Source organism: Pseudomonas putida, assembly GCF_016406145.1.
Taxonomy (GTDB): Bacteria; Pseudomonadota; Gammaproteobacteria; order Pseudomonadales; family Pseudomonadaceae; genus Aquipseudomonas; species Aquipseudomonas putida_E.
Genome location: NZ_CP066306.1, coordinates 5,535,518 through 5,617,500, shown reverse-complemented (window position 1 = coordinate 5,617,500; position 81,983 = coordinate 5,535,518). Strand labels below are relative to the sequence as shown.

56 protein-coding genes, 2 tRNA genes, 6 rRNA genes, 1 other RNA gene and 2 pseudogenes (2 of these 67 running past the window's edge) are annotated in these 81,983 nt (G+C 61.1%); 50 read left to right on the top strand and 17 right to left on the bottom strand.

The annotated features are described in order from the left end of the window. The 8 genes from JET17_RS25885 to rrf (JET17_RS25850) all read left to right on the top strand — a co-directional run. Positions 1-364: ribosomal RNA gene (locus JET17_RS25885) — 23S ribosomal RNA — on the top strand (it extends 2,528 nt beyond the left edge of the window). Between the two features lie 131 nt (positions 365-495). Further along, positions 496-611: ribosomal RNA gene (gene rrf, locus JET17_RS25880) — 5S ribosomal RNA — on the top strand. Positions 612-1,058: 447 nt separating this feature from the next. Beyond that, a 16S ribosomal RNA gene (locus tag JET17_RS25875) occupies positions 1,059-2,595 on the top strand. Between the two features lie 77 nt (positions 2,596-2,672). Beyond that, positions 2,673-2,749 (top strand) — tRNA-Ile (locus JET17_RS25870). A 6-nt stretch (positions 2,750-2,755) separates the two neighbouring features. Next, a tRNA-Ala gene (locus JET17_RS25865) sits at positions 2,756-2,831 on the top strand. A gap of 236 nt (positions 2,832-3,067) precedes the next feature. Further along, positions 3,068-5,959 (top strand): 23S ribosomal RNA (locus JET17_RS25860). 131 nt (positions 5,960-6,090) lie between these two features. After that, positions 6,091-6,206 (top strand): 5S ribosomal RNA (gene rrf, locus JET17_RS25855). 109 nt (positions 6,207-6,315) lie between these two features. Beyond that, positions 6,316-6,431, top strand: a 5S ribosomal RNA gene (gene rrf, locus JET17_RS25850). The 16S, 23S and 5S rRNA genes sit together here with 2 tRNA genes alongside, the layout of an rRNA operon. A gap of 54 nt (positions 6,432-6,485) precedes the next feature. Here rrf (JET17_RS25850) and JET17_RS25845 read toward each other — a convergent pair. After that, positions 6,486-7,184 carry a GntR family transcriptional regulator gene (locus JET17_RS25845; RefSeq protein ID WP_012316819.1) on the bottom strand — a complete coding sequence of 233 codons (699 nt, stop codon included), beginning with the start codon at positions 7,182-7,184 and terminating at the stop codon, positions 6,486-6,488. 220 nt (positions 7,185-7,404) lie between these two features. On the opposite strand from JET17_RS25845, the gene lapG reads away from it, so the two are divergent. Together lapG and lapD are read left to right on the top strand one after the other, a co-directional pair. Continuing rightward, complete coding sequence (gene lapG, locus JET17_RS25840; protein ID WP_420094520.1) at positions 7,405-8,151, top strand: cysteine protease LapG; 747 nt, start codon at positions 7,405-7,407, stop codon at positions 8,149-8,151. 10 nt (positions 8,152-8,161) lie between these two features. Next, a complete protein-coding gene (gene lapD / locus JET17_RS25835; protein WP_012316817.1) occupies positions 8,162-10,108 on the top strand; it encodes a cyclic di-GMP receptor LapD in 1,947 nt (648 codons plus the stop codon). A gap of 58 nt (positions 10,109-10,166) precedes the next feature. Here lapD and JET17_RS25830 read toward each other — a convergent pair whose 3' ends face one another. Genes JET17_RS25830 through JET17_RS25820 form a run of 3 tightly spaced genes read right to left on the bottom strand, consistent with a single transcriptional unit; the run spans position 10,167 to position 15,071 of the window. Next, a complete protein-coding gene (locus JET17_RS25830) occupies positions 10,167-11,525 on the bottom strand; it encodes an HlyD family type I secretion periplasmic adaptor subunit (RefSeq protein ID WP_172655299.1) in 1,359 nt (452 codons plus the stop codon). A 7-nt stretch (positions 11,526-11,532) separates the two neighbouring features. Further along, positions 11,533-13,689, bottom strand: coding sequence for a type I secretion system permease/ATPase (locus JET17_RS25825; RefSeq protein WP_012316815.1), 2,157 nt, complete (start codon positions 13,687-13,689; stop codon positions 11,533-11,535). Positions 13,690-13,733: 44 nt separating this feature from the next. Then, a complete protein-coding gene (locus JET17_RS25820) occupies positions 13,734-15,071 on the bottom strand; it encodes a TolC family outer membrane protein (protein ID WP_012316814.1) in 1,338 nt (445 codons plus the stop codon). A 350-nt stretch (positions 15,072-15,421) separates the two neighbouring features. Between JET17_RS25820 and JET17_RS25815 the strand changes: the two are divergent. The 7 genes and pseudogenes from JET17_RS25815 to JET17_RS25785 all read left to right on the top strand — a co-directional run. Further along, positions 15,422-19,996: pseudogene (locus JET17_RS25815) on the top strand (retention module-containing protein); the annotation flags it as partial. Positions 19,997-20,166: 170 nt separating this feature from the next. Further along, a complete protein-coding gene (locus JET17_RS25810) occupies positions 20,167-33,315 on the top strand; it encodes an immunoglobulin-like domain-containing protein (protein ID WP_198823186.1) in 13,149 nt (4,382 codons plus the stop codon). Between the two features lie 156 nt (positions 33,316-33,471). Further along, positions 33,472-33,813 carry a hypothetical protein gene (locus JET17_RS25805; protein WP_039603601.1) on the top strand — a complete coding sequence of 114 codons (342 nt, stop codon included), beginning with the start codon at positions 33,472-33,474 and terminating at the stop codon, positions 33,811-33,813. Positions 33,814-34,030: 217 nt separating this feature from the next. Beyond that, the gene (locus JET17_RS25800; protein WP_012316811.1) at positions 34,031-34,930 is read left to right on the top strand and encodes a TauD/TfdA dioxygenase family protein; all 900 of its coding nucleotides are present in this window, start codon (positions 34,031-34,033) and stop codon (positions 34,928-34,930) included. A gap of 17 nt (positions 34,931-34,947) precedes the next feature. Continuing rightward, positions 34,948-35,967, top strand: coding sequence for an ABC transporter substrate-binding protein (locus JET17_RS25795; RefSeq protein ID WP_012316810.1), 1,020 nt, complete (start codon positions 34,948-34,950; stop codon positions 35,965-35,967). Positions 35,968-35,973: 6 nt separating this feature from the next. Beyond that, positions 35,974-36,837 (top strand): ABC transporter ATP-binding protein, encoded by an 864-nt coding sequence (locus JET17_RS25790; RefSeq protein WP_012316809.1) that lies wholly within the window; start codon positions 35,974-35,976, stop codon positions 36,835-36,837. Positions 36,838-36,851: 14 nt separating this feature from the next. Beyond that, positions 36,852-37,715 carry an ABC transporter permease gene (locus JET17_RS25785; RefSeq protein WP_012316808.1) on the top strand — a complete coding sequence of 288 codons (864 nt, stop codon included), beginning with the start codon at positions 36,852-36,854 and terminating at the stop codon, positions 37,713-37,715. A gap of 14 nt (positions 37,716-37,729) precedes the next feature. Here the strand turns inward: JET17_RS25785 and JET17_RS25780 are convergent, their stop codons facing one another. Beyond that, a complete protein-coding gene (locus tag JET17_RS25780) occupies positions 37,730-38,287 on the bottom strand; it encodes a WYL domain-containing protein (RefSeq protein ID WP_012316807.1) in 558 nt (185 codons plus the stop codon). Between the two features lie 206 nt (positions 38,288-38,493). Here JET17_RS25780 and JET17_RS25775 point away from each other — a divergent pair, with 206 nt between their 5' ends. The 6 genes from JET17_RS25775 (at position 38,494) to JET17_RS25750 (ending at position 44,424) form a co-directional block, all read left to right on the top strand. After that, positions 38,494-39,291, top strand: coding sequence for a tetratricopeptide repeat protein (locus JET17_RS25775; protein WP_012316806.1), 798 nt, complete (start codon positions 38,494-38,496; stop codon positions 39,289-39,291). 100 nt (positions 39,292-39,391) lie between these two features. Next, the gene (locus JET17_RS25770; protein ID WP_012316805.1) at positions 39,392-39,844 is read left to right on the top strand and encodes a MarR family winged helix-turn-helix transcriptional regulator; all 453 of its coding nucleotides are present in this window, start codon (positions 39,392-39,394) and stop codon (positions 39,842-39,844) included. Beyond that, a complete protein-coding gene (locus tag JET17_RS25765; protein WP_012316804.1) occupies positions 39,841-41,928 on the top strand; it encodes an FUSC family protein in 2,088 nt (695 codons plus the stop codon). The genes JET17_RS25770 and JET17_RS25765 overlap by 4 nt, the downstream gene beginning before the upstream one ends. Further along, positions 41,925-42,137, top strand: a complete 213-nt coding sequence (locus tag JET17_RS25760; RefSeq protein WP_008096887.1) for a DUF1656 domain-containing protein — start codon at positions 41,925-41,927, stop codon at positions 42,135-42,137. Before JET17_RS25765 ends, JET17_RS25760 begins: the two co-directional genes overlap by 4 nt. After that, positions 42,134-43,009 carry an HlyD family secretion protein gene (locus JET17_RS25755; protein WP_012316803.1) on the top strand — a complete coding sequence of 292 codons (876 nt, stop codon included), beginning with the start codon at positions 42,134-42,136 and terminating at the stop codon, positions 43,007-43,009. The genes JET17_RS25760 and JET17_RS25755 overlap by 4 nt, the downstream gene beginning before the upstream one ends. Further along, entirely contained in the window at positions 43,006-44,424 is a 1,419-nt protein-coding gene (locus JET17_RS25750; RefSeq protein ID WP_012316802.1) for an efflux transporter outer membrane subunit, read from the top strand. The genes JET17_RS25755 and JET17_RS25750 overlap by 4 nt, the downstream gene beginning before the upstream one ends. 47 nt (positions 44,425-44,471) lie before the next feature. Here JET17_RS25750 and JET17_RS25745 read toward each other — a convergent pair whose 3' ends face one another. Beyond that, positions 44,472-44,927, bottom strand: coding sequence for an REP-associated tyrosine transposase (locus JET17_RS25745; protein ID WP_012316801.1), 456 nt, complete (start codon positions 44,925-44,927; stop codon positions 44,472-44,474). 524 nt (positions 44,928-45,451) lie between these two features. On the opposite strand from JET17_RS25745, the gene JET17_RS25740 reads away from it, so the two are divergent. From JET17_RS25740 to JET17_RS25730, 3 genes are all read left to right on the top strand, one after another. Continuing rightward, positions 45,452-45,715 (top strand): hypothetical protein, encoded by a 264-nt coding sequence (locus JET17_RS25740; RefSeq protein ID WP_012316800.1) that lies wholly within the window; start codon positions 45,452-45,454, stop codon positions 45,713-45,715. Beyond that, positions 45,712-45,960 (top strand): DUF3077 domain-containing protein, encoded by a 249-nt coding sequence (locus JET17_RS25735; RefSeq protein WP_012316799.1) that lies wholly within the window; start codon positions 45,712-45,714, stop codon positions 45,958-45,960. The genes JET17_RS25740 and JET17_RS25735 overlap by 4 nt, the downstream gene beginning before the upstream one ends. Before the next feature lie 171 nt (positions 45,961-46,131). Further along, positions 46,132-46,584, top strand: a complete 453-nt coding sequence (locus JET17_RS25730) for a YaiI/YqxD family protein (protein WP_012316798.1) — start codon at positions 46,132-46,134, stop codon at positions 46,582-46,584. Here the strand turns inward: JET17_RS25730 and elbB are convergent, their stop codons facing one another. Next, the gene (gene elbB / locus JET17_RS25725) at positions 46,585-47,250 is read right to left on the bottom strand and encodes an isoprenoid biosynthesis glyoxalase ElbB (RefSeq protein WP_012316797.1); all 666 of its coding nucleotides are present in this window, start codon (positions 47,248-47,250) and stop codon (positions 46,585-46,587) included. Between the two features lie 113 nt (positions 47,251-47,363). Here elbB and JET17_RS27440 point away from each other — a divergent pair. Continuing rightward, positions 47,364-47,990: pseudogene (locus JET17_RS27440) on the top strand (sterol desaturase family protein); the annotation flags it as partial. A 501-nt stretch (positions 47,991-48,491) separates the two neighbouring features. On the opposite strand, the gene JET17_RS25715 reads toward JET17_RS27440, so the two are convergent. Beyond that, the gene (locus JET17_RS25715; protein ID WP_012316795.1) at positions 48,492-49,136 is read right to left on the bottom strand and encodes a DedA family protein; all 645 of its coding nucleotides are present in this window, start codon (positions 49,134-49,136) and stop codon (positions 48,492-48,494) included. Positions 49,137-49,411: 275 nt separating this feature from the next. Here JET17_RS25715 and ppk1 point away from each other — a divergent pair, with 275 nt between their 5' ends. Then, the gene (gene ppk1 / locus JET17_RS25710) at positions 49,412-51,592 is read left to right on the top strand and encodes a polyphosphate kinase 1 (protein ID WP_376778896.1); all 2,181 of its coding nucleotides are present in this window, start codon (positions 49,412-49,414) and stop codon (positions 51,590-51,592) included. On the opposite strand, the gene ppx is transcribed toward ppk1, so the two are convergent. Beyond that, positions 51,579-53,081 carry an exopolyphosphatase gene (ppx, locus tag JET17_RS25705; RefSeq protein WP_012316793.1) on the bottom strand — a complete coding sequence of 501 codons (1,503 nt, stop codon included), beginning with the start codon at positions 53,079-53,081 and terminating at the stop codon, positions 51,579-51,581. The two genes, ppk1 and ppx, sit on opposite strands and share 14 nt — an antisense overlap. Positions 53,082-53,324: 243 nt before the next feature. Here ppx and trxA point away from each other — a divergent pair, with 243 nt between their 5' ends. From trxA to JET17_RS25680, 5 genes are all read left to right on the top strand, one after another. Then, positions 53,325-53,654 (top strand): thioredoxin TrxA, encoded by a 330-nt coding sequence (gene trxA, locus JET17_RS25700; RefSeq protein WP_012316792.1) that lies wholly within the window; start codon positions 53,325-53,327, stop codon positions 53,652-53,654. A gap of 228 nt (positions 53,655-53,882) precedes the next feature. Continuing rightward, a complete protein-coding gene (gene rho, locus JET17_RS25695; RefSeq protein WP_003253661.1) occupies positions 53,883-55,142 on the top strand; it encodes a transcription termination factor Rho in 1,260 nt (419 codons plus the stop codon). A 204-nt stretch (positions 55,143-55,346) separates the two neighbouring features. Further along, on the top strand, positions 55,347-56,813 hold the full coding sequence (gene ubiD, locus JET17_RS25690) for a 4-hydroxy-3-polyprenylbenzoate decarboxylase (protein ID WP_012316791.1): 1,467 nt from the start codon (positions 55,347-55,349) through the stop codon (positions 56,811-56,813). After that, the gene (locus JET17_RS25685; RefSeq protein ID WP_012316790.1) at positions 56,813-57,781 is read left to right on the top strand and encodes a CDP-6-deoxy-delta-3,4-glucoseen reductase; all 969 of its coding nucleotides are present in this window, start codon (positions 56,813-56,815) and stop codon (positions 57,779-57,781) included. Before ubiD ends, JET17_RS25685 begins: the two co-directional genes overlap by 1 nt. 245 nt (positions 57,782-58,026) lie before the next feature. Continuing rightward, positions 58,027-58,677 (top strand): gamma-glutamylcyclotransferase, encoded by a 651-nt coding sequence (locus JET17_RS25680; RefSeq protein WP_012316789.1) that lies wholly within the window; start codon positions 58,027-58,029, stop codon positions 58,675-58,677. A 70-nt stretch (positions 58,678-58,747) separates the two neighbouring features. Here JET17_RS25680 and JET17_RS25675 read toward each other — a convergent pair whose 3' ends face one another. Next, positions 58,748-59,725: an NADPH:quinone oxidoreductase family protein gene (locus JET17_RS25675; protein WP_012316788.1), complete on the bottom strand. Its 978-nt coding sequence runs from the start codon at positions 59,723-59,725 to the stop codon at positions 58,748-58,750. A gap of 156 nt (positions 59,726-59,881) precedes the next feature. Between JET17_RS25675 and JET17_RS25670 the strand changes: the two genes are divergently transcribed. Next, complete coding sequence (locus tag JET17_RS25670) at positions 59,882-60,286, top strand: flagellar basal body-associated protein FliL (protein WP_012316787.1); 405 nt, start codon at positions 59,882-59,884, stop codon at positions 60,284-60,286. 33 nt (positions 60,287-60,319) lie between these two features. Here JET17_RS25670 and JET17_RS25665 read toward each other — a convergent pair whose 3' ends face one another. Further along, the gene (locus JET17_RS25665; protein ID WP_012316786.1) at positions 60,320-60,772 is read right to left on the bottom strand and encodes an EVE domain-containing protein; all 453 of its coding nucleotides are present in this window, start codon (positions 60,770-60,772) and stop codon (positions 60,320-60,322) included. A gap of 178 nt (positions 60,773-60,950) precedes the next feature. Between JET17_RS25665 and JET17_RS25660 the strand changes: the two genes are divergently transcribed. Continuing rightward, entirely contained in the window at positions 60,951-61,100 is a 150-nt protein-coding gene (locus JET17_RS25660) for a hypothetical protein (RefSeq protein WP_012316785.1), read from the top strand. A gap of 19 nt (positions 61,101-61,119) precedes the next feature. Here the strand turns inward: JET17_RS25660 and JET17_RS25655 are convergent, their stop codons facing one another. From JET17_RS25655 to JET17_RS25640, 4 genes are all read right to left on the bottom strand, one after another. Beyond that, on the bottom strand, positions 61,120-61,728 hold the full coding sequence (locus JET17_RS25655; protein WP_012316784.1) for a 5-formyltetrahydrofolate cyclo-ligase: 609 nt from the start codon (positions 61,726-61,728) through the stop codon (positions 61,120-61,122). A gap of 69 nt (positions 61,729-61,797) precedes the next feature. After that, positions 61,798-61,977: non-coding RNA, 6S RNA (gene ssrS, locus JET17_RS25650), on the bottom strand. Positions 61,978-61,994: 17 nt separating this feature from the next. Next, complete coding sequence (locus JET17_RS25645) at positions 61,995-62,315, bottom strand: cell division protein ZapA (protein ID WP_012316783.1); 321 nt, start codon at positions 62,313-62,315, stop codon at positions 61,995-61,997. Continuing rightward, positions 62,312-62,494 (bottom strand): TIGR02449 family protein, encoded by a 183-nt coding sequence (locus tag JET17_RS25640; RefSeq protein ID WP_042112137.1) that lies wholly within the window; start codon positions 62,492-62,494, stop codon positions 62,312-62,314. The genes JET17_RS25645 and JET17_RS25640 overlap by 4 nt, the downstream gene beginning before the upstream one ends. Before the next feature lie 182 nt (positions 62,495-62,676). On the opposite strand from JET17_RS25640, the gene JET17_RS25635 reads away from it, so the two are divergent. The 10 genes from JET17_RS25635 to gcvP all read left to right on the top strand — a co-directional run bounded on the left by JET17_RS25635 (position 62,677) and on the right by gcvP (position 75,076). Next, complete coding sequence (locus tag JET17_RS25635; protein ID WP_012316781.1) at positions 62,677-63,231, top strand: YecA family protein; 555 nt, start codon at positions 62,677-62,679, stop codon at positions 63,229-63,231. A 22-nt stretch (positions 63,232-63,253) separates the two neighbouring features. Then, positions 63,254-64,588: a Xaa-Pro aminopeptidase gene (gene pepP / locus JET17_RS25630; protein WP_012316780.1), complete on the top strand. Its 1,335-nt coding sequence runs from the start codon at positions 63,254-63,256 to the stop codon at positions 64,586-64,588. Beyond that, on the top strand, positions 64,585-65,784 hold the full coding sequence (gene ubiH, locus JET17_RS25625) for a 2-octaprenyl-6-methoxyphenyl hydroxylase (RefSeq protein ID WP_012316779.1): 1,200 nt from the start codon (positions 64,585-64,587) through the stop codon (positions 65,782-65,784). Before pepP ends, ubiH begins: the two co-directional genes overlap by 4 nt. Further along, positions 65,781-66,263: a DUF4442 domain-containing protein gene (locus JET17_RS25620; protein ID WP_012316778.1), complete on the top strand. Its 483-nt coding sequence runs from the start codon at positions 65,781-65,783 to the stop codon at positions 66,261-66,263. The genes ubiH and JET17_RS25620 overlap by 4 nt, the downstream gene beginning before the upstream one ends. A 9-nt stretch (positions 66,264-66,272) precedes the next feature. After that, positions 66,273-67,490, top strand: a complete 1,218-nt coding sequence (locus JET17_RS25615) for a 2-octaprenyl-3-methyl-6-methoxy-1,4-benzoquinol hydroxylase (RefSeq protein ID WP_190273348.1) — start codon at positions 66,273-66,275, stop codon at positions 67,488-67,490. A gap of 156 nt (positions 67,491-67,646) precedes the next feature. Next, positions 67,647-68,648: an extracellular solute-binding protein gene (locus JET17_RS25610; RefSeq protein ID WP_012316776.1), complete on the top strand. Its 1,002-nt coding sequence runs from the start codon at positions 67,647-67,649 to the stop codon at positions 68,646-68,648. 115 nt (positions 68,649-68,763) lie between these two features. Beyond that, complete coding sequence (locus JET17_RS25605) at positions 68,764-70,434, top strand: ABC transporter permease (protein ID WP_012316775.1); 1,671 nt, start codon at positions 68,764-68,766, stop codon at positions 70,432-70,434. 123 nt (positions 70,435-70,557) lie between these two features. After that, positions 70,558-71,640 (top strand): glycine cleavage system aminomethyltransferase GcvT, encoded by a 1,083-nt coding sequence (gcvT, locus tag JET17_RS25600; protein WP_012316774.1) that lies wholly within the window; start codon positions 70,558-70,560, stop codon positions 71,638-71,640. Positions 71,641-71,687: 47 nt separating this feature from the next. Continuing rightward, on the top strand, positions 71,688-72,071 hold the full coding sequence (gene gcvH / locus JET17_RS25595) for a glycine cleavage system protein GcvH (protein WP_012316773.1): 384 nt from the start codon (positions 71,688-71,690) through the stop codon (positions 72,069-72,071). 131 nt (positions 72,072-72,202) lie between these two features. Next, entirely contained in the window at positions 72,203-75,076 is a 2,874-nt protein-coding gene (gcvP, locus tag JET17_RS25590) for an aminomethyl-transferring glycine dehydrogenase (RefSeq protein ID WP_012316772.1), read from the top strand. Between the two features lie 34 nt (positions 75,077-75,110). Here gcvP and JET17_RS25585 read toward each other — a convergent pair whose 3' ends face one another. Beyond that, the gene (locus JET17_RS25585) at positions 75,111-75,425 is read right to left on the bottom strand and encodes a DUF2388 domain-containing protein (RefSeq protein WP_012316771.1); all 315 of its coding nucleotides are present in this window, start codon (positions 75,423-75,425) and stop codon (positions 75,111-75,113) included. A gap of 89 nt (positions 75,426-75,514) precedes the next feature. Then, on the bottom strand, positions 75,515-77,200 hold the full coding sequence (locus tag JET17_RS25580) for a GspE/PulE family protein (RefSeq protein WP_012316770.1): 1,686 nt from the start codon (positions 77,198-77,200) through the stop codon (positions 75,515-75,517). Between the two features lie 250 nt (positions 77,201-77,450). Between JET17_RS25580 and JET17_RS25575 the strand changes: the two genes are divergently transcribed. From JET17_RS25575 to JET17_RS25555, 5 genes are all read left to right on the top strand, one after another. Continuing rightward, positions 77,451-78,200, top strand: coding sequence for a GntR family transcriptional regulator (locus JET17_RS25575; protein WP_012316769.1), 750 nt, complete (start codon positions 77,451-77,453; stop codon positions 78,198-78,200). Continuing rightward, positions 78,197-79,921: a fumarate reductase/succinate dehydrogenase flavoprotein subunit gene (locus tag JET17_RS25570; RefSeq protein ID WP_012316768.1), complete on the top strand. Its 1,725-nt coding sequence runs from the start codon at positions 78,197-78,199 to the stop codon at positions 79,919-79,921. The genes JET17_RS25575 and JET17_RS25570 overlap by 4 nt, the downstream gene beginning before the upstream one ends. Before the next feature lie 69 nt (positions 79,922-79,990). Further along, complete coding sequence (locus tag JET17_RS25565; protein ID WP_008096634.1) at positions 79,991-80,236, top strand: 4Fe-4S dicluster domain-containing protein; 246 nt, start codon at positions 79,991-79,993, stop codon at positions 80,234-80,236. A gap of 119 nt (positions 80,237-80,355) precedes the next feature. Beyond that, positions 80,356-81,762: an ABC transporter substrate-binding protein gene (locus JET17_RS25560; protein ID WP_012316767.1), complete on the top strand. Its 1,407-nt coding sequence runs from the start codon at positions 80,356-80,358 to the stop codon at positions 81,760-81,762. Positions 81,763-81,777: 15 nt separating this feature from the next. Then, on the top strand, positions 81,778-81,983 hold the 5' portion of the coding sequence (locus JET17_RS25555; protein ID WP_012316766.1) for an ABC transporter permease. It continues 577 nt past the right edge of the window; 206 of the gene's 783 nt are visible here — the first part of the coding sequence; it begins with the start codon at positions 81,778-81,780; its stop codon lies beyond the right edge, outside the window.

Below are 81,983 nucleotides of genomic sequence, written 5' to 3'. Positions count from 1 at the left end.
AAGGGTATGGCTGTTCGCCATTTAAAGTGGTACGCGAGCTGGGTTTAGAACGTCGTGAGACAGTTCGGTCCCTATCTGCCGTGGACGTTTGAGATTTGAGAGGGGCTGCTCCTAGTACGAGAGGACCGGAGTGGACGAACCTCTGGTGTTCCGGTTGTCACGCCAGTGGCATTGCCGGGTAGCTATGTTCGGAAGAGATAACCGCTGAAAGCATCTAAGCGGGAAACTTGCCTCAAGATGAGATCTCACTGGGATCTTGAATCCCCTAAAGGGCCGTCGAAGACTACGACGTTGATAGGTTGGGTGTGTAAGCGCTGTGAGGCGTTGAGCTAACCAATACTAATTGCCCGTGAGGCTTGACCATATAACACCCAAGCAATTTGCTCCTGCAGATTGTGGTGGTGAAGACGAAAGAACCGAAAGTTCGCAGCATCACAAATATCGCATATCCGAATTCGCTGGGCTGTCCATCTGGACATTCTGGCTACAGAATTTCTTGACGACCATAGAGCATTGGAACCACCTGATCCCATCCCGAACTCAGTAGTGAAACGATGCATCGCCGATGGTAGTGTGGGGTTTCCCCATGTGAGAGTAGGTCATCGTCAAGATTCATTTCGCAAAACCCCTATCTGCGCGAGCAGGTAGGGGTTTTGTCTTTAAGTAGAAGCTATCGCTTCTCCTGGTGGGCTGAAAGCCAACCGGCGGTGGTAAAAAGGTGGTTGACAGCGTTTTTGAATGCTGTATTATTCACCTCCCGCGACGAGAGATCGAAGCGAGTTAAGTGTCTGAAGTTAAACGAGTTTCTCGCAAAAAACTTCAAAATAAACGCTTGACAGGCTCTGAGGAAAGCGTAGAATGCGCGCCTCGGTTGAGACGAAAAGCTCTTAACCAAACGCTCTTTAACAAATCGAATCAAGCAATTCGTGTGGGTGCTTGTGAGTATGGACTGATAGTCAAAAAGATTATCAGCATCACAAGTGACCATGCGAGAAATCACATAGTCATTTGAGATTGCTGAGCCAAGTTTAGGGTTTCTTAAAAACCCAAGCAGTATTGAACTGAAGAGTTTGATCATGGCTCAGATTGAACGCTGGCGGCAGGCCTAACACATGCAAGTCGAGCGGATGACGGGAGCTTGCTCCTTGATTCAGCGGCGGACGGGTGAGTAATGCCTAGGAATCTGCCTGGTAGTGGGGGACAACGTTTCGAAAGGAACGCTAATACCGCATACGTCCTACGGGAGAAAGCAGGGGACCTTCGGGCCTTGCGCTATCAGATGAGCCTAGGTCGGATTAGCTAGTTGGTGAGGTAATGGCTCACCAAGGCGACGATCCGTAACTGGTCTGAGAGGATGATCAGTCACACTGGAACTGAGACACGGTCCAGACTCCTACGGGAGGCAGCAGTGGGGAATATTGGACAATGGGCGAAAGCCTGATCCAGCCATGCCGCGTGTGTGAAGAAGGTCTTCGGATTGTAAAGCACTTTAAGTTGGGAGGAAGGGCATTAACCTAATACGTTAGTGTTTTGACGTTACCGACAGAATAAGCACCGGCTAACTCTGTGCCAGCAGCCGCGGTAATACAGAGGGTGCAAGCGTTAATCGGAATTACTGGGCGTAAAGCGCGCGTAGGTGGTTTGTTAAGTTGGATGTGAAAGCCCCGGGCTCAACCTGGGAACTGCATCCAAAACTGGCAAGCTAGAGTACGGTAGAGGGTGGTGGAATTTCCTGTGTAGCGGTGAAATGCGTAGATATAGGAAGGAACACCAGTGGCGAAGGCGACCACCTGGACTGATACTGACACTGAGGTGCGAAAGCGTGGGGAGCAAACAGGATTAGATACCCTGGTAGTCCACGCCGTAAACGATGTCAACTAGCCGTTGGAATCCTTGAGATTTTAGTGGCGCAGCTAACGCATTAAGTTGACCGCCTGGGGAGTACGGCCGCAAGGTTAAAACTCAAATGAATTGACGGGGGCCCGCACAAGCGGTGGAGCATGTGGTTTAATTCGAAGCAACGCGAAGAACCTTACCAGGCCTTGACATGCAGAGAACTTTCCAGAGATGGATTGGTGCCTTCGGGAACTCTGACACAGGTGCTGCATGGCTGTCGTCAGCTCGTGTCGTGAGATGTTGGGTTAAGTCCCGTAACGAGCGCAACCCTTGTCCTTAGTTACCAGCACGTTATGGTGGGCACTCTAAGGAGACTGCCGGTGACAAACCGGAGGAAGGTGGGGATGACGTCAAGTCATCATGGCCCTTACGGCCTGGGCTACACACGTGCTACAATGGTCGGTACAGAGGGTTGCCAAGCCGCGAGGTGGAGCTAATCTCACAAAACCGATCGTAGTCCGGATCGCAGTCTGCAACTCGACTGCGTGAAGTCGGAATCGCTAGTAATCGCGAATCAGAATGTCGCGGTGAATACGTTCCCGGGCCTTGTACACACCGCCCGTCACACCATGGGAGTGGGTTGCACCAGAAGTAGCTAGTCTAACCTTCGGGAGGACGGTTACCACGGTGTGATTCATGACTGGGGTGAAGTCGTAACAAGGTAGCCGTAGGGGAACCTGCGGCTGGATCACCTCCTTAATCGACGACATCAGCCTGCTGATGAGCTCCCACACGAATTGCTTGATTCATTGTCGAAGACGATCAAGACCCTATATAGGTCTGTAGCTCAGTTGGTTAGAGCGCACCCCTGATAAGGGTGAGGTCGGCAGTTCAAATCTGCCCAGACCTACCAATATGCGGGGCCATAGCTCAGCTGGGAGAGCGCCTGCCTTGCACGCAGGAGGTCAGCGGTTCGATCCCGCTTGGCTCCACCACTTCTGCTGTACCTTGATCAAACTCAGAAATGAGCATTCGCATCGAATGTTGATTTCTGACTTTTGTCAGATCGTTCTTTAAAAATTCGGATATGTGATAGAAACAGACTGACATGCACTTTCACTGGTGTGTGATCAGGCTAAGGTAAAATTTGTGAGTTCTGCTCGAAAGAGCAACATGCGAATTTTCGGCGAATGTCGTCTTCACAGTATAACCAGATTGCTTGGGGTTATATGGTCAAGTGAAGAAGCGCATACGGTGGATGCCTTGGCAGTCAGAGGCGATGAAAGACGTGGTAGCCTGCGATAAGCTTTGGGGAGTCGGCAAACAGACTGTGATCCAGAGATCTCTGAATGGGGGAACCCACTCAGCATAAGCTGAGTATCTTGTACTGAATACATAGGTGCAAGAGGCGAACCAGGGGAACTGAAACATCTAAGTACCCTGAGGAAAAGAAATCAACCGAGATTCCCTTAGTAGTGGCGAGCGAACGGGGACCAGCCCTTAAGTTGGTTTGAGATTAGTGGAACGCTCTGGAAAGTGCGGCCATAGTGGGTGATAGCCCCGTACACGAAAATCTCTTATCAATGAAATCGAGTAGGACGGAGCACGAGAAACTTTGTCTGAATATGGGGGGACCATCCTCCAAGGCTAAATACTACTGACTGACCGATAGTGAACCAGTACCGTGAGGGAAAGGCGAAAAGAACCCCGGAGAGGGGAGTGAAATAGAACCTGAAACCGTATGCGTACAAGCAGTGGGAGCCTACTTTGTTAGGTGACTGCGTACCTTTTGTATAATGGGTCAGCGACTTATATTCAGTGGCGAGCTTAACCGAATAGGGGAGGCGTAGCGAAAGCGAGTCTTAATAGGGCGTTTAGTCGCTGGGTATAGACCCGAAACCGGGCGATCTATCCATGGGCAGGTTGAAGGTTAGGTAACACTGACTGGAGGACCGAACCGACTACCGTTGAAAAGTTAGCGGATGACCTGTGGATCGGAGTGAAAGGCTAATCAAGCTCGGAGATAGCTGGTTCTCCTCGAAAGCTATTTAGGTAGCGCCTCATGTATCACTGTAGGGGGTAGAGCACTGTTTCGGCTAGGGGGTCATCCCGACTTACCAAACCGATGCAAACTCCGAATACCTACAAGTGCCGAGCATGGGAGACACACGGCGGGTGCTAACGTCCGTCGTGAAAAGGGAAACAACCCAGACCGTCAGCTAAGGTCCCAAAGTCATGGTTAAGTGGGAAACGATGTGGGAAGGCTTAGACAGCTAGGAGGTTGGCTTAGAAGCAGCCACCCTTTAAAGAAAGCGTAATAGCTCACTAGTCGAGTCGGCCTGCGCGGAAGATGTAACGGGGCTCAAACCATGCACCGAAGCTACGGGTATCACCTTTGGTGATGCGGTAGAGGAGCGTTCTGTAAGCCTGTGAAGGTGAGTTGAGAAGCTTGCTGGAGGTATCAGAAGTGCGAATGCTGACATGAGTAACGACAATGCGAGTGAAAAACTCGCACGCCGAAAGACCAAGGTTTCCTGCGCAACGTTAATCGACGCAGGGTTAGTCGGTCCCTAAGGCGAGGCTGAAAAGCGTAGTCGATGGAAAACAGGTTAATATTCCTGTACTTCCAGTTATTGCGATGGAGGGACGGAGAAGGCTAGGCCAGCTTGGCGTTGGTTGTCCAAGTTTAAGGTGGTAGGCTGAGATCTTAGGCAAATCCGGGATCTCAAAGCCGAGAGCTGATGACGAGTTGCCTTTAGGCGACGAAGTGGTTGATGCCATGCTTCCAAGAAAAGCTCCTAAGCTTCAGATAACTGGGAACCGTACCCCAAACCGACACAGGTGGTTAGGTAGAGAATACCAAGGCGCTTGAGAGAACTCGGGTGAAGGAACTAGGCAAAATGGCACCGTAACTTCGGGAGAAGGTGCGCCGGTGAGGGTGAAGGACTTGCTCCGTAAGCTCATGCCGGTCGAAGATACCAGGCCGCTGCGACTGTTTATTAAAAACACAGCACTCTGCAAACACGAAAGTGGACGTATAGGGTGTGACGCCTGCCCGGTGCCGGAAGGTTAATTGATGGGGTTAGCGCAAGCGAAGCTCTTGATCGAAGCCCCGGTAAACGGCGGCCGTAACTATAACGGTCCTAAGGTAGCGAAATTCCTTGTCGGGTAAGTTCCGACCTGCACGAATGGCGTAACGATGGCGGCGCTGTCTCCACCCGAGACTCAGTGAAATTGAAATCGCTGTGAAGATGCAGTGTATCCGCGGCTAGACGGAAAGACCCCGTGAACCTTTACTATAGCTTTGCACTGGACTTTGAATTTGCTTGTGTAGGATAGGTGGGAGGCTTTGAAGTGGGGACGCCAGTTCTCATGGAGCCATCCTTGAAATACCACCCTGGCAACTTTGAGGTTCTAACTCAGGTCCGTTATCCGGATCGAGGACAGTGTATGGTGGGTAGTTTGACTGGGGCGGTCTCCTCCCAAAGAGTAACGGAGGAGTACGAAGGTGCGCTCAGACCGGTCGGAAATCGGTCGTAGAGTATAAAGGCAAAAGCGCGCTTGACTGCGAGACAAACACGTCGAGCAGGTACGAAAGTAGGTCTTAGTGATCCGGTGGTTCTGTATGGAAGGGCCATCGCTCAACGGATAAAAGGTACTCCGGGGATAACAGGCTGATACCGCCCAAGAGTTCATATCGACGGCGGTGTTTGGCACCTCGATGTCGGCTCATCACATCCTGGGGCTGAAGCCGGTCCCAAGGGTATGGCTGTTCGCCATTTAAAGTGGTACGCGAGCTGGGTTTAGAACGTCGTGAGACAGTTCGGTCCCTATCTGCCGTGGACGTTTGAGATTTGAGAGGGGCTGCTCCTAGTACGAGAGGACCGGAGTGGACGAACCTCTGGTGTTCCGGTTGTCACGCCAGTGGCATTGCCGGGTAGCTATGTTCGGAAGAGATAACCGCTGAAAGCATCTAAGCGGGAAACTTGCCTCAAGATGAGATCTCACTGGGATCTTGAATCCCCTAAAGGGCCGTCGAAGACTACGACGTTGATAGGTTGGGTGTGTAAGCGCTGTGAGGCGTTGAGCTAACCAATACTAATTGCCCGTGAGGCTTGACCATATAACACCCAAGCAATTTGCTCCTGCAGATTGTGGTGGTGAAGACGAAAGAACCGAAAGTTCGCAGCATCACAAATATCGCATATCCGAATTCGCTGGGCTGTCCATCTGGACATTCTGGCTACAGAATTTCTTGACGACCATAGAGCATTGGAACCACCTGATCCCATCCCGAACTCAGTAGTGAAACGATGCATCGCCGATGGTAGTGTGGGGTTTCCCCATGTGAGAGTAGGTCATCGTCAAGATTCATTTCGCAAAACCCCTATCTGCGTAAGCAGGTAGGGGTTTTGTCTTTAAGTAGGAACTACAGAGATTCGCGGGTACGTCCGCAGGACGGGCCGGCACACAGAATTTCTTGACGACCATAGAGCATTGGAACCACCTGATCCCATCCCGAACTCAGCAGTGAAACGATGCATCGCCGATGGTAGTGTGGGGTTTCCCCATGTGAGAGTAGGTCATCGTCAAGATTCAAATCCAAAGCCCCTGTCTGCACTGCAGACAGGGGCTTTGTCTTTTCCGGGTTATGGCATTGGCTGGACTGCCTGCTTGTCCAGGTAATTCCTGATAACCCGCGCACCATTGTTCAGATGCTGCTCCAGCACCCTCACTGCCTCGTCGACCAGCTTGTCACTGGCTGCATCCGCCAGTGCGTTGTGATCGTCCTGGGTCAGCTTGCCCAAGCCCATCGACGATAGATGAAAGCGCAGGAAGCGCTCTTCCTCGTTGAGCTCGTCCTCGATCAGGCGCAGTAGCTTCTGGTTCTGAGCCTTGCCGTACAGGGCCATGTGGAACAGCCGATTGAGGCGGCCGATTTCGGCGTGGCGCGTCTCGTTTTCCAGTTGCCGGATGTAACCACGTGCACGGGCGATATCATCGGCATCGAGCAGGGGAATGGATTGGCGCAGGGCCTCGGACTCGAGCAAAACCCGCAACGCATAAGTGTCGACTGCATCTTCACCAATCAAAGGCGCCACAACCGCGCCCTTGTGCATTTCCACCTTGAGCAGTGATTGCGCTTCCAGCTGGCGCAGCGCCTCACGCACAGGCATGCGGCTGACGCCATACAAGGTCGCCAGCTCTTGTTGGCGCACGGCGGTACCGGGCGGCAGGCGGCCATCGAGTATGGCGCTGCGCAAGCGTTCTTCGATCACGCCACGGGCCAGGTTCGCCGGTAGCTGTTCGCTCGCCAGCACATTGCTCAGTTTGATTTTCTCGGCCACGCGGAGTCTGCCTCGACGACTAAAGTTGGATCCAATGAGACTAGTAACAGGCAAGGGGGCTTGTCAAACCAGCTCCCCGCAATGGGGGCGGGCGAAACACGGCCTAGAGATATGGTGGATGAAGACGACTGGCAAAGGAAGCGGCACATACAAAGCATTAACTGGAAAGTCTTGGCTCCCCGACCACCGGCGGCATGATTGCAGGATGCCATTGTTTTTTATGCTGACAGACCTCACCATCGCTGCTTTCGACTGGTCTGAACAGGTCTTCGCAGTGGCGATACCCTGGGTAATCAAAACCGCCGCGCGATGTGTCGGCCTCGCCATTTTGCTGGGCAGCTTGCTGCTGGGCGGTTTGCATGCGGATTGGGATTTTTCCCAGATCAGTCGCAAGTCACAGACCCTGTATGGCCCACTCGGTGCCGGCAAGGGCCGCATCGATGCCTGGCAAGCCATGATGGCCACGCAAAACCAAGGCTCCGAGCTACAACGCTTGCAGGCAGCCAACCTGTTTTTCAACCAGCAATTGCGCTATGTCGAAGACATCGACTTGTGGCGTGAAGTCGACTATTGGGCCACGCCCATCCAGGCCTTGATCAAGGGCGCTGGTGATTGCGAGGACTACGCCATCGCCAAGTATTTCAGCCTGCGCCGCATGGGTATCCCAAGTGAAAAGCTACGCATCACCTACGTCAAGGCCTTGCGCCAGAACCGCGCGCATATGGTGCTGACCTATTATTCAAGCCCACAAGCCCAGCCGCTGGTACTCGATAGCCTGATGGACGCGATCAAGCCGGCCAGCCAGCGTACTGACCTCTTGCCGGTCTACGCCTTCAATGGTGAAGGCCTCTGGTTGACCGGTGCTGCGGGTAACAAGAAAGTCGGTGACACCAAGCGTTTGTCACGCTGGCAGGACTTGTTAAAGAAAATGCAGGCCGAAGGGTTCCCGGCCGAACCGGTTTACTGAAGGAGCACAGATGTCACTGTTCAAACAATTGCTGTTGGCCATTTGCCTGTTCCTGGTAGTCGCGTTCAGCGGCAGCTTCATGGTCAGCCTGGAGAGTTCACGCAGTCAGTACGTAAACCAGCTGCGCTCACATGCTCAGGACGCTGCCACGGCGCTGGCGCTTTCTTTGACGCCGAACATCGATGACCCGGCCATGGTAGAGCTCATGGTCAGTTCGATATTTGACAGTGGCTATTATTCGAGCATCAAGGTCGTCGACCTGGCCTCGAATGCGGTGCTGGTGGAGCGTCACGCGGAGCCAGATCCTGGTGGTGTTCCTGCCTGGTTCATCCACCTGATAGGCCTCGAAGCTGCCGGCGGTGATGCCATCGTCAGCCGAGGTTGGCAACAAGCTGCGCGTGTCGAAGTCATTAGCCACCCGATGTTCGCCATCTCCAAACTCTGGCAGAGCGCCTTGGGCAGCCTGGGCTGGCTGCTGCTCTGCGGTGCAGCGAGCGCGGTACTCGGAGCCTTACTGTTACGTCGTCAATTGCGGCCGCTGGACTACATGGTCGAGCAGTCCCACGCCATCGCCCGCCGCGAGTTCCTCAGCCTGCCTGAGCTGCCGCGCACGCCCGAGTTGCGCCGTGTGGTGCAAGCCATGAACCAGATGGTGGAGAAGCTCAAGGCCCTGTTCAACGAGCAGGCCGAGCGCAGCGAGCGGCTACGTACCGAATCGTATCAGGACAGCCTGACCGGGTTGTCCAATCGCCGTTACTTTGAAATGCAGCTCAATACCCGAGTCAGCAACCTTGAAGAAGCGAGGGCGGGTTACCTACTGTTGCTGCGTGTTCAGGACCTCACAGGGCTTAACGCCCGCTTGGGCGGCCAACGCACCGACCAGCTGTTGCAGGCGGTCGGCGTACAGCTGCAGCGTACCTGTGCCAAGTTCCCGGAGACCAAAGACCTGATTTCCCGCAGCCGTGGCGGTGAGTTCGCTGTGCTCGCCCCAGGCATGGTGCACGAAGAGGCGGTACAGCTCGCCCAGGCCTTGGAGGCTACACTGCAGAGCCTGCACGAGACCGGTGCCACCGATGTCGACCCGGTAGCCTGTATTGGCCTTGCACCGTTCAGCCCCGGCGACGCGCCGCAAGCGCTATTGAAACTTGCCGATGAGGCCCTGGCCCGCGCTGAAAATCAGCCGACACCCGGCTGGGTTTGTCTTGAGCAGGGGGCCGCGGCTGTTGCCGGCGATAGCCATCACGCCTGGCACACGCGGCTTGAGCAAGCCTTCGTCAAAGGTCAGTTCGAACTTTTCTTCCAACCGGTTGTGGAATGCAAAGACGTGCAGCGCGTGCTGCACTACAAAGTCATTTCACGGCTGCACGATGATGAAGGCGAGGCAGTGCCGGCTGGCCGCTTTCTGCCGTGGCTGGAGCGCTTTGGCTGGATGACGCGGCTGGATGTGCTGGTGCTCGAAAAAGTGCTGGCGCACTTGCGTAGCCATGATCAGGTGCTTGCGCTCAACCTGTCGGCTGCGACCCTGGCCGACCCCAACGCTCTGCAGCGGGTATACGATTTGCTTGGCCAATACACCGCACTGGGGCCACGCTTGGTCTTGGAAATCGGCGAAGAGCAATTGCCTGCGCAAGCCGTGCTCGAGCAGTTGACTCGACGCTTGCACGGGCTTGGTTTCGGGCTGGCGCTGCAGCGTTTTGGTGGCCGCTTCAGCATGATCGGTAACCTGGCGCACTTGGGCCTGGCGTACCTGAAGATCGACGGGAGCTACATCCGCAATATTGACCATGAGCAACACAAGCGTTTGTTCATCGAAGCAATTCAGCGGGCAGCGCACAGTATTGATCTGCCGTTGATTGCCGAGCGGGTCGAAACGGAAGGAGAGCGACAGGTGCTACTGGAAATGGAGGTGAAAGGTATTCAGGGGCAGTTGGTGGGCGAGCCTGCCCCGTGGCGCTGATTTCGGCCTGACAGAGCAGGTGCAGCACCCTTCCTCAGGGTGGTTGCACCTGTGACAGTCAGCGTTCGCGCAGGGCTTCAGCACGGGCCTTCATGATGGGTTTTAGCAGGTAGCTCATGATGGTCTTCTTGCCCGTCATGATATCCACCGTTGCTACCATTCCTGGGATGATCAGCAACGGTTTCTCGTCCGTACCCAAGTGGCTTTTCTCCGTGCGCAGCTTGATCAGGTAGTACGTGGTCTTTTTGTCTTCATCGGTGATGGTGTCGGCACCGATCTGCTCCAGCGTGGCCTTCAAACCGCCGTATATGGTGTAGTCGTAGGCAGTGAACTTGACTGTCGCTTCCTGGCCCGGGTGCAGAAACGCGATGTCCTTGGGCAGGATCTTGGCCTCCACTACAAGGCTATCATCCAGTGGCACGATCTCTACGATATCACTGCCTGGCTGGATCACGCCTCCGACAGTGTTGACCAGCAACTGCTTGACGATGCCACGTACCGGCGAGCTGACCATCGTACGGTTGACCCGGTCATCCAGCGCCTTGCCCGTGGCGGTGGCCTTGTTCAACTCGGTACGTGCCTCGTTGAGCTGGGTCAGCGCCTCGCTGCGGAACTTGCCGCGGGTTTCTTCAATCTTGCTCTGCACTTCCTTGATAGCCGCTTCGGCGCGGGGAATGGCGAGCGCGGTGGAGTCCATCTGCCCGCGGTTCTCTACTTCTGCGCGGCGCAGGCGTAGCACTTCCACCTGGGAAATAGCGCCTTGGGCCACCAGTGGCTCGGACATGGCAATTTCCTGACGCAGCAACTGCAGGCTGTTGGCGTACTGTGCTCGCTTGGAGGTGAACTCGCGCAGTTCCTGCTGTTTTTGCACAAGTTGCTGTTCCAAGCCGCTGATCTCATCATGCAGTTGTTGGCGCCGGCTCTGATACAGCGACTGCTCGCTGGCGGCCTGGCTCGGTGCGGCCTTGCGCAGCTCTTCGTCGATCTGCAGCGGCTTGTCGTCTACTTCGGCGCTCAGGCGCTGCACTCGCAGCGCCATCGCCAGACGATCGGCTTCGGTTTCACCAACGTTGGATGCGAAGCGTGTTTCGTCCAGCCGCAGCAATGGCTCCCCGACTTCGACGATCTGCCCTTCCTTGGCATAGATCTGCGCGACGATGCCGCCTTCCAGGTTCTGAATTTTCTGCACTTTGGAGGATGGAATGGCCTTGCCTTCACCGCGGGTAACTTCATCGATGGGGGCCACGCTGGCCCAGATGATCATGACCAGGAAGAACGCGATGATGCCCCAGATAGTCAGGCGCACGATGCGTGGCGCGTCTTCGATCAGCGCTTTGTTGACCTCTGGCAGCGGTTGCCCGGCAAGGGATTCCGAGCCCTTGAAGTAACGGCGCAGGCTGTCCTTGAAACGCCCCATATCCAGCTTATGCAACACTGATCTGCCCCTTTTTAAGCGCATCCATGACGGCGGCTTTCGGGCCATCCGCAACAATCTGTCCTCGATCGATGACGATCAACCGGTCCACCAGCGACAGCAAGGACGCCCGGTGGGTCACCAGCAAAACGGTCTTGCCTTCGATGACAGCAGCCAGGCGCTGTTTGAGGCGTTCTTCCCCCGTGTTGTCCATGGCACTGGTGGGTTCGTCCAACAGCAGGATCTGCGGGTTGAGCAGCAGCGCCCGAGCCAGGGCAACGTTCTGCCGCTGCCCTCCGGAAAGGTTCTGGCCGCGTTCGCCGACCTGCAGTTCGTAACCGTCGGGATGCAGGCGAGCGAATTCATGCACGCCGGCCAGCTCGGCGGCTTGCAGGATCAATTCGTCTTCAATGTAGCGGGCACCGCTGACAAGATTGTCGCGCAAAGTGCCTGCCAGCAACTGAATGTCTTGCGGGACATAGCCGATGTTATGGCGCAACTCACTGACGTCGATCTGGCGGATATCAACGCCATCGACCAGCAAGGAGCCATTGTCTGCCTCGTACAGGCCGACGATGAGCTTGGCCAGCGAGCTTTTGCCCGAGCCGCTGCGGCCGATGATGCCGACCTTCTCGCCCGGGCGGATATTCAGGTTGATGCCTTTGAGCGCCAGGTTCTGCTGATTGGGGTAGGTGAAATCTACACCCCGGAATTCGACCGCGCCCTGCAGCACCTGACGGCTCAGAGGACGTTCATCGAAATTGCGCTCCTGCGGTAGCTCCATCATCTGGTCGGTGGCCACCATGGTCACCTTGGCCTGCTGGTAGCGGGCCAGCAAACCGTTGAGCGAGCTCAACGGGCCTAGCGCTCGACCGCTGAGCATGTAGCAGGCGACCAGACCGCCCATGCTCAGGTTGCCGTCGATGATCAGGTAAACGCCGACGCAGATCATCGCCACCCCCGCCAGCTGCTGGATGAGCAAGGTGATGTTCATGGCCAGGCTCGACAGCACTTTGACGCGCAGCTCGAGGCGGCTGAGGGTGCCAAGGGTCTGCTCCCACATGTACTGGCGTTCGCTCTCGGCGTTGTTGACCTTGACTGCATCCAGGCCGGCCAGCGTTTCGATCAGGCTGGACTGGCGCTCCGATGCCAGCGCCATGGTGCGCTCCATGGTCGCCATCAACGGCTTCTGCAGCGCATAGCCGATGCCCAAAGCCAGCGGGAACGCAAGGATCGGGATCCATACCAGATGCCCGCCGATGATAGCGATGACAAGAAGGATCAGCAGGGTGAACGGCAGATCGATCAGGGTGGTCAGTGTGAGCGAAGCGAGGAAGTCGCGCAGGCCTTGGAATTCGTGGATGTTCTGGGCAAAGCTGCCGACCCGGGCAGGGCGATATTTCATCGACATGCCGACGATCCGCTCGAACAGCGTGGCTGAAATGATCAAGTCGGTCTTCTTGCCTGCAAGGTCCAGGCAGAGGCCGCGCAGGCCTTTGAGAATGAGGTCGAATATGTAGGCGAAGCCGATGCCTGCCGCCAGCACCCATAACGTCGACGTGGCCTGGTTGGGAACCACGCGGTCGTACACATTCATCACGAACAAAGGCGCAGCCAGTGCAATCAGGTTGATCACCAAGCTGGCAGCAATGGCGTCGATGTACAGCCATTTGCTGCGCATCAGCGTGTCGCGGAACCAGGAGCGGGCGCGCGGGATGAGGTTGCCGTGGTTCACATCGAACTTATGCTGCGGCTGGGCGAAGAACACTTTGCCGCTGTAGTCGCCCTGCAGCGCCTCGCGGCTCACCAGCACCTCACCGCCGTCGCTTTCACTGAGCAGCAGGCGAGCGGTGTCTTCGTTTTCCCAGCCCGCCAGCACGGCGCTTCGGCCTTCATTGAGCAGCAGCATGGCCGGCATGGCGATGCTCGGGATCTGCTCCAGTTTGCGCTGAAGTACGCGCCCTTGCAGCCCGGCACGGGCAGCCGCGCGAGGCAGCAGATCGGGGCTCAGGCGCTGGGCCGGCAAGGGCAGGCCGGTAGTCAGCATGGCCCTGCTTGCGGGCTTCTGGTGCAGAACACACAGGGTCAGCAGACTATCCAGCAACGGGTCATCGTGCTGACTGCGTGGATCGTGGCTGAGTTGCACTCGACTGACTTCGGATTCCACGCGGCGCTCTCTTCATCCTTGCGGGTAGATGGTGCGGGTGCGCCTCAGTTCATGCCTGGCAGGTTCACTCGCGGTTTCACATCATTCTGCACAACGGTGGCCATCGGTGCTACGACACCCTGGCTCTTGAGCAGTTGGCCAATGGTCGCCTTGATTCGGTATTGAGTAAACAATTGTATGTTCTTCACCTCAACCAGACGGCGCTGAGCAGTGAAGGTTTCATTTTCACTGTCGAGCAAGTCGAGCAGTGTGCGTTCGCCGAGGCTGAACTGCTGCTGGTAAGCGCTGCGTACCCGGTTGCTGTGATCGACGTATTGCTGGGCGATAGGCAACTGGGCGTTGGCGTTCTCTTGCGCATTCCATGCCAGGCCCAGTTCTTCGTTGAGCTGGCGCAGGGCGTTATTGCGAATATCCAGCGCCTGGTTGGCCAAGTATGACTTGGACTCCAGGTCAGCCTTGTTGCTGCCGCCGGCGTACAGGTTGAAGTTCATGCGCAGCATGGCCTGCCACTCATTGTTGTGGCCGACAGTGCCGTCGATGTTGTTATCGGCCGTTCTTCCGAGTTCTGCATCGAACCGCGGATAGAAGCTCGACTTCGCAGCGTCGTACTGTTTCTCTGCCGCGGTGATGTCCGACTCTGCCGAGCGCAGTACTGGGCTGCTCTCTACCATCTGCGCGCGCGCCTCATCCAGAGTTGCCGGCAGCAGGTCGATGAAAGGCGCCGGGGCGCTCAGTTCATCCGGCATCTGGCCTACCACGCTTAGGAAGTTGGTGTTGGCATCGGCGAGGTTGGTCTGCTCGGTTATCAAATTATTGCGCGCTTGAGCCAGACGGGCTTCGGCCTGATCAAGGTCAGCCAGGCGGCCAACACCACGGCTGGTACGCAGTTTGATCTGGTCGAGGATACGTTCGTGGTTGCGCAGGTTTTCCTCGGCGAGGCGGACCATTTCGCGGCGCGACAGCACGTCCAGGTAAACCTGGGCCACGTCAAGCGCGGTACGCTCCGAGGTGTCCATCAGCGAGTAGGCGCGGGCATTAACGGTGGCTTGTTGACGGCCTACTTCGCTAGAAGTGGCAAAACCGTCAAAAACCATTTGGCGAAGACGGATTGCTGACTCACCGCGATTGAGGCTTTCCCAGCGGTTGCCGGTGCTCGGGCTGTCAGTCCCCTCACGTCCATAACCAGCGGTCACGTCTACCCGCGGCAAATAGCCGCCCTTGGCCGCACGCAGCTGGTAATCGGCAGCCACCCGGGCGTTGACACCCGCCTGGATCTCCGGGTGCACCTCAAGGGCTTTCTGCATGGCTTCGGGCAAGGTTTGTGCTTGTAGGAAAGTGGCGGCAAAGGCGAATGGAAGAGCGGTAAACAGTGACGCACGCATTTTTACTGATCCCCGAGGGCGCTGTTGTCCTGAATCACGGTCGAAGCGGTTCAGGTCTGGAAAATGACAACCTGATTTGACCGATGAGCAGCTTCCGACGGGGCACTGGTATTAGTACTAAAGGAAGGGATAGCAACCGTTCAAATATCAATGTGACATTACATTGCCGATTGTTTAGGATGGCGACCATAAGGTCAATAGTTTGGCATAAAGTTAATAGCCGGCAGTTATAGACGATAATTTGACGTCAAGTATGCCGGAAACAGTATCGACACACTTCCGTCTGCAGTGGCTCGTGAGCGCTGCTCGGAGCATGGAAGTAGATCACATCGGGTAACCCGGAGAGTCCAATGAGCAGCGTTGTAGCCATCGTCAAAAGTATTGTTGGCCAAGTCATCGCAGTATCCCCAGAAGGCATCCGGCGTGTACTCATTGAAGGTGATCGCCTGTTGGCCGGTGAAGAAGTCCTCACCGGCCCGGGCGGCGCCGTCACCCTCGAACTGGCCGATGGTCGTTTGCTCGATCTGGGCCGTGATACCCAATGGAGCGCTGACGCACCCGACAGCAGTACCGACTTGGGTCAGGCTATCGCGCAGGCCGCACCGTCGGTGGAAGAGCTGCAGCAAGCGATCGCCGCGGGCGTGGACCCTACCACCGAACTGGAGGCTCCGGCAGCAGGTCCTGCAGCGGCAGGTGGTGGCACGGTTGGCGGTGGCCACAGTTTTGTCCTGTTGGAAGAAACAGCAGGCTCGGTGGACCCGACCATCGGTTTCCCGACTGACCCTCTGAGCTTCGCCGCCGACCTTGATGACGAGGAGGTTGGCGGGCTGGATACCGATGCCAACGACACCACCGCCGATACTCCGACAACGGTCGCCACTGGGCTGACCCTCACCGCCACCCCTTCGATCTCCGAAGCGGGTGGCGTTATCGTTTATACCGCGACGGTCGGCCAGGCACCTACTTCCAACCTGACCGTAACACTGTCGAATGGGGCAGTGATCGTCATTCAGGCGGGCCAGACCAGCGGCACCGTGAACGTTACAATTCCGGCTAACGATACCCCATACGTCGATGGCGGCCAGATCTCCACCACCGTGACGGGAACCAGTGGCGGTACTGGCATCACCGTGACCTTGCCGCAGGCGCCTGCGGTGACTCAGGTTACCGATACAGTAGACAACACGACTGCGACCCTTACCGCTTCGCCAAGCGTCACCGAAGGTGGCGTGATCACTTACACCGTAACCCTGAGCAACCCCGCCCAGACCCCGGTGACCGTGACGCTGTCGAACGGCCAGACTATTACCGTTGGCGCGGGCAATACCACGGGCAGTGTGGCCTTCCAGACGCCGGCCAATGATGGTTACAACAATGGCTCGACAGTCACCGCCACCATCACCGGCGCCACCGGGGGCAATTTTGAGCAGCTGTCGATCAACCCCCAGAGCGCTGTAACTACTATCAGCGACAGCATTGACACGTCGACCGTCACCCTTACAGCCACCCCAAGCGTGGTTGAGGGGGGGACCGTGGTGTACACCGCGTCGGTCAGTGCTCCGGTCACAGGCAGCCCACTGGTAGTCACCCTGGCCAACGGCCAGAGCATCACCATCGGCATCGGTGAGTCGTCCGGTTCGGTCAACTTCACCGCGCCGAACAACGTCTACAACACCAATACCCCGCTGACCAACAGCATCACCAAGGTTGAAGGCGGTAATTACGAACAGCTCGACACCGCGGGGACTCCGACCACGACGGTTACCGACAGCCCGGACACTCAAGCGACCACCAACCTGGTACTGAGCGCGACTGGGGACGTGGCCGAAGGCGGCCAGATCGTCTACACCGCGACCTTGAGCAACCCAGCCGGCACGGCGATGACCGTGACCTTGAGCAACGGCGCGACCATCAATATCGCTGCAGGCCAGACCTCTGGCCAAGTGACCGTCGCTGCACCGGCGGATGACGTTTACAAAGACGCCGGCCAGGTCAAAGCGACCATCACCGGCACCACCGGTGGTGACTTCGAGAACCTCGCAGTTAACCCGGCTGAGGCCGTAACCAACGTCAGCGATACGCTCGATACCAGCACGGTGACCCTGACCGCCAATGCGTCAGTAGTCGAAGGTGGCGTGGTCACCTATACGGCGTCGGTTAGTGCTCCGGTCACCGGCAGCCCACTGGTGGTCACCCTGGCCAACGGCCAAACCATCACCATCGGCGTCGGCGAGTCGTCCGGTTCGGTCGACTTCGTTGCGCCCAATAACGTCTACAACACCAATGCACCGCTGACCAACAGCATCACCAAGGTCGAAGGCGGTAACTACGAGAAGCTGGACACCGCCGGCACTCCGACCACCACGGTCACCGACAGCCCGGCTACCCAGGCCACTACCAACCTGGTGCTGAGCGCGACCGGCGATGTCGCTGAAGGCGGTCAGATCGTTTACACCGCCACGCTGAGCAACCCAGCGGGCACGGCGATGACCGTAACGCTGAGCAATGGCGCGACCATCAATATCGCGGCCGGCCAGACCTCCGGCACGGTCTCTGTTCCAGCCCCGGCGGATGACGTCTACAAAGACGCCGGTCAGGTCAAAGCCACCGTCACTGGTACCACGGGTGGTGACTTCGAGAACCTCGCAGTCAATCCGGCTGAGGCCGTGACCAACGTCAGCGATACGCTCGACACGTCGACCGTCACGTTGACCGCCACTCCAAGCGTGGTCGAGGGCGGTACCGTGGTGTACACCGCCTCGGTGTCGGCTCCTGTTACTGGTTCGCCGCTGGTCGTGACATTGGCCAACGGTCAAAGCATCACCATCGGTGTTGGCGAGTCGTCCGGTTCGGTCGACTTCGTTGCGCCCAATAACGTCTACAACACCAATGCACCGCTGACCAACAGCATCACCAAGGTCGAAGGCGGTAACTACGAGAAGCTGGACACCGCCGGCGCTCCGACCACCACGGTCACCGACAGCCCGGCTACCCAGGCCACTACCAATCTGGTGCTGAGCGCGACCGGCGATGTCGCTGAAGGCGGTCAGATCGTTTACACCGCCACGCTGAGCAACCCAGCGGGCACGGCGATGACCGTAACGCTGAGCAACGGCGCGACCATCAACATCGCGGCCGGCCAGACTTCCGGTACGGTCGCTGTCCCAGCCCCGGCCGATGACGTCTACAAGGACGCCGGCCAGGTCAAAGCCACCATCACCGGTACCACCGGTGGTGATTTCGAGCAGCTGGCGGTTAGTCCGGCTGAAGCCGTGACCAATGTCAGCGACACCCTCGACACGTCGACCGTCACGTTGACCGCCACCCCAAGCGCGGTCGAGGGCGGTACCGTGGTGTACACCGCGTCGGTATCGGCTCCTGTTACTGGTTCGCCACTGGTCGTGACCCTGGCCAACGGCCAAACCATCACCATCGGCGTCGGCGAGTCGTCCGGCTCGGTCGACTTCGTTGCGCCAAACAACGTCTACAACACCAATACCCCGCTGACTAACAGCATCACCAAGGTCGAGGGCGGTAATTACGAACAGCTCGACACCGCCGGTACACCAACCACGACGGTTACCGACAGTCCCGCTACCCAGGCGACTACCAACCTGGTGCTGAGCGCCACTGGCGATGTCGCCGAAGGCGGTCAGATTGTCTACACCGCGACCTTGAGCAACCCAGCGGGCACGGCGATGACCGTGACGCTGAGCAACGGCGCGACCATCAACATCGCGGCCGGCCAGACTTCCGGTACGGTCGCTGTCCCAGCCCCGGCCGATGACGTCTACAAGGACGCCGGCCAGGTCAAAGCCACCATCACCGGTACCACCGGTGGTGATTTCGAGCAGCTGGCGGTTAGTCCGGCTGAAGCCGTGACCAATGTCAGCGACACCCTCGACACGTCGACCGTCACGTTGACCGCCACCCCAAGCGCGGTCGAGGGCGGTACCGTGGTGTACACCGCGTCGGTATCGGCTCCTGTTACTGGTTCGCCACTGGTCGTGACCCTGGCCAACGGCCAAACCATCACCATCGGCGTTGGCGAGTCGTCCGGCTCGGTCAACTTCACCGCGCCGAACAACGTCTACAACACCAACACTGCACTGACCAATAGCATCACCAAGGTCGACGGCGGTAACTATGAGAAGCTCGATACCGCCGGTACACCAACCACGACGGTTACCGACAGTCCCGCTACCCAGGCGACTACCAACCTGGTGCTGAGCGCCACGGGTGATGTCGCTGAGGGCGGTCAGATTGTCTACACCGCGACCTTGAGCAACCCAGCGGGTACGGCGATGACCGTGACGCTGAGCAATGGCGCGACCATCAATATCGCGGCCGGCCAGACCTCCGGCACGGTCTCTGTTCCAGCCCCGGCGGATGACGTCTACAAAGACGCCGGTCAGGTCAAAGCCACCGTCACTGGTACCACGGGTGGTGACTTCGAGAACCTCGCAGTGAATCCGGCTGAGGCCGTGACCAACGTCAGCGATACGCTCGACACGTCGACCGTCACGTTGACCGCCACTCCAAGCGTGGTCGAGGGCGGTACCGTGGTGTACACCGCCTCGGTGTCGGCGCCGGTTACTGGTTCGCCGCTGGTCGTGACATTGGCCAACGGTCAAAGCATCACCATCGGTGTTGGCGAGTCGTCCGGTTCGGTCGACTTCGTTGCGCCCAATAACGTCTACAACACCAATGCACCGCTGACCAACAGCATCACCAAGGTCGAAGGCGGTAACTACGAGAAGCTGGACACCGCCGGCGCTCCGACCACCACGGTCACCGACAGCCCGGCTACCCAGGCCACTACCAATCTGGTGCTGAGCGCGACCGGCGATGTCGCTGAAGGCGGTCAGATCGTTTACACCGCCACGCTGAGCAACCCAGCGGGCACGGCGATGACCGTAACGCTGAGCAATGGCGCTACCATCAACATTGCGGCCGGCCAGACCTCTGGCCAAGTGACCGTCGAAGGGCCGCCCCGGCTGATGACGTTTACAAAGACGCCGGCCAGGTCAAAGCGACCGTCACTGGTACCACCGGTGGTGACTTCGAGAACCTCGCAGTCAACCCGGCTGAGGCCGTGACCAACGTCAGCGATACGCTCGATACGTCGACCGTCACGTTGACCGCCACTCCAAGCGTGGTCGAGGGCGGCACCGTGGTGTACACCGCCTCGGTGTCGGCGCCTGTTACTGGCTCGCCGCTGGTTGTGACATTGGCCAATGGTCAAAGCATCACCATCGGTGTCGGTGAGTCGTCCGGTTCGGTCGACTTCACCGCGCCCAATAACGTCTACAACACCAATGCACCGCTGACCAATAGCATCACCAAGGTCGACGGCGGTAACTATGAGAAGCTCGATACCGCCGGTACACCAACCACGACGGTTACCGACAGTCCCGCTACCCAGGCGACTACCAACCTGGTGCTGAGCGCCACGGGTGATGTCGCTGAGGGCGGTCAGATTGTCTACACCGCGACCTTGAGCAACCCAGCGGGCACGGCGATGACCGTGACGCTGAGCAACGGCGCGACCATCAACATCGCGGCCGGCCAGACTTCCGGCACGGTCGCTGTCCCAGCCCCGGCCGATGACGTCTACAAGGACGCCGGCCAGGTCAAAGCCACCATCACCGGCACCACCGGTGGTGACTTCGAGAACCTCGCAGTCAACCCGGCTGAGGCCGTGACCAACGTCAGCGACACTCTCGATACCAGCACGGTGACCCTGACCGCCACTCCAAGCGTGGTCGAGGGCGGTACCGTGGTGTACACCGCCTCGGTATCGGCTCCTGTTACTGGTTCGCCACTGGTCGTGACCCTGGCCAATGGCCAGAGCATCACCATCGGCGTCGGCGAATCGTCCGGCTCGGTCGACTACACCGCGCCAAACAACGTCTACAACACCAACACCCCGCTGACCAACAGCATCACTAAGGTCGACGGCGGTAATTACGAGAAGTTGGATGCTGCGGGCACTCCGGCCACCACGGTCACCGACAGCCCGGCTACCCAGGCGACCACCAACCTGGTGCTGAGCGCAACCGGCGATGTGGCCGAAGGCGGTCAGATCGTCTACACCGCCACGCTGAGCAATCCCGCCGGCACGGCGATGACCGTGACCCTGAGCAACGGCGCAACTATCAACATTGCGGCCGGCCAGACCACTGGCCAAGTGACCGTCGCTGCACCCGCCGATGACGTCTACAAAGACGCCGGCCAGGTCAAAGCGACCGTCACTGGTACCACCGGTGGTGACTTCGAAAACCTCGCAGTCAATCCGGCTGAGGCCGTGACTAACGTCAGCGACACGCTCGATACCAGCACGGTGACCCTGACCGCCACTCCAAGCGTGGTCGAGGGCGGCACCGTGGTGTACACCGCGTCGGTATCGGCTCCTGTTACTGGTTCGCCACTGGTCGTGACCTTGGCCAACGGCCAAAGCATCACCATCGGCGTCGGCGAATCGTCCGGCTCGGTCGACTACACCGCGCCAAACAACGTCTACAACACCAATACTGCACTGACCAACAGCATCACCAAGGTTGAGGGCGGTAACTACGAACAGCTCGACACCGCCGGCACTCCAACCACCACGGTCACCGATAGCCCAGCTACTCAGGCCACGACCAACCTGGTGCTGAGCGCCACTGGCGATGTCGCCGAAGGCGGTCAGATCGTCTATACCGCCACGCTGAGCAATCCCGCCGGCACGGCGATGACCGTGACCCTGAGCAACGGCGCAACTATCAACATTGCGGCCGGCCAGACCACTGGCCAAGTGACCGTCGCTGCACCCGCCGATGACGTCTACAAAGACGCCGGCCAGGTCAAAGCGACCGTCACTGGTACCACCGGTGGTGACTTCGAGAACCTCGCAGTCAACCCGGCTGAAGCTGTGACCAATGTCAGCGATACCCTCGATACGTCGACCGTGACCCTGACCGCCAATGCTTCAGTAATCGAAGGTGGCGTGGTTACGTACACCGCCTCCGTGTCGGCTCCTGTTACTGGTTCGCCGCTGGTCGTCACCTTGGCTAACGGCCAAAGCATTACCATTGGCGTCGGCGAGTCGTCCGGCGCGGTCAACTTTGTTGCGCCAAACAACGTCTACACCACCAACACCCCGTTGACCAACAGCATCACCAAGGTCGAGGGCGGTAACTACGAACAGCTCGATATGGCGGGCACTCCGACCACCACAGTTACCGACAGCCCGGCTACCCAGGCCACTACCAACCTTGTGTTGAGCGCGACTGGCGACGTCGCTGAGGGCGGCCAGATCGTTTACACCGCGACATTGAGCAACCCAGCTGGCACGGCGATGACCGTCACCCTGAGCAATGGCGCGACCATCAATATCGCGGCAGGCCAGACCACTGGCCAAGTGAGCGTCGCTGCTCCGGCTGATGACGTCTACAAAGATGCCGGTCAGGTCAAAGCCACCATCACCGGTACCACCGGTGGTGACTTCGAGCAGTTGGCTGTTACTCCGACCGAAGCCGTGACCAACGTCAGCGATACCCTCGATACGTCGACCGTGACCCTGACTGCGAATGCTTCGGTAATCGAAGGTGGCGTAGTCACCTACACCGCCTCGGTATCGGCCCCAGTTACCGGCAGCCCACTGGTCGTGACCCTGGCCAACGGCCAGAGCATCACCATCGGCGTCGGTGAGTCGTCCGGTTCGGTCGACTTCGTTGCGCCGAACAACGTCTACAACACCAATACCGCGTTGACCAACAGCATCACCAAGGTCGAGGGCGGTAACTACGAACAGCTCGACACCGCCGGCACTCCGACCACGACTGTCACCGACAGCCCGGCTACCCAGGCGACCACCAACCTGGTGCTGAGCGCGACCGGCGATGTGGCCGAAGGCGGTCAGATCGTTTACACCGCGACCTTGAGCAACCCAGCTGGCACGGCGATGACCGTGACCTTGAGCAACGGCGCGACCATCAATATCGCAGCCGGTCAGACCTCCGGTACGGTCGCTGTTGCAGCCCCGGCGGATGACGTCTACAAGGATGCCGGTCAGGTCAAAGCCATCATCACTGGTACCACTGGTGGTGACTTCGAGAACCTCGCAGTCAACCCGGCTGAGGCCGTGACCAACGTCAGCGATACCGTCGATATCTCGACTGTCACCCTGACTGCGAATGCTTCGGTAATCGAAGGTGGCGTGGTCACCTACACCGCTTCGCTGTCGGCTCCGGTCACCGGTTCGCCGCTGGTCGTGACCCTGGCCAACGGCCAAAGCATCACCATCGGTGTTGGCGAGTCGTCCGGTTCGGTCGACTTCGTTGCGCCGAACAACGTCTACAACACCAATACCCCGCTGACCAACAGCATCACCAAGGTTGAAGGCGGTAATTACGAACAGCTCGACACCGCCGGCACTCCGACCACCACGGTCACCGACAGCCCGGCTACCCAGGCGACCACCAACCTGGTGCTGAGCGCGACCGGCGATGTGGCCGAAGGCGGTCAGATCGTCTATACCGCCACGCTGAGCAATCCCGCCGGCACGGCGATGACCGTGACGCTGAGCAATGGCGCGACCATCAACATCGCGGCCGGCCAAACCACTGGCACAGTCTCTGTTCCAGCCCCGGCGGATGACGTTTACAAAGACGCAGGCCAGGTCAAAGTCACCGTCACTGGTACCACCGGTGGTGACTTCGAGAACCTCGCAGTCAACCCGGCTGAAGCCGTGACCAACGTTAGCGATACCCTCGATACGTCGACCGTGACCCTGACCGCCAATGCTTCAGTAATTGAAGGTGGCGTGGTTACGTACACCGCCTCCGTGTCGGCTCCTGTTACTGGTTCGCCGCTGGTCGTCACCTTGGCTAACGGCCAAAGCATTACCATTGGCGTCGGCGAGTCGTCGGGCTCGGTCGACTTTGTTGCGCCGAACAACGTGTACAACACCAATACCGCGCTCACCAACAGCATCACCAAGGCCGAGGGTGGTAACTACGAACAGCTCGATACTGCCGGCACTCCGACCACCACGGTTACCGACAGCCCGGCTACTCAAGCGACCACCAACCTGGTGCTGAGCGCGACTGGCGATGTGGCGGAAGGCGGTCAGATCGTTTACACCGCGACCCTGAGCAACCCAGCTGGCACGGCGATGACCGTGACCTTGAGTAACGGCGCGACCATCAATATCGCAGCAGGTCAGACCTCCGGTACGGTCGCTGTCCCAGCCCCGGCCGATGACGTCTACAAGGACGCTGGTCAGGTCAAAGCCACCATCACCGGCACAACCGGTGGTGACTTCGAGAACCTCGCAGTCAACCCGGCTGAGGCCGTGACTAACGTTAGCGACACGATCGACGCTAGCACGGTGACCCTGACCGCCAATGCTTCGGTAGTCGAAGGTGGCGTAGTCACCTACACCGCTTCGCTGTCGGCTCCGGTCACCGGTTCGCCGCTGGTCGTGACCCTGGCCAACGGCCAAAGCATCACCATCGGTGTTGGCGAGTCGTCCGGTTCGGTCGACTTCGTTGCGCCGAACAACGTCTACAACACCAATACCGCACTGACCAACAGCATCACCAAGGTCGAGGGCGGTAATTACGAACAGCTCGACACCGCCGGCACTCCGACCACCACGGTTACCGACAGTCCCGCTACCCAGGCCACTACCAACCTGGTGCTGAGCGCAACTGGGGATGTGGCCGAAGGCGGCCAGATCGTTTACACCGCGACCTTGAGCAACCCCGCCGGCACGGCGATGACCGTGACCCTGAGCAATGGCGCGGTCATCAATATCGCAGCAGGTCAGACCTCCGGCACGGTCGCTGTTCCGGCCCCGGCGGATGACGTCTACAAAGACGCCGGTCAGGTCAAAGCCACCGTCACTGGTACCACTGGTGGCGACTTCGAGAACCTCGCAGTGAATCCGGCTGAGGCCGTGACCAACGTTAGCGATACCCTCGATACCAGTACGGTGACCCTGACCGCCACTCCAAGCGTGGTCGAGGGCGGTACCGTTGTGTACACCGCGTCCGTGTCGGCGCCGGTCACCGGCAGCCCGCTGGTGGTTACCCTGGCCAACGGCCAGAGCATCACCATCGGCGTCGGCGAATCGTCTGGCTCGGTCAACTTCACCGCCCCGAACAACGTCTACAACACCAATCCCCCGCTGACCAACAGCATCACCAAGGTCGAGGGCGGTAATTACGAACAGCTCGACACCGCCGGCACTCCGACCACCACGGTTACCGACAGCCCGGCTACCCAGGCGACCACCAACCTGGCGCTGAGCGCCACCGGCGATGTCGCTGAGGGCGGTCAGATTCTCTACACCGCGACCTTGAGCAACCCAGCGGGTACGGCGATGACCGTGACGCTGAGCAATGGCGCGACCATCAATATCGCTGCCGGCCAGACCTCTGGCCAAGTGACCGTCGCTGCACCGGCCGATGACGTCTACAAAGACGCCGGTCAGGTCAAAGCCAGCATCACTGGTACCACCGGTGGTGACTTCGAGAACCTCGCAGTGAATCCGGCTGAAGCCGTGACCAACGTCAGCGATACCCTCGATACGTCGACTGTGACTCTGACTGCGAATGCTTCGGTAGTCGAAGGTGGCGTAGTCACTTACACGGCCTCCGTTAGCGCTCCGGTCACCGGCAGCCCATTGGTGGTCACCCTGGCCAACGGCCAAAGCATCACCATCGGCGTGGGCGAATCGTCCGGCTCGGTCGACTTCGTTGCGCCAAACAACGTCTACAACACCAATACTGCACTGACCAACAGCATCACCAAGGTCGACGGCGGCAATTACGAACAGCTCGACACCGCCGGCACTCCGACCACGACTGTCACCGACAGCCCGGCTACCCAGGCCACTACCAACCTTGTGTTGAGCGCGACTGGCGACGTCGCTGAGGGCGGCCAGATCGTCTACACCGCGACCTTGAGCAACCCCGCCGGCACGGCGATGACCGTGACGCTGAGCAATGGCGCGACCATCAACATTGCGGCCGGTCAGACGTCCGGCACGGTCTCTGTTCCAGCCCCGGCCGATGACGTCTACAAAGATGCGGGTCAGGTCAAAGCCACTATCACCGGCACCACTGGTGGTGACTTCGAGCAGTTGGCGGTTAATCCGGCTGAAGCTGTAACTAACGTCAGCGACACCCTCGACACGTCGACCGTCACGTTGACCGCCACTCCAAGTGTGGTCGAGGGCGGTACCGTGGTGTACACCGCGTCCGTGTCGGCGCCGGTCACCGGCAGCCCGCTGGTGGTTACCCTGGCCAACGGCCAGAGCATCACCATCGGCGTGGGCGAGTCGTCCGGTTCGGTCGACTTCGTTGCGCCGAACAACGTCTACAACACCAATACCGCGTTGACCAACAGCATCACCAAGGCCGAGGGCGGTAACTACGAACAGCTCGACACCGCCGGCACTCCAACCACCACGGTTACCGACAGTCCCGCTACCCAGGCCACTACCAACCTGGTGCTGAGCGCAACTGGGGATGTGGCCGAAGGCGGCCAGATCGTCTACACCGCGACCTTGAGCAACCCCGCCGGCACGGCGATGACCGTGACCCTGAGCAATGGCGCGGTCATCAATATCGCAGCAGGCCAAAGCTCCGGCACGGTCTCTGTTCCAGCCCCGGCGGATGACGTTTATAAAGACGCTGGCCAGGTCAAAGCCACCATCACCGGTACAACCGGTGGTGATTTCGAGAACCTCGCGGTGAATCCGGCTGAAGCCGTGACCAATGTCAGCGATACCCTCGATACCAGCACGGTGACCCTGACCGCCAATGCTTCAGTAGTCGAAGGTGGCGTGGTTACGTACACCGCCTCCGTGTCGGCTCCTGTTACTGGTTCGCCACTGGTCGTCACCCTGGCCAACGGCCAGAGCATCACCATCGGCGTCGGTGAGTCTTCCGGCTCGGTCGACTTCGTTGCGCCGAACAACGTCTACAACACCAATACCGCGTTGACCAACAGCATCACCAAGGTCGAAGGCGGTAACTACGAACAGCTCGACACCGCCGGCACTCCGACCACCACGGTTACCGACAGCCCGGCTACTCAGGCGACCACCAACCTGGTGCTGAGCGCCACTGGCGATGTGGCTGAAGGCGGTCAGATCGTCTATACCGCCACGCTGAGCAATCCAGCCGGCACGGCGATGACCGTAACCCTGAGCAACGGCGCGACCATCAATATCGCGGCAGGCCAGACCACCGGCACGGTCTCTGTTCCGGCCCCGGCGGATGACGTCTACAAGGATGCCGGTCAGGTCAAAGCCACCATCACCGGCACCACCGGTGGTGACTTCGAACAGCTGGCTGTTAACCCGGCTGAAGCCGTGACCAACGTCAGCGACACCCTCGACACGTCGACCGTGACCCTGACTGCGAATGCTTCAGTAGTCGAAGGTGGCGTGGTGACCTACACCGCCTCGGTTAGCGCCCCGGTCACGGGTTCGCCGCTGGTCGTCACCTTGGCCAACGGTCAAAGCATCACCATCGGTGTTGGCGAATCGTCCGGCTCGGTCGACTTCACCGCGCCGAACAACGTCTACAACACCAATACCCCGGTGACCAACAGCATCACTAAGGTCGACGGCGGTAACTACGAGAAGCTGGATACCGCCGGCACTCCAACCACCACGGTCACCGATAGCCCAGCTACCCAGGCGACCACCAACCTGGTGCTGAGCGCGACTGGCGACGTCGCTGAGGGCGGCCAGATCGTCTACACCGCGACCTTGAGCAATCCCGCCGGCACGGCGATGACCGTGACCCTGAGCAACGGCGCAACTATCAATATCGCGGCAGGCAAGACCTCCGGCACGGTCTCTGTTCCGGCCCCGGCGGATGACGTCTACAAAGACGCCGGCCAGGTCAAAGCGACCGTCACTGGTACCACCGGTGGTGACTTCGAGCAGTTGGCTGTTAATCCGGCTGAAGCAGTAACTAACGTCAGCGACACCCTCGACACGTCGACCGTCACGTTGACCGCCACCCCAAGTGTGGTCGAGGGCGGTACCGTGGTGTACACCGCGTCGGTATCGGCGCCGGTCACCGGCAGCCCGCTGGTGGTTACCCTGGCCAACGGCCAGAGCATCACCATCGGCGTCGGTGAGTCGTCCGGCTCGGTCAACTTCACCGCACCGAACAACGTTTACAACACCAATGCACCGCTGACCAACAGCATCACCAAGGTTGACGGCGGTAACTACGAGAAGCTGGATACCGCGGGTACTCCAACCACCACGGTCACCGACAGCCCGGCTACCCAGGCGGCCACCAACCTGGTGCTGAGCGCAACTGGGGATGTGGCCGAAGGCGGCCAGATCGTTTACACCGCGACCTTGAGCAACCCCGCCGGCACGGCGATGACTGTGACGCTGAGCAACGGCGCGACCATCAATATCGCGGCAGGCCAGACCACCGGCACGGTCTCTGTTCCGGCCCCGGCGGATGACGTCTACAAGGATGCCGGTCAGGTCAAAGCCACCATCACCGGCACCACCGGTGGTGACTTCGAACAGCTGGCTGTTAGCCCGGCTGAGGCCGTGACCAATGTCAGCGATACCCTCGATACGTCGACCGTGACCCTGACTGCGAATGCCTCGGTCGTTGAAGGTGGGGTGGTCACTTACACCGCCTCCGTTAGCGCTCCAGTCACGGGTTCGCCGCTGGTCGTCACCCTGGCCAACGGCCAGAGCATCACCATCGGCGTCGGCGAGTCGTCCGGCTCGGTCAACTTCACCGCGCCGAACAACGTGTACAACACCAACACCGCGCTGACCAACACCATCACCAAGGTCGACGGCGGCAATTACGAGAAGTTGGTCACCGCTGGTACCCCGTCAACGACGGTAACGGATGTGGCGGGTACCAAGGACACGACGAGCCTTGTCCTGAGCGCGACGCCAACGGTCGCCGAAGGCGGCAAGATCACCTATACCGCAACCTTGTCCAACAAGGCCGGTTCTGACATGACCATCAAATTGAGCAATGGCGAGACCATCTCCATCGCCAAAGGTCAGACCGAAGGCAGCATCACCCTCAACGCGCCCGGCGATGATCCCTACATCGATGCCGGCTCGGTACAGGTCAAGATCGACGGAAGCACCGGCGGCGACTTCGAATTGCTGGCAGTCGACGGCGCTTACGCGGTGACCAAGGTCACCGACACCCTCGACAATACCAGCCTGACCCTCAGCGCCACGCCCACGGTCGCCGAAGGTGGCCAGATCACCTACACCGCCACGTTGAGCAACCCGGCAGGCACGGCGATGACGGTCACCCTGAGCAATGGCCAGACCATCAACATTGCAGCAGGCAAAACATCAGGTTCGGTAATTGTCGCCGCGCCCGGTGAGGATGTGTACATCGATGCAGGTGACGTGTCGGCGAAAATTACCGGGACTTCCGGTGGCAACTTCGAGAACCTTGTCGTCAGTAACACGGCAGCGGTAACCGCCGTGACCGACACCCTCCAGACGACCACCCTGAGCATCAGTGGTACAACCGCTGTTGCCGAAGGCGGCAACGCAACTTACACGCTGAACCTCAGCAACAATGCGCAAACCGATGTGACGGTGAAGCTTTCGTATTCCGGCACCGCCGCCAATGGTGCCGACTACACCGGTGTGGCCATCGTAACGATCAAAGCCGGCAGCAACTCAGCCACCTTCACCATCCCGACAATCAAGGACAATGTCACCGAAGGTACCGAGCAGTTCACCGTCAAGATCGACTCGGCCACCGGCGGCAACTTCGAAAACCTGGCGGTCAGCGGTAGCGCTGGTAGCGTCACCACCCAGATCTTCGAGCCGGCGCCCGTTCTGGACCTGGACGCCAACGATTCGAGCGGAAAGACCGGCGCCGACTACCAGACCACGTTCACCGAAAACCAGCCAGGCAGCGGTGTTTCGATCGGCGATATCGACGTGTCGATCACCGACTTCGACAGCTCGATGCTGACCGGCGCGACGGTGACCCTGACCAATCGCCAGCCCGGCGATGCCCTGAACCTGGGCAACAGCGTCAATGGCATCTCGATCAATGCCAACAGCACCGACGGCAAGGTGGTCCTGACCCTGAGCGGAACCGCTTCGCTGGCTGACTACATCCAGGCGATCAAGAACATCACCTTCATCAACACCAGTGAAGACCCGAGCACCGCCCCTCGGATCATCACGGTCACGGTGACCGACGGTGTGAACACCTCGAATACGGCGACCACCACGGTCAATGTCGTGGCGGTCAACGACGTGCCCACCACCACTGGTGGAGCGGTCACCGGAACCGAGGACACCGACCTGGTGCTGGGTTGGAGCGACTTCAACATCAGCGATGTCGATTCCTCGCTCGCCAGCCTGGGGGTGACCATCACCCAGTTGCCAGGGGCCGGTACCTTGAAGCTGTACAACGGCACCAGTTGGGTCGATGTGAAGGCAGGCCAGACCATCAGCCAGGCCGACATCGCCGCCGGCAAGCTCAAGTTCGTTCCTGTGGCTAACCAGTCGGGTGTCGATGGCTACGGTGGTACCGGTGTGGGCAACAAGCAGGCGGACTACGCGCAGATCAAGTACGCGCCTACCGATGGCAAGGGCACGGGCAGCGAAGCCACGCTGAAGGTCGATATCACACCGATGGCCGACAAGCCGGACCTGAGCATTGGCAGCAACAACGTCAACTCGCTGGGCCTGACCAAGGAAACCTGGACCAGCCTCACTGGCCTGGGCACCAACGGCAATGGCATCACGGGCGACGCGCTGAAGAACGTGTTCGCCAACTCCGGCAACGCCGGCAAGAGCGAGCAGGTGACCACTGTCGACACCACGGCCACCGTCACCCCGGGGTCGGGCTCGAAGACCTCAGGCCTGATCTATCTGGAGGCCGGCAAGACCTACACCTTCAGCGGCACCGCCGACGACAGCCTGCAGATCGTCATCGGCGGCAAGAACGTCGCCGGCGGTACCTGGGGCTCGGCCAGCGGCAGCATTTCCGGCAGCTACACCCCAACCACGAGCGGCTATTACACCCTGGAGATCTACAACGCCAACCAGGCAGGGCCAGGCAGCCTCGACGTCAACATCAAGGTGGGTAACGGTGCAATCACTGACCTTAGCAGCGCCAACATCCCGATGTACCCGAACCTCGCCGCGCTGGCCAACGCCGGGGTCACGGTGTCCGACCTGCATGGCAGCAACGGCGTGGGTTACTACGACGGCTACAAGCTCAACGAAGGCGGCGAGAATGGTGCGCCGGTCAAGCTGGTAGGCATCAGTACCGCGCTGACCGACACCGACGGCTCCGAGAGCCTGAGCGTCAAGCTAAACGGCATACCGGCAGGCTCCGTGGTTGCCGATAATGCAGGCCATACCTTCACCGTTGGTGCCAGTGCGGTAGATGTCACGGGTTGGAATCTGGGCAGCCTGACCATCAAGCCGCCGGCCTATTACTCCGGCCAGTTCGATGTGAAAGTCACCTCGACGGCCACCGAAAGCGTTGGCGGCAGCACTGCGACCAGCGAAGGCAGCATCAAGGTCACGGTCTACCCGCAGTCGTACACCACCAGCAACCTGTCGTCCGACAGCGACAGCATCACTGGCACCGATGGCAATGACATCGTGGTCGCGGATGTCAGCGGCCTGCACGTGGTACCAGGCCAGGACTACAACATCGCCTTCATCGTCGACACCTCGGGCAGCATGGGCTCTTCGGGCGTCGATGCTGCGAAGAAATCGCTGGAGTCGGTATTCAAGACCTTGGCTGCAAGCGTCAAGGGCGCACAGTCCGGGACGGTGAATATTCTGTTGGTCGACTTTGCAACCCAGGTCAAGAGCAGCGTATCGGTGACCCTCAACGATGCGGGCCTGAAAACCCTGCTGAGTGCGCTGGGCACGTTGAACTCCAATGGCGGCACCAACTATGAGGATGCCTTCAAAACGACAGCCAACTGGTTCGCGAACCTCAAGGCTGCAGGTAGCACTGGTAGTAACCAGACATTCTTCATCACTGACGGTGAGCCGACCTATTACCAGACGAGTGAACAGGCCAACCCGAACCTGGGCAACACCAACGTCAAGCTCGACACGTTCCTGTCGTCGATCAACTACAAGATGGGCGATACCGTTACCAACTATCAGTTGGATACCAACAATCGTCTCTCGATCGACAGCAGCGGCAAGTTGACCATGCAGGTTCGCGAGTTGGACTGGAGCTGGAACACGGGCTACTACTACAAATGGTCTACTCAGAGCACAGCCACTATCCATGCCGAGGGTAATGGTGGATACGAGCTGTCGACCCGAGACGGCACGGGCAACTCGACAGACCGGGCAACCACCAACAACTCGACTGATAGCTTCAAGATCCTCTCTGGCTTGTCCGATGTGGAGGCAATAGGCCTGAACAGTGGCGTGAACAAGGACGACCTGAAGCCCTATGACTCCGATGGCAAACCACAGGCCAACATCGACCCAAGCAAACTGGCAGACGCCATCCTCGGCCACACCGAAGTCACCCAGCCGGGCAACGACACGGTCAACGGTGGTGACGGCAACGACATTATCTTTGGCGACTTGCTGACCTTCTCTACGGTCGCCGGCACTGGTGTAGAGGCAATCCAGGGTTATGTGGCCAACAAACTCGGTGTCGATGCGGGTGATGTCGATGCGCGGGCAATGCACAAGTACATCAACGAGCATTACACCGAGTTCGATGTTGCGGGCAGCAATGATGGCGCCGACACCCTGATGGGGGGCGCAGGCAATGACATCCTCTTCGGCCAAGGGGGTAATGACACACTCGATGGCGGCAAAGGTAATGACATGCTGCTGGGCGGTACTGGCAACGACACCCTGATCGGCGGCCAAGGCAACGACATGCTGATCGGTGGCAGCGGTGCCGACACCTTCGTGTGGAAGTCCGGTGATATTGGCAGTGACGTGATCAAGGACTTCAAAGTCAGCGAGGGTGACCGTCTCGATCTGCGCGACCTGCTGCAGGGTGAGAAGGCCAGCACTATCGACAACTTCCTGAAGATTACCACCGTCGATGGTTCCTCGACCTTGCAGGTCAGCACCGAAGGTAAGCTCAACGCAGCGGGTGGCCTGGCCAATGCCGATGTGTCTATCAAACTGGAAGGGGTCAACTGGTCCAATACCACGGTCAACTCGTTGATCAGCGGAGCAGACCCCACCATCAAGATCGATAACTCCTGATCCCGTCTGCGCGGTGGCCTCCCGGGCCACCGCGCAGAGCGGTCTTTTCTGGCATCTTCGTGCAGCGCATACTTCTGCGCCGGGCTGTCATGCCCGATGAACTTTGCCTATGCTGCTGACTACCAACAAGGAACCATCGTGACGAGGGACGACGCCATGTTCTACGTGCAACGCGACGCCGAGGGCCAGTTGCTGCGGGTAGAAGCTGCACCTTATGCCGAACATACGGAGATCCTCCCGGCAGATCATGCCGAGATACAGGAGTGGTTTGCTGACGATGTCGTCGAAAACAGCCTGAAGCAGCTGAAGCAGAGCGACTTGGACATGATCCGGGTGCTTGAAGACTTGATCGAGGTGCTGACTGCCAAAGGCGTGTTCAGCATCACCGACCTGCCGCCTGGCGCCCAGGCCAAGCTGCTCAGTCGCTCCACTGCGCGCAAGGCGCTCGGCAGCTTGAACAATCTGATCGAGGACGAGGAGGAGGGCGGGTTGATTTAATCCGCTGTACTTGCCTGCTTACCCGGCATACAGCTGCCACCCTAATATCGTTATTCATTAACGATATTTAAATTATTTTTCTTATTACCTTATAGTCACTCCACTGCGTACCCGTCGACCAATCGATGCGCCGCACGACTTGAACCCACACGGCTAAACCCCGTGCGTTTCTGATCGTTGCGCGTCATCGAAGTCGCGCACTGCGTGGGAGTGAAAAATGTCCGCCGTCTCGAACGCCTTGTCGTCCAACCACAGCGCTCAGCCGCAAACCTTTGAAATACGCCCGTTCTCGGGTGCCGTTGGCGCCGAGATCATCGGCCTGGACCTGGCAAAACCGGTCAACGCCGAGGACTTCAGCCTTATTCATCGCGCCCACCTCGAGCACCATGTACTGGTGCTGCGCGACCAGCGCATCAGCCCTGAACAGCAGATCGCCTTCAGCCGCCGCTTCGGCCAACTGCAGATCCATGTGCTAAAGCAGTTTCTGCTCAAAGGCCACCCCGAGATCCTGATCGTCTCCAACATCATCGAGAACGGCCACAACATCGGCTTGGGCGATGCCGGCAAGTTCTGGCATTCGGACCTGTCATACAAGGAACTCCCAAGCCTGGGCTCCATGCTGCACGCCCAAGAGTTGCCCAGCGAAGGTGGCGACACCCTGTTCGCCGACATGCACAAGGCCTGGGACGCGGTACCCCAAGCGCTGCGCAAGCAGGTCGAGGGCCGCAGTGCCGCTCACTCCTACACCGCCCGTTATGCCGAGACCAAGTTCGAAGGCAACTGGCGCCCGACCCTTAGCGCCGAGCAGCTTGCACAGGTGCAGGAAGTGGTCCATCCGGTGGTGCGAACCCACCCGGAAAACGGCCGCAAGGCACTGTTCGTCAGCGAAGGGTTCACTACCCGGATTGTCGGCCTGCCGGATGATGAAAGCCGCGACGTGCTGCAGCAGCTTTATGCCCTGAGCGTGCTCGAACAGAACATCTACCGCCACCAATGGCAGCCACACGACCTGGTGTTCTGGGACAACCGCTCGCTGATCCACCTCGCCACAGGCTGCCCGGCGCACCTGCGACGCAAACTTTTCCGCACCACCATCCAGGGCGATGCCCCGTTCTGACGACTGAGGAAACCATCATGCGCAAATCCATCAGCCGCCTGGCGGCAAGTATCAGCCTGGGTGCAAGCTTGGTCGTGGGCAGCCTTGCGGCCCCCACGGTGGCCCATGCCGAAGGCAAGATCCGCATTGCCGAGCAGTTCGGCATTGTCTATCTGCTGCTCAATGTGGTGCGTGATCAGCAACTGATTGAAAAGCACGGCAAGGAGCAGGGTATCGACATCGACGTCGACTGGGCCCAGCTATCCGGGGGTGCTGCGATCAACGACGCGCTGTTGTCCGGCTCGGTGGACATCGCCGGTGCTGGCGTTGGGCCGTTGCTGACTGTATGGGACCGCACCAAAGGCCGGCAGAACGTCAAGGCGGTGGCTTCGCTGGGCAACTTCCCGTACTACCTGGTCAGCAGCAACCCGAACGTGAAGACCATCGCCGACATTTCCGAAAAGGACCGCATTGCCGTGCCGGCCGTGGGCGTCTCGGTGCAATCGCGCTTCCTCCAGTACGCCGCTGCCCAGCAGTGGGGCGAGAAGGAATACAACCGCCTCGACAAGTACACCCTGGCCGTACCGCACCCAGATGCCACCGCCGCGTTGCTGGCTGGCGGCACCGAGCTCAACGGGCACTTCTCCAACCCGCCGTTCCAGGACCAGGCACTGGCCAACAAGGACGTGCACGTGGTGCTCAACAGCTATGACCTGCTCGGCCCCAACTCGCCGACCCTGCTGTTTGCCACCGAGAAATTCCGCAACGACAACCCCAAGACCTACAAGGCGTTCGTCGATGCCCTGGCTGAGGCTGCGGACTTTGCCCAGAAGGACAAGGCGGCGGCTGCCGATACCTATATCCGCGTCACCAAGGCCAAGATTGACCGCGATGTGCTGATCAAGCTGATCGACAACCCCCAATACGAGTTCACCGTAACGCCGAAGAACACCTACAAGCTGGCCGAATTCCTCTACCGGGTAGGCGCCATCAAGCACAAGCCTGAGTCGTGGAAGGACTACTTCTTCCAGGATGAACGCCCACTGCAGGGGAGCTGACCGACCATGACCGCCCCATTGCCAGGCCACACGGCCAGCAACCTTAGCCGTGTGGCTACACCGCCGTTGCTCAAGGTGGATAACCTCAGCCTCGAATACCGTACCGCGCAGCGCGTGGTGCGGGCCACCCATCAGGTCAGCTTCGAAGTCGATCGTGCCGACCGTTTTGTCTTGCTGGGCCCCTCGGGGTGTGGCAAGTCCACGCTGCTCAAGGCCGTAGCCGGGTTCATCAGCCCACAGCAAGGGCAGATCCTGCTGCAGGGCCAGCCGGTCAACGGCCCTGGCCCCGATCGCATCGTGGTGTTCCAGGAGTTTGACCAGCTGCCGCCGTGGAAGACGGTGAAGCAGAACGTCATGTTCCCGCTGCTCGTTTCTGGCCAGCTCAAGCGCGCCGAGGCCGAAGACCGAGCGTTGCATTACCTGGACAAGGTTGGCCTGGCGGCTTTTGCCGACGCTTATCCGCATACCCTGTCGGGTGGCATGAAAGCGCGCGTGGCAATTGCTCGTGCACTGGCCACGCAACCGAAGATCCTGTTGATGGACGAGCCGTTCGCCGCACTCGATGCGCTTACCCGGCGCAAGATGCAGGAAGAGTTGCTGCTGCTGTGGGAGGAGGTGCGCTTCACCTTGCTGTTCGTCACCCATTCCATCGAGGAGGCGCTGGTAGTGGGTAACCGCATCCTGTTGCTGTCACCCCATCCGGGGCGGGTACGGGCCGAGGTGCACAGCCATCAGTACGACCTCGGCAGCCTCGGCGCCAGTGACTTCCAGGCCAGCGCCCGGCGCATCCATCGGCTGTTGTTCGACGAGGTCGATACCCCCGAGCAGGCAGAATACCTGGGCTTCAACGACATCCGCATTGCCTACTGACAGGAGCTTGAGCCATGACCACTACCCCTGTACGTCAGGAATACGAGGTGCAGCTGGAGCCGCTGCTCAGTGTGCCTCTGGAACGCAACCTGCCGCTGGCCCAGCGCCTGTGGCAGCAAGGCTGGTTACGCAAGGCGGTGATCCTCGTGGTGATCGCAGCATTGTGGGAGGCCATTGCCCGCTACCAGGGCAATGATCTGCTGCTGCCGAGCTTTTTGCAGACTGCCGCGGCGCTGTGGGACGGCCTGCGCAGCGGTGAGCTGCCGGCCAAGGTCGGCGTGTCGCTGGTGATCCTGCTCAAGGGGTACGTGCTGGGCATCGTGCTGGCTTTCGGCCTGACCAGCCTGGCGGTTTCCACCCAGCTGGGCCGCGACTTGTTGGGTACGTTGACCTCAATGTTCAACCCGCTGCCCGCGATTGCCCTGCTGCCGCTGGCCCTGCTGTGGTTCGGGCTGGGCGACAACAGCCTGATCTTCGTGCTGGTGCACTCGGTGCTTTGGGCGCTGGCGCTGAATACCTACGCGGGTTTTCTTGGCGTTTCTGAAACCTTGCGCATGGCTGGGCGCAACTATGGCCTCAAAGGGCTGCGGCTGGTGCTGCACATCCTGGTACCCGCGGCACTGCCGTCGATCCTGTCGGGGCTGAAGATCGGCTGGGCATTTGCCTGGCGCACGCTGATCGCCGCCGAGCTGGTGTTCGGCGCGAGCAGCGGCAAGGGCGGGCTGGGTTGGTACATCTTCCAGAACCGCAACGAGCTGTATACCGACAAAGTGTTTGCCGGGTTGGCGGTGGTGATCCTGATCGGTTTGCTGGTCGAGGGGTTGGTGTTCAATACCCTGGAACGGGTGACCGTGCGGCGCTGGGGGATGCAGCGCTGATTTTTAGCGGCCTACTAATTCTGGTACTGCGCAGCTGCATTGCTCAGGGTCTTGGCAATCTCACTGCGCAGTTCATCCGGCTGCTCCACCTTCACCCCGTCCCCCTGGCTCAACACCCACCAGCGTAACGCCCAGCCATCTTCCATCGTGGCCTGCAGCCGATGCCCGTGCTCCAGGGCAGTCAGCTGCATGTCTGCACTCAACGGCTGATCCCGCAACTGACGCGCCACCCTGTCGTTGACCCAGGCTTGCAGCGCCAGCCCATCACCTTGCGCCGGCTGCAGCGCCTCACCGCGCAAGTAGCCCTGCAGATCGAAATTCCCGCGCAGCTCGCCCAAGGCATTCGCCGACCAGTGCCAGCCGAACGGAATGCTCTTGTCGTTGCGCTCCAGCGGGAAGATCAACGAAAGCTCATTGAGGTCGCGTTCCACCGTGCGTTTGCTGACGGTGAAACCTACATCGCGCAGGCGCCACACCAGTTCTGCGCTGGTAATGCCCGGGGAACGGCTGGGTAGCTGGCGTAGCAGCGCCCACTGACGGCTGAGGGTGGCGCGGGTGGTGGCGAACGGCAAAAGGTAACGTCCTTGTCTAGGCTTGCCGCATCAGGATGGCGGCATTAGTGGGTCATGGCAATTAGCCACGATCCGTTCAGATCAAGGAACCGCCAATTGGTTGCCTGGCGCCGAATCGTTCGCGACAGGTTTTGACGTGACGTCGCGCAGAATCACGCCTCATCACAGCCGCAGTAAGGCCTGTGGGTCGTTCAATGAGGATGAACATGTCAGCTGTCAGCAATATCCACTCGCTGCTCGCCCGTCTTCTGCCTGAGCAGGTCATTCCCGCGCCGACCCCCGCTGGCAGGCGACAGCGGCTGTTCGCCGGGGTGGGGTTGCCCAGCCAGCGGGCGCTGCTGGTCAACCGCCTGGACGAAGCGGCGGACTTGCAAGCGGTGTATACCGACCTGCGCCATCAAGCGCTGGCCGGCCATGTGGCGGCGCTCAATGACCTGGGCTGGGTCTGGCTCAATGGCAAGTACTGGCGTGCCGACACCGTGCTGGCCGGGCACCTGCTGCGCATGGCGGCCATGCAGGGCAATGCCGCGGCCTGGTTCAACCTGGGGCAGCAGCACTACTTCGGCAAGGGTGTGGAGGTTTCCTACGTCCAGGCCGCAGAGTGTTATCGCCATGCCTTTGACCGGGGCATGCTCGATGCAGCCGCCGCACTCGGCGATTTGTACGAGGAAGAAGTCTGCGATGCGCAACTGGGCTGGCAGGTCGATCTGGCTCAGGCTTACCAGTGGTTTCTTCGTGGTGCCGAACGGGGCGAGGTGCGTTGCCGCTTCGAGGTGGGCTACCGTTTGTTGCATGGCCTGAGTGTGGACGCTGATATCAAGGCCGGGCTGTACTGGCTGGAGCTGGCGGCAGCGACCGGGGTCATGCAGGCGGCCGAGGAGCTGGCAGTGCATTTCAGCCGTTGCGATGCGGCGCGCTATCTGGATTGGCGGGATCGGGCAGTGCAGATGGGCAGTACGTTGGCGCTGGCGATGAAGTTGGAGGACCAGGTTCAGCCTCAATGAACAACAATTCATGTACTCCCCGTCGCCCCTGGTTGACGACAGGGGGAGGGCCAGGCGTATATTGATAGTTAGCAAACTATGAATATCCTTGGTTCTTTACATGACGCTTGACTCACTGCGCCTGCAAGTCAGCACCGGCATGGTCGTTGCCGCCCGCCATTGGCGGCGCATTTGCCATACGGCCCTGACCAGTTACGGCATTTCCGAAGCCTGCGCCGCGCCCTTGTTGATGATCGTGCGCTTGGGCGATGGCGTGCACCAGGTAGCCGTGGCTCAGGCCGCTGGCCTGGAAAGCCCGTCGCTTGTGCGCCTGCTTGACCAGCTGTGCAGGGCCGGGCTGGTATGCCGTAGCGAGGATCCGCTGGACCGCCGCGCCAAGGCTCTGAGCCTGACAGCCGAGGGCCGTGCCTTGGCCGAAGCCATCGAAGCCGAACTGGTGCGCGTCCGCCACGAAGTGCTGCAGGGCATCGATGAGGCCGACCTGCATGCCGCCTTGCGCGTGCTCCGCGCCTTCGAGGCAGCAGGCCTTGGAAGCACTGGCGGGGTGGCATGAACGGTTTCTTCAGTTCGGTACCGCCGGCCCGCGACTGGTTCTATGGTGTGCGTACCTTTGCCGCGTCGATGATCGCGCTGTACATCGCACTGCTCATGCAGCTGCCGCGCCCCTACTGGGCGATGGCAACCGTCTACATCGTTTCCAGCCCATTCGTTGGGCCTACCAGCTCCAAGGCCCTGTATCGCGCCCTTGGCACGCTGCTCGGCGCTGGCGGGGCAATCTTCCTGGTGCCGCCGCTGGTGCAGTCGCCTTTGCTGCTGACCGTCGCGATCGCCCTGTGGACCGGCACATTGCTGTACCTCTCGCTGAACCTGCGCACCGCGAACAACTACGTGCTGATGCTGGCCGGCTATACGCTGCCAATGATCGCCTTGGCGGTGGTCGACAACCCGTTGGCAGTGTTCGACGTTGCTTCTTCACGTGCCCAGGAGATCTGCCTGGGGATTGTCTGCGCAGCCGTGGTCGGCGCGATTTTCTGGCCACGACGCCTGGCGCCCGTGGTGGTTGGCGCGACCGGAAGCTGGTTCAGTGAAGCGATCCGCTACAGCGATACCTACCTCGCCCGTGATGTTGCTGCGGACAAAGTGGGTGGCATGCGTGGTGCCATGGTTGCCACCTTCAACTCGCTGGAGTTGATGATTGGCCAGCTCGGCCACGAGGGTGCAGGCCCGCATACCTTGAAGAACGCCCGCGAGCTGCGCGGGCGAATGATCCATCTGCTGCCGGTGATCGACGCCCTTGACGACGCCCTGGTGGCGCTCGAAGGCCGCGCCCCGGCGCAGTTCGCCCAGCTGCAACCAGTGCTCGCCGCCGCCCGCGAATGGCTCGAGGGTACAGCACAAAGCGCCTCGGTAGCACGCTGGACTGCCCTGCACGAACAGATCGACCGCCTGCAGCCCGGCGCCGCCGCGCTCGACCAGCGCGCCGAATTGTTGCTGTCCAATGCGCTTTACCGGCTGACCGAATGGGCCGACCTGTGGCAGGACTGCTGTACCTTGCAGCACGCCTTGCGCACGGATGACGCCAAGCCCTGGCGTGCGGTCTACCGCCACTGGCGCCTGGGCCGCCTGACGCCGTTCTTCGACCGTGGCTTGATGCTCTATTCGGTGGTTTCCACCGTGCTGGCAATCATCGTCGCCTGCGGCCTGTGGATCGGCCTGGGCTGGAACGACGGCGCCAGCGCAGTGATCCTCGCCGCCGTGTCGTGCAGCTTCTTCGCCGCCATGGACGACCCGGCACCGCAGATCTACCGGTTCTTTTTCTGGACCCTGATGTCGGTCATCTTCTCCAGCCTGTACCTGTTCCTGGTGCTGCCCAACCTGCACGATTTCCCGATGCTGGTGCTGGCCTTCGCGGTGCCGTTCATCTGCGTCGGCACCCTGACCGTGCAGCCACGCTTCTACTTGGGCACCTTGCTGACCATCGTCAACACCTCGACCTTCATTAGTATCCAGGGCGCCTACGACGCCGATTTCTTCACCTTCCTCAACTCCAACCTGGCAGGCCCTGCAGGGCTTCTGTTCGCATTCATCTGGACCCTGGTGATGCGCCCGTTCGGTGTGGAACTGGCCGCCAAACGCATGACCCGCTTCGCCTGGCGGGACATCGTCGAGATGACTGCACCGGCGACCCTGGCCGAACGTCGCCAACTCGGCGTGCAGATGCTCGACCGCCTGATGCAGCACCTGCCGCGCCTGTCGCAGACCGGCCAGGACAGTGGCGCAGCCCTGCGCGATCTGCGCGTGGGCCTGAACCTGCTCGACCTGCTGGCCTATCTGCCGCGTGCAGGCACCCAGGCCCGCGAGCGCCTGCAAACGGTGATCGAGGAAGTGGGCGGCCACTACGCTGCCTGCTTGCGCGCCGGTCAGCGCCTGCATGCCCCTGCGGCGCTGCTGCGCAACATGGAGCGGGCTCGCCTGGCGCTGAACCTGGATGAACTGTACGAGCGCGGCGATGCCCGCACGCACCTGCTGCATGCCCTGAGCGGCCTGCGCCTGGCATTGCTGCCGGGTGTCGAGGTGATGCTCGAGCCTGCCGAACAACCGCAACTGCCCCCCGGGCTCGACGGAGCGCCCCTGTGATCGGTGAACTGGATATCAGCGGGGTGTTCCTGCCCACGCTGCTGGTGATGATGGTCTGCACCTACCTGCTGTTTCTCGGGGTGCACGCGGTGCTGGTGCGCCTGCACTTCTACCGCCTGGTCTGGCACCGGGCGTTGTTCAACGTTGCTTTGTATGCCGTGCTGCTTGGCGCGGTGGACCATTTTTGCCGAAGCCTGATGCTGCCATGAAAAAACCTTTGCTGACCCTGGGCCGTGTGGTCCTGACCTTGCTGGTAGTGACCTTCGCCGCCGTGCTCGTGTGGCAGATGGTGGTGTACTACATGTTCGCCCCCTGGACCCGCGACGGCCACATCCGCGCCGACGTGATCCAGATCGCCCCGGATGTTTCCGGGTTGATCCAGAAGGTCGAAGTGCGTGACAACCAGACCGTCAAGCGCGGCGACGTGCTGTTCACCATCGACCAGGACCGCTTCACCCTGGCGCTGCGCCAGGCCAAGGCGACCCTTGGCGAACGCCAGGAAACCCTGGCCCAGGCCTCTCGCGAAGCGCAGCGCAACCGCAAACTGGGCAACCTGGTGGCGGCCGAGCAACTGGAAGAAAGCCAGTCCCGCGAGGCCCGTGCCCGATCGGCGGTGAGCGAGGCCCAAGTGGCGGTCGACACCGCCCAGCTGAACCTGGACCGTTCGGTGGTGCGCAGCCCGGTGGACGGCTACCTCAACGACCGCGCGCCGCGTAACCACGAATTCGTCACGGCTGGCCGCCCCGTGCTTTCGGTCGTCGACAGTGCTTCGTATCACGTCGACGGCTACTTTGAAGAGACCAAATTGGGCGGCATCCATATTGGCGATGCCGTGGACATCCGCGTAATGGGCGACAACACTCGCCTGCGTGGCCATGTGCAGAGCTTTGCCGCCGGTATCGAGGACCGCGACCGCAGCAGCGGCAGCAATCTGCTGCCCAACGTCAACCCGGCGTTCAGCTGGGTGCGCCTGGCCCAGCGGATCCCGGTGCGCATCGCTTTCGATGAAGTGCCGCAAGACTTCCGCATGATCGCCGGGCGTACCGCCACGGTGTCGATCATCGAGGGCCCGCGCCCATGAAACAGCTGATCCTGGCTGGCTTTTGCCTGTCTCTTGGTGCCTGCATGATGGTAGGCCCGGACTACGAAGTGCCCAAGGACGCGGCAGTGCAGCGCAGCGACCTCAATGGGCCGCTGCGCCAGGATGCCGCCAGCGTCGTGTCGGCGCCGGTACCCGAGGACTGGTGGCAGCTGTATCAGGATCAACGCCTGAATGAGCTGGTGCGCCAGGCGTTGAGTGCCAACACCGAACTGCGCGTGGCTGCGGCCAACATTGCCAAGGCCCGTGCGCAGGTCGAGGTAGCCCAGTCCCAGGGTGGATTCAATGGTGGCATCAAAGCCGGAGCCCAGCGGTTGCAGGAGTCTGGCGAGGCTTTTCTGCTGACCGAGAAGGTGCCAGTGGCCAACATCGGCGAGGCGATCATCAGCGCTTCCTACCAGTTTGACCTGTGGGGTACCTTCAAGCGCGGCACCGAAGCGGCCAAGGCCAATGCCGACGCTGTGCAGGCCGCTGCCGATACCGCCCGCATCACGTTGGTGGCCGATGTGGTCAAGGCCTACACCCAGGTGTGTTCGGCCAACGAGGAATACCACATCGCCCGCGAGTCGCTCGGCTTGCAGCAGCAGAGCGTGCAGCTCAACCAGCGCCTGCGTGATGCTGGCCGGGGTGACGAAACCCAGGTCACTCGCTCGCAGACCCAGTTCAAATCGCTGCGCGCAGAGTTGCCGCGCTTCAAGGCCGAGCGGGAAACCGGCCTGTATACGTTGGCTGCGCTGCTGGCCAAGCCTGTGGGGCAACTGCCTGCCGGCACTGCCGAGTGTGCCGAGCTGCCACAGCTGAACCAGCTGTTGCCGGTCGGTGATGGCGCCGCGCTGCTCAAGCGCCGCCCTGACGTGCGCCAGGCCGAACGTCAGTTGGCGGCGTCTACAGCGAATATCGGCGTGGCCACGGGCGCCCTGTATCCCGACATCAGCATCGGCGCCCAGGTCGGTACCATCGGTATTCTCGAGAACCTGGGGGATCCTGCGACCAACCGCTGGGGCTTCGGCCCGCAGATCAGCTGGAGCATCCCCACTAACGGTACCCGTGCCCGCATCCGCATGGCTGAGGCTTCGACCCAGGCGGCGCTGGCGCATTTCGACGGCGTGGTGCTCAACGCCATTCGCGAAACCCAGACCCGCCTGGCCCAGTACAGCGCCTTGCTCGACCGGCGTGATGCGCTGGCCGAGGCGGAGAAATCGGCGAAAGAAGCGGCGGACCAGACGCACCGCTATTACCAGGCGGGGCGTGAGTCATTCCTGGCGGACTTGCAGGCGACGCGGACCTACACGGACATGCGCGCGCAGCTGGCGGCGGCCAATAGCCAGGTGGCGATGGGGCAGATCGGTGTGTTCCTGGCGTTGGGCGGTGGTTGGAAGGATACCGCCAAGCCTTGAGGCTACATCGCCGGCAAGCCGGCTTGCCGGCGATGGGGCCATGGCAGTCAAACCCAGATCGCATCCCAATGCGGATAATCTCCCACCCGCTCAACCAGACCTGCGCGCTTAGGGTTCAAGACGATGTACCGCGCCACAGCCTGCACGTCCTCTTCTCGCCGCAACGCCCGGTCATGAAACCCCTTCTGCCAAAGCCTCCCATATCGCCCCAGATGGCGGTTGATGGCACAGGTGCTGTGCGACTTCACCCGCCGCATCAACGTTTTCAGGCTCACCGGCCCCAGCTCGATCAACCATTGGAAATGATCAGGCATTACCACCCAGGCTAAAGACCGCGCCGCACCTTCTGCCTCGGCCTGGCGTAGCTGGCTGACCAACAAGCGGGCCGAGTGAAATCCACCCAGTACAGGGGCCCTGTGCAATGTGGTGCTGGTGACAAGGTACAACCGCTTCCTTTCGGAGAACCGGCCAAGCCTTAGCTGATTTGAATGGGGACGATCCATGTTCCCTGCCTCCTATGGTTTGCCTATGAGGCTAGTAGCGACGGTTTTATCAGGTTGGACGCAATTGGTACCTGCTGTTTCCGCGGGGCGGCCAATCGCCAGCAAGCCGGCTGCCACTGGGTTTGCGCTGAGCTTGAGAGCAGCGGGGTAATTGTGGGAGTCGGCTTGCCGGCGATCGATGGCGAAGCCCTCGCAGCAGTCGCAAAGCCGTAAGACATTTCCGAACCTGAAACCAAATGCTTCAGTTCTTTCACTCTGGCGACTTATCCTACGACGCCTATCGGAAGGTGCCGTCTTGGCTGGCAAGCGCTCCGGGAATAATGTCCTCGGGTCGCTTCACAAGGCGATCGGGCGTGAGACACCCGGTTCACATTCGGTAGCGCCGCTCCATGGCGGTCGTGCGCGGGCAGGCTTCGGTCTGGCCGGGGTTACCGTATGTCCCGGGTCTCACCCCGTGCACGACTGCCACCCAAATCCGTGAGACGAGGAGGAAGGCAGGTCAGCCCAACATACGGAGATCCGCCATGAAAAAGCTCGTCCCAGACCCACCTCCATCCGCCCTGCTTCTACTTGATCCCCCCGCCATCTCGCTCCCGGAACCGCCCAACACCCAAGAGTGCAACGCACTCATCTGCGCTTTGACCCTGACCATAAAACAGACCTCCAGCGTGCTGCTCGACAGCCCGCAAGGCCCTGTGCGTGACGCCATGGGCATGAACATCCGCCTGCTGTGCCGGATGATCAACGCGCTGAACGAGCACGCCGGTGCGCAAGGAGCATCCCAATGAGCGAGGGCCTCAACCAAGCATCAACGGCAGGCGTAGAAACCTTCGACCTGTTCAGCCTCAGGCCTGATGTCCCGTTCGATCATGCGTTCTCGCAGCTTTCTGTACTGCTCGGCTGCATCCGCCACCTCACCACCGAAGCAGAAATGGAAAACGACCGCATCGCTGGCAGCGCGGCGCGGATTCTCAGCGAGATGGCCAAGGCATTGATCGATGATCTGGAGCGGGGGATGAACAAGGCTCACTGAGGCCTTGCAGGCCATGGCAGGCAGCGAGCGGCGTTACTGCTGCTTGCCCTGCGCACTCCACGTGGCCATTGAAATAGATGTGCCATTGCATGTTTCTTTCGCCGGGACGAGTAACATGGCCGTAGTCGCGAAAGGAGAGCAAAGCCCTCCCTGCTTCAAGAGGAAAATACAATGCGCATATGGATCGACGCCGATGCTTGCCCCAAGGCAGCCAAGGACCTGATCGTCAAATTCGCCCTCAAGCGCAAGCTCGAGGTGGTAATGGTGGCCGGGCAGGCCGTGGCCAAACCGGCCTTCGCCGTTGTGCGGCTGATCGTGGTACCCAGCGGCATGGATGCCGCCGATGATTACCTGGTCGAGCACGCCGTGCCCGGTGAGCTGGTCATCTGCAGCGACGTGCCGCTGGCCGACCGCCTGATCAAGAAGGGGGTAGCGGCGCTGGACCCACGTGGCCGTGAATTCGACGAGCGCAACATGGGCGACCGGCTGGCAGTGCGCAACCTGTTTACCGAGTTGCGCGAGCAGGGCCAGGCCGGCGGAGGGCAGGGGCCTTATGGCGAACGCGAAAAGCAGGCGTTCGCCAATGCGCTGGACCGTATTCTGGCTCGCTTGGCCAAGGGCTGATCAGTCAGCCTCGTGGGTCATTTCCAGCACGCGATCCACCAGCTTGTAAATGCCGCCAGCCGCCTCGCTGATCGACTTGGCCACCATGTACGCCGGCGTGGTCACCAGCTTGCGCTGGGTGTCCTCAACGATGTCATGCACATCGCACTCTTCATGGGTGCCACCCATCTTGGTCACCGCAGCAGCAGTATCGGCATCGTTCCCGATGGTGCAAACCACGCCAGGGCCATAGATCTTGGCCGCCAGTGCCGGTGAAATGCACATCAGGCCAACCGGCTTGCAAGCTTCGGCAAAGGCCTCGGCCAAGGCCAGTACCTGCGGGTTGACCGTGCACTCGCTACCTTCGATGGCAAAGTCGGACAGGTTCTTCGCTGCCCCGAAACCACCCGGCACGATCAGCGCGTCGAAGTCCTCGGCCCTGGCCTCGCTGATGTCCTTGACCTCGCCGCGGGCGATGCGCGCCGATTCCACCAGTACATTGCGCGACTCAGGCATCTGCTCACCGGTGAGGTGGTTGATCACATGCATCTGCGCGATGTTCGGCGCGAAGCACTGCACCTGTGCGCCGCGCTGGTCGAGGCGCAGCAGGGTGATCACGCTTTCATGGATTTCGGCGCCATCGTAGACGCCACAGCCGGAAAGAATCACCGCTACTTTTTTCGTCATGCTCATTACTCCAGTGTCGAGGCGCTAAATGTCCTCTAGTTTGGCAGATGTGGCCATAGGGGTTGCCATGGGTGCATCCTAATCTGTGTGGATACCCTTCGAGGCAGCTGTCCATGGACCTGATTCTGCTGGCCGTACCGTTCTTTTTCGTGCTGATCGCGGTTGAACTGGTCGCCGACCGTGTGCGCGGCCAGCGTAATTTCACGGTGGCCGATTCGATCAACAGCCTGAGCACCGGCGTGCTGTCCACCAGTACCGGGTTGCTGACCAAGGGGGTAGGGCTGGTGACCTATGCACTGGCGTGGGAACATTTGGCGCTGCTGCACCTGCCGGACCACGCCGTCTGGGTCTGGTTGCTGGCGTTCGTGCTGTACGACTTCTGCTATTACTGGCTGCACCGCTTGGGGCATGAGCGCAATGTGCTGTGGGCAGCCCATTCGGTGCATCACCAGAGCGAGGAGTACAACCTCACCACCGCGTTGCGCCAGACCAGTAGCGGCTTCCTCTTTTCGTGGATGTTCTACCTGCCGCTGGCGCTGATCGGCGTGTCGCCATGGGTGTTCATTACAGTGGCGTCGCTCAACCTGCTGTACCAGTTCTGGGTGCACACCCGGCACATTCCCAAGTTGGGCTGGCTCGAATGGATACTGATTACACCGTCCAACCATCGCGTCCACCATGCGCAAAATCCTGTTTACTTGGATCGCAACTACGGCGGTGTGTTCATTCTTTGGGACCGTCTGTTTGGCACCTTCAAGGAAGAAGACCCGGCCGAGCCCGTGGTGTTTGGCGTAACCACGCCGCTGGCCAGCTGGAACCCGTTGTGGGCCAACCTGCAGTTCTATGCCCAGCTCTGGGACGATGCCCGCCGCACCGATAGCCTGTGGGACAAACTGCGTATCTGGTTCATGCCCACTGGCTGGCGGCCGGCGGATGTGGCCGCGCGTTATCCACAGGCCAAGCAGAACCTGGCGCTGTTCCGTAAGTTCGAGGTTGCCCTGGGGCGGGCGCAGCAGGTTTATGTGGTGCTGCAGTTCGCCGTTTACGTGGCATTGGGCAGCTACCTGATGGGTGTCGCAGAGCAGGTGCCGACGGCGGCCCTGGTGCTGGGCTGGTCGGTGATGGCGCTGGGGTTGTTTGCCTTGGGCGCGGCCCTGGAAAATCGGCCGTGGGCAGGGCGCCTGGAGCTGGCGCGCCTGTTGTTGAATGTGCCTGCGCTGTATCTGGCTGGCGCTCTGGGCTTAGGGGTTGTCACGCCCTTGGTCTGGGCCCTGCTCGCGCTTTACAGCCTGCTCAGCCTCGGCGGCCTGGGCCTGTGCCGCGGCCTTGCGCTCGGCGCGCAAGGTGCGAAAACGCCGCCGCAGCCACAGCAGGGCGCCGAGCAGCAGCAGGCCACCGAGCACCCATAGCTCGTACTTCTTCACGTTGCCCAGCATGCCTTCGAGAATGGCGCCGAAGTGGTACGCGGCTGCGCCCAGGGCCAAGGCCCAGACGGCTGCGCCGATGCCGTTGAGCAGCAGATAACGGCGGGGTGGGTAGCCGGACAGGCCGATAGCCACGGGCATGACCGTGCGCAGGCCATAGACGAAGCGGAAGCTCAGTACCCAGATGTCGGGGTGGCGGCGGATATGTTCCAGCGCCCGGTCGCCCATGGCCTGCCAGCGCGGCTTGCGCGCCAGGATCTTGCGCCCGTGGCGGCGGCCCATGAAGTACCACAGCTGGTCGCCGGCATAGCTGCCGAAGAATGCCACGATCACCACCAGGCTGATGTCCATGTACCCGCGGAACGCAAGGAATCCTGCAAGCACCAGGATGGTCTCGCCTTCAAAGAAGGTGCCTAGAAAAAGGGCAAAATAGCCGAAATCCTGCAGGAATTGTTGAAGCATTTTCTGAGGTGCTGGCGAAATGAACGCGCAGCCTACCCCTTCACGCGCGTTCGTGAAAGTGTCCAGATGTGTCTCGACGTGAACAATTCGTACAAGGACAATGGCTTCAGCCACAAGTCGCGGGCTTGCCTATAGATGTAACACAGACGTCATAATGGCCGCTTATCGTCCCGCTCAATTGATGATAGGGCGTTAACGTCCTCCAGGAACGCCAGATGAATAATGAAGTGCTAACCCCTGTCGCGATCAAGGACGCTCAGGCGGTCCCCGAAGAGATGGTGCAGACCCCGCCGGATCTGCCAGAGGCCCCGGAGCCTGCAGTAGAGGCCGCACCCCCCGCGCCCGTGCATGCTGCCCCCGCGCCGGCCATCGCCATCCCGAGCCTGGACGACAGCAGCCTGTACATTCATCGCGAGCTGTCGCAGCTGCAGTTCAACATCCGCGTGCTGGAGCAGGCGCTGGATGAGTCCTACCCGCTGCTCGAGCGCCTGAAGTTCCTGCTGATCTTCTCCAGCAACCTCGATGAGTTCTTCGAGATCCGCGTGGCGGGCCTGAAGAAGCAGATCAACTTTGCTCGTGAACAGGCCGGTGCCGACGGCCTGCAGCCGCATCAGGCGCTGGCGCGCATCAGCGAGCTGGTGCACACCGAAGTTGATCGCCAGTACGCGATCCTCAATGATGTGTTGCTGCCGGAACTGGAAAAGCACGCGATCCGCTTCATCCGCCGCCGTTACTGGACGCCCAAGCTCAAGACCTGGGTGCGCCGCTACTTCCGTGACGAGATTGCGCCGATCATCACCCCGATCGGCCTTGACCCGACGCACCCGTTCCCGTTGCTGGTGAACAAGAGCCTTAACTTCATCGTAGAACTCGAAGGGGTCGATGCCTTCGGTCGTGATTCGGGCCTGGCGATCATCCCGGCACCGCGTCTGCTGCCGCGGGTCATCCGTGTACCGGAAGAGGTCGGTGGCCCTGGGGACAACTACGTGTTCCTGTCCTCGATGATCCACGCCCATGCCGACGACCTGTTCCAGGGCATGAAGGTCAAGGGGTGCTATCAGTTCCGCCTGACCCGTAACGCCGACCTGGCGCTGGATTCGGAAGAAGTCGACGACCTGGCGCGCGCCCTGCGCGGTGAGCTGTTCTCGCGCCGATACGGTGATGCCGTGCGCCTGGAAGTGGCCGACACCTGCCCCAAGCACCTGTCCGACTACCTGCTCAAGCAATTCAGCCTGAGCGAGAGCGAGTTGTACCAGGTCAACGGCCCGGTCAACCTGACCCGCCTGTTCAGCATCACCGGCCTGGACAGCCACCCGGAGCTGCAGTACACACCGTTCACCCCGGCGATCCCCAAGCTGTTGGTCAATGCCGACAACATCTTCAGTGTCATCAGCAAGCAGGACATCCTGCTGATGCACCCGTTCGAGTCCTTCACACCCGTGGTCGACCTGCTGCGCCAGGCAGCCAAGGACCCGCACGTGCTCGCCGTTCGTCAGACGCTGTACCGCTCCGGCGCCAACTCGGAAATTGTCGATGCGCTGGTGGATGCCGCACGAAACGGCAAGGAGGTCACCGCGGTGATCGAGTTGCGTGCGCGCTTTGACGAAGAGTCCAACCTGCAGATGGCCAGCCGCCTGCAGGCCGCCGGCGCCGTGGTGATCTACGGCGTGGTGGGCTTCAAGACCCATGCCAAGATGATGCTGATCCTGCGCCGCGAGCAGGGTGAGATCGTCCGCTACGCCCACCTGGGCACCGGTAACTACCACGCCGGTAATGCTCGCCTGTACACCGACTACAGCCTGCTGACCTCCGACGATGCCCTCACCGAGGACGTCGGCAAGCTGTTCAGCCAGTTGATCGGCATGGGCAAGACCTTGCGCATGAAAAAACTGCTGCACGCGCCGTTCACCCTGAAAAAGGGCATGCTCGACATGATTGCCCGGGAAACCCAGTTCGCCCTCGAAGGCAAACCTGCGCACATCATCGCCAAGTTCAACTCGCTGACCGATGCCAAGGTTATCAAGGCCCTGTACAAGGCCAGCCAGTCGGGCGTGAAGATCGACCTGGTGGTGCGTGGCATGTGCTGCTTGCGCCCAGGCATCCCGGGGGTTTCGCACAATATTCAGGTGCGCTCGATCATCGGCCGCTTCCTGGAGCATACCCGGGTTTTCTACTTCCTCAACGGCGGCGAAGAGCAGATCTACCTGTCCAGCGCCGACTGGATGGAGCGTAACCTCGACAAGCGTGTCGAGACCTGCTTCCCGGTGGAAGGCAAGAAGCTGTTGCTGCGGGTGAAGAAGGAGCTGGAAGGCTACCTGACCGACAACACCCATGCCTGGACGCTGCAGCCCGACGGGCGCTATGTGCGCAGCAGCCCGACGGGCAACCAGAACCCGCGCAGTGCCCAGGCGACCCTGCTGGAGCGCCTGAGCAACCCGGTACTTAACGTACGCTGAGGACGAAGTTGACCCGGGCCAGCCACTCCGCCTCATTGGCGAAGTCGGCCTGGGTCAGCTGATTCTGCTCCAGCCAGCCGGCCGGGAAGGCCACGTCGAGGCTATTGTCTGAGGCCTGCAGTTGCACCTTCGGCATCTGTTGGGTGCCACGGATGTGGTGGAACAGAATGGCGAAGCGCAGCAGTACGCACAGACGCAGCAGTTTCACGCCTTCATCGCCCAGTTCGGCGAACTTGTCCTTGGGGATGTTGCGGCGGTGGCCACGTACCAGCAGCGCCATCATCTGCTGGTCTTCACGCGAGAAGCCCGACAGGTCGGAGTGCTCGATCAGGTAGGCACCATGCTTGTGGTAATGGTAGTGGGCAATGTCCAAGCCAATTTCGTGAATTTTGGCTGCCCAACCCAGTAGATCGCGCCAGTTACCCTCTTCAAGGCCCCATGCCTTGGCCACTTGGTCAAAGGCGTGCAGCGCTTTGCGCTCGACGCGCGCAGCCTGGCCCTGGTCGACGTGGTAGCGTTCCATCAGCGAGTTCAACGTGCGTTCGCGCACGTCTTCGTGGTGGTGGCGGCCAAGCAGGTCGAACAGCACGCCTTCACGCAGCGCGCCATCGCAATGGTCCATGCGTTGCAGTTCCAGCGCGTCGAAGATCGCCTCGAGAATCGCCATGCCGGCCGGGAAGATCGCGCGGCGGTCGGGTTTGACCCCGTCGAAGTCGATCTTGTCGGCCTCGCCCAGCTTGAACAGCTTGCGTTTGACCCACGCCAGCCCCTCGGCGTTGACCTCGCCATTGCCCAGGCCAGCGGCCTTGATGGCGGCGCCGATGGCGCGGATGGTCCCGGAGGAGCCAATCGCTTCATCCCAGGTCAGGCGGTGCAGGGCATTCTCGATGCTCATCAGCTCCAGGCGCGCGGCGGTGTAGGCCTGGGCGTAGCGGGCCGGGGTGATCTTGCCATCGCGGAAATAGCGCTGGGTGAAGCTGACGCAGCCCATCTGCAGGCTTTCACGCAGCAGCGGCTCAAAGCGCTGGCCGATGATGAACTCGGTGCTGCCGCCGCCGATATCGGCGACCAGGCGTTTGCCGGGGGTATCGGCCAGGGTATGGGACACGCCCAAGTAGATCAGGCGCGCTTCTTCGCGGCCGGAGATCACTTCCACGGGGTGGCCGAGGATCGTTTCGGCACGCTGGATGAATTCGTTGCGGTTGCGCGCCTCGCGCAAGGCGTTGGTGCCAACGATACGCACGGCCCCCGCAGGCATGCCGTTTATCAGCTGGGCAAAGCGCTTCAGGCATTCCAGGCCCCGGACCATGGCTTCTTCGCTGAGCATGCGTGCTTCGTCGATGCCAGCGGCGAGCTGAACCTTTTCCCCGAGCCGCTCCAGAATGCGGATTTCGGTATGGTGAGCCTTGGCCACGACCATGTGGAAACTGTTGGAGCCCAGGTCGATGGCGGCAATCAGGGACAGGTTCTTCGCTAAGGTGTGCGGCATGATCTGAGTAGTCTCGGTCGGTAACCCGGCAATCGTGCCACGTTAGCAGGCTGCCGCCAACGCGCGACTCGCCAGGGCTTGATGCAGGGCAATGTGCCAGTCGATGCTATGACACTTCTGTGACAGTTTCGATTCGTGGCGTCTTGCACAACTATAGTGACACTCAATCGTCCGCGACTTCCTGTAGCGCGTGGGTGCGGCTATGATGGGCCACGTTTTTTGCTTACGACCCTGGAGATATCCATGAGCAGCGATCTTATCAAACACGTCACCGACGCCACCTTTGAGGCCGAAGTCCTGCAAGCCCAAGGCCCGGTGCTGGTCGACTACTGGGCTGAATGGTGCGGCCCATGCAAGATGATCGCTCCAGTTCTGGACGACATCGCCACCACCTACGAGGGTAAACTGACCGTCGCCAAGCTGAACATCGACGACAACCAGGAAACCCCGGCCAAGCACGGCGTGCGTGGCATCCCGACGCTGATGCTGTTCAAGAACGGCAACGTCGAGGCCACCAAGGTCGGCGCCCTGTCCAAATCCCAGCTGGCCGCGTTCCTCGACGCCCACCTGTGATGTGAAAAAGCCCCGGAAATTCCGGGGCTTTTCTTTTCCAACCCACTAGACGTCGAAAAAAGCAAGTGTTACATTCGGCCTCGCACTGTTTCTCCAGTGCCCCCTGCACGCCGTCGCCGACGCACTCCTAATTAGAATCTGTGCGCGATCCTATCGCCTTCTAGCGGCGCGGCTTCATTAAGCCAGAAGCTTAATCCTCCCTTCATACATGATTACGTCATTCCCCTTATGAACCTGACTGAACTCAAGCAAAAGCCGATTACCGATCTGCTGGAAATGGCCGAACAGATGGGCATCGAAAACATGGCCCGTTCGCGCAAACAGGACGTGATTTTCGCCCTGCTGAAGAAGCACGCGAAAAGCGGCGAAGAGATCTCAGGTGACGGCGTGCTGGAGATTCTCCAGGATGGTTTCGGTTTCCTGCGTTCGGCTGATGCGTCCTATCTGGCCGGCCCTGACGACATCTACGTCTCGCCCAGCCAGATCCGCCGCTTCAACCTGCGTACCGGCGATACCATCGTCGGCAAGATCCGCCCGCCGAAGGAAGGGGAGCGTTACTTCGCGCTGCTCAAGGTCGACACGATCAACTTCGATCGCCCGGAAAACGCGAAGAACAAGATCCTCTTCGAAAACCTGACGCCGCTGTTCCCGAACAAGCGCCTGAAGATGGAAGCCGGTAACGGTTCCACCGAAGACCTGACCGGCCGCGTCATCGACCTGTGCGCACCGATCGGCAAGGGCCAGCGTGGCCTGATCGTCGCCCCGCCGAAAGCGGGTAAAACGATCATGCTGCAGAACATCGCAGCCAACATCACCCGTAACAACCCCGAGTGCCACCTGATCGTTCTGCTGATCGACGAGCGCCCGGAAGAAGTGACCGAAATGCAGCGCACCGTGCGCGGTGAAGTGGTTGCCTCGACCTTCGACGAGCCGCCAACCCGCCACGTGCAGGTCGCCGAAATGGTCATCGAGAAGGCCAAGCGCCTGGTCGAGCACAAGAAGGACGTGGTCATTCTGCTCGACTCCATCACCCGTCTGGCGCGTGCCTACAACACCGTGATCCCGAGCTCCGGCAAGGTGCTGACCGGTGGTGTCGATGCCCACGCCCTGGAGAAGCCGAAGCGTTTCTTCGGTGCTGCGCGTAACATCGAGGAAGGCGGTTCGCTGACCATCATCGCCACCGCGCTGGTAGAAACCGGCTCGAAGATGGACGAAGTGATCTACGAAGAGTTCAAGGGTACCGGCAACATGGAACTGCCCCTGGACCGTCGCATCGCCGAGAAGCGTGTGTTCCCGGCCATCAACATCAACCGCTCGGGCACCCGCCGTGAAGAGCTGCTCACCGCCGACGACGAACTGCAGCGCATGTGGATCCTGCGCAAGTTGCTGCACCCGATGGACGAGATCGCCGCCATCGAGTTTTTGGTCGACAAGCTCAAGCAGACCAAGACCAACGACGAGTTCTTCCTGTCGATGAAGCGCAAGTAAGCGGTTAGATCGTTCAAGCAATGATTGGGGCTGCTTCGCGCCCCATCTCCGGCAAGCCGGCTCCCACAGGTCCTCTGCGATCCTTCTGGGGGCCGGCTTGCCGGCGATGGGGTCCGAAGCGGCCCCAAGTCATTTTTGGCCATTGAGCACTGAACGGCGCTACACTCTGCACCCCGACCGATACGGCCAACACGAGGCTCATGCATGCAGTATCGCGACTTGCGCGACTTCATCCGTGGCCTGGAACAGCGCGGTGAACTCAAGCGCATCCAGGTTCCGATCTCCCCTGTCCTGGAAATGACCGAGGTGTGTGACCGCACCCTGCGTGCAAAGGGCCCGGCGTTGTTGTTCGAAAAGCCCACGGGCTTCGACATTCCGGTGCTCGGCAACCTGTTCGGCACCCCGGAGCGGGTGGCCATGGGCATGGGCGCCGAGTCGGTCGAGGAGCTGCGCGAGATCGGCAAGCTGCTGGCTTTCCTCAAGGAGCCGGAGCCGCCGAAAGGCCTCAAGGACGCCTGGTCGAAGCTGCCGATCTTCAAGAAGGTCGTGTCGATGGCGCCGAAGGTGGTCAAGGATGCCGTTTGCCAGGAGGTGGTGGTCGAGGGTGATGATGTCGACCTTGGCCAACTGCCGATCCAGCACTGCTGGCCGGGCGACGTGGCGCCGCTGATCACCTGGGGTCTTACCGTGACCCGCGGCCCGAACAAGGACCGCCAGAACCTGGGCATTTATCGCCAGCAGGTCATCGGCCGCAACAAGGTCATCATGCGTTGGTTGAGCCACCGCGGTGGCGCTCTGGATTATCGCGAGTGGTGCGAGAAGAACCCCGGCCAACCGTTCCCGGTCGCCGTTGCTCTGGGCGCCGACCCGGCAACCATCCTCGGCGCTGTCACGCCGGTGCCAGATACTTTGTCCGAGTATGCCTTCGCCGGCCTGCTGCGTGGCAATCGCACCGAGTTGGTCAAATGCCGAGGCAGCAACCTGCAGGTGCCGGCCACCGCCGAGATCATCCTTGAAGGTGTGATCCACCCGGGGGAGATGGCTCCGGAAGGCCCTTATGGTGACCACACCGGCTACTACAACGAAGTGGACAGCTTCCCGGTGTTCACCGTCGAACGCATCACCCACCGGCAAAAACCGATCTACCACAGCACCTATACCGGTCGGCCGCCAGATGAGCCGGCCATCCTCGGCGTGGCGCTCAATGAAGTGTTCGTGCCGATCCTGCAAAAGCAGTTCCCGGAGATCGTCGACTTCTACCTGCCGCCGGAAGGGTGCTCGTACCGCATGGCGGTGGTGACGATGAAGAAGCAGTACCCGGGCCACGCCAAGCGCGTGATGCTGGGTGTGTGGTCGTTCCTGAGACAGTTCATGTACACCAAGTTCGTTATCGTTACCGACGACGACATCAACGCCCGTGACTGGAATGACGTGATCTGGGCCATCACCACGCGCATGGACCCCAAGCGTGATACGGTGATGATCGACAACACGCCGATCGATTACCTGGACTTTGCGTCGCCGGTATCGGGCCTGGGGTCGAAGATGGGCCTGGATGCCACCCACAAGTGGCCGGGCGAGACTACACGCGAATGGGGCCGGGTCATCGTCAAGGACGAGGCCGTCACCCGCCGCATCGATGAGTTGTGGGACCAGTTGGGAATAGATTGATGCAGGTAACGTTGCAGCCGTCCGGGGCGGTGCTGGCGCTCGAACCCGGGGAACGGATCCTGGATGGAGCGCGGCGGCTGGGCTATGACTGCCCGAACAGCTGTCGCAATGGCAATTGCCATGTGTGCGCCGCATTGTTGGTCGAAGGTCGCGTTCGCCAGAACGGTGAGGTGCGCGACCATGGTGAGCTGTTCACGTGCATCGCCGAACCGCTGGAGGATTGCGTGCTGCTCTGGGATGGTGTGCTGGCCCTGGGCGAGCTGCCAGTGCGCAAGCTGGCATGCAGCGTCATTGAATGCCTGGAGGTGGGTGGCGACGTCTGGCGCGTGCGTTTGCGCGCGCCGGCTGGCAAGCCACTGCGCTATCACGCCGGGCAGTATCTGATGATCGAGCGCGAGGGCGGCAAGCCGGCGGCCTTCTCGCTGGCGTCTGCCCCGCACAGTGGGCGCGACCTTGAGCTTCACGTGTTGGTCCGTGAAGACAGCGCCCGTCAGCTGTTGGCGCAGCTGCAGCGTGACCCTATCGCCCGCATCGAAATGCCATTCGGTGACACCCACCTGGCCGAGCTGCCCGATGGACCACTGGTGCTCATCGCTGCGGGGACCGGCATGGGGCAGATGCACAGCCTGGTCGAGCATTGCCGCGCCCAGGGCTTCAAGCACCCGGTGCACCTCTACTGGGGCGTGCGACGCCCTGAAGACTTCTACGCCATCGAGCACTGGGACGAATGGGAGCGTCTGCCCAACCTGTTCCTGCACAAGGTGGTGAGTGACCTGTGTGGCTGGGAAGGCCGCTGCGGCATGTTGCACGAGGCCGTGTGCGAGGACGTGCAAGACCTCAATACGGTTCATGTCTATGCCAGCGGTTCACCAAATATGGTTTATGCCACGCTCGATGCTTTGGTCGAGGCCGGTATGGATGCGCATCGCATGCGTGCGGATGTGTTTGCCTACGCGCCGCGTGGTTAATAACTGAAGTTTCAGCTAGTGGGTATAAGGCGGTAATTCTTACCGCCTTGGCTAATAACTTTCACTATACTTGGAACAATGCTCTCCAACCGTCGGAAGTTCGCGTGAAACTTAGGCTTCAGGGCTTGAGTGTTGGCGCGGTTCTATCCTAAGGTGGTTGCAGGCTCCCAAGGCGCTGGCGCAAGCCCCGCCCTGCAGGGCCTTTCGCTACATCAGTAGTTCACAGGGAATAATGGCGGCAGCTTATGTCGGCACTTGAAAGTTTATCCTGGAAAAGCGCTTATCCTCCGGCACTCGACTTCGGTCAGCAACTGACCCGCGAGCAATTGATCAACTCGATGCATACGACCATGTCGCGCCATGAGGGTGGCCCGGTCTGGTTGTTCGCCTATGGTTCGTTGATATGGCGCCCGGAGTGCAGTTCGGTAGAGCGCCAGCGAGCACGCGTGCATGGCTATCACCGTGGCCTTTACCTGTGGTCGCACGAGCATCGTGGTACGCCGGAAACGCCAGGCCTGGTATTCGGCCTTGACCGCGGCGGTTCGTGCAGCGGTTTTGCCTACCGCCTCGATGAAAGCAACCTCGACGACTCGCTGATGGCCTTGTGGCAAAGAGAGATGCCGTACCCGGCGTACCGGCCGCACTGGCTCAGTTGCCGGCTGGCTGATGGCAGCAAGGTGCAGGCCCTGGGCTTTGTACTTGAGCGACACCTGCCGTGCTACGCCGGCAATTTGCCCGATACGCTGCTTAGCCAGATTCTTGCCAGTGCCAAAGGGCGCTACGGCACGACGCGTGAGTATGTCGAGCAGACGTTGAACGCACTGCGCAGCCACCAGATGCCCGACCGAAACCTCGAAGCGCGGTTCAGGCGCTGCCACAACCTGCGTGAGGTCTGATTGGGCTGTACAGGGCTCTTCGCGGATTTATCTGCGAAGAGCCCTGCAGGGCCACCGTATTTTCCAATGATTATCTGGGCAGCACCACCAACTTACCCACTGCTTTTCTTTGGCCCAACTGCTCGATCGCCGCGCCCGCCTCGGCCAGCGGGTAAGTCTTCGATACCAGCGGCTTCAGCTTGCCCTCTGCATGCCAGGCAAACAGCTGGCTGAAGTTGGCCGCATTGTCCTGCGGCTGACGCTGGGCAAATGCCCCCCAGAATACCCCCAGCACCGCTGCGCCCTTGAGCAGCACCAGGTTCGCCGCCATCTGTGGAATCGTCCCGCTGGCAAAGCCGACCACCAGCAACCGCCCATTCCACGCCAGCCCGCGCACGGCCTGGTCGAACAGTTCACCGCCGACCGGGTCGTAGATCACATCTACCCCCTGGCCGCCGGTCAGGCGCTTGATTTCCTCTTTGAGGCTGGCTTGGCTGTAGTCGATCAGCTCGTCCGCCCCTGCAGCCTTGGCCACGGCCAGTTTCTCTGAGTTGCTGGCGGCTGCGATCACCTTGGCGCCCATGGCTTTGCCGATCTCCACGGCCGCCAGGCCCACGCCACCGGAGGCACCCAGCACCAGCAAGGTTTCCCCTGGCTGCAACTGCCCGCGCTGCTTGAGCGCATGCATCGAGGTGCCATATGTCATGCCAAAGGCAGCAGCGGTGGTGAAGTCCATACTGTCGGGAATGGGCAGCACATTGTAGAACGGCACGGCCACCTGTTCGGCGAACGCCCCCCAGCCGGTGAGGGCCATCACCCTATCCCCGACCTGTAAGGCGCCGGCGCGCTCGCCGACAGCGGCGACGACACCCGCTGCCTCGCCACCGGGAGAGAACGGTAGCGGTGGCTGGAATTGGTATTTGCCTTCGATGATCAGGGTATCTGGGAAGTTGACCCCGGCCGCATGCACCTCGAGCAGAATCTCGTTTTTCTTCGGTACCGGGCTGGCCACCTCTTCCAGAACCAGGTTGCGTGCCGGCCCCAAGGTTTTACACAACACAGCTTTCATCGGGCTATTCCTTTGCGGGTAGTGGCCGATAAGTGTAGGAGGGCGGCCTGTCGGGTCAACGAGCATGGCCCGTCCTGATGGGGCTGCATAAGCCTGGGCTTGGGTTTGGGCCGCATGCTGGGTAAGCTGGCGCCAATTGTTTTGAGGAGCGAATTCGTGAAAGCGTGGATCTTGATGGTGCTGGCCCTGATGCTGCCAGCGGCGGCTCTGGCCGAAGAAGCCAAGGAAGGAGCCCCCAAGGTCTCCTATATCAGCCTGAGCCCGCCCTTTGTCGGCAACTACGCCCTCGACGGTGGCCCCAGGTTGCGCGTATTCAAAGCTGATGTGGCCCTGCGCGTGACTGGCGAAGAGGCAGCCAAGGCCGTCAAGCACCACGAGCCGCTGATTCGCAACCAGCTGGTGGCGCTGTTCACCCAGCAGGGTGTGGATAACTTGAGCAACGTCGACGCCAAGGAAAAACTGCGCCAAGAGGCGCTCAAGCAGGTGCAGCAGGTGATGGAAGCAGAAGAAGGCAAGCCGATTGTCGAAGATCTGCTGTTCAATAACCTGATCGTGCAGTGATCAAGAGGCAGGCTGGCCTCTTCGCGGGGCCGGTCATTTGCTCAGCGCAATGATCGCCGCCCACTGCTCTTCGGTCACCGGCATCACCGACAGCCGAGTGCCTTTGTGCACCAGTGGCAACTCCTCCAACGCGCTTTGTTGCTTGAGCAAGCCCAGCCCCAGCACCTGCCTGAACGTTCTCACGTGGGCCACATCTACCGCGCTCCAGGGGTTCTTCTCGGCAGTGGCTTTGGCGTCGTAGTAGTGGCTCTGAGCGTCCAGCGCAGTTGGGTCCGGGTAGGCTGCTGCGGTGATCCGGGCGATCCCGGCAATACCCGGTTGAGGGCAACTGGAGTGGTAGAAGAAAAACTCATCGCCTACGTTCATGGCGCGCAGAAAGTTGCGTGCCTGATAGTTGCGAACGCCGTCCCAGCGGGCCTCCCCGAGGCGGCCCAGGCCTTCGATCGAAAGCTCATCGGGCTCGGATTTCATCAGCCAGTAGGCCATGGATACTGCTCCTGAAAAGGTTTGAAATAACCTGTTGCACGAAACCGACAGCCGGTTGGCGTCAACGTTTGCGTGTCGACTCAGGTTGTCGGAAAATGCGCCGATTTTAACGCTATATGCTCCGGCGGCACCAAGAAGGTCGCCGAGCCAGAACGTATGCCTAGGGGGGCATTCTTCGATGAATCAACGCAAACCGGACCTGCTCTGGGTCTTGGTCTTCATCTTTGGTCTGGGTGTGGTTACCACTGGTTATGCCCAGGGTATCTGGGAGCGCAAGCTCGATACCGCGTACCAGGTACCGGTCGAAGCCGGTCAGCAGCAGCGCTGATCTCCCCCGCTGACGCCTGTCATTTAGGCGCCAGGTACCAGTCACGGTCCGAGACCGTGCCCTGCAGTGGTACATCCCAACTGGCCTGCGCCAGTCGTTCGACCTTCTGGCATTCATGGGCCAGCCCCAGCAGCAGGGGTTTTTTCCATGTTTTGCGTCGCGCCTGGTAGGCCAGGCTGCGATCATAGAAACCACCGCCCATGCCTAGCCGCCCGCCTGCTTCATCGAAGCCCACCAGTGGCAGCAGAATCAGGTCCAGCGACCAGATCGGGCGCTGGCGCCTGCGGTCAGTCAGTGGCTCTGGAATACGGAAACGGTTGCGCTTGAGCTTTTCACCCTGCTCGAACCGCTGGAACACCATGCGCGTACGCGGCCATGCGTGCAGTACCGGCAGGTAGGTACGTTTGCCGCGGCGTTGCGCCTCGCGCAGTAGCAGCTGCGGGTCGATTTCACCGTCGTTGGGCAGGTACAGGGCAATGTGCCGGGCGCGGCGGAACAGCGGGTGTTGCGCCAGCTGCCGATACAGCCCTAGGGAGGCTTGGCGTTGCTGGGCTGGCGTGAGTGCACGGCGGGCATTGCGAAGCAGGCGACGAAGCTGGGGGCGGGTGAGCGGCGCGGTGTCGGTCATGGCACGGGCGTTCCCAGGTGTCGAAGCTAAAAGCGAGAACTGCCCGCCGAGGGGCGGGCAATCGAAATCAGGCTCCCCGATAAGACCGCTATCGGTGTAGCCCTTGAACCCGAAAGTTCAAGGTGGAGATTGCAGGGGGCGTTAAGGCTTTCCGTCGGGCGGACATGCACACCGGCCCCAGCGTGCAACCCCCGTGGTTGTGCGTATCGGCTCAGGGACATAACCGACTGGCGCATCCCCCAGGGAGTGGCGCCAGTATACCAACCTCAGCCGATTTTGGTATCCGTGTCGTCGGACAAAGCCTTGTCGACGCGATCGAGCAGGTCGCGGACCTGCTCGCGGGTGGCACTGCCAGCGGGGGCGTCGGTGCGGTCTTCCTGGCGGTGGAGCATCTCGTGGGTGATGTTCAATGCGGCCATGACCGCGATCCGGTCGGCACCGATCACCTTGCCGCTGCTGCGGATCTCGCGCATCTTGCCGTCCAGGTAGCGTGCGGCGCTGACCAGGTTGTTGCGTTCTTCCGGCGGGCAGATGATCGAGTATTCCTTGTCCAGGATCTGCACGGTGACGCTATTGCTTGAACTCATGAGTCTTGCTCCAGGGCCTTGAGGCGTAAGATCATCGACTCGACCTTGCGCTTGGCGATCTCGTTCTTTTCGATGAGGTGGGCGCGCTCTTCGCGCCAGGATTTTTCCTGAGCTACTAGGAGTGCATTTTGCCGTTTAAGTTGCTCGACGCGCTCGATCAGCGACTCGAACCGGCTCATCAATGCTTGCAGGTCGTTCTCTTGCGTGGGTTGCACTCGATTCGCTCCGTCATTGAATCACCCGTCGATGATGCCTCTCCCTGAGCGGTGACGGCCAGTGCCGATGGTCTTGGCGCGCCTGCCGGTGCTAGGATACAAGGCCTTCATTCTAGTCAAATGCGCCGTCTGGCGCCTAGCCGCCCATGCCTAATACCCAATCGCCCTACACCGCATTCGCCGCACTGCTCTCGAGCAACGGCCACCCTGTTTCCCCTGCCGAGCTGCACGGCCTGCTGATCGGCCGCAGTTGTGCCGGTGCCGGCTTCGAGGCCGATGCCTGGCTTGCCGACGCTGCCGGGGTGCTGGAAAACGAACCTGAAGACAATGTGCGCGCTGCACTGATCGGCCTGCAAGAGATGGTCAAGGCCGAGCTGACCGGCGAGGACATTGCGATCGTTCTGCTGCTGCCAAGCGACGAAACCCCGCTGACCGAGCGTGCCACGGCGCTGGGCCAGTGGTGTCAGGGTTTCATCGCCGGCTTCGGGCTGAACGCTGGCGGCAAGGACCTGTCCACCGATGCCAAGGAAGTGCTCCAGGACCTGGTTGCCATTTCCCAGGTCCAGGAAGCGCTGGAAGAATCCGAGGACGGCGAAAGCGATTACATGGAAGTCATGGAGTATCTGCGCGTTGCGCCGCTGCTGCTGTACACAGAGCTGGCCGCGCCGGCCGCGCCCGCGCCAAAACCTTCGCTGCACTGATCAACCGGGGGTAGTCCTGCCCATGAGCCACATACCCAAGGCCGAATATGCCCGTCGGCGCAAGGCGCTGATGGCGCAGATGGTCCCCAACAGCATTGCCATCCTGCCGGCTGCCGCAGTCGCCATTCGCAACCGCGATGTCGAGCACGTCTACCGCCAGGACAGCGATTTCCAGTACCTGAGCGGCTTCCCGGAGCCGGAGGCGGTGATCGCGCTGATCCCGGGGCGCGAGCATGGCGAGTACGTGCTGTTCTGCCGCGAGCGTAACCCTGAGCGCGAGCTATGGGACGGCCTGCGTGCCGGCCAGGAAGGTGCCATCCGCGACTTTGGCGCGGACGATGCCTTCCCGATCACCGACATCGACGAGATCCTCCCGGGCCTCATCGAAGGTCGCGAACGGGTTTACAGCTCCATGGGCAGCAACCCCGAGTTCGACCGTCGGCTGATGGACTGGATCAACGTGATCCGCTCCAAGGCGCGCCTTGGCGCCCAGCCGCCCAACGAGTTCGTTGCCCTGGATCACCTGCTACACGACATGCGTCTGTATAAATCTGCGGCGGAAGTGAAAGTGATGCGCGCCGCTGCAGAAATTTCCGCACGCGCCCATGTGCGGGCCATGCAGGCCTGCCGGGCAGGGCTGCACGAGTACAGCCTGGAAGCCGAGCTGGACTACGAATTCCGTAAAGGTGGGGCAAGAATGCCAGCCTACGGGTCGATCGTCGCTGCCGGCCGCAATGGCTGTATCCTGCACTATCAACAGAACAATGCCGCGCTCAAGGACGGTGACCTGGTGCTGATCGACGCCGGTTGCGAAATCGATTGCTATGCCAGCGACATCACCCGCACTTTCCCGGTCAGCGGGCGTTTTTCGCCTGAGCAAAAGGCCATCTATGAACTGGTGCTCAGGGCCCAGGCCGCCGCTTTCGCCGAGATTGCCCCAGGCAAGCACTGGAACCACGCCCATGAAGCGACCGTGCGGGTGATCACCGAGGGGCTGGTGGAGTTGGGGCTGCTCAAGGGCAAGGTGCAGGCGCTGATCGAAAGTGAAGCGTATCGCGCTTTCTACATGCACCGTGCCGGGCACTGGCTGGGCATGGATGTGCATGATGTGGGTGAGTACAAGGTCGGCGGCCAGTGGCGGGTGCTGGAGCCTGGCATGGCGCTGACCGTCGAACCGGGTATCTACATTGCCGCCGACAATCAGCAGGTCGCGAAGAAATGGCGAGGCATCGGCGTAAGGATCGAGGACGACGTGGTGGTGACCAGGCAAGGCTGTGAAATTTTGACATCGGGCGTGCCCAGGACGGTCGCCGAGATCGAGGCGCTGATGCAGGCGGCACGTAAGGACGCGGCATGAACCGAGTCAACCTGGCGATCATCGGTGGCGGCCTGGTCGGTGCCAGCCTGGCGCTGGCCCTGCAGGCTGGGGCCAAGGCGCGCGGCTGGAAGATCCTGCTGATCGAGCCGTTCGCCCCGGGCGACAGCTTTCAGCCCAGCTATGATGCGCGCTCCTCAGCGCTTTCGTTCGGTACCCGGCAGATCTATCAGCACCTGGGCGTGTGGCAGGCGATCAGCCCGCGTGCCGAGCCGATCCGGCAGATCCAGGTCTCGGACCGTGGGCGCTTTGGCTCCACCCGCCTGGATGCGCTGGAGGAGGGTGTGCCAGCGTTGGGCTATGTGGTGGAGAACGCCTGGCTTGGCCAGTGCCTTTGGCAAGGGCTGGACAGCGAGGTGGTGAGCTGGCGCTGCCCGGCCGAAGTGAAGGCGATGCAGGCCGTCGCCGGTGGTTATCGCTTGCAGTTGGACGATGACACCAGCCTGGAGTGCGACCTGGCCGTGCTGGCCGACGGTGGCCGCTCCGGGTTGCGCGAGCAATTGGGCATACATGTGCGCCGCACGCCGTACGAGCAGAGCGCCCTGATCGCCAATATCACCCCGGGCGAGTCCCATCGTGGGCAAGCCTTCGAGCGTTTTACCGAGCAAGGCCCCATGGCATTGCTGCCGCTGCCCGAGAATCGCTGCGCATTGGTCTGGACCCGTCAGGGTATGGACGCCAAGCGCCTGGCCGAGATCGACGAACGCAGCTTCCTGCGCGAGCTGCAGGATGTATTCGGCTATCGCCTCGGCGCCCTGCGCCAGGTCGGCGCACGGCACCTCTACCCGCTGGCACTGGTCGAAGCCCAAGAGCAGGTGCGCCCGCATCTGGTTGTACTGGGCAATGCCGCGCACAGCCTGCACCCCATTGCCGGGCAGGGTTTCAACCTGTCGCTGCGTGATGTGCAGTCGCTGGCTGATGCGCTGCTGGCCGGCCCGCAGCAGCCAGGCGATCTGGCGACCCTGCAGGCGTACCATCAACGCCAGCAGCTCGACCAGGCCATGACCATCGGGTTCTCCGACCAGGTTACCCGACTGTTCGGCAGCAACCAGCCGTTGCTGGCCGCCGGGCGCAACATCGGCTTGCTTGGGCTCGATTTGCTGCCGCCGGCAAAAAGCTGGTTCGCCCGCCAGGCCATGGGCATGGGCACCCGCCCTGATCCGCGGGGTCAGGCATGACCAACCCGCGCAAGCTGGCGCGCCGGGCGCGCATGTTGCGCTGGCTGCTGAACCTTTATCCACCGTACCTGGGTGCCGGCATTCGTATTCAGCACATCAGCCCGGATATGCGCAGTGTCAGGGTGCGTATGAAGCTGACGCGCTGGAACCGCAACTACGTCGGTACCCAGTTTGGCGGTAGCCTGTATTCGATGGTCGATCCGTTCTACATGCTATTGCTGATCGAACTGCTGGGCCGTGAGTACATCGTCTGGGACAAGGCAGCCAGCATTGACTTCATCGCACCCGGCAAAGGCCCTGTGTATGCCGATTTCCACATCGAAGACGCACTGCTGGACGAGATCCGCCAGCAGACCGCCAGCGGCAAGAAATACCTGCCACGTTTGCAGGTCGATGTCCGCGACGGTGCTGGCGAGCTGGTGGCGCGGGTCGATAAAACCCTATACGTGCGGCTCAAGCCGCAAGCGAGGCAGGCGTAAGGCATGGAAATGCGCGCAGATCTGTTGATTGTCGGTGCCGGTATGGTCGGCAGCGCCTTGGCCTTGGCATTGCGCCACAGTGGCCTGGAAATACTCCTGCTCGACGGTGGTTCGCTGACGGTGAAGCCGTTTGACGGCGATGCGCCGTTCGAGGCGCGGGTCAGCGCCCTTTCGGCGGCCAGCCAGCGCATCCTCGAGCGTTTGGGCGCCTGGGAGGAAATTGCCAAACGGCGTGTTTCGCCCTACTCGGACATGCATGTCTGGGACGGTAGCGGCACTGGGCAGATTCACTTCTCCGCCGCCAGCGTGCACGCGCAGGTGCTTGGCCATATCGTCGAAAACCGGGTGGTACAGGACGGCCTGCTGGAGCGCCTGCATGACAGCGATATTGGCCTGCTGCCCAACGCCCGCCTGGAGCAGATGCGCCGCTCTGGCGATGAGTGGCTGCTGACCCTGGCCGATGGTCGCCGCCTGCGGGCACCGCTGGTGGTGGCTGCCGACGGTGGCAACTCGGCGGTGCGGCGCCTGGCCGGCTGCCAGACCCGTGAGTGGGATTACCTGCACCACGCTATCGTCACCAGCGTGCGCTGCAGCGCTGCACACCAGGCTACCGCCTGGCAGCGTTTCACCGACGAAGGGCCGCTGGCCTTCCTGCCCTTGTCGCGAGACGGCGAGCAGGGCTGGTGCTCGATAGTGTGGTCGACCACGCCGGAACAGGCCGAGCAGCTCATGGCGCTGGATGATCAAGCTTTCCTCAAGGCCTTGGAGCGTGGATTCGAGGGGCGACTGGGCCAAGTGCTGCATGCCGACCCTCGGGTTTGCGTGCCGTTGCGCCAACGCCACGCCAAGCGGTACGTGGACGAGGGGCTCGCACTGATCGGCGATGCCGCGCACACAATCCATCCGCTGGCTGGGCAAGGCGTAAACCTGGGCTTTCTCGATGCCGCGGTGCTGGCTGAAGTGCTGGTGAACGCCTGCGAGCGTGGTGAACGGCTGGCGGATGTGAAAGTGCTCAGCCGCTATGAGCGCCGACGCATGCCGCACAACCTGGCATTGATGGCAGCTATGGAGGGCTTCGAGCGGCTGTTCCAGGCCAACCCGCTGCCGTTGCGCTGGTTGCGTAACAGCGGTCTGAAGCTGGTGCAGCAGATGCCGGAGGCCAAGGCGCTGTTCGTGCGCCAGGCATTGGGGCTTTCCGGGGACTTGCCGGAGCTGGCCAAGCCTTGAGATTGCCGGGGCCGCTTTGCGGCCCTCTCGCGAAACAAAGCCGTTCCTACAAGCGTTTGGGTGCCCTTGCAACATCTGGTAACGGCTGGGTAGGTGAGCCGGAAAATGGGATTCACTACCATTTGCGCCTCTCATACGATTCGAGGAGTGCATCCGATGTTGCCACGCAAGCCCCTACTGGCCGCCCTGGCCCTGACGCTGTTCGGTGGCACCGCCCAGGCGGCGGACGAAGTAGTGGTGTACTCCTCGCGCATCGACGAGCTGATCAAGCCGGTGTTCGACGCTTACACCGCAGAGACCGGCGTCAAGATCAAGTTCATCACCGACAAGGAAGCCCCGCTGATGCAGCGCATCAAAGCCGAGGGCGAGAACGGGGTGGCCGACCTGCTGCTGACCGTCGATGCCGGTAACCTTTGGCAGGCCGAGCAGATGGGCATCCTGCAGCCTATCAAGTCGGCCATCATCGACCAGAACATCCCCGCTCAATACCGCGCCTCGTCCCATGACTGGACTGGCCTGAGCCTGCGCGCACGGACCATCATCTATTCCACCGAGCGGGTCAAACCTGCAGAGCTGAGCACCTATGAAGCTCTGGCCGACAAACAGTGGGAAGGGCGTCTGTGCCTGCGCACGGCAAAGAAGGTTTACAACCAGTCGCTGACCGCCACGCTGATCGAGAACCATGGCGAGGCCAAGACCGAACAGATCGTCAAAGGCTGGGTCAACAACCTCTCTACCGACGTATTCTCTGACGACAACTCGGTAATCCAGGCCATCGAGGCCGGCCAGTGCGATGTGGGGGTGGTGAACACTTACTACTACGGCCGCCTGCACAAGCAGAACCCGAACTTGCCGGTGAAGATCTTCTGGCCTAACCAGGGCGACCGGGGCGTGCACGTCAACCTGTCCGGCATCGGCCTGACCAAGCACGCACCGCATCCGGAGGCGGCCAAGAAGCTGGTGGAGTGGATGACCGGTGAGCAGGCGCAGAAGCTGTTCGCCGACATCAACCAGGAGTTCCCGGCCAACCCTAAGGTCAAGCCATCGGACGAGGTCGCGGCATGGGGCAGCTTCAAGGCTGACAGCATCCCGGTCGAGGTGGCGGGCAAACGCCAGGCCGAGGCCATTCGCTTGATGGATCGGGCTGGCTGGAACTAAGCCCAAGGCTTTATCCTGCTGGGGCCCGCAAGGGCCTCTTCGCGAAGCAAGCCCGTTCCCACAGGTACAGCGCTGCCCCTGCGGTCTGCGCTGTACCTGTGGGAACGGGCTTGCAATGCGAACGACCGCGCAGCGGTTGCCATCTGCCACAGAGACAGTTGCCTTGCCCCACGCTCCCCAACGCCGCTGGTACCTCCCGGTCACCCTGACTGCCGCACTCGTGCTCTTGCCCCTGAGCGTCTTGCTGCTGTCCTGGCAGTCGATCGACGTGCAGATCTGGTCGCACCTGCTCGACACCCAGATGAGCCGCCTGCTCGGCAACACGCTCACCCTGGTGGCGGGCGTAGGCGTAGGCGTCACGGTGCTTGGCGTGAGCCTGGCCTGGCTCACCAGCCTTTGCGAGTTCCCCGGCAGGCGCTGGCTGGACTGGGCACTGATGCTGCCGTTTGCCATCCCTGCCTATGTCTTGGCGTTCGTCTTCGTCGGCCTGCTTGATTTCGCCGGCCCAGTGCAAAGCGCCTTGCGTGAAGTGTTCGGGCCCATGCGCCTGCCGCGGGTGCGCTCCACCGGCGGGGTGATTGTCGTGCTGGTGCTGGTGTTCTATCCCTATGTCTACCTGCTCGCACGCACGGCATTCCTGGCCCAGGGCAAGGGGCTCATGGAAGCGGCGCGGGTGTTGGGTCTTTCGCCGCTGCAAGCTTTCTGGCGGGTTGCGCTGCCCATGGCGAGGCCGGCCATCGGCGCAGGCATTGCGCTGGCCCTGATGGAGACCTTGGCAGATTTCGGCGCGGTGGCGGTGTTCAATTTCGACACGTTCACCACCGCCATTTACAAGACCTGGTACGGCTTCTTCAGCCTGTCCAGCGCGGCTCAACTGGCCAGCCTGCTATTGCTGGCGGTAATGCTGGTGCTGTACGGAGAGCGACGAGCTCGTGGCGCCTCGCGTAGCGCAAATGAACGCCCTCGGGGTCAGGCCCTCTATCACCTGCGCGGTCTGAAGGCACTGCTGGCCAGTGGTTGGTGCCTGCTGGTATTTGCCTGTGCCTTCGTCATCCCGCTGCTGCAGTTGCTGGTATGGTTCTGGCAGCGAGGGCGGCAAGACCTGGACGAGCGCTATGTTGGCCTGGTGCTGCACACCTTGTACCTGGGCGCGATGGCAGCCTTGATCACGGTCTGCGTCGCACTGGTGCTGGCCTTTGCCCGGCGTCAGGCGCCGACTGGCGGCATCCGTGCCGGGGTCGGCCTGGCCAACCTGGGCTACGCCTTGCCCGGTTCGGTGCTGGCGGTGTCGATCATGCTGGCCTTCAGTTACCTGGACAACCACCTGGTGATCCCTCTGTCGACGTGGCTGGGTGGGGCAGGCAAGCCGTTGCTGCTGGGTAGCCTCGCGGCTTTGCTGGTGGCCTATCTGGTACGTTTCATCGCCGTGGCCTATGGGCCACTGGAAGGCAGCCTGGAGCGCATCCGCCCGTCGTTGCCCGAGGTTTCACGGAGCCTGGGTGTCGGAGGGGCGAGATTGTTTTTCAAAGTGTATATGCCGCTGCTGGTTCCCGGTGCCCTCAGCGCTGCACTGCTGGTCTTCGTCGATGTGCTCAAGGAAATGCCTGCAACGTTGCTGATGCGGCCCTTCGGCTGGGATACCCTCGCCGTACGGGTGTTCGAGATGACCAGTGAAGGGGAGTGGGCCCGTGCCTCACTGCCCGCTTTGACCTTGGTGCTGGTTGGCCTGCTGCCGGTCATCGGCCTGATTCGTCGTTCAGCCAGGCGCCCCGGTCACAGTCACTGAGGGTGCCAGCCCGCGCCCTTGCGGCTACAATGCGCGGCATTCGCGCGACGGGTCCTACAAGAAGAGCTGACGACCAAACGTCATCGACCGCCGCCGCTTCGCCACGCCCGGAAGGAGAAACCCATGGGACAGCGCACGCTTTTGTACGACTTGCACCTGGCGCTAGGCGCCAAGACAGTCGATTTCGGTGGCTGGGACATGCCCCTGCACTACGGCTCGCAAGTCGAAGAGCACCATCAGGTGCGCAGTGACTGTGGGGTGTTCGATGTTTCCCACATGACCGTGATCGACATAGATGGTGCCGATGCCACCGTCTGGCTGCAGCGTTTGCTGGCCAACGACGTTGCCCGCCTTGCGGGTGTCGGCAAGGCTCTGTACAGCCCGCTGCTCAACGAAGAGGGCGGGGTTATCGATGACCTAATCGCCTACCGCACGGAAAATGGCTACCGGCTGATCACCAATGCCGCCACCCGCGCCAATGTGTTGGCGTGGCTGGAGGCCCGCAGTACCGGCTTCTCGGTCGGTTTCAAGGTGCGCCCTGACCTGGCCATTCTCGCCATCCAGGGGCCCCAGGCCCGCGAGAAGGTCGCAGCCTTGCTCAGCGCTTCGCGCGCTGCGCTTATCCGTGAGCTGCGCCCGTTCGAAGGGGTTGGCGAGGGCGACTGGTTCATTGCCCGCACCGGTTACACCGGTGAAGACGGGTTGGAAATCATCCTGCCGGGCCATGAGGCCGTGGCCTTCTTCAACGACCTGGTCGGCGCTGGCATCGCCCCCAGTGGCCTTGGCGCCCGCGACACCTTGCGCCTGGAGGCCGGCATGAACCTGTACGGCCAGGATATCGATGAAGACCACACCCCGCTTACCTCCAACCTGGGCTGGAGCATCGCCTGGGAGCCGGCCGAGCGCGATTTCATCGGCCGCGCTGGCCTGCTGGCGGAAATCGAGCGCGGCGTGCAGGACAAGCTGGTCGGCCTGGTGCTGGAGGAGCGCGGTGTTTTGCGCGCCCATCAGGTGGTTCGCGTTGCCGGCATTGGCGAAGGGGAGATCACCAGTGGTAGTTTCTCTCCTACGCTGAGCAAATCCATTGCCCTGGCGCGTGTACCCATGGCCACCGGTGACCGTGCCGAGGTCGAGATTCGCGGTAAGTGGTACCCGGTGCGGGTGGTCAAACCGACCTTCGTGCGTCACGGCAAGATTCTGATCTGAACAATCAACGGCGGGCCGACCGCTGACCCAATCGAGGAATACAAGACATGAGCAATATCCCCGCCGATCTGCGTTTTGCCGAAAGCCACGAGTGGGCGCGCCTGGAAGCCGACGGTACTGTGACCGTGGGTATCAGCGACCACGCTCAAGAGGCCCTGGGTGATGTGGTGTTCGTGGAACTGGCAGAGGTTGGCAAAGTATTCGCTGCCGGCGATGCTGCTGGCGTGGTCGAGTCGGTCAAGGCCGCTTCGGATATCTATGCCCCGGTGGGTGGCGAAGTGATCGCGGTCAACGAAGCCCTGGCCGACAGCCCGGAGCTGCTCAACGAAGAGCCTTACGGCGCCTGGATCTTCAAGCTCAAGCCAAGCGACAAGGCCGAACTGGACAAGCTGCTGGATGCTGCTGGTTACGGCGCCGCTATCGGCGAGTGATCATTCTGGCCTCATCGCCGGCTTGCCGGCGATGAGGCCGGCACTGGCGAAGCAAGTTTTTCCGCAGTATCGGCAATCCTTCCTAGACTTATAAATCTCCACGAGGCCTGGTCTAGGAAGAGAGCGTCGTCATGTCCCAGTCGCCATCCCTGCATCAACTGCAAGAGCTCAACCCATTCCTGCGTCGTCACCTGGGGCCAGATGCCTCGGAGCAGCAGGCCATGCTCAACGCCCTGGGCTTGAGCAGCCGCAGCGAGCTGATCGAACAGACCGTCCCGCCGGATATCCGTTTCAACCGCGCCCTCGACCTGCCCGCCGCTCTGGATGAACAGGCTGCGTTGGCCAAGCTCGCCGGTTATGCCGAGCAGAACCAGGTGTGGACCAGCCTGATCGGCATGGGTTACCACGGCACCGTCACGCCAACCGTCATCCTGCGCAACGTGCTGGAGAACCCCGGCTGGTACACCGCCTATACGCCTTACCAGCCAGAAATCGCCCAAGGCCGGCTGGAAGCCCTGCTCAACTTTCAGCAAATGGTCATCGATCTGAGCGGCCTGGCCTTGGCCAATGCCTCACTGCTCGATGAAGCCACCGCCGCAGCCGAGGCCATGGCCTTGGCCAAACGCGTGGCGCGTAACAAGAGCAATGCCTTCTTTGCCGATGAACACTGTCACCCGCAGACACTGTCCGTGTTGCAAACCCGGGCTGAAGGTTTTGGTTTCGAGCTGATCGTCGACGCTGTGGATAACCTTGCCCAACACCAGGTATTCGGCGCTTTGCTGCAGTACCCGGATACCCATGGGGAAGTGCGTGACCTGCGCCCGCTGATTGACCAGTTGCACGGCCAGCATGCCTTGGCATGCGTGGCGGCAGACCTGTTAAGCCTGGTGGTGCTCACGCCGCCGGGCGAGCTTGGCGCAGACGTAGTGCTTGGCTCGACCCAGCGCTTTGGCGTGCCGATGGGCTATGGCGGCCCGCATGCGGCCTATTTCGCCTGTCGCGAGGACTACAAGCGGGCGATGCCGGGGCGCATCATCGGCGTGTCGCGTGATGCCCGTGGCAATACCGCACTGCGAATGGCCCTGCAGACCCGCGAGCAACACATCCGGCGCGAAAAAGCCAACTCCAACATCTGCACCGCCCAGGTACTACTGGCCAACATCGCCGGCTTTTATGCGGTGTACCACGGCCCTGAGGGTTTGCAGCGCATCGCACAGCGCGTGCACCGGCTGACCGTCGTGCTGGCCGCCGGCCTTGAGGCCAAGGGCATCAAACGCCTTAACCAGCATTTCTTCGACACCCTTACCCTGGATGTCGGCGGTGCTCAGGCGGCGATCATCGAAAGTGCGCAAGCGGCGTGTATCAACTTGCGCATTCTGGGCCGCGGCCACCTGGGTGTGAGCCTGGACGAAACATGCAGCGAAGAAACCGTGCTTCGGCTGTTCGACATCTTTCTTGGCGTGGATCACGGCCTTGAGGTCACTACGCTTGACCAGCATGCCGTGGTAGAGGGTATTCCGGCTGCACTGGAGCGGCGCACACCGTTTCTTTCCCACCCGGTGTTCAACCTGCATCACAGCGAAACGCAGATGCTGCGCTACCTCAAGCAGCTGGAGAACAAGGATCTGGCGCTGAACCAATCGATGATCCCGCTGGGTTCTTGCACCATGAAGCTCAACGCCACCAGCGAAATGATCCCCATTACCTGGCCCGGATTCGCTCAGCTTCATCCCTTTGCGCCCGATGCTCAGGTCGCCGGCTACAAAGCGATGATCGACGAGCTGGAGTGCTGGCTGTGCGCTATTACCGGTTTTGACGCGATCTGCATGCAGCCCAACTCAGGTGCCCAGGGCGAATACGCCGGGCTGATGGCAATCACCCGTTACCACCGCAGCCGTCATCAGCCTCAACGTACGCTGTGCCTGATCCCTTCGTCGGCCCACGGCACCAACCCTGCTTCGGCGCAGATGGCTGGCATGGAAGTGGTGATCGTCGACTGCGATGACGATGGCAACGTTGACCTCGACGACCTCAAGGCCAAGGCCAATGCTGCAGGCGAGCGGCTGTCCTGCCTGATGGTTACCTACCCGTCGACACATGGTGTGTATGAGGAGGGCATCCGGGAAATATGTGAGGTGGTGCACCAGCACGGTGGCCAGGTCTACATGGACGGCGCCAACCTGAACGCCCAGGTCGGTCTCACGCGGCCGGCTGACATCGGCGCCGATGTCTCGCACATGAACCTGCACAAGACCTTCTGCATCCCGCACGGTGGCGGCGGCCCTGGCATGGGGCCGATTGGTATCCGTGCACACCTCAAGCCGTTCGTCGCCAGTCATCCGGTGGTGCCGGTGCCGGGCCTGGACCCGAACAACAGCGCGGTCAGCGCTGCGCCCTGGGGCAGTGCGAGCATCTTGCCGATCAGCTGGATGTACATCGCCATGATGGGGCCGCAATTGGCCGATGCGAGCGAAGTGGCCATCCTGTCGGCCAACTACCTGGCCAGCCAGCTTGGTGGTGCTTTCCCGGTGCTGTACAGAGGCCGAAACCAGCGGGTGGCGCACGAGTGCATTCTTGATCTGCGGCCGCTCAAGGCAATTACCGGGATAACTGAAGAGGATGTGGCCAAGCGCCTGATGGACTATGGCTTCCATGCCCCGACCATGTCATTCCCGGTTCCCGGGACCTTGATGGTCGAACCGACAGAGAGCGAGTCGAAAGCCGAGCTGGACCGGTTCGTCGAGGCCATGCTGGCGATCCGTGCGGAGATCGGGGAGGTCCAGGAGGGTAACTGGCCGGCGGAAGACAACCCGCTCAAACATGCGCCGCATACCCTGGCCGATGTGCTGGCACCGTGGAACAGGCCTTACAGCCTTGAGCAGGCGGTGGCCCCCAGCGCTCACGTGCGCCAGCACAAGTACTGGCCAGCGGTGAACCGGGTCGACAATGTGTATGGGGACAGGAATCTGTTCTGTGCGTGCGTACCGGTGGAGGCGTATCGCTGAGCTGAAACTGGGGCTGCACAGCAGCCCCTGGGCCTTACTCGGCTATCGCATTCTTCGCCAGGATGGCATTGGCCAGTTCCATGTCGCTGGCTTGCATGCCTGGGTTCTCAGCCCGCACCTGACGCATGGCCGCCTCCAGGAACGGCCCACGAATAGCACCTTCACTGGCAACGAAGCTGCCGGCGTCATCCTGCGCCGCGACGACCAGCTTGTGATCTCTGGAGGTCAGGTAAGTCGATGCCGTGGTCGCGCCGGAAGAAATCACGTTGCGCCAGAAGGTATCGGCCATGGCGGAGCCAATGGGCAGCGAAAGCAGGGCAGCGGCTGCGATGGCGGTTGGGAGACGCATGATGAAACACCTCGAAGGGTGAGGGCTGATGGAGCCCGATTTGATTGTGTCTGCGGGGCGTAAGTTCCTCGAAAACAAGGGTTTTTTGCTCATGTGCAGACCCGCAGCACTTCCTCTTGGCAGGTCAGTCCACGGGCCACTTTTGCCTCCCCGCAGCGTTTCAGGTCCAGCAACCCTTCGCTCAATGCCTGTCGCCGCAAGCTGGCAAGGTCCGCTCCGGCGCCTATCCGGGCGCGCAGGCTTTCGCTCGGGACCAGTAGCTCGAACACGCCCGTTCGACCATCAAAGCCGGTGCCCCGGCACATCAGGCAAGGCTGGCCGCTGGCCGATGCTGCGCAGCCCTGGCACTCACGGCACAGCACGCGTACCAGGCGCTGTGCCATCACCCCACTCAGGGAGGCCTTGATCAGGTAATCGGGCACGCCCAGTTCCAGCAGGCGGGTAATGGCCCCACAGCTGTCGTTGGTGTGCAGGGTCGAGAGCACCAGGTGTCCGGTAAGGGCAGCTTGCACGGCTACCAGAGCCGTCTCGCGATCGCGGATCTCGCCGATCATGATGATGTCAGGGTCTTGGCGCAGCAGCGCGCGTACACCGTTGGCGAAGCTGAGGTCCAGTGTCGGCTGCACCTGTAATTGATTGAACGCCGGCTCCAGGCGTTCGATCGGGTCTTCGATGGTGCACAAGTTGACCTCGGGTGTGGCCAGCCGCTTCAGGCTTGCGTAAAGCGTGCTGGTCTTGCCTGAACCGGTAGGGCCGGTGACCAGCAGCATGCCATGACGGCGCTGCAGCAGGGCCTGCCACTGCTGCAGTTGTTCACCTTCCAGGCCCAGGCGGTCGAAGTCTTCCTGTAGCTGTTGTGGGTCGAACAACCGCAGTACCAGCTTTTCGCCAAAGGGGGTGGGCAGGGTAGACAGGCGCAATTCCACTTCGCGGCCACCTGGCAGGCTGCACTTCATGCGGCCATCCTGCGGCCGGCGTTTCTCCGCGACATCCATGTGGCCCAAGTGCTTCAGGCGGCTGACGACGGCCAGGGTCACGCTGGCCGGGAAGGCGTAGACCGTATGCAGGAGGCCGTCTATGCGATAACGCAATCGGCCCTGCTCGCTGCGCGGCTCAAGATGGATGTCACTGGCGCGCTGTTCGACAGCGTACTGCAGCAGCCAGTCGACGATGTGCACGATATGCGCGTCGTCTGCCGTGGCGTTGCCCTGGCGCTTGTCCTGCTCCAGCCACTGCTCCAGCTCACCCAGGCTTGCCGACTGCTGATGCTGGGCGCCTTGCACCGAGTGGGCGAGGCGAGACAACGACTGGCCCACCTGGCGCAACTGCAGGGGGCTGGCGAGCACGCGGCGGATCGGCTTGCCCAGGCTGCGGGCCAGATCGGTTTGCCAGTCACACTGGTAAGGCTGCGCACTGGCCACGGTGATGCCCAGGCTGTCGCTGGCCAGGATGAGTATGCCGTGGCGATGGGCGAATGCTGGCGATATCAGCCCGTTGACCTGAGACAGGTCGAGTTGCAGTGGGTCGATACGCTGGTAAGGCTGCCCGACTTTTCTGGCGAGCCATTGGCACAGGCAGTCCAGATGCAGGCGCTGGCCGGGGTGCTGGCGGTCTTCGAGGCCCAGGGCCGCTACGGTTTCGAGCGGATGGCGAGGTGGCTGTGAGTTGGCGTATTCGAGTACTTGCCTAGCGTCGTTGGCGCTCAGGCGCTGGTCGGCTTGCAACGTGTCCAGCACGCGCTTGAGGTCGAGGGATCGATCGTCGGGGTTGTGCATGGTGGCGTCCGTGCCAAGTGATGAGGTCCTGATCAAGGCTAGCCGGGCCCGACACCCCCGGGCCGATAAAGGATTTCGGAATTTTGCCGGATGGGTGATTCCCCTTGCGTGGGTTGCGCGTGAAGGGCCCGCAGGGCAACCGCAAACCTCTATATGCATATGCAATAACAGTATTTCACGGTCAATTCTTATGCCCGCTATTCTCTGGTCACAACTTGTTATAACAAGTGCCCAATCAGCGAAGAGAACCATGGCCGAACTGCTCCCACTTTCACCGGTACCGCTCTACACCCAGCTCAAGGAATTGCTGCGCGAGCGCATACTCGACGGCACCTACGCCCCCCACAGCCGCATGCCCTCAGAAAGCGAACTGGGCAAGTCGTTCGACGTCAGCCGCATCACTGTGCGTCAGGCCTTGGGCGATCTGCAGAAGGAGGGCCTGATCTTCAAGATTCACGGCAAAGGCACTTTCGTCGCCAAGCCCAAGGCGTTCCAGAACGTGAGCACCCTGCAAGGTTTGGCTGAATCTATGACGCAGATGGGCTACGAAGTGCTGAACCGGCTGCGCAGCTTCCGCCATGTGCCAGCCAATGCGTTGGTGGCGGCGCGCCTGCAGGTCGAGGAGGGCAGCCTTGTGACTGAGATTCGGCGGGTGCGCCTGATCAACCGTGAGCCGGTATCACTGGAGCTGACCTGGTTGCCAAAGGCTGTGGGGGAAAAACTGGAAAAAGCCGACTTGGTTACCCGCGACATTTTCTTGCTGCTGGAAAACGACTGCGGCATCGCGCTTGGTCACGCTGACCTGGCCATCGATGCGGTCTTGGCCGACAGCGACCTGACCCAGGCACTGGAAGTGGAAGAGGGGGCGCCGATCATGCGCATCGAGCGCCTCACCCATGCCGCTGATGGCACACCGCTGGACTTCGAACACCTCTACTACCGCGGCGATGCCTTCCAGTACCGCCTGCGCATCGACCGCCAGAAAGGGGGCAAGGCATGAGCATCGAGACCCAGGACTACGACATCATCGTCATCGGCGGCGGCACTGCTGGCCCGATGGCCGCTATCAAAGCCAAGGAGCAGGACAAAAGTCTGCGCGTGTTGCTGCTGGACAAGGCCAACGTCAAGCGCAGTGGCGCCATCAGCATGGGCATGGATGGCCTGAACAACGCGATCATCCCTGGGCACGCTACACCCGAGCAGTACACCAAGGAAATTACCGTTGCCAATGACGGTATCGTCAACCAGGCCACCGTACATGCCTATGCCACCCACAGCTTTGCAACCATTGAACAGCTCGACCGCTGGGGTGTGAAGTTCGAGAAGGACGAGACCGGCGACTACGCGGTAAAGAAGGTCCATCACATGGGCGCCTACGTGTTGCCCATGCCCGAAGGCCACGACATCAAGAAGGTGCTCTACCGCCAGCTCAAGCGGGCCCGTATCGAGATCAGCAATCGCATGGTTTGCACCCGTGTGTTGCTCGACAGTGATGGTGCGGCGGCCGGAGTACTCGGGTTCGACTGCCGCAGTGGCGAGTTTCGCGTGGTGCGTGCCAAGGCGGTGATCCTTGCCTGCGGTGCTGCCGGGCGCCTGGGCCTGCCGTCTTCGGGGTATTTGATGGGTACCTATGAGAACCCCACCAACGCGGGTGACGGGTACGCCATGGCCTATCACGCAGGCGCCGAACTGGCCAACCTTGAGTGCTTCCAGATAAACCCGTTGATCAAGGACTACAACGGCCCGGCTTGCGCCTACGTGACGGGCCCACTGGGTGGTTATACCGCTAATAGCAAAGGCGAGCGTTTCATCGAGTGCGATTACTGGAGCGGGCAGATGATGTGGGAGTTCCATCAGGAGCTCGAAGGCGGCAATGGTCCGGTGTTCCTTAAACTTGATCACCTGGCAGAGGAGACCATCCAGAACATCGAACATATCCTGCACAGCAACGAGCGCCCCAGCCGTGGCCAGTTCCATGCCGGGCGCGGTACCGACTACCGCCAGCACATGGTCGAGATGCATATCTCCGAGATCGGTTTCTGCTCCGGGCATTCGGCCTCGGGTGTGTGGGTCAACGAGAAGGCCGAGACCAGCGTCAGGGGCCTGTACGCCGCGGGCGACATGGCTGCGGTGCCGCACAACTACATGCTCGGTGCGTTCACCTATGGCTGGTTTGCTGGCGTCAACGCCGCGCAGTACGTGGCCGGGCGCGAGCTGGCCGAGGTCGATGTGGCCCAGGTAGAGCGCGAACGTGAGCGCGTGTTCGCGCCGTTGCACCGCGAGCATGGCCAGCCGCCAGCGCAAGTCGAATACAAGCTGCGGCGCATGGTCAACGACTACCTGCAGCCCCCCAAGGTGACCAGGAAAATGGAAATCGGCCTGGCGCGCTTTGCTGAGATCGCGCGTGACCTTGAGCAGATCAAGGCCAACAACCCACATGAGCTGATGCGTGCGATGGAAGTATCGGTGATCCGCGACTGCGCCGAAATGGCCGCCCGCGCTTCGCTGTTCCGCAAAGAAAGCCGCTGGGGTCTTTACCACCATCGTGTCGATTATCCCGAGCGCAACGATGGCCAGTGGTTTTGTCATTGCCACCTGAAGAAGGGCGAGGACGGTGAAATGACCAGTTTCAAGAAAGCCGTCGAACCCTACCTCATTGCCTTGGATGCCGAGGAACAGACTGCCTACGACCGGCTACGGGTCAAGGCCGATGCCGCGTGAGTGGGGTGGCGCACAGCGGCCCCGGCAATGAACGACAACGAGGGCCAAAGGCCCCGAGGAAACCGTGAAATGGCCTACCAACCCCAAGAGATTTTCTTTCGCAGCAGCGCCCCGGTGACCATCGACGAAGACAAATGCATCGCTGAAAAAGGCTGCACCGTGTGCGTTGAGGTCTGCCCAATGGACCTGTTGGCCATCAACCCGGCCACCCAGAAGGCCTACATGGCCTTTGATGAGTGCTGGTACTGCATGCCCTGCGAAAAAGATTGCCCTACTGGTGCAGTGAAGGTCGACATCCCTTACCTGCTGCGCTGACCCTCCCAGGCCATCCGGCGAGCCACCGGACGCCCTCTGCAATGCCCCTCGTTTCCCACCACCCAAGCCTGGTGGCGGAGACGATTCCAATACTTCAAACGATTCGAGGGGAAGCACCCATGCGCCTTGTAGCAAACTTGGCCGGCCTTGCGCTGGCACTCACTGGCCTTAACGCCAGTGCCGAAACCATCCGTATCGCCATCGGTACCCAGGACACCACCATCAACTGCGCCACCGGCGGCTTGCTGATTCGCGAACTTGGCCTGCTGGAGAAGTACCTGCCGCATGACGGCAGGTACAAGGATGCCCAGTATCAGGTCGAGTGGAAGAACTTCACCAGCGGAGCGCCACTGACCAACGAAATGGTCGCCGGCAAGCTCGACTTCGGCGCCATGGCCGACTTCCCTGGCTCGTTCAATGGCGTCGCTCACCTGGATGCAGGTAAACGCAGCCTGTTCATCAGTGTGCTGTCGGGTAGTGTGCACGGCAGCGGCAACGGCATCGTCGTGCCGGCGGCCTCCGCCGTGCAATCGCTTAGCGAACTCAAGGGCAAGACCATTTCCGTGCCGTTTGCCTCCACGGCCCACGGTATGCTGTTGCGCGCCATTGCGGCCCAGGGCTGGGACCCGCACAAAGACGTGCGAATCATCGCCCAGGCCCCGGAGATCGCAGGCTCGGCCTTGCGCAGCAACCGCATCGAAGCCCACGCCGACTTCGTGCCGTTCGCCGAACTGTTCCCCAACCGTGGTTTCGCCCGCAAGATCTACGACGGTGCCCAGGCCAATGCGCCGACCTTCCATGGTGCCTTGGTCGATGCCCAATACGCCCGCCAATATCCCGAGGTCGTCACCGCCTACCTGCGTGCGAGCCTTGAGGCCGACCGCCTGATTGCCACCGAGCCCGAGAAGTACAGTGAGCTGATCGAGAAGGTCACCGGGATTGAAGCCGAGGTCAATTACCTGTTCCATGGGCCGCTGGGCCTGCAAACCCGCGATCTGACCTGGAAGCCCGAGTACCGCAAAGCAGTCGCCACCTCCATCGACACCCTCAAGCTGCTGAAGAGGACCGATCGGGAGCTCGATACCCGCCAGTTCATCGATGATCAGTACATCCGCGCCGCCTTCACGCAGGCGGGTGTGGATTACGACAAGGCGCTGCAAAACTACGACCCGCTGCCGCTCAAGGCTGCAGATGCGCTGACCGGCAAACCGATTACCGATTTCAGCCGCTTGGCGCAGATCTGGGTGCGGGGGGAAGACAAGGTTCGCCACTATGCCTCGCCTGAGGCCGCCCTTGGTGCCCTTGCCCAGCTTGAGCAGGAAGGCAAGGACATCCGCGCCATCTACGCCCAGGCCGCCGACAGCGGCATCAAGCTGCTGGCTAACCAGGCCTGGTTCGTGCGCAACACCAAGGGTGAGTTGGCCGCCTTCCTGCTCAAGGATCAGGCCGAGCAGTACGCCAAGGCTCATGGCGCAGAAGTGCTGGACTTCGTCAGCGCCAACCAGAAGCTGGTTGCCCAGCGCTGACCGGGAGGCATGGTAATGACCCGCGATCTCAAACGTTGGCCGCTGCGCCTCGCTTCGCTGCTTGCCTGCCTGTCGTTCTGGCAGGTGGCAGCCAGCGCAAAGCTCGACCTCGGGCTGTTCAGCTTCACCTATGTGCCCACACCCAGGGCGGTGCTGGATGCCGCCTGGCAATTGCTCACGTCCAGTGCCGTGCTGGCGCACCTGGGCAGCAGCCTGTCGCG

What these genes read in the sequence shown, in the direction of transcription:
- JET17_RS25660 (WP_012316785.1), top strand. Translation starts at nt 60,951, where the DNA reads ATGAATCAACGCAAACCGGACCTGCTCTGGGTCTTGGTCTTCATCTTT.
- JET17_RS25585 (WP_012316771.1), bottom strand. Translation starts at nt 75,425, where the DNA reads ATGCGTCTCCCAACCGCCATCGCAGCCGCTGCCCTGCTTTCGCTGCCC.
- JET17_RS25575 (WP_012316769.1), top strand. Translation starts at nt 77,451, where the DNA reads ATGGCCGAACTGCTCCCACTTTCACCGGTACCGCTCTACACCCAGCTC.
- JET17_RS25770 (WP_012316805.1), top strand. Translation starts at nt 39,392, where the DNA reads ATGACGCTTGACTCACTGCGCCTGCAAGTCAGCACCGGCATGGTCGTT.
- JET17_RS25635 (WP_012316781.1), top strand. Translation starts at nt 62,677, where the DNA reads ATGCCTAATACCCAATCGCCCTACACCGCATTCGCCGCACTGCTCTCG.
- trxA (WP_012316792.1), top strand. Translation starts at nt 53,325, where the DNA reads ATGAGCAGCGATCTTATCAAACACGTCACCGACGCCACCTTTGAGGCC.
- JET17_RS25565 (WP_008096634.1), top strand. Translation starts at nt 79,991, where the DNA reads ATGGCCTACCAACCCCAAGAGATTTTCTTTCGCAGCAGCGCCCCGGTG.
- JET17_RS25730 (WP_012316798.1), top strand. Translation starts at nt 46,132, where the DNA reads ATGCGCATATGGATCGACGCCGATGCTTGCCCCAAGGCAGCCAAGGAC.
- JET17_RS25680 (WP_012316789.1), top strand. Translation starts at nt 58,027, where the DNA reads ATGTCGGCACTTGAAAGTTTATCCTGGAAAAGCGCTTATCCTCCGGCA.
- JET17_RS25830 (WP_172655299.1), bottom strand. Translation starts at nt 11,525, where the DNA reads ATGGGGCGTTTCAAGGACAGCCTGCGCCGTTACTTCAAGGGCTCGGAA.
- JET17_RS25805 (WP_039603601.1), top strand. Translation starts at nt 33,472, where the DNA reads ATGTTCTACGTGCAACGCGACGCCGAGGGCCAGTTGCTGCGGGTAGAA.
- JET17_RS25755 (WP_012316803.1), top strand. Translation starts at nt 42,134, where the DNA reads ATGAAAAAACCTTTGCTGACCCTGGGCCGTGTGGTCCTGACCTTGCTG.
- lapG (WP_420094520.1), top strand. Translation starts at nt 7,405, where the DNA reads ATGCTGACAGACCTCACCATCGCTGCTTTCGACTGGTCTGAACAGGTC.
- JET17_RS25800 (WP_012316811.1), top strand. Translation starts at nt 34,031, where the DNA reads ATGTCCGCCGTCTCGAACGCCTTGTCGTCCAACCACAGCGCTCAGCCG.
- pepP (WP_012316780.1), top strand. Translation starts at nt 63,254, where the DNA reads ATGAGCCACATACCCAAGGCCGAATATGCCCGTCGGCGCAAGGCGCTG.
- JET17_RS25615 (WP_190273348.1), top strand. Translation starts at nt 66,273, where the DNA reads ATGCGCGCAGATCTGTTGATTGTCGGTGCCGGTATGGTCGGCAGCGCC.
- JET17_RS25610 (WP_012316776.1), top strand. Translation starts at nt 67,647, where the DNA reads ATGTTGCCACGCAAGCCCCTACTGGCCGCCCTGGCCCTGACGCTGTTC.
- ubiH (WP_012316779.1), top strand. Translation starts at nt 64,585, where the DNA reads ATGAACCGAGTCAACCTGGCGATCATCGGTGGCGGCCTGGTCGGTGCC.
- gcvT (WP_012316774.1), top strand. Translation starts at nt 70,558, where the DNA reads ATGGGACAGCGCACGCTTTTGTACGACTTGCACCTGGCGCTAGGCGCC.
- gcvH (WP_012316773.1), top strand. Translation starts at nt 71,688, where the DNA reads ATGAGCAATATCCCCGCCGATCTGCGTTTTGCCGAAAGCCACGAGTGG.
- JET17_RS25640 (WP_042112137.1), bottom strand. Translation starts at nt 62,494, where the DNA reads ATGAGCCGGTTCGAGTCGCTGATCGAGCGCGTCGAGCAACTTAAACGG.
- JET17_RS25785 (WP_012316808.1), top strand. Translation starts at nt 36,852, where the DNA reads ATGACCACTACCCCTGTACGTCAGGAATACGAGGTGCAGCTGGAGCCG.
- ubiD (WP_012316791.1), top strand. Translation starts at nt 55,347, where the DNA reads ATGCAGTATCGCGACTTGCGCGACTTCATCCGTGGCCTGGAACAGCGC.
- JET17_RS25745 (WP_012316801.1), bottom strand. Translation starts at nt 44,927, where the DNA reads ATGGATCGTCCCCATTCAAATCAGCTAAGGCTTGGCCGGTTCTCCGAA.
- JET17_RS25795 (WP_012316810.1), top strand. Translation starts at nt 34,948, where the DNA reads ATGCGCAAATCCATCAGCCGCCTGGCGGCAAGTATCAGCCTGGGTGCA.
- JET17_RS25645 (WP_012316783.1), bottom strand. Translation starts at nt 62,315, where the DNA reads ATGAGTTCAAGCAATAGCGTCACCGTGCAGATCCTGGACAAGGAATAC.
- JET17_RS25675 (WP_012316788.1), bottom strand. Translation starts at nt 59,725, where the DNA reads ATGAAAGCTGTGTTGTGTAAAACCTTGGGGCCGGCACGCAACCTGGTT.
- JET17_RS25740 (WP_012316800.1), top strand. Translation starts at nt 45,452, where the DNA reads ATGAAAAAGCTCGTCCCAGACCCACCTCCATCCGCCCTGCTTCTACTT.
- JET17_RS25735 (WP_012316799.1), top strand. Translation starts at nt 45,712, where the DNA reads ATGAGCGAGGGCCTCAACCAAGCATCAACGGCAGGCGTAGAAACCTTC.
- JET17_RS25570 (WP_012316768.1), top strand. Translation starts at nt 78,197, where the DNA reads ATGAGCATCGAGACCCAGGACTACGACATCATCGTCATCGGCGGCGGC.
- JET17_RS25665 (WP_012316786.1), bottom strand. Translation starts at nt 60,772, where the DNA reads ATGGCCTACTGGCTGATGAAATCCGAGCCCGATGAGCTTTCGATCGAA.
- lapD (WP_012316817.1), top strand. Translation starts at nt 8,162, where the DNA reads ATGTCACTGTTCAAACAATTGCTGTTGGCCATTTGCCTGTTCCTGGTA.
- ppx (WP_012316793.1), bottom strand. Translation starts at nt 53,081, where the DNA reads ATGCCGCACACCTTAGCGAAGAACCTGTCCCTGATTGCCGCCATCGAC.
- elbB (WP_012316797.1), bottom strand. Translation starts at nt 47,250, where the DNA reads ATGACGAAAAAAGTAGCGGTGATTCTTTCCGGCTGTGGCGTCTACGAT.
- JET17_RS25580 (WP_012316770.1), bottom strand. Translation starts at nt 77,200, where the DNA reads ATGCACAACCCCGACGATCGATCCCTCGACCTCAAGCGCGTGCTGGAC.
- JET17_RS25790 (WP_012316809.1), top strand. Translation starts at nt 35,974, where the DNA reads ATGACCGCCCCATTGCCAGGCCACACGGCCAGCAACCTTAGCCGTGTG.
- JET17_RS25775 (WP_012316806.1), top strand. Translation starts at nt 38,494, where the DNA reads ATGTCAGCTGTCAGCAATATCCACTCGCTGCTCGCCCGTCTTCTGCCT.
- JET17_RS25820 (WP_012316814.1), bottom strand. Translation starts at nt 15,071, where the DNA reads ATGCGTGCGTCACTGTTTACCGCTCTTCCATTCGCCTTTGCCGCCACT.
- JET17_RS25765 (WP_012316804.1), top strand. Translation starts at nt 39,841, where the DNA reads ATGAACGGTTTCTTCAGTTCGGTACCGCCGGCCCGCGACTGGTTCTAT.
- JET17_RS25605 (WP_012316775.1), top strand. Translation starts at nt 68,764, where the DNA reads ATGCGAACGACCGCGCAGCGGTTGCCATCTGCCACAGAGACAGTTGCC.
- ppk1 (WP_376778896.1), top strand. Translation starts at nt 49,412, where the DNA reads ATGGTGCAGACCCCGCCGGATCTGCCAGAGGCCCCGGAGCCTGCAGTA.
- JET17_RS25685 (WP_012316790.1), top strand. Translation starts at nt 56,813, where the DNA reads ATGCAGGTAACGTTGCAGCCGTCCGGGGCGGTGCTGGCGCTCGAACCC.
- JET17_RS25620 (WP_012316778.1), top strand. Translation starts at nt 65,781, where the DNA reads ATGACCAACCCGCGCAAGCTGGCGCGCCGGGCGCGCATGTTGCGCTGG.
- JET17_RS25655 (WP_012316784.1), bottom strand. Translation starts at nt 61,728, where the DNA reads ATGACCGACACCGCGCCGCTCACCCGCCCCCAGCTTCGTCGCCTGCTT.
- rho (WP_003253661.1), top strand. Translation starts at nt 53,883, where the DNA reads ATGAACCTGACTGAACTCAAGCAAAAGCCGATTACCGATCTGCTGGAA.
- JET17_RS25750 (WP_012316802.1), top strand. Translation starts at nt 43,006, where the DNA reads ATGAAACAGCTGATCCTGGCTGGCTTTTGCCTGTCTCTTGGTGCCTGC.
- JET17_RS25560 (WP_012316767.1), top strand. Translation starts at nt 80,356, where the DNA reads ATGCGCCTTGTAGCAAACTTGGCCGGCCTTGCGCTGGCACTCACTGGC.
- JET17_RS25715 (WP_012316795.1), bottom strand. Translation starts at nt 49,136, where the DNA reads ATGCTTCAACAATTCCTGCAGGATTTCGGCTATTTTGCCCTTTTTCTA.
- gcvP (WP_012316772.1), top strand. Translation starts at nt 72,203, where the DNA reads ATGTCCCAGTCGCCATCCCTGCATCAACTGCAAGAGCTCAACCCATTC.